This is a genomic window from Thauera sp. WH-2 (genome assembly GCF_048321015.1).
GTDB lineage: Bacteria > Pseudomonadota > Gammaproteobacteria > Burkholderiales > Rhodocyclaceae > Thauera.
On sequence record NZ_JBLWFG010000007.1, the window covers coordinates 55663 to 167316 of the forward strand.

Annotated in this window: 104 protein-coding genes (2 of these 104 cut by a window edge); 42 read left to right on the forward strand and 62 right to left on the reverse strand. The window is 66.8% G+C overall.

The features are described from left to right. Positions 1-412 carry the final stretch of a uroporphyrinogen-III C-methyltransferase gene (locus tag ACNKW1_RS12340; RefSeq protein WP_418364891.1) on the forward strand. 983 nt of this gene lie to the left of the window's left edge, so 412 of the gene's 1395 nt are visible here — the last part of the coding sequence; its start codon lies off the left edge, out of view; it ends in the stop codon at positions 410-412. Positions 413-422: 10 nt separating this feature from the next. Then, the gene (locus ACNKW1_RS12345) at positions 423-1622 is read left to right on the forward strand and encodes a heme biosynthesis HemY N-terminal domain-containing protein (RefSeq protein WP_418364892.1); all 1200 of its coding nucleotides are present in this window, start codon (positions 423-425) and stop codon (positions 1620-1622) included. Positions 1623-1766: 144 nt separating this feature from the next. On the opposite strand, the gene hemF is transcribed toward ACNKW1_RS12345, so the two are convergent. The 7 genes from hemF to ACNKW1_RS12380 form a co-directional block, all read right to left on the reverse strand. Continuing rightward, positions 1767-2678 (reverse strand): oxygen-dependent coproporphyrinogen oxidase, encoded by a 912-nt coding sequence (hemF, locus tag ACNKW1_RS12350; protein ID WP_418364893.1) that lies wholly within the window; start codon positions 2676-2678, stop codon positions 1767-1769. A 6-nt stretch (positions 2679-2684) separates the two neighbouring features. Continuing rightward, positions 2685-3017: a YegP family protein gene (locus ACNKW1_RS12355; RefSeq protein WP_418364894.1), complete on the reverse strand. Its 333-nt coding sequence runs from the start codon at positions 3015-3017 to the stop codon at positions 2685-2687. Between the two features lie 142 nt (positions 3018-3159). Next, on the reverse strand, positions 3160-4437 hold the full coding sequence (gene purD / locus ACNKW1_RS12360) for a phosphoribosylamine--glycine ligase (protein ID WP_418364895.1): 1278 nt from the start codon (positions 4435-4437) through the stop codon (positions 3160-3162). A 34-nt stretch (positions 4438-4471) separates the two neighbouring features. Then, on the reverse strand, positions 4472-6061 hold the full coding sequence (gene purH / locus ACNKW1_RS12365; RefSeq protein WP_418364896.1) for a bifunctional phosphoribosylaminoimidazolecarboxamide formyltransferase/IMP cyclohydrolase: 1590 nt from the start codon (positions 6059-6061) through the stop codon (positions 4472-4474). A gap of 82 nt (positions 6062-6143) precedes the next feature. Further along, positions 6144-6383 (reverse strand): helix-turn-helix domain-containing protein, encoded by a 240-nt coding sequence (locus ACNKW1_RS12370; RefSeq protein ID WP_418364897.1) that lies wholly within the window; start codon positions 6381-6383, stop codon positions 6144-6146. After that, entirely contained in the window at positions 6380-7423 is a 1044-nt protein-coding gene (gene dusB, locus ACNKW1_RS12375) for a tRNA dihydrouridine synthase DusB (RefSeq protein ID WP_418365000.1), read from the reverse strand. Before dusB ends, ACNKW1_RS12370 begins: the two co-directional genes overlap by 4 nt. Before the next feature lie 131 nt (positions 7424-7554). After that, on the reverse strand, positions 7555-8703 hold the full coding sequence (locus ACNKW1_RS12380) for a trans-sulfuration enzyme family protein (RefSeq protein WP_418364898.1): 1149 nt from the start codon (positions 8701-8703) through the stop codon (positions 7555-7557). A 185-nt stretch (positions 8704-8888) separates the two neighbouring features. Here ACNKW1_RS12380 and ACNKW1_RS12385 point away from each other — a divergent pair, with 185 nt between their 5' ends. The 3 genes from ACNKW1_RS12385 to ACNKW1_RS12395 are packed head-to-tail and all read left to right on the forward strand — an operon-like array spanning position 8889 to position 11400. Next, complete coding sequence (locus ACNKW1_RS12385; protein WP_418364899.1) at positions 8889-9917, forward strand: methionine ABC transporter ATP-binding protein; 1029 nt, start codon at positions 8889-8891, stop codon at positions 9915-9917. Continuing rightward, positions 9917-10576 carry a methionine ABC transporter permease gene (locus ACNKW1_RS12390; protein ID WP_004366368.1) on the forward strand — a complete coding sequence of 220 codons (660 nt, stop codon included), beginning with the start codon at positions 9917-9919 and terminating at the stop codon, positions 10574-10576. Before ACNKW1_RS12385 ends, ACNKW1_RS12390 begins: the two co-directional genes overlap by 1 nt. Positions 10577-10599: 23 nt before the next feature. Further along, positions 10600-11400, forward strand: coding sequence for a MetQ/NlpA family ABC transporter substrate-binding protein (locus ACNKW1_RS12395; RefSeq protein ID WP_418364900.1), 801 nt, complete (start codon positions 10600-10602; stop codon positions 11398-11400). Positions 11401-11503: 103 nt separating this feature from the next. Here ACNKW1_RS12395 and ACNKW1_RS12400 read toward each other — a convergent pair whose 3' ends face one another. The 4 genes from ACNKW1_RS12400 to ACNKW1_RS12415 all read right to left on the reverse strand — a co-directional run bounded on the left by ACNKW1_RS12400 (position 11504) and on the right by ACNKW1_RS12415 (position 15882). Then, positions 11504-12715, reverse strand: a complete 1212-nt coding sequence (locus ACNKW1_RS12400) for an FAD-dependent monooxygenase (RefSeq protein ID WP_418364901.1) — start codon at positions 12713-12715, stop codon at positions 11504-11506. Next, positions 12708-14063 carry an aminopeptidase P N-terminal domain-containing protein gene (locus ACNKW1_RS12405; protein WP_418364902.1) on the reverse strand — a complete coding sequence of 452 codons (1356 nt, stop codon included), beginning with the start codon at positions 14061-14063 and terminating at the stop codon, positions 12708-12710. Before ACNKW1_RS12405 ends, ACNKW1_RS12400 begins: the two co-directional genes overlap by 8 nt. 92 nt (positions 14064-14155) lie before the next feature. Continuing rightward, positions 14156-14836, reverse strand: a complete 681-nt coding sequence (gene murU / locus ACNKW1_RS12410; RefSeq protein WP_418365001.1) for an N-acetylmuramate alpha-1-phosphate uridylyltransferase MurU — start codon at positions 14834-14836, stop codon at positions 14156-14158. Between the two features lie 17 nt (positions 14837-14853). Next, on the reverse strand, positions 14854-15882 hold the full coding sequence (locus ACNKW1_RS12415; protein ID WP_418364903.1) for an aminoglycoside phosphotransferase family protein: 1029 nt from the start codon (positions 15880-15882) through the stop codon (positions 14854-14856). Positions 15883-15996: 114 nt separating this feature from the next. Here ACNKW1_RS12415 and ACNKW1_RS12420 point away from each other — a divergent pair, with 114 nt between their 5' ends. Genes ACNKW1_RS12420 through rsmA form a run of 4 tightly spaced genes read left to right on the forward strand, consistent with a single transcriptional unit; the run spans position 15997 to position 21693 of the window. Further along, positions 15997-18501, forward strand: a complete 2505-nt coding sequence (locus ACNKW1_RS12420) for an LPS-assembly protein LptD (RefSeq protein ID WP_418364904.1) — start codon at positions 15997-15999, stop codon at positions 18499-18501. Positions 18502-18532: 31 nt separating this feature from the next. Continuing rightward, positions 18533-19849 carry a peptidylprolyl isomerase gene (locus tag ACNKW1_RS12425; RefSeq protein WP_418364905.1) on the forward strand — a complete coding sequence of 439 codons (1317 nt, stop codon included), beginning with the start codon at positions 18533-18535 and terminating at the stop codon, positions 19847-19849. 5 nt (positions 19850-19854) lie between these two features. Beyond that, the gene (pdxA, locus tag ACNKW1_RS12430) at positions 19855-20865 is read left to right on the forward strand and encodes a 4-hydroxythreonine-4-phosphate dehydrogenase PdxA (RefSeq protein ID WP_418364906.1); all 1011 of its coding nucleotides are present in this window, start codon (positions 19855-19857) and stop codon (positions 20863-20865) included. Between the two features lie 24 nt (positions 20866-20889). Then, positions 20890-21693 (forward strand): 16S rRNA (adenine(1518)-N(6)/adenine(1519)-N(6))-dimethyltransferase RsmA, encoded by an 804-nt coding sequence (gene rsmA, locus ACNKW1_RS12435; RefSeq protein WP_418364907.1) that lies wholly within the window; start codon positions 20890-20892, stop codon positions 21691-21693. 148 nt (positions 21694-21841) lie between these two features. Here the strand turns inward: rsmA and ACNKW1_RS12440 are convergent, their stop codons facing one another. Further along, positions 21842-22033 carry a DUF2892 domain-containing protein gene (locus ACNKW1_RS12440; protein ID WP_418364908.1) on the reverse strand — a complete coding sequence of 64 codons (192 nt, stop codon included), beginning with the start codon at positions 22031-22033 and terminating at the stop codon, positions 21842-21844. A 294-nt stretch (positions 22034-22327) separates the two neighbouring features. Between ACNKW1_RS12440 and ACNKW1_RS12445 the strand changes: the two genes are divergently transcribed. Further along, on the forward strand, positions 22328-24034 hold the full coding sequence (locus ACNKW1_RS12445) for a PAS-domain containing protein (RefSeq protein WP_418364909.1): 1707 nt from the start codon (positions 22328-22330) through the stop codon (positions 24032-24034). A gap of 22 nt (positions 24035-24056) precedes the next feature. Here ACNKW1_RS12445 and ACNKW1_RS12450 read toward each other — a convergent pair whose 3' ends face one another. From ACNKW1_RS12450 to ACNKW1_RS12470, 5 genes are all read right to left on the reverse strand, one after another. Then, positions 24057-24758 (reverse strand): Crp/Fnr family transcriptional regulator, encoded by a 702-nt coding sequence (locus ACNKW1_RS12450; RefSeq protein ID WP_418364910.1) that lies wholly within the window; start codon positions 24756-24758, stop codon positions 24057-24059. Between the two features lie 31 nt (positions 24759-24789). Beyond that, positions 24790-25563, reverse strand: coding sequence for an exodeoxyribonuclease III (gene xth, locus ACNKW1_RS12455; protein WP_418364911.1), 774 nt, complete (start codon positions 25561-25563; stop codon positions 24790-24792). Continuing rightward, positions 25560-27680, reverse strand: coding sequence for a M3 family metallopeptidase (locus ACNKW1_RS12460; RefSeq protein WP_418364912.1), 2121 nt, complete (start codon positions 27678-27680; stop codon positions 25560-25562). The genes xth and ACNKW1_RS12460 overlap by 4 nt, the downstream gene beginning before the upstream one ends. 107 nt (positions 27681-27787) lie before the next feature. Beyond that, on the reverse strand, positions 27788-28561 hold the full coding sequence (locus tag ACNKW1_RS12465; RefSeq protein WP_418364913.1) for a DUF2189 domain-containing protein: 774 nt from the start codon (positions 28559-28561) through the stop codon (positions 27788-27790). A gap of 301 nt (positions 28562-28862) precedes the next feature. Continuing rightward, the gene (locus ACNKW1_RS12470) at positions 28863-29798 is read right to left on the reverse strand and encodes a phosphoribosylaminoimidazolesuccinocarboxamide synthase (RefSeq protein ID WP_418364914.1); all 936 of its coding nucleotides are present in this window, start codon (positions 29796-29798) and stop codon (positions 28863-28865) included. A 263-nt stretch (positions 29799-30061) separates the two neighbouring features. On the opposite strand from ACNKW1_RS12470, the gene ACNKW1_RS12475 reads away from it, so the two are divergent. Next, positions 30062-30922, forward strand: coding sequence for a class I SAM-dependent methyltransferase (locus ACNKW1_RS12475; protein ID WP_418364915.1), 861 nt, complete (start codon positions 30062-30064; stop codon positions 30920-30922). On the opposite strand, the gene ACNKW1_RS12480 is transcribed toward ACNKW1_RS12475, so the two are convergent. The 8 genes from ACNKW1_RS12480 to ACNKW1_RS12515 all read right to left on the reverse strand — a co-directional run bounded on the left by ACNKW1_RS12480 (position 30864) and on the right by ACNKW1_RS12515 (position 40749). Continuing rightward, a complete protein-coding gene (locus ACNKW1_RS12480; protein WP_418364916.1) occupies positions 30864-32156 on the reverse strand; it encodes a DUF3422 family protein in 1293 nt (430 codons plus the stop codon). The two genes, ACNKW1_RS12475 and ACNKW1_RS12480, sit on opposite strands and share 59 nt — an antisense overlap. Before the next feature lie 304 nt (positions 32157-32460). Beyond that, positions 32461-33510: a class II fructose-bisphosphate aldolase gene (fba, locus tag ACNKW1_RS12485; RefSeq protein WP_418364917.1), complete on the reverse strand. Its 1050-nt coding sequence runs from the start codon at positions 33508-33510 to the stop codon at positions 32461-32463. A gap of 29 nt (positions 33511-33539) precedes the next feature. Beyond that, the gene (tkt, locus tag ACNKW1_RS12490) at positions 33540-35630 is read right to left on the reverse strand and encodes a transketolase (RefSeq protein ID WP_418364918.1); all 2091 of its coding nucleotides are present in this window, start codon (positions 35628-35630) and stop codon (positions 33540-33542) included. A gap of 25 nt (positions 35631-35655) precedes the next feature. Beyond that, positions 35656-36537, reverse strand: coding sequence for a phosphoribulokinase (locus ACNKW1_RS12495; protein WP_418364919.1), 882 nt, complete (start codon positions 36535-36537; stop codon positions 35656-35658). 18 nt (positions 36538-36555) lie between these two features. Continuing rightward, positions 36556-37644: a class 1 fructose-bisphosphatase gene (locus tag ACNKW1_RS12500; RefSeq protein WP_418364920.1), complete on the reverse strand. Its 1089-nt coding sequence runs from the start codon at positions 37642-37644 to the stop codon at positions 36556-36558. A gap of 75 nt (positions 37645-37719) precedes the next feature. Beyond that, positions 37720-38631: a CbbX protein gene (gene cbbX / locus ACNKW1_RS12505; RefSeq protein WP_418364921.1), complete on the reverse strand. Its 912-nt coding sequence runs from the start codon at positions 38629-38631 to the stop codon at positions 37720-37722. Between the two features lie 190 nt (positions 38632-38821). Then, positions 38822-39247: a ribulose bisphosphate carboxylase small subunit gene (locus ACNKW1_RS12510; protein ID WP_418364922.1), complete on the reverse strand. Its 426-nt coding sequence runs from the start codon at positions 39245-39247 to the stop codon at positions 38822-38824. A 35-nt stretch (positions 39248-39282) separates the two neighbouring features. Further along, positions 39283-40749 carry a form I ribulose bisphosphate carboxylase large subunit gene (locus ACNKW1_RS12515; RefSeq protein WP_418364923.1) on the reverse strand — a complete coding sequence of 489 codons (1467 nt, stop codon included), beginning with the start codon at positions 40747-40749 and terminating at the stop codon, positions 39283-39285. A 123-nt stretch (positions 40750-40872) separates the two neighbouring features. On the opposite strand from ACNKW1_RS12515, the gene ACNKW1_RS12520 reads away from it, so the two are divergent. Next, complete coding sequence (locus tag ACNKW1_RS12520; RefSeq protein WP_418364924.1) at positions 40873-41793, forward strand: LysR family transcriptional regulator; 921 nt, start codon at positions 40873-40875, stop codon at positions 41791-41793. Between the two features lie 64 nt (positions 41794-41857). Here the strand turns inward: ACNKW1_RS12520 and fba (ACNKW1_RS12525) are convergent, their stop codons facing one another. Beyond that, the gene (fba, locus tag ACNKW1_RS12525; RefSeq protein WP_418364925.1) at positions 41858-42922 is read right to left on the reverse strand and encodes a class II fructose-bisphosphate aldolase; all 1065 of its coding nucleotides are present in this window, start codon (positions 42920-42922) and stop codon (positions 41858-41860) included. A 244-nt stretch (positions 42923-43166) separates the two neighbouring features. Further along, complete coding sequence (gene pyk, locus ACNKW1_RS12530) at positions 43167-44621, reverse strand: pyruvate kinase (protein ID WP_418364926.1); 1455 nt, start codon at positions 44619-44621, stop codon at positions 43167-43169. A 254-nt stretch (positions 44622-44875) separates the two neighbouring features. Between pyk and ACNKW1_RS12535 the strand changes: the two genes are divergently transcribed. Genes ACNKW1_RS12535 through ACNKW1_RS12545 form a run of 3 tightly spaced genes read left to right on the forward strand, consistent with a single transcriptional unit; the run spans position 44876 to position 48374 of the window. Continuing rightward, complete coding sequence (locus ACNKW1_RS12535) at positions 44876-45640, forward strand: fumarate reductase cytochrome b subunit (RefSeq protein WP_418364927.1); 765 nt, start codon at positions 44876-44878, stop codon at positions 45638-45640. Beyond that, a complete protein-coding gene (locus tag ACNKW1_RS12540) occupies positions 45637-47640 on the forward strand; it encodes a fumarate reductase flavoprotein subunit (RefSeq protein WP_418364928.1) in 2004 nt (667 codons plus the stop codon). The genes ACNKW1_RS12535 and ACNKW1_RS12540 overlap by 4 nt, the downstream gene beginning before the upstream one ends. After that, positions 47637-48374, forward strand: a complete 738-nt coding sequence (locus ACNKW1_RS12545; RefSeq protein ID WP_418364929.1) for a fumarate reductase iron-sulfur subunit — start codon at positions 47637-47639, stop codon at positions 48372-48374. Before ACNKW1_RS12540 ends, ACNKW1_RS12545 begins: the two co-directional genes overlap by 4 nt. 63 nt (positions 48375-48437) lie before the next feature. Here ACNKW1_RS12545 and ACNKW1_RS12550 read toward each other — a convergent pair whose 3' ends face one another. The 5 genes from ACNKW1_RS12550 to ACNKW1_RS12570 form a co-directional block, all read right to left on the reverse strand. Further along, complete coding sequence (locus ACNKW1_RS12550; RefSeq protein WP_418364930.1) at positions 48438-49622, reverse strand: phosphoglycerate kinase; 1185 nt, start codon at positions 49620-49622, stop codon at positions 48438-48440. A 78-nt stretch (positions 49623-49700) separates the two neighbouring features. After that, positions 49701-50729 (reverse strand): type I glyceraldehyde-3-phosphate dehydrogenase, encoded by a 1029-nt coding sequence (gene gap, locus ACNKW1_RS12555; protein WP_418364931.1) that lies wholly within the window; start codon positions 50727-50729, stop codon positions 49701-49703. A gap of 142 nt (positions 50730-50871) precedes the next feature. Beyond that, positions 50872-52887 carry a transketolase gene (gene tkt / locus ACNKW1_RS12560; RefSeq protein ID WP_418364932.1) on the reverse strand — a complete coding sequence of 672 codons (2016 nt, stop codon included), beginning with the start codon at positions 52885-52887 and terminating at the stop codon, positions 50872-50874. Between the two features lie 127 nt (positions 52888-53014). Beyond that, positions 53015-53890, reverse strand: a complete 876-nt coding sequence (locus ACNKW1_RS12565; RefSeq protein WP_418364933.1) for a phosphoribulokinase — start codon at positions 53888-53890, stop codon at positions 53015-53017. A gap of 73 nt (positions 53891-53963) precedes the next feature. After that, entirely contained in the window at positions 53964-54773 is an 810-nt protein-coding gene (locus ACNKW1_RS12570) for an inositol monophosphatase family protein (protein WP_418364934.1), read from the reverse strand. A 51-nt stretch (positions 54774-54824) separates the two neighbouring features. On the opposite strand from ACNKW1_RS12570, the gene ACNKW1_RS12575 reads away from it, so the two are divergent. The 4 genes from ACNKW1_RS12575 to ACNKW1_RS12590 all read left to right on the forward strand — a co-directional run bounded on the left by ACNKW1_RS12575 (position 54825) and on the right by ACNKW1_RS12590 (position 58996). Then, positions 54825-55547 (forward strand): 16S rRNA (uracil(1498)-N(3))-methyltransferase, encoded by a 723-nt coding sequence (locus ACNKW1_RS12575; RefSeq protein WP_418364935.1) that lies wholly within the window; start codon positions 54825-54827, stop codon positions 55545-55547. A 46-nt stretch (positions 55548-55593) separates the two neighbouring features. Beyond that, complete coding sequence (gene pap / locus ACNKW1_RS12580; protein WP_418364936.1) at positions 55594-57075, forward strand: polyphosphate:AMP phosphotransferase; 1482 nt, start codon at positions 55594-55596, stop codon at positions 57073-57075. A 143-nt stretch (positions 57076-57218) separates the two neighbouring features. Further along, positions 57219-58577, forward strand: coding sequence for an amino-acid N-acetyltransferase (argA, locus tag ACNKW1_RS12585; protein WP_418365002.1), 1359 nt, complete (start codon positions 57219-57221; stop codon positions 58575-58577). A 146-nt stretch (positions 58578-58723) separates the two neighbouring features. Continuing rightward, positions 58724-58996, forward strand: coding sequence for an oxidative damage protection protein (locus ACNKW1_RS12590; RefSeq protein WP_418364937.1), 273 nt, complete (start codon positions 58724-58726; stop codon positions 58994-58996). Between the two features lie 103 nt (positions 58997-59099). Here ACNKW1_RS12590 and phoU read toward each other — a convergent pair whose 3' ends face one another. The 6 genes from phoU to ACNKW1_RS12620 form a co-directional block, all read right to left on the reverse strand. Beyond that, positions 59100-59795, reverse strand: a complete 696-nt coding sequence (gene phoU, locus ACNKW1_RS12595) for a phosphate signaling complex protein PhoU (RefSeq protein WP_418364938.1) — start codon at positions 59793-59795, stop codon at positions 59100-59102. Between the two features lie 100 nt (positions 59796-59895). After that, the gene (gene rpiA / locus ACNKW1_RS12600; protein WP_418364939.1) at positions 59896-60555 is read right to left on the reverse strand and encodes a ribose-5-phosphate isomerase RpiA; all 660 of its coding nucleotides are present in this window, start codon (positions 60553-60555) and stop codon (positions 59896-59898) included. 38 nt (positions 60556-60593) lie between these two features. Further along, complete coding sequence (gene glp, locus ACNKW1_RS12605; protein ID WP_418364940.1) at positions 60594-61844, reverse strand: gephyrin-like molybdotransferase Glp; 1251 nt, start codon at positions 61842-61844, stop codon at positions 60594-60596. Between the two features lie 60 nt (positions 61845-61904). After that, positions 61905-63104 (reverse strand): c-type cytochrome biogenesis protein CcsB, encoded by a 1200-nt coding sequence (gene ccsB, locus ACNKW1_RS12610; protein WP_418364941.1) that lies wholly within the window; start codon positions 63102-63104, stop codon positions 61905-61907. After that, the gene (locus tag ACNKW1_RS12615) at positions 63101-65173 is read right to left on the reverse strand and encodes a cytochrome c biogenesis protein ResB (protein ID WP_418364942.1); all 2073 of its coding nucleotides are present in this window, start codon (positions 65171-65173) and stop codon (positions 63101-63103) included. The genes ccsB and ACNKW1_RS12615 overlap by 4 nt, the downstream gene beginning before the upstream one ends. A 140-nt stretch (positions 65174-65313) precedes the next feature. Next, positions 65314-65943 (reverse strand): c-type cytochrome, encoded by a 630-nt coding sequence (locus ACNKW1_RS12620; protein ID WP_418364943.1) that lies wholly within the window; start codon positions 65941-65943, stop codon positions 65314-65316. A 121-nt stretch (positions 65944-66064) separates the two neighbouring features. On the opposite strand from ACNKW1_RS12620, the gene yihA reads away from it, so the two are divergent. The 3 genes from yihA (at position 66065) to ACNKW1_RS12635 (ending at position 68549) form a co-directional block, all read left to right on the forward strand. Then, positions 66065-66763, forward strand: coding sequence for a ribosome biogenesis GTP-binding protein YihA/YsxC (gene yihA, locus ACNKW1_RS12625; RefSeq protein WP_418364944.1), 699 nt, complete (start codon positions 66065-66067; stop codon positions 66761-66763). 234 nt (positions 66764-66997) lie between these two features. Then, positions 66998-68014, forward strand: a complete 1017-nt coding sequence (gene hemB, locus ACNKW1_RS12630) for a porphobilinogen synthase (protein WP_418364945.1) — start codon at positions 66998-67000, stop codon at positions 68012-68014. Continuing rightward, the gene (locus ACNKW1_RS12635) at positions 68004-68549 is read left to right on the forward strand and encodes a GNAT family N-acetyltransferase (protein ID WP_418364946.1); all 546 of its coding nucleotides are present in this window, start codon (positions 68004-68006) and stop codon (positions 68547-68549) included. The genes hemB and ACNKW1_RS12635 overlap by 11 nt, the downstream gene beginning before the upstream one ends. On the opposite strand, the gene ACNKW1_RS12640 is transcribed toward ACNKW1_RS12635, so the two are convergent. From ACNKW1_RS12640 to bioB, 3 genes are read right to left on the reverse strand one after another with little or no spacing between them, the layout of a single operon-like run. Further along, a complete protein-coding gene (locus ACNKW1_RS12640; protein ID WP_418364947.1) occupies positions 68525-69172 on the reverse strand; it encodes a pyrimidine 5'-nucleotidase in 648 nt (215 codons plus the stop codon). The two genes, ACNKW1_RS12635 and ACNKW1_RS12640, sit on opposite strands and share 25 nt — an antisense overlap. A 28-nt stretch (positions 69173-69200) precedes the next feature. Beyond that, positions 69201-70124, reverse strand: a complete 924-nt coding sequence (locus ACNKW1_RS12645; RefSeq protein ID WP_418364948.1) for a methyltransferase domain-containing protein — start codon at positions 70122-70124, stop codon at positions 69201-69203. Positions 70125-70135: 11 nt separating this feature from the next. Next, entirely contained in the window at positions 70136-71131 is a 996-nt protein-coding gene (gene bioB / locus ACNKW1_RS12650; RefSeq protein ID WP_418364949.1) for a biotin synthase BioB, read from the reverse strand. A 58-nt stretch (positions 71132-71189) separates the two neighbouring features. On the opposite strand from bioB, the gene ACNKW1_RS12655 reads away from it, so the two are divergent. Then, on the forward strand, positions 71190-71909 hold the full coding sequence (locus ACNKW1_RS12655; RefSeq protein ID WP_418364950.1) for a ComF family protein: 720 nt from the start codon (positions 71190-71192) through the stop codon (positions 71907-71909). 149 nt (positions 71910-72058) lie between these two features. After that, on the forward strand, positions 72059-72568 hold the full coding sequence (locus ACNKW1_RS12660) for a tRNA (cytidine(34)-2'-O)-methyltransferase (RefSeq protein ID WP_418364951.1): 510 nt from the start codon (positions 72059-72061) through the stop codon (positions 72566-72568). A gap of 8 nt (positions 72569-72576) precedes the next feature. Here ACNKW1_RS12660 and ACNKW1_RS12665 read toward each other — a convergent pair whose 3' ends face one another. From ACNKW1_RS12665 to ACNKW1_RS12690, 6 genes are all read right to left on the reverse strand, one after another. Further along, complete coding sequence (locus ACNKW1_RS12665) at positions 72577-73569, reverse strand: NAD(P)H-dependent glycerol-3-phosphate dehydrogenase (RefSeq protein WP_418364952.1); 993 nt, start codon at positions 73567-73569, stop codon at positions 72577-72579. Beyond that, a complete protein-coding gene (locus tag ACNKW1_RS12670) occupies positions 73566-74057 on the reverse strand; it encodes an SH3 domain-containing protein (protein ID WP_418364953.1) in 492 nt (163 codons plus the stop codon). The genes ACNKW1_RS12665 and ACNKW1_RS12670 overlap by 4 nt, the downstream gene beginning before the upstream one ends. A 10-nt stretch (positions 74058-74067) precedes the next feature. Further along, complete coding sequence (secB, locus tag ACNKW1_RS12675) at positions 74068-74535, reverse strand: protein-export chaperone SecB (protein ID WP_418364954.1); 468 nt, start codon at positions 74533-74535, stop codon at positions 74068-74070. Between the two features lie 75 nt (positions 74536-74610). Next, on the reverse strand, positions 74611-74880 hold the full coding sequence (grxC, locus tag ACNKW1_RS12680; protein ID WP_418364955.1) for a glutaredoxin 3: 270 nt from the start codon (positions 74878-74880) through the stop codon (positions 74611-74613). Positions 74881-74882: 2 nt separating this feature from the next. After that, a complete protein-coding gene (locus tag ACNKW1_RS12685) occupies positions 74883-75299 on the reverse strand; it encodes a rhodanese-like domain-containing protein (RefSeq protein ID WP_418364956.1) in 417 nt (138 codons plus the stop codon). Positions 75300-75349: 50 nt separating this feature from the next. Next, positions 75350-75679 (reverse strand): ArsR/SmtB family transcription factor, encoded by a 330-nt coding sequence (locus ACNKW1_RS12690; RefSeq protein WP_418364957.1) that lies wholly within the window; start codon positions 75677-75679, stop codon positions 75350-75352. A 138-nt stretch (positions 75680-75817) separates the two neighbouring features. Between ACNKW1_RS12690 and ACNKW1_RS12695 the strand changes: the two genes are divergently transcribed. Genes ACNKW1_RS12695 through ACNKW1_RS12710 form a run of 4 tightly spaced genes read left to right on the forward strand, consistent with a single transcriptional unit; the run spans position 75818 to position 79811 of the window. Further along, positions 75818-77146: a murein hydrolase activator EnvC family protein gene (locus ACNKW1_RS12695; RefSeq protein WP_418364958.1), complete on the forward strand. Its 1329-nt coding sequence runs from the start codon at positions 75818-75820 to the stop codon at positions 77144-77146. A 46-nt stretch (positions 77147-77192) separates the two neighbouring features. Then, the gene (locus tag ACNKW1_RS12700) at positions 77193-78575 is read left to right on the forward strand and encodes a S41 family peptidase (RefSeq protein ID WP_418364959.1); all 1383 of its coding nucleotides are present in this window, start codon (positions 77193-77195) and stop codon (positions 78573-78575) included. Between the two features lie 23 nt (positions 78576-78598). Then, positions 78599-79048 (forward strand): hypothetical protein, encoded by a 450-nt coding sequence (locus ACNKW1_RS12705; RefSeq protein ID WP_418365003.1) that lies wholly within the window; start codon positions 78599-78601, stop codon positions 79046-79048. Between the two features lie 10 nt (positions 79049-79058). Then, positions 79059-79811 (forward strand): HesA/MoeB/ThiF family protein, encoded by a 753-nt coding sequence (locus tag ACNKW1_RS12710; RefSeq protein WP_418364960.1) that lies wholly within the window; start codon positions 79059-79061, stop codon positions 79809-79811. Between the two features lie 18 nt (positions 79812-79829). On the opposite strand, the gene ribD is transcribed toward ACNKW1_RS12710, so the two are convergent. The 9 genes from ribD to pmbA all read right to left on the reverse strand — a co-directional run bounded on the left by ribD (position 79830) and on the right by pmbA (position 89747). After that, positions 79830-80927, reverse strand: a complete 1098-nt coding sequence (ribD, locus tag ACNKW1_RS12715) for a bifunctional diaminohydroxyphosphoribosylaminopyrimidine deaminase/5-amino-6-(5-phosphoribosylamino)uracil reductase RibD (RefSeq protein WP_418364961.1) — start codon at positions 80925-80927, stop codon at positions 79830-79832. Beyond that, complete coding sequence (nrdR, locus tag ACNKW1_RS12720; RefSeq protein ID WP_418364962.1) at positions 80908-81420, reverse strand: transcriptional regulator NrdR; 513 nt, start codon at positions 81418-81420, stop codon at positions 80908-80910. The genes ribD and nrdR overlap by 20 nt, the downstream gene beginning before the upstream one ends. Before the next feature lie 45 nt (positions 81421-81465). Beyond that, the gene (gene glyA / locus ACNKW1_RS12725) at positions 81466-82716 is read right to left on the reverse strand and encodes a serine hydroxymethyltransferase (protein ID WP_418364963.1); all 1251 of its coding nucleotides are present in this window, start codon (positions 82714-82716) and stop codon (positions 81466-81468) included. A 152-nt stretch (positions 82717-82868) separates the two neighbouring features. Next, positions 82869-84572 carry a TRAP transporter large permease gene (locus tag ACNKW1_RS12730; protein WP_418364964.1) on the reverse strand — a complete coding sequence of 568 codons (1704 nt, stop codon included), beginning with the start codon at positions 84570-84572 and terminating at the stop codon, positions 82869-82871. Beyond that, a complete protein-coding gene (locus ACNKW1_RS12735) occupies positions 84569-85156 on the reverse strand; it encodes a TRAP transporter small permease subunit (RefSeq protein ID WP_418364965.1) in 588 nt (195 codons plus the stop codon). Before ACNKW1_RS12735 ends, ACNKW1_RS12730 begins: the two co-directional genes overlap by 4 nt. Positions 85157-85282: 126 nt before the next feature. Beyond that, a complete protein-coding gene (locus tag ACNKW1_RS12740) occupies positions 85283-86365 on the reverse strand; it encodes a TRAP transporter substrate-binding protein (RefSeq protein ID WP_418364966.1) in 1083 nt (360 codons plus the stop codon). A 110-nt stretch (positions 86366-86475) separates the two neighbouring features. Next, positions 86476-87138: a histidine phosphatase family protein gene (locus ACNKW1_RS12745; protein ID WP_418364967.1), complete on the reverse strand. Its 663-nt coding sequence runs from the start codon at positions 87136-87138 to the stop codon at positions 86476-86478. 78 nt (positions 87139-87216) lie between these two features. Beyond that, positions 87217-88320, reverse strand: a complete 1104-nt coding sequence (locus ACNKW1_RS12750; protein ID WP_418364968.1) for a TRAP transporter substrate-binding protein — start codon at positions 88318-88320, stop codon at positions 87217-87219. 80 nt (positions 88321-88400) lie between these two features. Then, a complete protein-coding gene (gene pmbA, locus ACNKW1_RS12755; RefSeq protein WP_418364969.1) occupies positions 88401-89747 on the reverse strand; it encodes a metalloprotease PmbA in 1347 nt (448 codons plus the stop codon). A 65-nt stretch (positions 89748-89812) separates the two neighbouring features. On the opposite strand from pmbA, the gene yjgA reads away from it, so the two are divergent. The 3 genes from yjgA (at position 89813) to ACNKW1_RS12770 (ending at position 92353) form a co-directional block, all read left to right on the forward strand. Next, positions 89813-90424 (forward strand): ribosome biogenesis factor YjgA, encoded by a 612-nt coding sequence (gene yjgA / locus ACNKW1_RS12760; protein WP_418364970.1) that lies wholly within the window; start codon positions 89813-89815, stop codon positions 90422-90424. Positions 90425-90494: 70 nt separating this feature from the next. Further along, positions 90495-91085, forward strand: coding sequence for a molybdopterin adenylyltransferase (gene mog, locus ACNKW1_RS12765; protein ID WP_418364971.1), 591 nt, complete (start codon positions 90495-90497; stop codon positions 91083-91085). Between the two features lie 5 nt (positions 91086-91090). Next, positions 91091-92353 carry a methyltransferase gene (locus ACNKW1_RS12770; protein WP_418364972.1) on the forward strand — a complete coding sequence of 421 codons (1263 nt, stop codon included), beginning with the start codon at positions 91091-91093 and terminating at the stop codon, positions 92351-92353. Positions 92354-92467: 114 nt separating this feature from the next. Here the strand turns inward: ACNKW1_RS12770 and ACNKW1_RS12775 are convergent, their stop codons facing one another. Both ACNKW1_RS12775 and msrP read right to left on the reverse strand, forming a co-directional pair. Beyond that, positions 92468-93151, reverse strand: a complete 684-nt coding sequence (locus ACNKW1_RS12775; protein WP_418364973.1) for a sulfite oxidase heme-binding subunit YedZ — start codon at positions 93149-93151, stop codon at positions 92468-92470. 24 nt (positions 93152-93175) lie between these two features. Next, on the reverse strand, positions 93176-94111 hold the full coding sequence (gene msrP / locus ACNKW1_RS12780; protein WP_418364974.1) for a protein-methionine-sulfoxide reductase catalytic subunit MsrP: 936 nt from the start codon (positions 94109-94111) through the stop codon (positions 93176-93178). Between the two features lie 198 nt (positions 94112-94309). Here msrP and aroG point away from each other — a divergent pair, with 198 nt between their 5' ends. Together aroG and dinB are read left to right on the forward strand one after the other, a co-directional pair. Next, positions 94310-95392: a 3-deoxy-7-phosphoheptulonate synthase AroG gene (gene aroG, locus ACNKW1_RS12785; RefSeq protein ID WP_418364975.1), complete on the forward strand. Its 1083-nt coding sequence runs from the start codon at positions 94310-94312 to the stop codon at positions 95390-95392. Between the two features lie 115 nt (positions 95393-95507). Then, the gene (gene dinB, locus ACNKW1_RS12790; RefSeq protein WP_418364976.1) at positions 95508-96584 is read left to right on the forward strand and encodes a DNA polymerase IV; all 1077 of its coding nucleotides are present in this window, start codon (positions 95508-95510) and stop codon (positions 96582-96584) included. A gap of 50 nt (positions 96585-96634) precedes the next feature. Here the strand turns inward: dinB and ACNKW1_RS12795 are convergent, their stop codons facing one another. Beyond that, positions 96635-97186 carry a cob(I)yrinic acid a,c-diamide adenosyltransferase gene (locus ACNKW1_RS12795; protein ID WP_418364977.1) on the reverse strand — a complete coding sequence of 184 codons (552 nt, stop codon included), beginning with the start codon at positions 97184-97186 and terminating at the stop codon, positions 96635-96637. A gap of 154 nt (positions 97187-97340) precedes the next feature. Between ACNKW1_RS12795 and alaS the strand changes: the two genes are divergently transcribed. The 3 genes from alaS (at position 97341) to ACNKW1_RS12810 (ending at position 100885) form a co-directional block, all read left to right on the forward strand. Next, positions 97341-99962, forward strand: a complete 2622-nt coding sequence (gene alaS, locus ACNKW1_RS12800; RefSeq protein ID WP_418364978.1) for an alanine--tRNA ligase — start codon at positions 97341-97343, stop codon at positions 99960-99962. Positions 99963-100098: 136 nt separating this feature from the next. Then, positions 100099-100503: an FKBP-type peptidyl-prolyl cis-trans isomerase gene (locus ACNKW1_RS12805; RefSeq protein ID WP_418364979.1), complete on the forward strand. Its 405-nt coding sequence runs from the start codon at positions 100099-100101 to the stop codon at positions 100501-100503. Between the two features lie 37 nt (positions 100504-100540). Next, entirely contained in the window at positions 100541-100885 is a 345-nt protein-coding gene (locus ACNKW1_RS12810) for an SMR family transporter (RefSeq protein ID WP_418364980.1), read from the forward strand. Here ACNKW1_RS12810 and ACNKW1_RS12815 read toward each other — a convergent pair. Both ACNKW1_RS12815 and ACNKW1_RS12820 read right to left on the reverse strand, forming a co-directional pair. After that, positions 100854-101684: an ion transporter gene (locus ACNKW1_RS12815; protein WP_418364981.1), complete on the reverse strand. Its 831-nt coding sequence runs from the start codon at positions 101682-101684 to the stop codon at positions 100854-100856. The genes ACNKW1_RS12810 and ACNKW1_RS12815 overlap by 32 nt on opposite strands. Positions 101685-101796: 112 nt before the next feature. After that, entirely contained in the window at positions 101797-102774 is a 978-nt protein-coding gene (locus ACNKW1_RS12820; RefSeq protein ID WP_418364982.1) for a TerC family protein, read from the reverse strand. Positions 102775-103140: 366 nt separating this feature from the next. Here ACNKW1_RS12820 and ACNKW1_RS12825 point away from each other — a divergent pair, with 366 nt between their 5' ends. Together ACNKW1_RS12825 and ACNKW1_RS12830 are read left to right on the forward strand one after the other, a co-directional pair. Then, the gene (locus ACNKW1_RS12825) at positions 103141-104481 is read left to right on the forward strand and encodes a hemolysin family protein (protein ID WP_418364983.1); all 1341 of its coding nucleotides are present in this window, start codon (positions 103141-103143) and stop codon (positions 104479-104481) included. Continuing rightward, a complete protein-coding gene (locus ACNKW1_RS12830) occupies positions 104478-105596 on the forward strand; it encodes an AI-2E family transporter (RefSeq protein WP_418364984.1) in 1119 nt (372 codons plus the stop codon). Before ACNKW1_RS12825 ends, ACNKW1_RS12830 begins: the two co-directional genes overlap by 4 nt. A 24-nt stretch (positions 105597-105620) precedes the next feature. Here ACNKW1_RS12830 and ACNKW1_RS12835 read toward each other — a convergent pair whose 3' ends face one another. Next, positions 105621-106400 (reverse strand): ParA family protein, encoded by a 780-nt coding sequence (locus ACNKW1_RS12835; RefSeq protein ID WP_418364985.1) that lies wholly within the window; start codon positions 106398-106400, stop codon positions 105621-105623. 363 nt (positions 106401-106763) lie between these two features. Here ACNKW1_RS12835 and ACNKW1_RS12840 point away from each other — a divergent pair, with 363 nt between their 5' ends. From ACNKW1_RS12840 to dnaE, 4 genes are all read left to right on the forward strand, one after another. Further along, on the forward strand, positions 106764-109058 hold the full coding sequence (locus tag ACNKW1_RS12840) for an NADP-dependent malic enzyme (protein ID WP_418364986.1): 2295 nt from the start codon (positions 106764-106766) through the stop codon (positions 109056-109058). Between the two features lie 88 nt (positions 109059-109146). Then, positions 109147-110361, forward strand: a complete 1215-nt coding sequence (locus tag ACNKW1_RS12845; protein WP_418364987.1) for a phospholipase A — start codon at positions 109147-109149, stop codon at positions 110359-110361. 59 nt (positions 110362-110420) lie between these two features. Beyond that, positions 110421-111395: a quinone oxidoreductase family protein gene (locus ACNKW1_RS12850; protein ID WP_418364988.1), complete on the forward strand. Its 975-nt coding sequence runs from the start codon at positions 110421-110423 to the stop codon at positions 111393-111395. 109 nt (positions 111396-111504) lie between these two features. Beyond that, a protein-coding gene (gene dnaE / locus ACNKW1_RS12855) for a DNA polymerase III subunit alpha (RefSeq protein WP_418364989.1) crosses the window boundary here: on the forward strand, positions 111505-111654 show its 5' portion. It continues 3375 nt past the right edge of the window; the window shows 150 of its 3525 coding nt (coding positions 1-150); it begins with the start codon at positions 111505-111507; its stop codon lies off the right edge, out of view.

Below are 111654 nucleotides of genomic sequence, written 5' to 3' on the forward strand. Positions count from 1 at the left end.
CGCGCAGGCGCGCGGCTGGGTCGAGCGTTTCTTCGACCAGGGCGACGAGCGCGTCAAGCTGGTGCTTAGCGAACTCCAGGCGCTTGGCGCAGTGAAGATTCGCTACACGCCGCCCGATCTGAGCGAAACATTCACTGCGCTGCGCAACCTGCAGGTACGCGCGGGCCGTCCGCCGCAACCGGTTGAACCCCCCAAGGCCGCCGCCGCGCCTGCGGATGAGGTCGAAACGGAGGCCGCGTCTGCAGCGTCGGAGGCGCCTGAGCCCGAATCCGCCCCAGCCACCGACGGCCTGGTGCCGAACGGCGAGGCAGCGGGCGCTGCGGATGCTGCTGCAGGGACGGGCGAGGCTGCGGACGGAGCCGCCGACAAGCCTGCCGAAGAACCCGTGCCCGCGCCTGCGGCCAGCGAATGAGGACGGGGCGATGCGCGCACTGATCTGGCTTATCGCGATCTTCGCCGTCGCCGTCGGCGTGGCGATGGTCGCCGGCGTGAATGATGGCTACGTCCTCGTGGTCCTGTCGCCCTGGCGGGCGCAAATTTCCCTCAACCTGTTCATCGTGCTCCTGGTGGTGGGCGTGGCGCTGGTACACATTCTGCTGCGCGTGGTCACGCGCACGCTGTCGCTGCCGGCCAGGGTCGCGCAGTGGCGTGAGCGCCGCCGCCGGCAGAAGGCTGACCGTGCCTTGAATGCCGCGATGAGCGCGCTGTTCGAAGGCCGCTATTCGCAGTCACTTAAGTCGGCGTCGAATGCATATGCGGCAAGTGAGGGATCCCCGATGGCGGCGCTGGTGGCGGCCCGTGCCGCGCACGCGCTGCAGGATCAGCCCCGTTACCAGGAATGGCTTGGCCATGCAGCGGAGGGCGGAAAGGAGAGCGAGGTCGCCTGCCTGATGACGGAGGCCGAGCTGGCGATCCTGAGCCGCGATTTCGAGGCGGCGGGGGCACGGCTCGCCCAACTGCGGGAGCGTGGCCACAAGCACATCGCCATGCTCCGCCTGGAGTCGGAGGTTCAGCTTGCGCTCGGCCAGTGGGACGACCTGATTCATACGCTGCGCCAGCTGCGCAAGCACAAGGCGCTTACGCCCGAGCAGGCTGCACCGGGGCTGCGCAGTGCGCATGTCGGGCGCATGCGGCAGATTCTGGCGAGCGATCCGGCGACGCTGGAGCGCTACTGGCTCGATATTCCCGCAGAGGAGCTCGAGGATCGGGGCCTGGTCGAGGAGGCGCTGCCGCTCATGGCGAAGGCCGGTTTTGCCGCGCGCGTGCGCAAGCAGGCGGAGCGGCTGCTGGACGAGCAGTGGGATAGCGGGCTGGCGCGCCTGTATGCGGATTGCTGCACGGGTACGCTTGATGACGCGCATGCCTGTCTGCACAAGGCGGAGTCCTGGCTGGAACAGCAGCCCAAGGATGCGGGCCTGCTCTTCGCGCTGGGGCAACTCTGCCGTCGCACCGAACTCTGGGGTAAGGCGCAGAGCTACCTCGAGGCCTCGCTGGGTATTCAACCCGAGGTGGACACCCATCTTGCGCTCGCGCATCTGTTCGAAACCCTGGAGCGTCCGGCCGATGCCCAACGGCACTACCGGGCTGCAGCCGAGTGGGTAGCGGTCGGCGCAGGCGTCTGAGGATTCCTGCTGGCCGGAATGAAAACGCCCCGCGAGGAATCTTGCGGGGCGTTTTTCATTCCGCCGGATGCGCACGAGTTCGGGGGTGTTCGGGGGGGTTCGGGGGTGTTCGCGCAGCTGCCAGAGGGCCGGTTGTGCGGCCGCTCAGGCCCAGTCGCGCGGGCTCAGGTATTTTTCGTACAGCTCGGCCTCGGGCGAACCGGGCTCGGGCTTCCAGTCGTAGCGCCATTTCACCATCGGGGGCATGGACATCAGGATGGATTCGGTGCGCCCGCCTGACTGCAGCCCGAACAGGGTGCCGCGGTCGAAGACCAGGTTGAATTCGACATAGCGCCCCCTGCGGTAGGCGAGGAAATCGCGCTCGCGCTCGCCATAGGGCATGTCCTTGCGTCGCTCGACGATGGGCAGGTAGGCGTACTCGAACGCATTCCCGACCGCCTGGGTGAGGCCGAAGGCGGTGTCGAAATCCGTGCAACCGTCGGCGCCCAGGTCGTCGAAGAACAGGCCGCCGACACCGCGCGCTTCGTTGCGGTGCTTGAGAAAGAAGTAGCGGTCGCACCAGTCCTTCAGGCGGGCGTATTCGGCCTCGCCGCCGAAGGGCAGCACCGCCCGTTTGCAGGTGGCGTGGAAGTGACGGACGTCTTCCTCGAAGGCGTAGTAAGGTGTCAGGTCCATCCCGCCGCCGAACCACCACACCGGCGGTCTTCCGTCGGCCAGCGCGACGAAGAAACGCACGTTCATGTGCGCGGTCGGGCAGTAGGGGTTGCGGGGGTGCAGCACGAGCGAGACGCCCATGGCCTCGAAGCGGCGACCGGCCAGTTCGGGACGGTGTGCGGTGGCCGAGGCCGGCATGCCGTCGCCCATCACATGCGAGAAATTCACTCCGGCACGTTCAAAGAAGTCTCCCTCCTCGATGACGCGGGTGAGCCCGCCACCACCGCCCGGGCGCTCCCAGCCGTCCGCCCTGAAAGGCTTGCCGTCGAAGGCTTCGAGCCGGCGGACGATGCGCTGCTGAAGATCGGTGAACCAGGGTTTGATGATGGCGGGATTCGTCATTGCGTCTCAGCTCTTGTCGTCGACCGATGCATCGGCGGCGCCGGACTTGGTTGCGGCGATGGCCGCATCGCAGGCGGCTGCGTCCGCGAACATCGGGCTGGTGCCGATGATCTGGCCGTTGCTCGCCTTGAGATTGAAATAAGGGCGACCGTCCGAGGCGGTACATGCCTCGTAGCGCTTGTCTTCAGCGGCGTTCTTGCGCACGGACTCGACGCCGTTGGTGCAGCTTGCCTTGGCGTTGTAGCCTTCGCTGCGCAACAGGGTCTTGCCCTCGGCATTGACCAGCTTGAAGTGGAACTCGCCCTTGTCGTTCTTGGTGATCTCGAATTTCACGGACATCCGCGCCTCCTTGACGGGTTTCTGGGTCAAGCGTGCGGGGATCGCACGCTTGACAGCAGGATAGCCCGCCCGCCCCACCTTGTCAGTCGTGGCTGGCGCCGCAGTGCGCATTCGGATGCCCGGATTCCCCGCTCCGGGAAATTCAGTTCTTGCGGGTGAGTGCGCGATGGCCGATGTCACGACGGTACTGGCGACCGTCAAAGGTGATGGCGTCCGCAAGTTCGTAGGCGCGTTTCTGTGCAGTGCGCACGTTGTCGCCGAGTGCGGTCACGCACAGCACGCGGCCGCCGGCGGTGACGATCTTGCCGTCCTGCATTGCCGTGCCGGCGTGAAAGACGTGTGCATCCTCGATCTCGCCGGCCGGCAGCCCTGCGATCGGATCGCCCTTGCGCGGACTCTCCGGGTAGCCGGCAGCGGCGAGCACCACGCCGAGCGCGAAGCGCCGGTCCCATTCCGCTTCGATCTGATCCAGCTTGCCTGCGATCGCGGCTTCGATCAGGTCGGAGAGGTCGGTCTTCAGGCGCATCATGATCGGCTGGGTTTCGGGGTCGCCCATGCGGCAGTTGAACTCCACCACGCGCGGACGCCCCTCGCCGTCGATCATCAGGCCGGCGTAGAGGAAGCCGGTGTAGGGCAGGCCGTCTGCGGCCATGCCCGCAAGGGTCGGATTGATGACCTCGCGCATCACGCGCGCATGCACGTCCGGGGTCACGACCGGCGCAGGCGAGTAGGCGCCCATGCCGCCCGTGTTCGGGCCTTCGTCCCCGTCCTTCAGGCGCTTGTGGTCCTGACTGGTGGCGAGTGCGAGCGCATTCCGGCCGTCGGCCATGACGATGAAGCTCGCCTCCTCACCCTCCATGAACTCTTCGATCACCACCCGGGCACCCGCATTGCCCATGCGGTTATCCAGCAGCATCATGTCGATCGCGCCATGCGCCTCTTCGGCGCTCATCGCCACCACCACGCCCTTGCCCGCAGCAAGGCCGTCGGCCTTGATCACGATCGGCGCACCCTCGGCATCGATGTAGGCATGGGCCGCGGCCGCATCGGAGAAGGTGCGGTATTTTGCGGTCGGGATGTTGTGGCGGATCAGGAACTGCTTGGCGAAGTCCTTGGAGCTCTCGAGCTGCGCTGCGGCCTTGGTCGGGCCGAAGATCGGCAGGCCGGCCGCGCGGAAGGCGTCCACCACGCCCGCTGCAAGCGGCGCTTCGGGGCCGACTACGGTGAACGCCACCTGCTCGCGCTTCGCCAGCTCCACCAGCACCGGGATGTCGGTGACCGGTGCGTTCTGCAGCTTCGGCTCGCTCGCGGTGCCGGGGTTGCCCGGCGCCACCAGCACGCGGGTGACCTTGGGCGACTGGGCGAATTTCCAGGCCAGCGCGTGTTCGCGGCCGCCGGAACCGATGACGAGGACTTTCATGGGCTGCTCCGATTCTCTGCGGGGACGGTCGTGCTCAGTGGCGGAAGTGCCGGTAGCCGGTGAACACCATGGCGATGCCCTGCTCGTCGGCCGCGGCGATCACCTCCTCGTCGCGCACCGAGCCGCCGGGCTGGATCACCGCGGTGGCACCGGCCTGGGCGAGCACGTCGAGGCCATCGCGGAAGGGGAAGAAGGCGTCCGAGGCGACCACGCAGCCACCGATCTGGAGGCCGGCGTTCTCCGCCTTGATCTTGGCGATGCGGGCGGAGTCGACCCGGCTCATCTGGCCGGCGCCGACGCCGATGGTCATGCCGTCCTTGCAATACACGATGGCGTTGGACTTGACGTACTTGGCCACGCGCCAGGCGAACAGCATGTCGCGCATCTCGGTATCGGAGGGGGCGCGCTGCGTGACGACCTTGAGGTCGACGATCTGGATGCGCGCTTCGTCCGCGCTCTGCACCAGCAGGCCACCACCCACACGCTTGTAGTCGAAGGCGCCCGCGGGCTGCCCGAGCGGACAGGTGAGCACGCGCACGTTCTTTTTGCTGGCGAGCAATTCGAGCGCGTCGGCGGCGTAGGCAGGCGCGATCAGCACTTCGAGGAACTGTGCCGACACCGCCTCGGCTGCGGCGCGGTCCACTTCGCCGTTGAAGGCGATGATGCCGCCGAAGGCCGAGGTGGGGTCGGTGGAGAAGGCCTTCTTGTAGGCCTCGAGCGGGCTGGCTGCGACGGCTACGCCACAGGGGTTGGCGTGCTTGACGATGACGCAGGCGGCGGCCGGGCCGTCGAAGGCCTTGACGCATTCCCAGGCTGCGTCGGCGTCGGCGATGTTGTTGTACGACAACTCCTTGCCCTGCAGCTGGGTGTAGCCGGCGACGCCGCCGTCGGCCGCGCCGGGCTGGCGGTAGAAGGCTGCGGTCTGGTGCGGATTCTCGCCGTAGCGCAGGTCCTGCACCTTGTCGAAGGCCAGTTGCAGGCGCTCGGGGTAGGTCTGCAGCGATACGTCGCCGGCTTCGTTGCTGACCAGCGCGGTGAGGTAGTTGGAGATCGCCGAGTCGTAGCGCGCAGTGTGGGTGAAGGCCTTCACCGCGAGCGCGAAGCGGGTCTTGTGGCTGAGCTTGCCGGCGTTGGACTTGAGCTCCTCGACGATGCAGCCGTAGTCCTCGGGGTCGGTGACGATGCCCACGCCACCCTGCTCGTTGCCGTGATTCTTGGCTGCGGCGCGGACCATCGTCGGGCCGCCGATGTCGATGTTCTCGATCGCGTCTTCCAGCGAACAGTCGGGCTTGGCCACGGTCTGCTGGAAGGGGTAGAGGTTCACCACGACCAGGTCGATACGGCCGATGTCGTGTGCGGCAATCGTGTCCATGTGCTCGGACAGGTCGCGACGGGCGAGGATGCCGCCGTGCACCTTCGGGTGCAGCGTCTTGACCCGGCCGTCAAGCATTTCGGGGAAGCCGGTGTGCTCGGAGACATCGGTCACCGGCAGGCCGGCTTCGCGCAGCAGGCTGGCGGTGCCTCCGGTCGACAGCAGCTTGATGCCGAGAGAGGAGAGTTCGCGAGCGAAGTCGAGCACGCCGGTCTTGTCGGAAACACTGATCAGGGCTTGGGACACGTTCATCTTTGGGGGCCTGAGGCGAAGGTCGGAAAGGAAAGGTCGGGCGGAAACACGGTCGAGGAAGGCGGGCGGTGCCCGGCGTCGCTCAAAGCAGCTCGTAGTCGTTGAGCTTGCGTCGCAGGGTGTTGCGGTTGATGCCAAGCATATCGGCAGCGACCGTCTGGTTGCCGTTGGCACGCTCGAGGACGAACGCCAGCATCGGACGTTCGACATTGCGGATCACCATGTCGTGGATGGCGGCCGGCCGTTCTCCGTCCAGGTCGCGGAAATACTGGTCCAGCGTGCGGACGACGGCGTCGGCGATTTCGTTGCTGCGACTGGTCATGCGGCGAGTTCCTGCGGATATTCGGCGGGGGCGTCGTCCTGGTCGTGCTCGTAGCTCAGGCGCGCGTCGGCTTCGGCGAGTTGGCCGAAGAAGTCGTCCACCGCCGCGAGCTGAGCGGGAACGTCCGGGATCTGGTTCATCGTACGCCGGAACGCGGCCGATCCGACCAGTCCCTTGGTGTACCAGGAGATGTGCTTGCGGGCGATCTTCACACCCCGGTCTTCGCCGTAGAAGGCGTAGAGATCGGCGAGATGCTCGCGGCAGACCTGGAGGATCTCGCTCACCAACGGCGCGGGCAGCAACTCGCCGGTCGTGAGGTAGTGCTCGATCTCGCGGAAGATCCACGGCCGGCCCTGCGCCGCGCGCCCGATCATGACGCCATCCGCGCCCGTGTAGTCGAGCACGTGCTTCGCCTTTTGCGGGCTGGTGATGTCGCCGTTGGCAATCACCGGGATCCTCACCAGGGTCTTGACGTGGGCGATCGTGTCGTACTCGGCCTCGCCCATGTACTGGTCGGCGCGCGTGCGGCCATGAATGGCGATCGCGCGGATGCCGGATTGTTCGGCGATGCGGGCAATCGTGGGGGCGTTCCTGTTTGCGCGGTTCCAGCCGGTGCGAAACTTGAGTGTGACCGGGGTGTCCGGCACGGCCCGGACCACCGCTTCGAGGATGCGCGCCACGAGCGGCTCGTCCTGCATCAGCGCCGAGCCCGCCATCACGTTGCACACCTTCTTGGCCGGGCAGCCCATGTTGATGTCGATGATCTGCGCGCCCCGGTCGGCGTTGTACTTTGCCGCCTCGGCCATCATCGCCGGGTCGGCGCCTGCAATCTGTACCGAGATCGGATCCACCTCGCCGGTGTGGTCGGCGCGACGGCGGGTCTTCTCGCTGCCGTACAGCAGCGAGTTGGAGGTGACCATCTCGGACACGGCTACGCCTGCGCCCAGCTTCTTGCACAACTGGCGGAAGGGTCGATCCGTCACGCCGGCCATGGGGGCGACGAACAGATTGTTGCGCAAGGTGAAGCCGGCAAACTGCATGGCGGGGACGGGCTGGGGAGCGGACAGGGGAAAGGGCGGCATTTTACCCCATCGCTCAGGCCCTTGGGCGCGAAGGCCGTTGCATGCATGCAACCCACCGTGCGGCGGGGGCGCTCCGGCGCCCCGATTCCTCAGTCTTGGCTCGCGTCCCGAAGGGCCTGTTCGAGGTCTGCGATCAGATCGTCGGTGTCCTCGATGCCGACCGAGATCCGCAGCAGATCGAGCGGGCAGCGTGTGCCCGGGCCCTCGATCGGACCACGGTGCTCGATCAGGCTTTCGACCGAGCCGAGCGAGGTTGCGCGGCGGAAGATCTTCACGGTGCCCGCGACCCGGCGTGCGGCACCTTCGCCGCCTTTGACGCGCAGCGACAGCATGGCGCCGAAGCCGCCTTTCATCTGGCGGCAGGCGATGTCGTAGCCAGGATGCGAGGGTAGGCCGGGATAGAGCACCGCGACCAGCGCCGGATGGTGTTCGAAGTGCTGTGCGATGCGTAGTGCCGAGGCGGCGGCGGTCCGCACGCGCGGAAACAGCGTGCGCAGGCCGCGTGCCAGCAACCAGGCCTCGAAGGGGCCGGGTACCGCGCCGCCGTTCTGGCGCGCGGTCCGGATGCGGGACCAGAAGTCGTCCTCGGCGCGCGTGATCAGTGCGCCGGCAACGACATCGGAGTGACCGTTGAGGTATTTCGTTGCCGAGTGCATGACGATGTCGGCACCGAGCGCCAATGGTTGGGTGAACACCGGCGTGGATACGGTGGAGTCCACCACCAGGCGTGCGCCTGCCGCATGTGCACGCCCGGCTGCCTGGGCGATGTCGAGGACCTCCCAGGTTGGGTTTGCGGGCGTCTCCACCCAGACCAGGTCTGCCGGGCGCGCGAGCAGGGCGGCGAGCTCGTCGCTGTCGGCGTAGAAATCCAGGGTCAGGCCCCAGTTACCGGTGAAGCTCACCAGCCAGTTGCGCAGCGACCAGTACATGTCGCGCGGTGCCACGATGCGCATGCCGGGCTTGAGTGCGAGCAGCACCGCGGAGGCCGCGGCCATGCCCGAGGCGAACAGCGCCGCAGCTGCGCCACCCTCAAGGCGGCACAGCAAGGCTTCGGCCGGGTCGTAGGCGGGGCTGAGGTCGCGGGCGTAGATGCGTCCGCCGGGCAGACTCCCGTCCGGGTCGCGCTCGAAGGTGCTCGCCATGTGGATGGGCGGCACGATGTCGCGGTGTGGCATTGTCGTTGCACCCATGCCCTGGGCGGCGAGGGTGGCGGGGGAGAGCGTGTCGTCATGCGGCATGATGCGCGGTCCTTCGGGCGAGGATGCGGAGGGGGAGAGCGGAGGAGCGCCAGACATTGCAGGATCGGTGCGGTGAGCGTGTGCGGCGGCCTCCGGGTGGCGGGGAGCCTACAAGCTCGACGTGGTGGTGTCGAGCCCGGCCCGCAGGTAAAATTGCCGGCTTTTTCCCCGCCGGGGCATTCGCCGTGATCCGTATCGAAAACCTGCGCAAGACCTATCGCGCGGCTGACGGCCGCGAGGTCGAGGCGCTCACCGACATCAACCTCGAGATCGGTACCGGCGAGGTGTTCGGCATCATCGGCCGCTCGGGCGCGGGCAAGAGCACCCTGATCCGCACCCTGAACCTGCTCGAGCGTCCGTCCGCCGGGCGCGTGCTGGTCGATGGCGAGGACATCACCACGCTCGACAGCGAAGGCCTCTACGCGCTGCGCCGCCGCGTGGGCATGATCTTCCAGCACTTCAACCTGCTCAATGCCAAGACGGTCGCCGACAACATCGACTGGCCGCTGAAGGCGACCGGGCAGGGCAATGCCGCCGAGCGTGCCGCGCGGGTGAAGGAACTGCTGGCGCTGGTGGGGCTGTCCGAGCATGGCCACAAGTACCCCTCGCAGCTCTCCGGCGGGCAGAAGCAGCGTGTGGGCATCGCACGTGCGCTCGCCAACCGGCCGCAGCTGCTGCTGTGCGACGAGGCGACCTCGGCGCTCGACCCCGAGACCACGCAGTCCATCCTCAAGCTGCTGTTGGACATCAACCGCCAGCTCGGTCTCACCATCGTGCTGATCACCCATGAGATGCAGGTGATCCGCACGATCTGCGACCGCGTCGCGGTGATCGACGGCGGGCGCATCGTCGAATCGGGCAGGGTGGCCGACGTATTCCTGCATCCCCGGCATCCGGTCACGCGCAGCATGGTGGCGCAGAGCGACGCGCTCGCTGCGGCGAGCTTCGACCCGGCGCGCGCCTACATGAGCGACAAGCTGCGCGGCACGCTGGTGCGCCTGACCTACATCGGCGACGTGACCTACCAGCCCATCCTCAGCCGCATCATGGCCGGCGCCAAGGTGCAGGTGACGATCCTGCAGGGTGAGGTCTCCAGCATCAAGGACGTGCCCTTCGGCCAGCTGCTGCTCGAGCTCGAAGGCGGCGAGGACGACATCCGCGCGGTGTTCGCCGAGCTCGACCGCCACCAGATTCACCACGAGGTGCTGCAGTAATGGACCTGTCCGTCATCGACTGGAGCGACATCTGGATCGCGACCTGGGAAACCCTGGTCATGACCGGCGTGTCCCTGTTCTTCACCATCCTGCTCGGGCTGCCGCTGGGCATCCTGCTGTTCGTCACCGCCAAGCGTCAGCTGCTGGAGCAGGGCTTCGTCTATACGGTGCTCTCGTTTGTGGTCAACGTGCTGCGCTCGGTGCCCTTCCTGATCCTCTTGATCGTGATGATCCCGGTCACGGTGATCCTGATCGGCACCTCGCTCGGCGTCGAGGGCGCGATTCCGCCGCTGGTGGTGGGCACCGCACCCTTCTTCGCGCGCCTGGTCGAGAACGTGCTGCGCGAGGTCGACCGCGGCGTCATCGAGGCCTGCCAGGCGATGGGCATTCGCACCGCACGCATCATCTTCGGCGCGCTGCTGCCCGAGGCCCTGCCCGGGCTGATCGCCGCCGTCACCGTGACGGCGATCACCTTGATGTCCTATGCTGCGATGTCCGGCGTGATCGGCGGTGGTGGCCTCGGTGACCTCGCGATCCGTTTCGGCTATCAGCGCTTCCAGACCGAGGTGATGGTGATCACCGTCGCCCTGCTGGTCGTGCTCGTCCAGATCATCCAGTACTCGGGCGACCGCCTGGTGCTGTATTTCACCCGCAAGTGATCCCCACGAAGGAGACTTCAACGATGTCGTTTACCCTGCGCAAACTGCTGGCGGCCGCCCTCGGCACGCTCTCCCTGGCTGCCGGCTCCGCCGCCTTCGCGGCCGACCGTCTCGTCATCGCTGCTACCCCGGTGCCGCACGCGGAGATCCTCGAGTTCGTCAAGCCGATGCTGGCCAAGGAAGGCGTGGAGCTCGAGATCAAGGTGTTCACCGACTACGTGCAGCCCTCGATGCAGACGAACGAGAAGCGCGTCGACGGCAACTTCTTCCTGCACCAGCCCTACCTCGACGAGTTCAAGAAGAAGCAGAAGAACGACATCCAGACCGTGGTGACCAAGGTGCACGTCGAGCCGCTGGGCGCCTATTCGGGCAAGCACAAGGCGGTGGCGGACATCCCCGAGGGCGGGACGGTGGCGATTCCGAACGACCCGTCCAATTCCGGCCGCGCGCTGCTGCTGATGGCGAAGAACGGGCTGATCACGCTGAAGGATCCGAACAACATCTCGGCCACGCAGAAGGACATCGCCGAGAACCCGAAGAAGCTGAAGATCCGCGAACTCGAGGCCGCGACCCTTCCGCGCATCCTCAACCAGGTTGACCTGGCGGTGATCAACACCAACTACGCGATCGAGGCGAAGTTGAACCCGCTGAAGGACTCGCTGTTCATCGAGGACGCCAGCTCGCCCTACGCCAACCTGCTGGTGGCGCACGAGGAGAGCGCCACCAGCGAGGCGATGAAGAAGCTCGCCGCCGCGCTGAACTCGCCCGAGGTGAAGCAGTTCATCGCCGACAAGTACCAGGGCGCTGTGGTGCCGGCGTTCTGATCGGCGCGTGAAGATCGCGCCGCCCGATGGCGGCGCTCATGAAGCGAAAGGCCTGCAATCTCGTGTCCGGGGGCAGGCCTTTTTGCTGGCTACGCGGTGACGATCACGGCCAGGCGCGTGCGCCGAACAGCATGCGGCGCGCAAGGAAGTTGCGCAGCGGCGGGATCAGGTCGAGTGCGAACAGCGCAGCGCCGCGCGCGTGGCGCAGCGGGGTAAAGTCGTTGCTGAACACGCGCACCAGGGTGTCGGTGAGGCGGATCGTCCCGAGGCGGTCCAGGCCGCGGGTGTTCGCATAGCTTGCAAGGACCGAGGGGGCGCCGGCGTCGAACGGTTTCGCAGCCGTGTTGGCGGAATGCTGGCGCGCAGCCTCGCGCGCTTTCAGCAGCGCGTCCGCCAGCGCCCACACGTCGCGCAGCGCCAGGTTGAAGCCCTGGCCGGCGACCGGATGCAGGGTCTGCGCCGCATTGCCGAGCCACACCGTGCGCTGCGCGATCGTCGAGCGTCGGTAGCGCAGCACCAGCGGGTAGCGTAGGCGCGGGCCGACGCCGGTGAGCCGCGCGCGCCCGCCGATGTGGGCCTGCAGGCGGGCGAGGTAGGCGGCATCGTCGAGCGCGAGCAGCTCGTCGGCGGTCTCGGGGCGGGAGACATGCACCAGCGCGTAGTTGTCTCCCTTGGGTAGCAGTGCCACCGGGCCCTGCGGGGTGAAGCGCTCGAAGGCGGTGTGTCGATGCCCGCCGGCGACCTGCACGTCGGCGATCAGCGCGTGCTGGCCGTAGCCGTGCTCGACCACGTTGGGGTCGCCCGCGCGCAGGCCACCCTCGGCGCAGGCCGCCAGGCGCGCGCGCAGCGTGGGCGTGGGACGGCCGGCGCCGGCGAGGCTGGCGATCACGTCGTCCTCTCCGGCCGCGAGGTTGGTGATCTCCGTTTCGTCGAATACCGGAATGCCCGCCGCGTCCACCGCCCTGCGCAGGGCCGCGGCGAGCGCGCCGGCCGAGGCGACGTAGCCCAGCGCGGGCAGGTCGTGTTCGGCGGCGTCGATCAGGGTGCGACCGAGCCCCCCCTGGTGCGAGATGTGGATGTGCTCGATCGCGGTGCTCGGCAGCCCATCCCACACGCCGAGGCCTTGCAGCGTGAGCCGGGTGCCGTGGGCGAGCGCGAGGTCGCGCGGGTCCTTCGTGACCGCTTCGCGGGCGCGCGCGTCGGCGAGCACGATGTCAAGGCCGGCGTCCTTCAGTGCCAGCGCCAGAGCGAGGCCGACCGGGCCGGCGCCGACGATCAGGAGGTCATGGACGTGCTCGGGAGCGTTCTCAGGCATGGCGCGTGTCTCGCATCAGGGCCTCGATGTCCGCGACCGTCTTGGGCACGCCTTCGGTGATCAGCTCGCAGCCGGCTGCGGTGACCACTGCGTCGTCCTCGATGCGGATGCCGATGTTCCAGAAGGCCTCGGGCACGTCGTCGGCGGGGCGGATATAGCAGCCCGGTTCGATGGTCAGGACCATTCCTTCGACCAGCGGCCGCCACTCGCCACCGAGCTTGTATTCACCGGCATCGTGCACGTCCATGCCCAGCCAGTGGCCGGTGCGGTGCATGTAGAAGCGGCGGTAGTCGCCATTCTCGAGCGCGCCGTCGAGGCTGCCCTTGATCAGGCCGAGGTCGAGCATGCCCTGGGCAAGCACCTTCACCGCGGCGTCGTGGGGCTGGTTCCAGTGCGCACCGGGACGGGTGGCCTCACGCGCAGCCGCCTGGGCGGCGAGGACGATCTCGTAGACCGCGCGCTGCGGGCCGGAGAAGCGACCGTTGACCGGGAAGGTCCGGGTGATGTCTGAGGCGTAGCCGTCGAGCTCGCAGCCGGCGTCGATGAGCAGCAGGTCGCCGTCGGCGAGCGGCTTGTCGTTGTCGACGTAGTGCAGCACGCAGGCGTTGGCACCACCGGCGACGATCGACGTGTAGGCCGGTGCCTGGCTGCCGGCGGCGCGGAAGGCGTGCAGCAGCTCGGCCTCGATCTCGTACTCGAAGCGCCCCGGCCGGGTGGCGCGCATGGCGCGGCAGTGGGCGTCGGCGGAGATCTGCGCGGCGCGGCGCATGGTTGCGAGCTCGGAGACGTCCTTGACGAGGCGCATTTCGTCGAGCTCGGCGCGCAGGTCGCGCACCGAATGCGGTGGAGTGAGGCCGGTGCGGGCCTTGTCGCGCACGGCGTTGAGTGCGCCGAGCACCTTCGCGTCCCAGTCGTTGTCGTAGCCAAGGCTGGTCCACAGCAGGGGCTGGTCGGCGAGGTAGTCTGGGAGGCGCTTCTCGAGGTCGCCGATGGTCCACGCCTCGTCGAAGCCAAAGGCCTTGCGCGCCGCGTCGGGGCCCCAGCGATAGCCGTCCCAGATTTCGCGTTCCTCGTTCTTCTCGCGGCAGAAGAGGATCTGTTTCGTCTCCTGGCCGGCGACGAGCACGACGACCGCCTCGGGCTCGCGGAAGGCGGTGAGGTAATAGAAGTAGCTGTCGTGGCGGTAGGCGTAGTGGGCGTCGCGGTTGCGCACGCGCTCGGGGGCGGTGGGCAGGATGGCGACGCCGCCGCCGGCAGCCTGCATGCGGGCGAGCAGGCGATCGCGGCGGGCACGGAAGGGTGCGACCGCCACGGCGGTATTCAGGTTCGGAGTCGTGGGAGCGTTCATGGGCGAGATTATGGCACTGGCAGGGAAACGGTCGAGCGTCGGGGCGCCGGCGCCGCGCCCCCTGCGGTTCGACGGGTGACCCGGTGCGAGGTTCAGCCTGCGCGGGTGAGTTGGCAATCGAGTTCCGCCAGGCGTTCGGGGGTGCCGACGTCGATCCAGCGGCCCTTGTGGTGCTCGCCGCGGACCTGGCCAGCGCTCATGGCGTCGCGTAGCAGTGGGGCGAGCTTGGCCGGGTTGTTGTCGGGCAGGTTGGCAAACAGCGCAGGGTGATAGGCGCCCAGGCCGGAGAAGGTGAGGCGCGGCTGGCCATCGGCGCGGATGCGGCTGTCGGCGGCGAGATGGAAGTCGCCGTCCGGATGGTGCGCGGGGTTGTCGACCAGCAGCAGGTGGGCGAGCGCGCCGTCGGCGCGCAGATCCGCGGCGGCGGAACGCAGAGCGGTGAAATCCGCGTCGCAGAACACGTCGCCGTTGACGACGATGAAGGGTGCGTCGCCGAGCAGCGGCAGGGCGTGGCGGATGCCGCCAGCGGTCTCGAGTGCGGTGGCCTCGGGCGACCACGCGATGCGCACGCCGAAGGCGGTACCGTCGCCGAGCGCTTCCTCCAGCCGGTGGCCGAGGTGGGCGTGGTTGATGACAAGCTCGCTGAAGCCGGCTGCGCGCAGGCGCTCGATGTGCCACACGATCAAGGGCTTGCCGCCGACGGGCAGCAGCGGCTTGGGCGTGTGGTCGGTGAGCGGGCGCATGCGCTCGCCGCGCCCGGCGGCGAGGATCATCGCTTTCGTCATCGCGCTCAGAAGGTGTAGCCGACCTGCACGTCCTCGGGCTCGAGGCGGTCGAGCAGCTTCAGCAGCGGGCCGAGGTCGCGGTAGCGCTTGCAGGCGCGGCGCAGGTAGTCCGTCACCAGCGGCATGTCGGCGAGGTAGCCGTCCTTGCCGTCGCGGTGATACAGGCGGGCGAAGATGCCGAGCACCTTGATGTGGCGCTGCACGCCCATCCACTCGAAGTCGCGGTGGAAGTCGGCGAACGCCTCGCGCACCGGCAGGCCGAGCTTTTTCGCGGTTTCCCAGTAGCGGACCAGCAGGTCGAGGATGAACTCCTCGTCCCAGCGGATGTAGGCGTCCTTGAACAGCGACACCAGGTCGTAGCTGATCGGGCCATAGACCGCGTCCTGGAAGTCGATGATGCCGGGGTTCGCGCCGCGGCCCTCGGCGGGTTCGAGCAGCATCAGGTTGCGCGAGTGATAGTCGCGGTGTACGAAGACCTGCGGTTCGGCGACGTTGGATGCGAGGATCTTGTCGAACGTCGCGTTCAGCGTGGCGGTCTCGGCTTCGGTCAGGGTGACGCCCTTGTGGCGGGCGATGTACCACTCGGGGAAGAGTTGCAGTTCGCGCATCAGCAGGGCGCGGTCGTACTCCGGCAGCACCCCGGGACGGCTGGCGGATTGGATCGCCGCCAGCGAACCGAGTGCGTCGGCGTACAGGTGCGCCGCGCGTTTCGGGTCGTCCTGCGCCTTGAGCGCCTGCAGATAGGTGGTCGAACCGAGATCGGACAGCAGCAGGAAGCCCTGGTCGAGGTCTTGCGCGAGCACCTCGGGGACGTGTGCGCCCGCGGCGCGGAAGAGCTCGGCCACGTGCAGCCACGGGCGCACGTCTTCCTTCTCCGGCGGAGCGTCCATGACGACGCGCGAAGGGTTGCCGTCGGCGAAGGTGACGCGAAAGTAGCGCCGGAAGCTGGCGTCGGCCGAGGCCGGTGCGAGTTCGAAAGGATGGCCGGGCAGCGTGGCGGCGAGCCAGGTCCTGAGTTGTTCGAGGCGATGCAAACCGGATCTCCGCGGGTGTTCGTGTAGAATCCGCGAGTTTATCAACACGGTGGTTCGGGTGGGCAGACGCACATTGCGAACAACGGAAAAGGCTTGATCCGCATGGCTCCGCGTATGGCTCCAAACACCCGCATTCGTCTGATTCCGCTGCTGTTGCTCTGCATGTCGGGCGCGGCCCATGCCGAGTCGCTGCCGGTGCTCAAGGTTTCGCCCGATCTGCTGCGCAGGCCCGCTGCTGCGCAGACGCCTCCGTCCCGCGCTCCGGCATCTGACGGGGCGGAAGGCAGCGTCCAGGGCGATGCCACGCTGCCGACCAAGCCGGTTGCGGCCGTGCCGCTCGCGCCCGCCACCGCGCCTGCGGTCGCACCGACCGCCGAGCCGGCCCCCGAGCCAGCCACTGAGCGGGCGAGGCAGGCCGGTTCACGGCAGATCCCGGCTGCGGGCGGAACGGCTGTGACTGCGCTGCGCATCCATGGCACGCGCGGGATCGAACTGGTCGCAGAAGGTGAGGCGGAACTGCAGCGCGACGATACCCTGCTCACGGCGGACAAGGTCACCTATCGCGAACTCACCGACGAGGTGGTGGCTGAGGGCAACGTGGTGCTCGACCGCGCGGGGGACGTCATTCGCGGCCCGCGTGCGCGGCTGGTGGTGGGCGACCGGGTGGGCGAGGTCGAGTCTCCGCAATACGAACTCTCACGCACGACGGCGCCCGCGCTGGCGGGCGATGCGCCTCGCACCGTCGCCGGCAGCGGCCATGCCGACATGCTCCGGCTGGAGGGCGAGAACCAGTACCGGCTCGAGAACGCGACCTGGACCACCTGCACCCCGAGCGATCCCGACTGGTACATCCGGGCCCGCGAGCTCGACCTCGACTACGACCGCGAGGTCGGCACTGCGCGTGGCGGCTCGATCGTGTTCATGGATACGCCGATCTTCTGGCTGCCATGGGCGGAGTTCCCGCTCAGCGGACAGCGCCAGTCCGGCCTGCTGCCGCCGACCTTCGGCTCGTCGAACAAGACCGGGCTGGATTTCACTCAACCGTATTACTGGAACATCGCGCCCAACTACGATGCCACCATTGCGCCGCGCTTCATGGGCCGGCGCGGCGTGCAGATCGGCGGCGAATTCCGCTATCTCGCCGAGGCCTATCGTGGCATCACGCGTGTCGAGTGGATGCCCGAGGACCGCGTGACGGGCGAGGAGCGGCGGCTGGGCTCGATCCAGCACCAGCACCGCTTTGCGCCGAATTTCTATGGCACGCTCGATCTGAACGCGGTATCCGACGACAGCTATTTCGAGGATCTTTCCTCAAGCGTCGGTGTGGCTTCGCGGGTGAACCTGCTGCGTGAGGGGCGCCTGATGTACTCCGGCGGCTGGTGGAACGCCACGGCGCTGGCACAGCGCTACCAGACCCTGAGCCCCGACGAGGAGGCACCCAACACCGAGCCCTACCGTCGCCTGCCGCAGATCGAAGTCAACGCGTTGCGCGCGGATCTACCGGGGGGGGTGTCCGCAGCGCTCGAAACCGAACTGGTGCGTTTCGAGCACAAGGACGCCAGGAAGGATCGCGACGAGGCGACCCGTTTCGTGGCCTACCCCCAGGTTTCGCTGCCGGTGCAGGGCGCAGCCTGGTTTCTGACCCCAAAGGCGGGGGTGCATTATTCCCGCTATGACATCGACCGCTCGCCCGCATCGACATTCGATACGACGTCGATTACGCGCTCGGTGCCGATCCTGTCGCTGGATTCCGGGCTGTTCTTCGAGCGCGAAACACAGCTCTTCGGTGGAGACTACCTGCAGACGCTCGAGCCTCGGCTGTACTACCTGCGCGTGCAGGACAAGGACCAGAAGGACATTCCGGTCTTCGATTCGAACCGCTTCGACGTGGGCTTCGCGCAGATCTTCTCAGAGAATCGCTTCTCCGGTCGCGACCGCATCGGTGATGCCAACGATCTGACCGCTGCGTTGACCACGCGCTTCATCGATTCCGATACCGGGGTCGAGCGCCTGCGCGCCCTGATCGGGCAGCGCTACTACTTCTCCGACCAGCAGGTCTTTCTGTACAGCGAGGACGAGTTGCGCCGTGCCGGACGCGGCAACGAAATCCTTGCCGGCCTGGGCGGACGGATCAACAAGCGCGTGTCGATCGACTCCTATCTGCAGTACAACACGCAGACCGGCCAGACCGATCGCCTGAATGCGAGCGTTCGTTACCAGGCGGGCTTTGCCCGCACGCTCAACCTGAGCTACCGCTATGCGCCCAACCTGCCGATCGACCGGGATATCGTCGGCGTCGAGGACATCGACGTCTCCGGCCAGTGGCCGCTCGCGCGCAACTGGTATGGTGTCGGGCGGGTGACGCATTCGCTCAAGGACAAGCGCGTCACCGAGGCGATCGCAGGTCTGGAGTACGATGGCGGCTGCTGGGTTTTCCGTACTGCGATGCACCGCTTTGCGATCGACGAGAGCAACGTAACCAACGCAGTCTTTATCCAGCTCGAACTGAACGACCTTGCCGGCATCGGCTCGAATCCGGTCAACCTGATCCGGCGCAGTGTGCCGGGCTATGGCAAGATCAACGACTCCTCGGCCGATCGTGTGTTCGGCGTCGAGTGAGCACCGTCCAGTGAATCCACACTCAATGAACATGAACCGACTCCTAGCCCGTTCCCGTGTCGCCATCGCCATCGGCCTGGCCGCAGCCGCACTTGCGCTGCCAGCCCATGCTGCACCGCGTGCGGTCGAGGTTGACCGTATCGTCGCCGTGGTCAACAACGAAGTCATCACCTCCCAGCAGTTGCGCGCGCGCATCGAGCAGGCCAAACGACAGCTCGGCCGCCAGGGCGTCGAGTTACCCCCGGACGAGGTGCTGGCGAGGCAGCTTCTGGAGCGTCTGATCGTCGAGCGTGCCCAGGTGCAGCTGGCAGGCGAGTCAGGCATGCGGGTCGACGACGCGACGCTCGAGCGCGCCATCGAGCGCATCGCCCAGAACAACAAGCTGTCGATCGAGCAGCTGCGTGCAGCGCTCGAGCAGGACGGGGTGGGCTGGAGTCGCTTCCGCGACGAGATCCGCACCGAGATTCTGCTCACCCGTCTGCGCGAGCGCGAAGTCGATAACCGTATCGTCGTGACCGATGCGGAGATCGACAACTTCATCGCCAACAATCCGGATGCGTTCTCGGGGCAGGAATTTGCGGTCGCCCACATCCTGCTGCGCACGCCAGAGGGTGCGTCGCCCGAGCAGATCGAGGCGGTGGCACGGCGTGCCGAACAGGTGATGATGCGGCTGCGTTCGGGCGAGGACTTTGCCCGCGTAGCGGCCGAGCTCTCGGATGCACCGGACGGCTTGTCGGGCGGGAACCTGGGCTGGCGCCCGCTCGACCGGCTTCCGGCGCTGTTCGCCGACGTGGCCAGAAACATGCGCCCGGGGGAGACCTCGCCGGTGCTGCGCAGCGCCGCGGGGCTTCACATCGTGCGTCTGGTCGATGTGCGCGGCGGCGGCGCCGACGCCGTCCAGCAACTGGAACAGACGCGCGCGCGTCATATCCTGATCAAGACCTCCGAAGTGCTCTCCGATGCCGATGCCGAGGCGAGGCTGCTGGCGCTCCGCGAGCGCGTGATCAACGGCGCGGATTTCGGTGAGCTCGCCAAGGCGAGCTCTGCGGACCTGTCCGCCGGTCGGGGTGGCGACCTGGGTTGGCTCAGCCCTGGCGATACGGTGCCTGAGTTCGAGCGCGCCATGGATGCGCTGCAGGCCGGCGAGGTCAGTATGCCGGTACGTTCGCCCTTCGGCTGGCACCTCATCCAGGTGGTGGAGCGCCGTGTCCAGGACGTGACCGAAGAACGCAAGCGCAACGCAGCCCGCATGGCGCTGCGCGAGCGCAAGGCCGAGCAGTCCTATGAGGACTGGCTGCGCCAGCTGCGCGACAGCACCTATGTCGATTACCGCCTCGAGCGGGAGTGAGCACGATGCCCGACACGGGTGCGCTACCCGTCGTCGTCACTAGCGGCGAACCAGCAGGGGTCGGTCCGGAGCTCTGCCTGCGCCTGGCCGAGCGTGACTGGCCGAGGCGCCTGGTCGTGCTCGCCGACATCGAGCTGATGCGCGCACGCGCATCCGCACTGGGGCGTGCCGTGCGCATCGTTCCGTATTGCCGCGAGGTGCCTGTCGCGCGCGGCTGCATCGAAGTGCTGCACCTGCCGCTCGCCCAGCCATCGCAGGCGGGTGTGCTGGAGCCGGCCAACGGCGCCTACGTGCTCGCCCTGCTCGATCGCGCGATCTCCGGTTGTCGCGAGGCCGAGTTCGCGGCCATGGTTACTGCGCCAGTGCACAAGGGCGTGATCTGCGAAGGGCTGGGTGCGCGTGACACCATGCCTTTCACCGGCCACACCGAATACCTTGCCGCGCATACCGGCACGGCACGCGTCGTCATGATGCTGGTGGGCGGAGGCATGCGCGTGGCGCTGGCGACGACCCACCTGCCGCTTGCCGCGGTTCCGGCAGCGATCACCCCCGCGCTGCTCGAAGAGACGCTTCGCATCCTGCACGCTGACCTGGTGCGCCACTTCGGCCTCCGGGCGCCGCGCATCCTCGTCGCCGGACTCAATCCGCATGCCGGTGAGGGCGGGCACATGGGCCGTGAGGAGATCGACGTCATCCTCCCGGTACTCGACAGGCTGCGCGCCGAGGGCATGCAGCTGACGGGGCCGCTTCCGGCGGACACGCTGTTCGTGCCGCACACGCTCGAGAAGGGCGACGCGGTGCTGACCATGTATCACGATCAGGGCCTGCCCGTGCTCAAGCATGCGAGCTTCGGTGGCGGGGTCAACGTCACGCTCGGCCTGCCGATCATCCGCACTTCGGTCGATCATGGCACCGCGCTCGATCTGGCCGGTAGCGGGCGCGCCGACCCGGGCAGCCTGTATGCCGCAGTCGAGCTTGCGCTTGCCATGGCGGCGGCCCGCAGTACGGCACACTGAGCCGGGCGACCGCGAGGGACTCATATGCAAGATTTCGAAACCGATGGCCATCGCGCCCGCAAGCGCTTCGGCCAGAACTTCCTTTCCGACCCCAACATCATCCGCAAGATCATCGATGGGATCCGGCCCCTGAAGGGTGATCTCATGGTCGAGATCGGCCCCGGCCTCGGGGCGATGACCGCTCCGTTGATCGAGCGCCTCGGGCATCTGCACGTCGTCGAGATCGACCGCGACCTGATCGCGCGCCTGCACGAGCGCTACACGCCGGCACAGATCACGGTGCATGAGGGCGACGCATTGAAGTTCGATTTTGGCAGCCTTGCCGCGGAGGGTGGCGCGTCCTTGCGCATCGTCGGCAACCTGCCGTACAACATTTCGACACCGATCCTGTTCCACCTCGCCAGCTTCGCCGACAGGGTGAAGGACATGACCTTCATGCTGCAGAAGGAAGTGGTAATGCGCATGGTGGCCGAGCCGGGTACCGAGGAGTATGGGCGGCTCTCCGTGATGCTGCAGTACCGCTTTCGCATGGGGCGGCTCTTCGACGTGCCCCCGACCGCCTTCCGCCCAGCGCCGAAGGTCATGTCCAGCATCGTGCGCATGGCGCCGCTACCGCTGGATCAACTCGGCGCGAAGGATGAGGCGCTGCTCGGTCGCATCGTCACTGCCGCGTTTGGCCAGCGCCGCAAGACGCTGCGCAACACGCTGCGAGAGTTCATGCATGAAGCCGATTTCGATGCGCTCGGCATTGATGCCGGGCTGCGGGGCGAGAAGCTCTCGGTTGAAGAGTACGTGGCAATCGCCAATCACTGCACGGTCCGTCACTGACCCATCGGGTATGGGTGTGCGGTACAGGCGCGCCGCGCGAGCGCACGCGCCCGTGCGGGCAAGGTGGTCGATTGCCACGTTCGCGGGCACGTGCGCTCGCGCAGGGCTTTTGCGGCAGGCATATCGTGCTGCCGCCGCCCCCGCAGACTTACTTCTTGTTCAGCGGGCAGGTGTTCATGCCGAGCAGGGTGTAGGCCGGGCACCAGCCCATCGCGCCGGTTGCCAGCGGCACGATGCCGATCCAGGCCCAGACCGGGCCGCCGAAAAGAGCCCAGGCGATCAGCGCCAGGCCAACGAGGATACGGATGATCTTGTCTGCGCCGCCAACGTTCGTCTTCATGTGGATTCTCCTTGCCTTGGATGATGGAAAGCAGCGTCATTGAACTACGCCGGACGGCTCCCCGTCTGTAACCTCGGTTACACAGCGCCTCCCTTCGCGTTGGCCGCTTTGCCGGCGCGGTGAAGCTTCAGGTGTGACCGGCGTCACGGTTGCTGCCCGATTCTCCCTCCCGCATCCGTGGATATGATTGCGCGGAACTGGCAGCAGGCTCATGATTTTTAGCTGAACGTGGGGTGCATTGCAAAATGCTTCGAAAGGGGAGGGGCGATGCTGAATACGCAGCAGGCTTGGCCTATGGGGTCGCAGACGACACCAGACGTCCTTCAGGCGATCATCGACTTCCTTCCCAGCGGCGTCAGTCTGTTCGATCGCGAACTGAACATGGTGTTGTGCAACCGTCAACTCCGCGAGCTGCTCGAATTTCCCGATGCGCTGTTCGAAAACGGCCTGCCTTCCCTGCTTGATCTCGCGCGCTTCAATGCGCGCCGTGGCGAATACGGCCCTGGGGATCCCGAGCAGATCGCTGAGTCGGTGGTCGCTCGCGCGCGCGAACGCGAGCCGCACGTTTTCGAGCGCAAGCGCCCCAACGGCCGGATCCTGGAGATTCGCGGCAACCCGCTGCCCGATGGCGGTTTCGTCACCATCTACACCGACATCACTGAACGCAAGAATGCCGAGGAGGAGGCCCGGCGCAGCGCGAATTACCTCGACGCAGTGGTGAACGCCTTGCCGCAGGGCGTCTCGGTGGTCAACGAGGCGCTCGACGTCGTGCTCTGGAACCGTGCTTTCGTGAAGCAGCTCAATCTGCCCGAAGACTTCATGAAGCCGGGCAGAACCTTTGCCGACGTGATCCGCTTCAACGCCCAGCGCGGTGAGTACGGGGACGTGGATCCCGAAGAAAAGGTGCGCGAGATGGTCGAGCTCGCACGCCGCTTCGAGCGCCACAGGATGGAGCGCAGGCGAAGCGATGGCGGCGTCATGGAAATCGAGGGGCGGATCGTGTTCGAGGGCGAACAGCCGGTCGGTTTCGTCACCACCTATACCGACATCACCGACCGGCTGCGCAATGCGGAAACCGTCCGCCGGGTGCGCGACCTGATGAGCGACGCGGTCAATTTCTCCCCGACCTACATCTGGGAAACCGGGCCGGACGGGCACTATACCTTCGCGCAAGGCATGGAAAAGATCCTCGGTCGTGCGGACGACGAGGTGCTTGGCACCGAGCGCTGGAAGCAGTTCTGCACTGAGCACTGTGGCAAGCCATGTGTCGGATCGGAGGTGGCGTGCCAGTGGCTGTCGCCGATCCGTGCCCACGCAGTGCTCGAGCGCTGCACGCTGATTACGCATAGCGCGGACGGCCGTCCAGTGTGGCTGTCGTCCAGCGCGCAGCCCGTGTTCGACGAGGGCGGGTGTTTCAACGGCTATCGCGGGGTGGATGTCGACATCACGGAGCTGACGCTCGCGCAGCAGGAACTCGAGCAGATGGCGCTGCACGATCCGATGACCGGACTCGCCAATCGTCGCAAGTTCTGCTCCCGCTACGACCTTGAGCTTGCGCGCCAGAGCGGAACGGGGAATCCGCTCGCACTGCTGCTCGTTGATGTCGACCACTTCAAGAGCATCAACGACCGGTTCGGGCACCTGGTGGGAGACGAGTGCCTGCGCCGGATCGCGAACCTGCTGTCGAGCGCCTTGCGCGTCACCGACCTGGTCGGGCGTTTCGGCGGCGAGGAGTTCATGGTGCTGCTCTCGGACACGGACCCGGAGGAGGCGCTGCAGGTGGCCGAGACGCTGCGGCGGGTGGTGGAGGCGTCCTCACTCGGCACCCCCGAAGGCGACCCTCTTGCGATCACGGTCAGCATTGGCGTGGCAGCGCGTCCTGCGTCCGATCGTCGCGATTTCGAGCAGGTTCTCACAGAGGCGGACCGCGGCGTTTACGCGGCCAAGCATGCCGGACGCAACTGCGTGTGCGCGGGCTGGAATGCTCCCGCGGAGGCTTGAGCAAGCTGACGGTATGCCGCGTTCAGGGCTTCAATGAGCCCTCGGTGACCAAGCGGCGCAATCCGGCCGGATCGACGATCTCCACCTGCTCGCGACCCAGACGCACGAGCCCCTGTTCTGCGAAGCTCTTCAGCAGCCGGCTGACGATCTCGCGTACGCTGCCCAGTTCGTCGGCCAGTTGCTGATGCGTGACGCGAAGCAGGCGTCCCTTGCCGAGCAGCAGTGCGGCCAGACGCTGGTCGAGCTTGCGGAACGCGACCTCCTCGATGAGTTGCATCAGGTCGGCGATGCGCTCGGCGAAGAGGTGGAAAACGAAATCGCGGAAGGGGCGTTCGATCATCATCTCGTCGAACACCGGCTTGGGCAGCAACATCATGAGGGTGTCGGCCTCGGTCATGCCACGCGCGTTGTAGGCCTCGTGGCCCAGCAGGCAGGACGAGGAGATGATGCAGGTCTCTCCGGCCCCGACCCGGTACAGGGGCAGTTCGCGCCCGCTGGGCGCGCACTTGCTGACACGCACCGAGCCGTCCACCACGAAGGGAAAGCCTTCGCATGCCTGGTGGTCGTCGAACAGCATGGTCCCTGCCGGGATACGCATCCAGTGCGCGCCCTGCAGCAGGCGCCTCCGCGCGTCCGCAGGGAGCGCGGAGAGCACCGGATAACGCTCTTCGAGCCGCTCTTCGTCGGTGGCGGGTGAGGCGGGAAGAGTGCAGCCTGTAGTCATCGGCACATTTTCACCGGTGGCGGACGATTCGTCACGCGCCCAGCGCCAACTCCAGCACCACGGGCGCGTGATCCGACGGCCGTTCCAGACGGCGCGGCGCCTTGTCCACCGTGCAGTTGCGGCAGGCCTCGCGCAGCGCGGGCGACACCAGCAGGTGGTCGATGCGCAGGCCGAAGTTGCGCCGGAAGGCCATCATGCGGTAGTCCCACCACGAGAACGCGCGCTCGGGCTGCTCGAAGAGACGGAAGGCGTCGACCAGTCCGAGATCCCGCAGCGCGCGGAAGGCGGCGCGCTCCGGTTCGGAGACATGGATCTCGTCCTTCCAGTCCGGGTGGGCGTCGCGGTCTTCCGGGGCGATGTTGAAGTCGCCCGCCAGCACCAGGCGCTCGTGCGTCTTCAGTTCCTCGCGCAACCACTCGGTGAGTGCGGCGAGCCAGCGCAGCTTGTACTCGAACTTGTCCGACCCCACCGCCTGGCCGTTGGGAAAGTAGCCGCACACCACGCGCAAGCCGTTGATGGTGGCGGCGATGATGCGCTTCTGCTCGTCCTCGAAGCCGGGGATGTTGCGCACCACAGTCGCCTCGTCGATCGGCTGCGGGCTGAGGATGGCGACGCCGTTGTAGGTCTTCTGGCCGATGAAGACGGCGTGGTAGCCGGCCGCTTCCAGATCAGCGACCGGGAAGGCCTTGTCTTCGAGCTTCAGTTCCTGCAGGCACAGCGCGTCGGGCTTGTTGGCCGCCAGCCAGTCGAGGACGTGCGGCAGGCGGACCTTCAGCGAGTTGACGTTCCAGGTGGCGATCTTCATGCCTGCGCCACCATGCCGCTGTGGCGCAGCAGCGCGTCGACTCTGGGCTCGCGGCCGCGGAAGGCCTTGAAGGAGTCGAGCGCCGGGCGGCTGCCGCCCACCGCGAGGATTTCGCGCCAGAAGCGCTCGCCGGTTTCGGGGTCGAGCAGGCTGCCACGGCCGGCGCCGGCTTCCTCGAAGGCCTCGAAGGCGTCGGCCGACAGCACCTCGGCCCACTTGTAGCTGTAGTAGCCCGCCGCGTAGCCGCCGGCGAAGATGTGCGAGAAGCTGTGCGGGAAGCGGTGCCAGGCGGGCGGGATCATCACCGCGACTTCGCGGCGCACCTCGTCGAGCAGGGCCATCACGCGCTCGATGGGCACCGGGCCGGCGGAGGCGTCGACCTCGCCGTGCAGGCGCAGGTCGAACATCGAGAACTCGAGCTGGCGCACGGTCTGCATGCCGCTCTGGAAGTTCTTGGCGGCGATCATCTTGTCGTAGAGCGCGCGCGGCAGCGGCTCGCCGGTGTCGGCATGCGCGGTCATGCCCTGCAGCACGTCCCATTCCCAGCAGAAGTTCTCCATGAACTGGCTGGGCAGCTCGACGGCGTCCCATTCCACGCCGTGGATGCCGGACACCGCGAGCTCGTCCACCTGGGTGAGCAGGTGGTGCAGGCCGTGGCCGCACTCGTGGAACAGCGTCAGCACGTCGTCGTGGGTGAAGGTGGCGGGCCGCTTTTTCGTACCCTCACCGACCGGGCCGGGGAAGTTGCACACCAGGTAGGCGACCGGCGTGTCGCTGCCCCAGGTGTTGCGGTGGCGGCTGCGCGCCGAGTCCATCCACGCGCCGCCACGCTTGGTGCTGCGCGCGTGCAGGTCGAGGTAGAAGTGGCCGACGAGTTCCGGTCCGTTCGCTCCCTCCTTCTCGATGCGGAAGAAGCGCACGTCCGGGTCCCACTTCGGCGCCTCGTCGGGAAGGATGTCGACGCGGTACAGCGCGCGGATCACGCCGAACAGACCGTCGAGCACCTTGGGCTCGGGGAAGTACTGCTTCACCTCCTGGTCGGAGTAGGCGTAGCGCGCCTGGCGGAGCTTCTCGGAGGCATATGCGACGTCCCAGGGTTCGAGGGTGTCGAGGCCGAGCTCGGCCTTGGCGAAGGCCTTGAGCTCTTCGAGGTCCTTCTCGGCGAAGGGCTTGGCCTTGGCCGTGAGGTCGTGCAGGAAGCCGAGCACCTGCTCCGGCGTGTCGGCCATCTTGGGCACCAGCGACACCTCGGCGAAGTTCCGGTAGCCGAGCATGCGCGCTTCCTCGTCGCGCAGCGCCAGGATGCGGCCGATGAGTGGGCCGTTGTCCAGTTCCAGGTTGCCGAGCTCGGAGGCGCGGGTGGCGTAGGCGCGGTACATGCGCGCGCGCAGATCGCCGTCGTCGGCGTATTGCAGCACCGGCAGGTAGGACGGCATCTGCAGCGTGAACTTCCAGCCGTCCTTGCCTTCCGCCTCGGCGGCGGCGCGGGCGGCCTCGCGCGCATCCTCGGGGATGCCGGCAAGGCCCGCCTCGTTCGTGACCCATTCGGCATGAGCGTTGGTCGCGTCGAGCAGGTTCTCGGAGAACTTGGCGGCGAGCTGGGATTGCTCTTCCTGGATTTCCTGGAAGCGCGGCTTCTGCTCGTCGGGCAGTTCGGCACCGGACAGGCGGAAGTCGCGCAGCCCGTGCTCGAGGATGCGCTGGCGCACCGGCGACAGGGTGGCGAACTCGGGGCTGTCGTGCAGCGCCTTGTACTTCTGGAACAGCGCCAGGTTCTGCCCGACCTCGGCGTAGAAGCGGGAGATCTCGGGCAGCATGGCGTTGTAGGCCTCGCGCCACTCGGGCACGTCGAACACGCTGTGCAGGTGGCCGACGACGCCCCAGGCGCGGCCGAGGCGCTCGCCGGCCTCGTCCATCGGGCTGACGAAGCCGTCCCAGGTCGGCGTGGCGGGGTCGGCGGTGAGGCGCTCGATCAGCGCCCGGTTCTCGTCGATCAGGCCGCGGATCGCGGGTTCGACGTGTTCCGGCTTGATGTCCTCAAAACGCGGCATGCCCGTGAAGTCGAGCAGGGGGTTGGTGTTGGAAGGGGAGTCGGGGGTGGGCGTGCTCGGCTGCATCTTCTACCTTGTCTGTTCGTTCCGGCGTGGCCGGTCAAGGCGGCTATTCTGCCGCAAAAAAGACGGCGGGCGCCGCGCACGACGCCCGCCGCCGGAGCTGCGTGGATTCAGTGGACCAGATCGCGATACGCATGCCAGCTGGCGTGACCCACCAGCGGCAGCAGGATCACCATGCCGATCATCATGCTCGCGAAGCCGATACCGATGAGGGCAACGATCACCACGGCCCACAGCATCATGGTGTCGAAGTTGGTCTGGACGGCGCGCAGGCTGGTCATTGCCGCGGTGACGGTGTCGGTTTCGCGATCCATCACCATCGGGATGGCGATCGCCGAAAGAGAGAAGACGACGAGCGCCAGCACGCCACCGACGATGACGTAGGCCGCCAGGAAGTACAGGTTCGTGCCCGAACTCAGGAGCCCGCTGACGAAGTTGGTCACGTCGCTGACCTCGCCCCGGTAAAAGAGCGCGAACATGATCGCCGAAATGCGCTCCCAGGCAATGAGCGCAATGGCGAGGAAGGCGCCGAACATGGCCAGACCGTCAGCCTTTGCGGCGAGTCCACGCAGCGACCCTGAGAACGAGGTCTTGTGGCCCTTCTCGTGCCGCCGCGAAATCTCGTAGAGGCCCGCCGCGGTGATCGGTCCGATCAGCAGGAACCCGGAAATGGCTGCCATGAACAGGTAGGGTTTGTCCGCCGCATAGGACAGGATCGCGTAACCGACTGCAGCCAGGATCAGGCCGTAGGAGAGGCTCGCGCCCAGGTTCTCGCGCATGTCGTCCCAGCCCATGCGCAGCCACTGCATCGGACGGTCGGTGCCGATCGAGCGGATGTGGGGAAGCTTGAAATGCTGGTCCAGTGAGTCGTAGGGCTTGTCCATGTTGTTCTCCACATCTGCGTTGTTCTGGGGGCGTCGCAACCCGGCTGGACGTGCTTGCCGGGCGTGAATGTCCATGCAGGCGCTGGGTCTTCGTGTTTTTAGAATAGGACACGTACGAAGAGTTCGCGAATAAGAGCTGTTCCAGGTCCAGATAGGCTGATGCTATGCAACATGGGGTGTTCGACTGACCGCGGAGTGCGCAGGTGGGGGCTGAGACCGCGGGAGGCCGGGGTGGCAAGGCAAAAAAAGGGCGCCCCCCGGCACCCCTGTCTGGCGCTCGCGCGCTCGAGGTCTGTGCGGCTCAGGCCAGCTTCTGGCCGGTCAGGCGTTCGTAGGCCTCGCGGTACTTGCCCGCGGTGTGCTCGATCACGTCGGCAGGCAGCTTGGGGCCGGGCGCGGTCTTGTTCCAGTCCAGCGTTTCCAGGTAGTCACGCACGTACTGCTTGTCGAAGGACGGCGGGCTGATGCCCTCGCGGTAGCTGTCGGCCGGCCAGAAGCGCGAGGAGTCGGGGGTCAGCGCCTCGTCGATCAGGTGCAGCGTGCCGGCGGCGTCGATGCCGAACTCGAACTTGGTGTCGGCGATGATGATGCCGCGGCTGGCCGCGTAGTCGGCCGCCTCGGAATACAGCGCGATCGCCGCCTTGCGCGCTTCCTCGGCCAGCTGCGCGCCGGTCTTGCCAGTGCCGGCCAGCGCGTCCTTCATCAGCGCCTCGCAGCGTGCCTGCGCCTGCTCGAAGGAGATGTTCTCGTCGTGCTCGCCCATGTCGGCCTTGGACGACGGCGTGAAGATCGGCGCTGGCAGCTTGGCCGCCTGCTGCAGGCCGTCTGGCAGCGCGATGCCGCAGACCGCGCCGGTGGCCTGGTAGTCCTTCCAGCCCGAGCCGATCACGTAGCCGCGCACCACCGCCTCGATCGGCAGCGGCTTCAGGCGCTTCACCACCAGCGCGCGGCCGCGCACCTGCTCACGCTCGTCGGCGGCGACCACGGTCTCGGGGTCGATGCCGGTGAGCTGGTTCGGCAGGATGTGGGCGAGCTTGTCGAACCAGAAGTTCGCCAGCGCCACCAGCACGCGGCCCTTGTCGGGAATCGGGTCGGGCAGGACCACGTCGAAGGCCGACAGGCGATCGCTGGTCACGATCAGCAGCTTCTCGTCGTCGACGGCATAGATGTCACGCACCTTGCCGCGGCCGAGCAGCGGCAGGCTCTTGATGGAAGTTTCAAAAAGGGGCGTCGCCACGGTGGGGCCTCGGGTTGCTGGCAAAGCGGGGATTATAGGGGAGGGGCGCCCACTTTCGGGGCCGTGCAGGCGCCGGGTGCGTGTTGCGGCCTGCATGGCGGGTGACTTCGAAGTGTCGAATGGCGCTACGATAGCAATTCGATCTGCCTGCTTGCGGCCGCGCTATCATCGAAGCGGATCGCCGCAAGGTCGGGCTCGTCCTCTGGCAGCATCCGGCGCGAGAGGAACTCGATCTGGCCGGGCTCAACGACATTCCGACGAGCGTGACCGACATCGACATCATGATCGGCAGCGCGCCGCCGCCAGCGAGAGGGGGACGAATGAGCCAGATGCCTATCCGTTTCCAGGAGATGTTCCTGGCGCTTTTCGAGAGCCTGCCGCGACAGGGGCCGGGCAACCGTGCGAGCACCGCAAGGGCGCTTGGACTGTGCGGCGACCTGCCGCCGTCACCGGCGGTCGTGGACCTGGGCAGCGGGGTTGGCGCGCAGACGCTGCATTTGGCCGAACTCCTGCCGTTGGCGTCCATCGTGGCCGTCGATCGTCATGCGCCGAGTGTCGAGCGGCTGCAGGCGGCGCTTGCCCGGCGAGGTCTCGCGCAGCGCGTCAGTGCCGTGGTGGGCGACATTGCCTGTCCGCCCCAAGCGTCCGGCCAGGTCGACCTCGTCTGGTCCGAGGGGGCGCTGTACAACATCGGGCTGCGCAACGCCCTGCGGATCTGTCATGACCTGCTGCGCCCCGGGGGATACCTTGCGTTCACCGATGCAGTCTGGCGCAGGGGCGATCCGCCGGCTGAGGTCCGGGCCCTCTTCGAGGCGGACTATCCGACGATGGGAACGGTGGCCGACGATCTGGCGGTGATCCGCGACTGCGGCTTTGAGGTGGTGGGGCATTTCACCCTGCCCGACGAGGCCTGGTGGGACGACTTCTACACACCGATGGAGGCCCGCATTGGCGAGTTGCGGGCGCAGCACGCCGGGGACGCGGAAGCCCAGTCGATGCTCGACCAACTCTCGGAGGAGCCCGCGATGCACAGGCGCCATTCGGATTGCTATGCGTACGAGTTCTTCATCGCGCGCCGCCGTTTTCCTCGCTCAGCAGCTTGCGCATCCGCCGCAGTCCCATGAACACCAGCCCGGCGATGACCGGAATCGACAGCGCGGTGATCACCTCCGGCGTGGCCGGGGCAATGTAGCCCTTGGCGCCCTTGGCGACGTAATTCACCAGTTGCGAGGCGTAGTAGGTGATGGCGACCACGGACAGACCCTCCACCGTCTCCTGCAGATGGAGCTGGATCTTGGCGCGGCGGTTCATCTGCGCGAGCAGTTCCTGGTTCTGACGCTCGAGCTCGATGTCCACCCGGGTACGCAGCAGTTGCGAGTTGCGCGCAATGCGGCCCGAGAGGTCTTCCTGGCGGCGCGCGATGGTGGCGCAGGTGGCTATCGCGGGGGCGAGGCGACGCTCCATGAATTCACGGATGGTCGGGAAGCCGCCAAGGCGGGTTTCGCGCAGGTCATCCACGCGCTGCTGCACCAGGCGGTAATAGGCTGCGGCGGCGCCGAAGCGGAAGGTGGTGCGGGCGACCGAGCGCTCGATGTCCGCGGCAAGGCGGGTGAGGCGGCCGAGCACGGCGTGGTCGTCCTCGGCGCTGCGCGCGTCGCCCATGCCATCCATCAGGTCGGCGAGCTCGTCTTCTGCATGCGACAGCAGGCGTCCGACCTCCTTCGCCACCGGAAAGGCCAGCAGTGCCATGACGCGGTAGGTTTCGATCTCGACCAGCCGTTGCACCATCCGCCCGGCCTGACGCGGCGTGAGGCCATCGTCGAGGAGCACGAAGCGCGAGAAGCCGTCGTGGATATGAAAGTCCGTGAACACCCAGCCCGCGCATTCGGCCACGCGTGCTGCAACCAGCGTTTCTCCGCGTGGTGAGGCCTGATTGAGCAGGCTGTCGGGGTCGACGTCGTCGGTGCTGCGCACTTCGATGTGCGTTGCGGCAATGAGCTGGCCGGGGATGTCCCGGCGCCAGGCAGTAGGCACGGACAGGAGTGCGTTGTCCTCTGCGCCATCGCCAGGGTGGATTCTGCGGAAGAAGGTGTAGCTGGAGAACTCGTTATGGCGTTCCCACTTGAGGCGAAAGTCGCCAGCATCGAGCAGGAGGTGGCCGCTGTCGGTGCGTGGGGCCGGCAGTTCGAGCTGACCACAGAGCGCGGCGAGATGCGCGGTTTCGCGTTCTGCGCTGCCCTCGTGATGCAGGAAGGCGAGATAGGTGACGTATTCCGGGGTGTCGAGTGGAACCGGTGGGCGGGCGTGCACCTCGTCGTTCAGCGTCTGGCGCAGGGGGTGTTGTTCGAACAGGGACATGATGTCTGGGACGCGGTACGGGAGAGGAGCGGCCGGTGCGGTCGCAAGCGGAGCCGGTTACAAGCTTTCGCATTCTTGCCCAGCCCCTGCGGGGTGACAAGCGAGGGTTGGCGAAAATCGCGTTGCACCAGGGCAGGATCAGCGATGCTGCAAGAAAACGCCCGCTTCCGGGACGGGAAGCGGGCGCAAAGCCCGAAGGCAGGGAGAGAAGGAAGACGCACCGTGGGTACCTGCCGGTGCGAGCGGTGCGGGCAGATGGAGCGGCGAGCGCTGAGGGCGTATGCCGGACCGCGTTGCCGCAGGTTCAGATCGCGGTGCTGGCGTAGCGCCGCGCGAGCGCGTCCAGCGGCAGCGGCTTGATGCGGCTGGCCTGCCCCGCGCAGCCGAAGGCCTCGAAGCGCTCGCGGCAGATGTCGCGCGCCGCGTCGCGGGCGGCCTTGAAGAACTTGCGCGGGTCGAACTCCTTGCGGTCGGTGGCCATTAGCCGGCGCATCGCGCCGCTCATCGCCAGGCGCAGGTCGGTGTCGATGTTGACCTTGCGCACGCCGCTTCGGATGCCCTGCACGATGGCCTCGACCGGCACGCCATAGGTCTCGCCGATGTCGCCGCCATGCTCGCGGAGGATGGCGAGCCATTCCTGCGGCACGCTGGAGGAACCGTGCATCACCAGGTGGGTGTCGGGGATGCGGGTGTGGATGGCGGCGATGCGGTCGATGGCGAGGATGTCGCCGGTGGGCGGGCGGGTGAACTTGTAGGCGCCGTGGCTGGTGCCGATCGCCACCGCGAGTGCGTCGACGCCGGTGGCGGCGACGAAGTCGGCGGCTTCGTCGGGGTCGGTCAGCATCTGGCTGTGGTCCAGCGTGCCCTCGGCGCCGACCCCGTCTTCCTCGCCGGCCTGGCCGGTCTCGAGTGAGCCGAGGCAGCCGAGCTCGCCTTCCACCGATACGCCCACCGCATGGGCCATCTCCACCACGCGGTGGGTGACCTCGACGTTGTACCCGTAGCTCGCCGGAGTCTTCATGTCCGCGCGCAGCGAGCCGTCCATCATCACGCTGGTGAAGCCGCTGCGGATCGATTGCTGGCACACCGCAGGGCTGGCGCCGTGGTCCTGGTGCAGGCAGATCGGAATGTCGGGCCACTGCTCGACCGCGGCCTCGACCATCTTCTTCAGGAAGGCCTCGCCGGCATAGCCGCGCGCACCGGCCGAGGCCTGCAGGATGACCGGGCTGTCCGTGGCCTCGGCGGCGAGCAGGATGGCGTGGATCTGCTCCATGTTGTTGATGTTGAAGGCGGGCACGCCGTAGCCGTGTTCGGCGGCGTGGTCGAGCAGCTGGCGCAGGGTGATCATGGCCATGGGATGGATCTCCGCAGGAAGTGGGCGGCTCAGTTCAGCGTCGCCTTCGCGGCGCGGGGCTGCGTGGATGCGAACGTGTTCTGAGGTGTGGATGTGATCAGGGCACGTGCCCGGGCGAGTACTGCGCCAGGGGTGAAGCCGAAGCGTTGCAGCAGGGCAGAAGCCGGAGCGGACTCGCCAAATCGATCGATTTCGATCACTTCGCCGGCGCAGCCGCCATCGCCGCAGATGTAGCGCCACCAGCCCTCGCCGCGTGCGGCTTCGATCACCAGTCGCGGCACGCCGGCGGGTAGCACGCTGTGCCGCCATTCGTCGGTCTGACGGTCGAAGAGCGTGGGGCACGGCATGGACACCACGCGCACACCCACCCCCTCGGCGGCCAGCGCCGCGTGCGCCGCCATCGCCAGCGCCACCTCCGAGCCGGTGGCGATGATGACGAGCGCAGGCGCGTCGGCATCGGCCAGCACGTAGCCGCCCCGCAGGATGGCCTGGATCTGCACTTCGTCGCGCGCCTGGTGCGGCAGGTTCTGGCGCGACAGGGCGAGCAGGGTGGGGCCGTCGCGGCGCGCGACCGCGGCGTTCCAGGCGGCCTGGGTTTCGACCGCATCGCACGGGCGCCACACGTCCAGCCCCGGGATCAGGCGCAGGCTGGGGATATGCTCGACCGGCTGATGGGTGGGGCCGTCCTCGCCCAGGCCGATCGAGTCGTGGGTCATCACATACACCACGCGCTGCTTCATCAATGCGCTCATGCGGATGGCGTTGCGGGCGTAGTCCGAGAACACCAGGAAGGTGGCGCCGAAGGGAATGTAGCCGCCATGCAGGGCGATGCCGTTGAGCGCAGCGGCCATGCCGAACTCGCGCACACCCCAGTTGATGTGGCGCCCGGGCGCATCTGCGCGCACGGCGCCGCAGCCAGGCCAGTCGGTGAGGTTGGAATGCGTCAGGTCAGCCGAGCCGCCGAGCAACTCCGGCAGCGCGCGTGCCAGGCGGCCGATGGCCTGCTGGCTGGCCTTGCGCGTGGCGACGGAGGCCGCCTCCTTCGCGACGCCGCGCAGGATGGCGTTGGACAGGATGCCGAAACCTACCGGCAGATCGCCCGCCGTGCGGCGGCGGAATTCCTCCGCTTCGTCCGGGAAGGCCTGGGCGTAGGCGCTGAGGCGCCGCGCCCATTCTGCCTGCTGCGCAGCCCCACGGGCGCGTGCGTCGAAGGCCGCGCGGACTTCACCCGGGATCTCGAAGGGGACTTGCGGCCAGTCGAGCGCGCCGCGCGTGGCGGCGATCTCGCTGGCGCCGAGTGGCGCGCCGTGGACGTCCGCTGTGCCGGCCCGACCGGGGCTGCCATGGCCGATGTTGGTGCGGCAGCAGATGAGCGTGGGGCCGGTGTCGGCCCGGGCGTGGCCCAGCGCCACCTGGATGGCACGATCGACGGCGGCGATGTCGTGGCCGTTCACCGCCTCGACCACGTTCCAGCCATAGGCGCGGAAGCGCGCCGGCGTGTCGTCGGCGAACCAGCCGGAGACGTCGCCGTCGATCGAGATGCGGTTGTCGTCCCAGAAGCAGATCAGCTTCGAGAGCCGCTGCACGCCGGCGAAGCTCGCGGCCTCGTGGCTGATGCCTTCCATCAGGCAGCCATCGCCGAGGAAGACCCAGGTGCGGTGGTCGACGAGGGTGTGGCCGGGGCGGTTGAACTCGGCGGCGAGCAGCTTCTCGGCGAGCGCCATGCCCACGGCGTTGGTCACACCCTGGCCGAGTGGACCGGTGGTGGTCTCGACGCCGGGGGTGTGGCCGACCTCGGGGTGGCCGGGGGTGCGGCTGTCGAGCTGGCGGAAGCGCTTGAGCTCGCCCAGCGGCAGGTCGTAGCCGCTGAGGTGGAGCAGGGCGTAGAGCAGCATCGAGCCGTGGCCGTTGGAGAGTACGAAGCGGTCGCGGTCGGGCCAGGCGGGGTCGGCGGGGTTATGGCGCAGGTGCCGGGTCCAGAGTGCCACGGCGATCTCGGACATGCCCATGGGCATGCCGGGGTGGCCGGACTGGGCGGCTTCGACGGCGTCGATGGCGAGGAAGCGCAGGGCGTTGGCGCACAGGGCGTCGATCGGGGCCTGGGTGAGTCGCATGTTCATCGTTATTTCTCCAATCGGGGAAGCATTACTGCGCCAGCGCCTTGCGGCGGCGGTCCATCAGGCGCCAGATGAAGGGGGTGAAGATGAGCTGCATGGCCAGTTCCATCTTTCCGCCCGGCACCACGATGGTGTTGGCGCGGCTCATGAAGCTGTCGTTGATCATGTTGAGCAGGTAGGGAAAGTCGATGCCCTTTGGGTTGGCGAAGCGGATCACCACCATGGATTCGTCGGCGGTCGGGATGGCGCGTGCGATGAAGGGGTTGGAGGTGTCCACCATCGGCACGCGCTGGAAGTTCACATGCGTGCGCGCGAACTGCGGGCAGATGTAATGCACGTAGTCGTGCATGCGGCGCAGGATGGTGTCGGTGACCGCCTCGGTGGAGTAGCCGCGGGTGCTCTTGTCGCGGTTGAGCTTCTGGATCCATTCGAGGTTGATCACCGGCACCACGCCGATGAGCAGGTCGACGAAGCGCGCGACGTCGATGTTCTCGTGTTGAACTGCGCCGTGCAGGCCTTCGTAGAACATCAGGTCGGTGCCGGCGGGGAGTTCCTCCCACGGGGTGAAGGTGCCGGGTTCCTGCTTGTACGGCTCGGCTTCGTCGGCGCTGTGCAGGTACTTGCGGCGCTTGCCGCTGCCCGACTCGCCATAGCTGCGGAACAGGGTCTCGATCTCGCCGAACAGGTTGGCTTCGGGGCCGAAGTGGCTCAACTGGCAGTTGCCGTCGAGGTCGCAGGCGGCGAGCTTCTCACGCATGGTCTTGCGATCGTAGGCGTGGAAGCTGTCGCCCTCGATGACCGCCGCAGTGACGCCCTCACGGCGGAAAATCTCCTCGAAGGTGCGCTGTACGGTGCTGGTGCCGGCGCCGGAGGAGCCGGTGATGGCGACGATCGGATGACGTTCGGACATGATGTCTCCCCGGGAGGCTTATGAAGCGAATGCGGTGTCGCGGAACAGCGAGCGCGTCTGGAACAAGGGCAGTTCGTCTTGCGGCCCACCGATCAGCGGTTCGCCGTGGTAGCGCTCGATGCGCTCGACCTCTTCCTTCGAACCGAACACGAAGCCGATGCGCTGGTGCAGCGATTCGGGCTGGACCTCGAGCGCCGGGCGCACGCCGGTGCTCGCGCGGCCGCCGGCCTGTTCGATGAGGAAGCCGACCGGGTTGCACTCGTAGAGCAGGCGCAGCCGGCCGGGCTTGGCCGGGTCCTTGCGGTCGCGTGGGTAGAGGAAGACGCCGCCACGCATCAGGATGCGGTGGGTTTCGGCGACCAGGGAGGCGATCCAGCGCATGTTGAAGTCGGCGCCGCGCGGGCCGCTGCGTCCGGCGAGGCACTCGTCCACGTAGCGTCGCACCGGGGCCTCCCAGAAGCGCGCGTTCGAGGCGTTGATGGCGAACTCGCGCGTGGTCTCGGGTACGCGGAGATCGGGGTGGGTGAGATAGAACTCGCCGATGATCGGGTCGAGGGTGAAACCGGCGACGCCGCTGCCGACCGACAGCACCAGCATGGTGGAGGGACCGTAGATGGCGTAGCCGGCAGCGACCTGGCGGTTGCCGGGCTGCAGGAAGTCTTCGGCTGGCGCGTCTTCGCCCGGCGTGGGTGCGCGCAGGATGGAGAAGATGGAGCCGACGGCGACGTTGACGTCGATGTTGCTTGATCCGTCGAGCGGGTCGAAGGCGAGCAGGTACTTGCCGCGCTGGTCGCTGGCGGGCAGCGGGATGGGGGCCTCGTTCTCCTCCGACACCATGCCCGCGAGGTCGCCGCCCCAGTGCGTGGCGCGCAGGAAGATCTCGTCGGCGAGCACGTCGAGCTTCTTCTGCTCCTCGCCCTGCACGTTGGCGCTGCCGTGGCTGCCGAGCACGTCGGCGAGCGCGCCGTGGGCGACCGCGCGCGAGATCGCCTTGCAGGCCTGGGCGACCTGCAGGATCAGGGCGTTGAACTCGCCGGTGGCATCGGGGTTGCGGCGGCGGTGTTCGATCAGGTATTCGGTGAGTGTGCTGCGCTCGAGGCTGAACATGGTGGTCTCCCCCGGCGTGGTGCCGGATTGGTGCGTGTCGTTATCAGTCGGGGTCGCGGGCCGGTGAGCGGTGCGTCACTGGGGGCCGGCGGCCTCGTCGGGCTGGAAGTGGCGGCTGGCGCGCACGTCGGCCTCGGTGATCGTGGTGAGCGCCTCGGCATCGACCGTGGCGCCGGACTCGAACAGGCGTAGGGCCTGGCGCAGGCGCATGCGGTCGAGCGCGTTGCGGATGCTGCGCGCGTTGGCGAAGTGGGGCTGGCGGCGGCGCAGCACGATGTATTCGTCGAAGGCGCGGCGCGCAGCCTCGTCGAAGCGGTAGTTCCAGCCGGCGAGCATGCGCTGGGCGATCTCGGCGAGCTCGCCATCGCTGTAGTCGGGGAAGTCGATGTGGTGGGCGATGCGCGACTTCATGCCGGGGTTGGATTCGAAGAAGCGCTCCATGCGCTCGGCGTAGCCGGCGAGGATGACGACGAGGTCGTCGCGCTGGTTCTCCATCACCTGCAGCAGGATCTCGATGGCTTCCTGGCCGTAGTCCTTTTCGTTCTCGGGGCGGTAGAGGTAGTAGGCCTCGTCGATGAAGAGCACGCCGCCCATGGCGCGCTTGAGCACGTCCTTGGTCTTGGGCGCGGTGTGGCCGATGTACTGGCCGACGAGGTCGTCGCGGGTGACGGCGACGACGTGGCCGCGGCGGCAGTAGCCGAGGCGGTGCAGGATCTCGGCCATGCGCATGGCGACGGTGGTCTTGCCGGTGCCGGGGTTGCCGGTGAAGCTCATGTGCAGCGAGGGGTGTTCGGTGGCCAGCCCGAGGCGCTGGCGCACGCGGTCGACGAGCAGCAGGGCGGCGATCTCGCGCACGCGGCGCTTGACCGGGGCAAGGCCGACGAGGTCGCGGTCGAGGGACTCGAGCACTTCGCCGATGCCGGCGTCGCGGAACTCGGCGCCGAGGTCGATGCTGGCGGGGGCGGGGGCCTTCTCGGGGGCGTTCATGGTCGCGTCTCCTGTCGGTGTCGGTTCATCGGAACGTGGGTGGGCGTGTGCGCGGGACCGCCGGCCGACCGGGTGATCTGCGCCGCTTGGCTGCGGAACTCGCGCGCTGCGCGCGCTCAGACAGTCCTCGCCGCGCTTCGCAGATCACCCGATCGGCCTGTGCCCGTGGGCTTACTGATGCGCTGTGTCGTCAGCTCGCATAGCGCGCGCCTTCCGGGTTGCGGCCGACGGCGTAGCTCTCCATCGTGTAGCGCAGGCTGCGACCCTTCGTTTCCTGGCGGGTGAGTCTGAAGCCGGGCTCGGCCGTGGGGCGCTGGACGATGAAGGACATGCGCACCGTCTCCCAGCCCTTGGTGGAGTCGAAGGCGTTGATGCGGATGTAGGTCTCGGGGTTGGCCTCGCGGCAGGCCTTGAGTTCGCCCATGACGCCGGCCGGGTCGCGCAGGTCGAACATCGGCAGGCTCCACATGTTCCAGTAGGTGTTGCGCGGGTGCGGGTCGTCGGTGAATTCGAGGGCGACCGCCCAGTTCTGGTCGAGGCAGTAGTTGATCTGCGCGGCGATCTGGGTGTCGGTGAGGTCGGGCAGAAAGGAAAAGCAGCCTTGGGTGATGCGCATGATGGGTCTCCTCGGTTCCGGTATGGGGCTGGGCTTCAGGCCACGCTGGCGGTCGGCACGAAGTCGGACGTGTCGGTGCTGGTGTAGTTGAAGGTGATCTCGCCCCAGGTATCGAGCGCGGCGCGCAGCGGCTGGCACCACTTGGCGGCGTCGGCGAGGATCTGCGGACCTTCGTTGAGGATGTCGCGGCCTTCGTTGCGGGCGAGCACCATGGATTCGAGCGCGACGCGGTTGGCGGTGGCGCCGGCCTGGATGCCCATCGGGTGGCCGATGGTGCCGCCGCCGAACTGCAGCACGCATTCGTCGCCGAACAGGTCGAGCAGCTGGTGCATCTGACCAGCATGGATGCCGCCCGAGGCGACCGGCATCACGCGCTTGATGCTGGCCCAGTCCTGGTCGAAGAACAGGCCGCGCGGCAGGTCCTGCCTGGTGAAGGTGTCGCGACAGACGTTGTAGAAGCCCTGCACCGTCATCGGGTCGCCTTCGAGCTTGCCCACCGCGGTGCCGGCGTGGAGGTGGTCAACACCGGCCAGGCGCAGCCACTTGGCGATGACGCGGAAGGACACGCCGTGGTTCTTCTGCCGCGTGTAGGTGCCATGGCCTGCGCGGTGCATGTGCAGGATCATGTCGTTGTCGCGGCACCAGTTGCTGATCGACTGGATCGCGGTCCAGCCGATGACGAGGTCGATCATGACGATGCACGATCCGAGCTCGCGGGCGAATTCGGCGCGCTTGTACATCTCCTCCATGGTGCCGGCGGTGATGTTGAGGTAGTGGCCCTTGGATTCGCCGGTCTGCGCCGCGGCCTGATTGACGCCCTCCATGCAGTACAGGAAGCGGTCGCGCCAGTGCATGAAGGGCTGCGAGTTGATGTTCTCGTCGTCCTTGGTGAAGTCCAGCCCGCCGCGCAGGGCTTCGTACACCACGCGACCGTAGTTCTTGCCGGAGAGGCCGAGCTTGGGCTTCATCGTCGCACCCAGCAGCGGGCGGCCGTATTTCTCCAGGCGCTCGCGCTCGACGACGATGCCGGTCGGCGGGCCGCGGAAGGTCTTCACATAGGCCACCGGCAGGCGCATGTCCTCGAGGCGCGCGGCCTTGAGCGGCTTGAAACTGAACACGTTGCCGATGATGGAGGCGGTGAGGTTGGCGATCGAGCCTTCCTCGAACAGGTCGAGGTCGTAGGCCACCCAGCAGAAGTACTGGCCTTCCTGGCCCGGCACCGGCTCGATGCGGTAGGCCTTGGCGCGGTACTTGTCGCAGGCGGTCAGGCGGTCGGTCCACACCACGGTCCAGGTGGCGGTGGAGGATTCGCCGGCCACCGCAGCGGCGGCCTCGATCGGATCCACGCCTTCCTGCGGGGTGATGCGGAACACGGCGAGCACGTCGGTGTCCTTGGGCTCGTAGTCGGCGTTCCAGTAGCCCATTTGCGCGTACTTGAGCACGCCGGCCTGGTAGCGCTTCCTGGGGTCGAGGATCTGCTGCGGGGTGTCTGCGGCGCCCATATCGTGTCTCCTTTGTTTGATCGGCTGCGAGTGGTGCTTCGAGCGGTGGGGTGACTGGACAATAAGGGCTTGCTCAAATAAGCTCCAATGACGTTTTTTGTGTATTTCAGATAAGGTTTTCTGATGAAGCTCGCCCAGCGCATGACCCTGAAGCAGCTACGCGCCTTGGTCGCCGTCGCCGACAGCGCCAGCTTCACGCAGGCGGCGCGGCTGCTGCATCTCACCCAGCCGGCGATCTCGATGCAGGTCCGTGACGCGGAGGCCATCGTCGGGCAGGTGCTGGTGGATGGGCGGCGCGAGGTGCGACTGACGCCGGCGGGAGAGCTTCTGGTGCGCGCGGCGCGGCAGGTGTTGCACAGCCTGGAACTGGCCGAGGTCGAGCTGAAAGCGAGGATGGGTGTGGCAGCGGGTACGCTGGACGTGGTCGCGATCACCACGGCGGAGTATTTCGTGCCCTATCTGCTCGCGGAATTTGGCCGCCGCTTTCCAGACATCACCTTCCGGCTCACAGTGGCGAACCGCGAGCACGTGCGCGCGCTGCTGCAGGAGCAGCGCTGCGACGTGGCGATCATGGGGCAGCCGCCGCGCGGCCTGGAGTTGCGGCGCATTCCCTTCGCGCCGCACCGGCTGTCATTCGTGGCGCGCCCGGATCACCGCCTCGCCGGGCGCAAGCGCATCCCGCCCGCGGCGCTGACCGAGGAGCGCCTGCTGTTGCGTGAGCAGGGCTCCGGCACGCGCGACAACCTCGAACGCTACCTGCGCACGCATGGCGTCAAGCCGCTGGCTGCGGATGAGCTCGGCAGCAACGAGACCTTGAAGCAGGCGGTGATGGCGGGCATGGGCATCGCCTTCCTGTCGCATCACACCTTTGCGATGGAGGTGGAAAGCGGGCGCCTGGTGCGGCTGGACGTGGCCGATACGCCGGTGATCCGGGAGTGGAACGTCGTCTCGCGCATGGACCGCCCGCTGACGCCAGCGCTCGATGCGCTGCTGGAGTTCCTGCAGACCGAGGCGGCAGAGATGATGCGGGCGATGGAGCGCTGAGAGCCGCGCAAGAAAAAACGCGCCACATGGGCGCGTTTCGAACTGCCTGGGAAGCCGCGACGACTCAGCGCACGATCTGCGTGAGTTCGCCGGCCTTGTAGCGCGCCGCCATTTTCTCGAGCGAGACCGACTTGATCTTGCTGGCCATGCCGGCGCAGCCGAAGGCTTCGAAGCGGGCCTTGCACACCAGCTTGGCGGCTTCGCGCGCCGGCTTGTTGAACTCGCGCGGGTCGAACTTGGAGGGGTTCTCGACCAGGAACTTGCGCACTGCGCCGGTCATCGCCAGGCGGATGTCGGTGTCGATGTTGATCTTGCGCACGCCGTACTTGATGCCCTGCACGATCTCCTCGACCGGCACGCCGTAGGTCTCCTTCATGTCGCCGCCGTACTGGCGGATGATCTCGAGCAGTTCCTGCGGCACCGAGCTGGAGCCGTGCATCACCAGGTGGGTGTTGGGGATGCGGGCGTGGATCTGCTTGATGCGCTCGATGGCGAGGATGTCGCCGGTGGGCTTGCGGCTGAACTTGTAGGCGCCGTGGCTGGTGCCGATCGCGATGGCGAGCGCGTCGCAGTCGGTCTGCTTGACGAAGTCGGCGGCCTGGTCGGGGTCGGTCAGCATCTGGCTGTGGTCGAGCGTGCCTTCGGCGCCAACGCCGTCTTCCTCGCCGGCCTGGCCGGTCTCGAGCGAGCCGAGGCAGCCGAGCTCGCCTTCGACGCTGACGCCGATGGCGTGCGAGAACTTCACCACCTCACGGGTGACGGCGACGTTGTACTCGTAGGAGGAGGGCGTCTTGCCGTCTTCCAGCAGCGAGCCGTCCATCATCACGCTGGAGAAGCCCGAGCGGATCGCGCCCATGCAGATCGCCGGGCTCTGGCCGTGGTCCTGGTGCATGACGATGGGGATGCTCGGGTAGGCCTCGACGGCGGCGTCGATCAGGTGGCGCAGGAAGGCTTCGCCCGCGTATTTGCGCGCGCCGGCCGAGGCCTGCATGATCACCGGGCTGTCGCATTCCGCCGCCGCTTCCATGATGGCCTGGACCTGTTCGAGGTTGTTCACGTTGAACGCGGGCAGGCCATAGCTGTGTTCGGCGGCATGGTCGAGCAGCTGGCGCATGGAAACGAGGGGCATGGAGTCTCTCCGGAAGGGGGCCGCGCTCGGCGGCAGTGCGATCGAAAGCCGGTATTTTAGCCTGTGTCGTGGCGAAAACGATCCTGCCCGTGTGGGGCGCGTTCGGGGACAGAGCTGGCAGGCAGGAGAAGCGGAGTTGTGGGGAGCGCGGGCGCCGGGGCTGGAATTGCTGGAGCGGGCCTGCCCGCGAATGCAGCGCCCGAGAAGGCGCCGCTTGCGGGCAGGCCCACCCCTGCAGCCAGCTTTACACCGGGTCGTCCAGGGTGCCCGGCATGTGGTGTTCGCCGACGCGTACGATCTTGAGCGTGTTGGTGCCGCCGGCACTGCCGATCGGCTCCCCGATGGTGAGCACGATGAGGTCGCCGTAGTCGACCACGCCTTGCTCGAGCAATACCTGTTCTGCCTCCCACAGGAGCACGTCACGGTCCTGGTGAGTCTGGCTCATCAGGAGCGGATGGACTTCGCGGTAGAGCGTCATCTGGTTGCGCGCCGAGACCTCGGGGGTGAGCGCGTAGATCGGCACGCCGGCGATCAGGCGGCTCATCCACAGCGCGGTGGAACCGGTCTGCGTCAGCGAGGCGATCGCCTTCACCTTGAGGTGGTAGGCCGTCCAGATCGCCGCCATTGCGATCGACTGGTCGATGCGGGTGAACACGCGGTCGAGCATCTCTCGGTCAAGCCCGGTGTCGTAGGACTTCTCCGCCTCCAGGCAAACGCGACTCATCGCCTCGATGACCTCTACCGGGAACTTTCCGGCGGCGGTCTCGGCCGACAGCATCACCGCGTCGGTGCCGTCGAGCACTGCGTTGGCCACGTCCGAGACCTCGGCGCGGGTGGGCACCGGGCTGGTGATCATGGATTCCATCATCTGCGTGGCGGTGATGGTGAGCTTGTTGCGGTCGCGCGCAGCGCGGATCATCTTCTTCTGCAGGGCCGGCACGGCGGCATCGCCCACCTCCACGGCCAGGTCGCCGCGTGCCACCATGATGCCGTCCGAGGCGTCCAGGATCTCCTCGAGGTTGGCTACGGCCTCGGTGCGCTCGATCTTGGCGATCAGCAGCGCCGAGCTGCCTGCCGCGCGCATCAGCTGGCGTGCCATGTACATGTCGGCTGCGCTCTTGGGGAAGGACACCGCCACGAAGTCCACCCCGATACGGGCGGCGGTGCGGATGTCGTCCATGTCCTTGCCGGTCAGCGCGGGAGCGGTGAGGCCGCCGCCCTGACGGTTGATGCCCTTGTTGTTCGAGAGTTCGCCGCCCACCTTCACTAGGGTGTGGATCTCGTGGCCGAGGACGCGCTGCACGATCAGCTTGAGGCGGCCGTCGTCGAGCAGCAGGATGTCACCCGGCTTCACGTCCTTGGGCAGATCCTTGTAGTCGAGGCCCACGCGCTGGACGTTGCCCAGTTCGCAGCGTGCGTCGAGGATGAAGGGGGCGTCACGGGTCAGTGTCACGCGGCCTTCCTCGAACCTACCGATGCGGATCTTCGGTCCCTGCAGGTCGGCGAGGATGCCGACCGGCCGGCCTGCCCGCGCGGATGCATCGCGAATGGCTTCCGCGCGCGCCACATGGTCTTCCGGCTTGCCGTGGGAGAAGTTCATGCGCACCACGTCGAGGCCGGCGTGCACCATGCGCTCCAGGGTGTGCAGGTCGGACGAGGCGGGGCCGAGGGTGGCGACGATCTTGGTATGGCGGGACATCCGGGCTACTCCGGTCGGTTGGCTCCCGGCATTCTAGCAGTGCGCCATGCACGATCGCTGCCGTGCGATCCCATGGGCTGCCCCCGCAGGGCGCCCGGACGCAAGCGCGGCGCCTGAGCATTCGAGAGGAGCCCTGCACCCGTTCCGGGTGGATCCATTGTGCGTTGCAACAAAAGCCGGTATAGAGTATCGCCATCCGCCTCCTTTCCTTTGCGGGCGCCCGGCGTGCCCCCTGCCGGATGCCTGCCTGACCGATGACTTCACCGCTTCCCGGATTCCGTTCCGCATCTTCCCCCTGGCCTGCCCGTCTCGATGTGTTGCAGAGCCTGTCGGGGCTCGCGCTCGCGCTCTTCATGTGGGTTCACATGGGCTTCGTTTCCGCGATCCTGATCAGCGAGGATTTCGCCTGGAGCGTGGCGCGGTTCTTCGAGGGCTACTTTTTCCTGCCGCGCCCGCAGGCCTGGCTGGTGTCCGTCTTCGTTGCGGGGATCACATCGCTGCTCGCGCTGCATGCGCTGCTGGCCCTGCGCAAGTTCCCGGCCGACTGGCGCCAGTACCGTATCGCTGCGCGGCACGGCAGCCGGCTGCGCCATGGCGACACCACGTTGTGGTTCGTGCAGGTGGTGACCGGCTTCGCGATGTTCTTCCTGGCGCCGGTACACCTGTACGCGATGTTCATGCACCCCGAACTTATCGGCCCGTATGAGTCCGCCGACCGGGTGTGGACCGGCGGTTTCTGGCCGCTGTACCTTGCGCTGCTGTTCGCGGTTGAGGTGCATGGCAGCGTGGGGTTATATCGGTTGGCGGTGAAGTGGGGGTGGTTCGAGGGTCGCGATGTGCGTGTGAGCCGGCGCCGGCTCAAGATCGCGATGTGGGCGCTGATCGCCTTCCTGCTCACCCTCGGTCTGACTACGCTGATGGCGGAGATCCGCCTGGGCATCGAGCATGCACCGCGTGCGGGTGAGCGCTATGTGCCGAGCTGGCAGCGCGGGGTGGATTCCGGAGCATTGCGGCAATGAGGATCGAATACACGGACGTGCTGGTCGTGGGTGGCGGGCTGGCCGGACTGCGCACCGCGGTGGGCGCGGCGCGGCGTGGGCTGCGGGTCGAGGTGCTGTCGCTGGTACCGGCCAAACGCTCGCACTCCGTCGCGGCGCAGGGCGGCATGCAGGCGAGTCTGGGTAATGCGACCAAGGGCTTGGGCGACAACGAGGATGTGCACTTCGAGGACACCGTGCGCGGTTCGGACTGGGGGTGCGACCAGCTTGTCGCACGCATGTTCGCCCACATGGCGCCCAAGGCGGTGCGCGAGCTCGCGGCCTGGGGGGTGCCCTGGAACCGGGTGCAGCGCGGCGCGCATGAGGTGGTGATCAACGGCGAGCGTGTCACGCTCACCGAACGCGACGAGGCCCATGGCCTGATCACCGCGCGCGACTTCGGCGGCACGCGCAAGTGGCGCACCTGCTACACCGCCGACGGCACCGGCCATACCATGCTCTATGCGCTCGGCGATCGCGCGGTGGCCGAGGGCATTCCGGTGCGCAACCGCAGTGAGGCGGTGGCGCTGATCCACGAGGGCGGGCGTTGCCAGGGCGTGGTGGTGCGCGATCTGGAGAGCGGCGAGCTTTACGCCATGCTCGCTGCGGCCACAGTGATCGCCACCGGCGGCTTCGGCCGCATCTGGGGGATTTCGACCAACGCGCTGATCAACGAAGGCATGGGGGCGGCGATTGCGCTCGAGACCGGGGTGGTACGCCTGGCCAACATGGAGGCGGTGCAGTTCCATCCCACAGCGATCGTGCCTGCCGGCATCCTCGTCACGGAGGGCTGCCGCGGTGACGGCGGTCTGTTGCGTGACGTCGATGGCCACCGCTTCATGCCCGACTATGAGCCGGAGAAGGCCGAACTGGCCTCGCGTGACGTGGTCTCGCGCCGCATGGCCGAGCACATGCGCCGCGGCAAAGGCGTGAAATCCGCCGCCGGCGAGCACCTGTGGCTGGACATCGCGGTGCTCGGCGCCGCCCACATCGACCACAAGCTGCGCGAGGTGAAGGACATCTGCCGCCACTTCCTCGGCATCGACCCGGCGCGCGACTGGATCCCGGTGCGTCCGACCCAGCACTACTCGATGGGCGGCATCCGCACCGACCACCGCGGCGAATCGCCCTCGCTGCGCGGCCTGTTCGCGGTGGGCGAGGCGGCGTGCTGGGACCTGCACGGTTTCAACCGTCTGGGCGGCAACTCGCTCGCCGAGACGGTGGTGGCGGGCATGCTGGTGGGCGAGTACGTTGCCGATTTCGTTGCGTCGCACGCCGGCGCCTTGAAGTTCTCGCCCGGACTCGCGCGCGAGTTCGTCGGCCGCGAGCGCGCCGCCCTGGAGGCGATCGCTGCGCGTCCGGTGCCCGCGCCGGGCGGCGACACCGTGGCCTCGCTGCGGCGCGAGATGGAGGTGACCATGACCGAGCACGTCGGCCTGTTCCGCAATGAGACCGGGCTGCGCGCAGCGGTTGCGACGCTGACCGACCTGCATGCGCGCGCGCAGCGGGTCGGCATCGCCAGCCGCCATCTCGACGCCAACCCGGAACTGGTGGCCGCCTACCGCCTGCCGCGCATGCTCGCGCTCGCGCTGTGCGCGGCGCAGGGCGCGCTCGAGCGCCGCGAGAGCCGCGGCGCGCATGCGCGCGAGGACTACCCGGCGCGCAACGACCGGGACTGGCTGCGCCGCACGCTGGCGTGGTGGCCGACGGGGGGCGCCGCGCCGGTGCTGGAGTACGAGCCGATCACGGTCGAGCACATGGAGCTGCCGCCCGGCTTCCGCGGCTACGGCACGCGCAACATCGTCGAGCACCCGGCCACCGCGCTGCGCGAGGCCGAGATCGAATCCATCCGTGCCCGCCTGGAGGGCGCCGGGCGCAGCCCCCTGCAGGCCGCGCTGCTGGATTTCCGCATGCGCCTGCCCGAGCGCTATCGCGGCGACAACGAACGCCTCGCCGGCATCGAAGAAGGAGCGCCGCGATGAGCCGCCGCCTGAAACTCTCCATCTTCCGCCACAACCCGCGCGACCCCAAGAGCGTGCCGCGCCTGGTCGACTATGAGCTCGACGAGCAACCGGGCATGACGCTCTTCATCGCGCTCAATGCGATTCGCGACACCCAGGCGCCGGACCTGAACTTCGATTTCGTCTGCCGCGCGGGGGTGTGCGGATCGTGCGCGATGGTGATCGACGGCCGCCCCGGGCTGGCCTGCCGTACGCTGACGAGCACCTTGCCGGCATCGTTCAGCTTGTATCCCCTGCCGGTGTTCCGGCTGGTGGCCGATCTTTCGGTGGATGTGGGGAGCTGGATGCGCGAACTCGCCGAGCGCCTGCAGACCTGGGCCCACCTGGATGGCGAGCCCGATCTTGATTGCCTGGAGGCGCGCATGGAGCCGGCGCTGGCCGAGGAGGTCTACGAGCTCGATCGCTGCATCGAGTGCGGCTGCTGCATCGCCGCCTGTGCTACCGCGCAGATGCGCGAGGGCTTCGTCGGTGCGGTCGGCCTCAACAAGGTCGCGCGCTTCCGCCTCGACCCGGCCGACACGCGCGACGACGCCGACTTCTACGAGCTCGTCGGCAACGATGCAGGGATCTTCGGCTGCATGAGCCTGCTGGCCTGCAACGACCTGTGTCCCAAGGAGCTTTCGCTACAGACTCAGCTCGCCTGGCTGCGGCGCAAGATGGCGGGGCAGGGCGTGCGCTGGCTGCGCCGGGCTTGAAGCGTCGCCATGACGAAAACGGCCGCCCCTGTGAGCGGCCGTTGCGCGGTGTCGGTGCAGGCCTCAGTCCTTGAAACGTGCTTCCAGCGCTGCGATCGCGGGCAGGGTCTTGCCTTCGAGGAACTCGAGGAAGGCGCCGCCGCCAGTGGAAATGTAGCCCACGTCGTCGGCGATGTGGAATTTCGCGATGGCTGCCAGGGTGTCGCCGCCGCCGGCGATCGAGAAGGCTTCGGAGTGGGCGATGGCCGAGGCCATCATCTTGGTGCCGCCGGCAAACTGGGGCAGTTCGAACACGCCGACCGGGCCATTCCACACGATGGTGCCGGCGTGGGCGATGATCTCGGACAGCTTGGCGGCGGTGCGCGGGCCGACGTCGAGAATGCGGTCGTGCGGGCCGACCTCGTCCACCGAGATGCGGTTCGCGCGCGCCAGGGCGGAGACTTCGTCGGCGACGACGACGTCTACCGGCAAGGGCACTTCGGCGCCGCGCGCCTTCATCATGTCCATGATCGCCTGCGCTTCCTTGACCAGCTCGGGCTCGGCCAGCGACTCGCCGATCCGCTTGCCGGAGGCGAGCAGGAAGGTGTTGGCGATGCCGCCGCCAACGATCAACTGGTCGACCTTGTCGGCGAGCGAGCGCAGGATGGTCAGCTTGGACGACACCTTGGAGCCACCGACGATCGCTACCAGCGGGCGCTTGGGGTCGTGCAGCGCCTTGCCGAGTGCGTCGATCTCGGCGCCCATCAGGATGCCGGCACAGGCCACCGGGGCGAAGCGGGCGATGCCGTGGGTGGTCGCTTCGGCGCGGTGGGCGGTGCCGAAGGCGTCATTGACGTAGAGGTCGCACAGCGCGGCCATTTTCTTCGCCAGTTCCTCGTTGTCCTTCTTCTCGCCCTTGTTGCAGCGGCAGTTCTCGAGCAGGACGACCTCGCCCGGTTTCACCTCGAAGCCGCCTTCGACCCAGTCGCCGACCAAGCGCACCGGACGCTGCAGCAGCTGGCCTAGGCGTACCGCAACCGGCGCCAGGGTGTCGTCGGGGCCGACCGTGCCCTCGGTGGGGCGGCCGAGGTGGGAGGTGACCATGACCGCGGCGCCATTCTCCAGACAGAACTGGATCGAGGGCAGCGACGCGCGGATGCGGGTGTCCTCGGTGATGTTGCCGGCATCGTCCTGCGGCACGTTGAGGTCGGCGCGGATGAAGACCTTCTTGCCGCGCACGTCGAGGTCGGTAAGTTTCTTGACTTGCATGATTCGCTCGTTCCCGGAAAAACGCCCTGCGTGGCAGGGCGTAGATGGTTGGCGGTTCTGGACCGGCTTGCCTGGCGCTTACTTGGCGTTATAGAAAGCGCGGGCAGCGTCGAGCATACGGCAGGAGTAGCCCCACTCGTTGTCGTACCAGGCCAGGACCTTGACCAGCACGGAGCCGTCTTCGCCCTTGATGACGCGCGTCTGGGTGGCGTCGAAGGTGGAGGACACGGTGGTGTGGTTGAAGTCGGACGACACCAACGGCTCGTTATTCACCGCGAGGATGCCCTTGAGCGGGCCGTTGGCCGCGGCGGTCATCAGCTCGTTGATCTCTTCCTTGGTGGTGGCGCGCTCGGCGGTGAAGGTGAGGTCGACCAGCGAGACGTTGATGGTGGGCACGCGCAGGGCAAAGCCGTCGACCTTGCCGACGAGCTGCGGCAGCACCAGGCCGACGGCCTTCGCGGCGCCGGTCTTGGTGGGGATGATGTTGGCAGCGGCGGCACGCGCGCGGCGCAGGTCCTTGTGGCGCACGTCCACCGTGACCTGGTCGTTGGTGTAGGCGTGGATGGTGGTCATCAGGCCCTGCTTGATGCCGACGCTATCGGCCAGGATCTTGGCGACCGGGGCCAGGCAGTTGGTGGTGCACGAGGCGTTGGAGACGACGGTCATGTCGCTGCGCAGCACTTCTTCGTTAACGCCCATGACGATGGTGGTGTCCACGTCGTCACCGCCCGGGGCGGAGATCAGCACGCGCTTCGCACCCTGGTCGAGCAGGGCCTGGGCCTTGGCCTTGGTGGTGTAGGCGCCGGTGCATTCAAGCAGCACGTCCACGCCGTGGCTACCCCAGTTCACGCCCTTGGGGTCCTTGGTGGAGTAGAAGGGGATCTTCTTGCCGTCGATGATGATGCAGTCCTCGCCCTCGGTCTCGACCGAGGTCGCGAAGCGGCCGTGGGTGGTATCGTACTTCAGCAGGTGGGCGTTGGTGGCCAGATCGCCGGAGGCGTTGATGGCGACCACTTCGAATTCGTTCTGCAGGCCCTGCTCGTAGATGGCGCGCAGCGTGCAGCGACCGATACGACCGAAACCGTTGATGGCGACCTTGATGCTCATCGATGCTTCTCCCTGGAATGAGGATAAAGATTGAAAACCGGGTGTGCGTCCTTGTTGCTGCCCCGCCGGCAGGCGCCGGGTCGAGCCCTGATGTGCAGCGGGAGCGGTCCGCTTCCGGAGCCGCTCCCGCGCCTGGGTCTTGTCAGAGCACCGCTTTCACTGCCTGCACCACCGCATCCGCGGTGATGCCGAAATACTTGAACAGCTCGCCGGCCGGCGCCGACTCGCCGAAGCGGTCGATGCCGATCACCCGGCCTTCAAGGCCCACGTACTTGTACCAGCCGTCGGTGCAGCCGGCCTCGACCGCGACGCGCGGCAGGCCGGCGGGCAGCACGCTGGCCTTGTAGGTGGCGTCCTGGCGGTCGAAGATGTTGGTCGAAGGCATGGACACCACGCGCACCGCCACGCCTTGTTCGGCCAGGGTCTTCTGCGCCGCCATGGCGAGTGCAACTTCCGATCCGGTGGCGAGGATCACCGCCTGCGGCGTGCCGCCGGCCGCGTCCGAAAGCACATAGCCGCCCTTGCGGATTGCAGCGACCTGTTCCGCCGTGCGGGTCTGGAAGGGCAGGTTCTGGCGTGAGAAGCACATCGAGGTGGGGCCATCCTTGCGCTCGATCGCGCTTGCCCAGGCCACGGCGGACTCGGTGGTGTCGCTGGGGCGCCATACGTCCATGTTGGGGATCAGGCGCAGGGTGGCGGTCTGTTCCACCGGTTGGTGGGTGGGGCCGTCTTCGCCGAGGCCGATCGAGTCGTGGGTGAACACGAAGATCTGGCGCACCTTCATCAGCGCGGCCATGCGCAGTGCGTTGCGCGCGTACTCGCTGAACATCAGGAAGGTGGCGGTGTAGGGGATCAGGCCGCCGTGCAGCGCGACGCCGTTGGCGATCGCCGCCATGCCGAACTCGCGCACGCCGTAATACACGTAGTTGCCGCCGCTGGTCTTGCTGACGCCCTTGGCGCCCGACCACAGCGTGAGGTTGGAGCCGGCGAGGTCGGCAGAGCCGCCGAGCAGCTCGGGCAGCTTGGGCGCGTAGGCTTCGATGCTGTTCTGGCTGGCCTTGCGGGTGGCGATGGTCTCTGCCTTGTCGGTGACCTTGGCGAGCACCGCGGCGACGTGGGCATCCCAGTCGGCAGGCAACTCGCCGGCCATGCGGCGCTCGAACTCGGCGGCGAGCTTGGGGTGGGCGGCACGGTAGGCGGCGAAAGTGGCGTTCCACTGGGCCTCGAGCGAGGCGCCCTTGGTGCGCGCGTCCCAGGCGGCGTAGACGTCGGCCGGGATCTCGAAGGGCGCGTGGGTCCAGCCGATGTGGGCGCGGGCAGCCTCGATTTCGGCCGCGCCGAGCGGGGCGCCGTGCACGTCGTGGCTATCCTGCTTGTTGGGGGCGCCGGCGCCGATGATGGTCTTGCAGCAGATCAGCGTCGGGCGCGAGGAGTCGGCCTTGGCCTGCTGGATGGCAGCCTCGATCGCCACCGGGTCGTGGCCCTGCACGTCGCGGATCACCTGCCAGCCGTAGGCCTCGAAGCGCTTGGGGGTGTCGTCGGTGAACCAGCCCTGCACATGGCCGTCGATGGAGATGTTGTTGTCGTCGTAGAAGGCGACGAGCTTGCCCAGGCCCCAGGTGCCGGCGAGGGAGCAGGCTTCGTGCGAAATGCCCTCCATCAGGCAACCGTCGCCGAGGAAGACATAGGTGTTGTGGTTGACGATCTCGTGGCCGGGGCGATTGAACTCGGCGGCGAGGATCTTCTCGGCGAGCGCCATGCCGACCGCGTTGGTGATGCCCTGGCCGAGCGGGCCGGTGGTGGTCTCGACGCCAGGCGCGTAGCCGTATTCGGGGTGGCCGGGCGTCTTGCTGTGCAGCTGGCGGAAGCGCTTGAGCTCCTCGATTGGCAGGTCGTAGCCGGTCAGGTGCAGCAGCGCGTAGATCAGCATGGAGCCGTGGCCGTTCGACAGTACGAAGCGGTCGCGGTCGGCCCACTTGGGGTTGGCCGGGTTATGGCGCAGGTGATGGCGCCACAGCACCTCGGCGATCTCCGCCATGCCCATCGGCGCGCCCGGGTGGCCGGAGTTGGCCTGTTGCACGGCGTCCATCGCCAAGGCGCGGATCGCACCGGTGATGGGGTTGAAGACCGGGGGCTGGACGTTGCGGGTCGGCTGCATGCTGTTCTCGGGCCGGAGGCCACCATCGGAAAAACCGGAATTATCCCTTAAAAGGCCCCGGGGATGCCAACGCTGTGCCGCACTATCAAGGCGGCCCAGAGTGGGAGGATCGCTGCAGGCTTTTGGATCAGGCGTACTGCCGGCGGCGCTCCATGAGCCTCCAGATGAGCGGGGTCAGGATCAACTGCATCGCCAGGTCGAGCTTGCCACCCGGAATGACGATGGTGTTGGCGCGGCTCATGAAGGCATCGTGGATCATGCGCAGCAGGTAGGGGAAATCGACGCCGCGTGGATCCTTGAAGCGGATCACCACCATGGACTCATCCTGGGTCGGCACGTCGCGCGCGATGAACGGGTTGGACGTATCGACCACCGGCACGCGCTGGAAGTTGATATGGGTGCGGGCGAACTGGGGCACGATGTAATGCACGTAGTCGTGCATGCGGCGCAGGATGGTGTCCTGCACGGCCTCGGGGGTGTAGCCGCGCAGCTTGGTGTCGCGGTGCAGTTTCTGGATCCACTCGAGGTTGATCGTCGGCACCACGCCGATGAGCAGGTCGACATGGCTGGCGATGTCCACTTCCTCGGTCTGCACCGCACCGTGCAGGCCCTCGTAGAACAGGCAGTCCGTCCCGACCGGAAGATCCTCCCATTCGGTGAAGGTGCCCATGGGCAGGTTCCAGCGCATCGACTGGGCTTCGTTGTGGATGTAGTAACGGCGGCGGCCGGTGGCGGCTTCGCCATAGGCGCGAAACAGGCGTTCGAGCTCGGAGAGCTGATTGGCTTCGGGGCCAAAGTGGCTGATGCCGCGCTGGCCGACCCGCTCCGCGTCCTCGATCAGCGTCTTCATCTCGTCGCGGGTGTAGCGGTGAAAGCTGTCGCCCTCGACGATGGCGGCATTGACATTCTCGCGGTGAAAGATCGCTTCGAAAGTGTGCTTGACCGTCGTCGTACCCGCGCCGGACGAACCGGTCACGGCGATGATCGGGTGCTTCAGGGACATGATGGGCTCCGTCGCAGGCGCAGGGTCGGATAAGCGGCGCGCGGGCGCCGCAGGCGGTTCGGTGTGGCGGGGTTCAGGAGTGCGCCTTGATCCAGTTCGACCAGTCGGTGAACAGGGCGGGCGAGGCGGCGGCGATCACGCCGCGCTTGATCGCGGGGCCGGACATCAGCGCGCCGCCGTCCAGTGCCTCGGCAATGCCGCCCGCCTCGGCCAGGATCAGGCGTCCGGCAGCGTAGTCCCACAGCATCTGCCCGCCATGCACATACACGTCGAGCCGGCCGGCGGCGACGAAGCACCATTCGAGCGCGCTCGAACCGAAGTTTCGCTGCGAGTAATAGGGCGGCCGCACCGCCAGTTCGTCGCCGAGGTGATGGCTGATGCGCTTGAAGTCCACCCCCGCCACGGCGTCGCACAGGCTGGTTGCGCCGGCGCGCAGGGGCAGTTCGGTGCCGTTGAGATAGGCCCCCGCGCCGCGCGCGGCATAGAAGGACTCGTCGGTGATCGGGTTGTAGACCACGCCGATCACCGGCTCGTGGTGGATCAGATAGGCGATCGATACCGCGAACAGGGGGATACCGTTGGCGAAGTTGGTGGTGCCGTCGATCGGGTCGATGCACCACATCCCGCGCGCACCCTCGTTCCACACGGTTGCCTGCTCGGCGGCGCTCATCTCCTCACCCAGCACGGCGCCCGGGAGGAACTGCGGCAGTGCCTCGGTGAAGCGACGCTGTGAGGCGAAGTCGGCTTCGGTGAAGAGCGAGCCGTCGGCCTTGCGATTGCGCGCCGACTTGAGATAACGGGGAAGGATCTCGTCGCGCGCGATGTCGCGAACCATGGATTCCAGGGCGCGTGCGCGCGCCAGGCGCTGGGCTGCTGTAGGCATCGGGGCCTCCTGGCCGCTCGGGCGGCCTGTGCTGAGGCCTATAATCTTACGATGATTTCACGCTTCCACTTTCCTGGTCGCCTGCCCGAGGCGGGTGAGTTCGAGTTGCCCGAGGCGCTCGCCCATCATGCGGCGAGGGTGCTGCGCCTGCGCGATGGCGAGGCCGTGGTGCTGTTCGACGGCCACGGCGGCGAGGTCGATGCGACGCTCGCGATCCACGGAAGGCGGGTTTCGGCGCGGCTCGGTGCGCGGCGAGATACCGAGCGCGAGTCGCCTCTGGAGGTGGTGCTGGTGCAGGCGCTCGCGTCCGGCGACAAGATGGACTGGGTGGTGCAGAAGGCGGTCGAGCTGGGCGTGAGCGCGGTTCAGCCGGTGCAGGCCGAGCGCTCGGTGCTCAGGCTTGCTGGCGAGCGTGCGGAGAAGCGCGCCGCCCATTGGCAGCAGGTTGCAGTGGCCGCATGCGAGCAATGCGGGCGCAACCGCGTGCCGGTGGTGCTGCCGGTGCTGGGCCTGCCGGCCTGGCTGGCAGGCCACCGCGGTGGGCTGAACTACGTGCTTGCGCCGGGCGGTGCGGCCGGCTTCGCCGACGAGCCGGCGCCTGCCGGATGCGTACGTCTGCTGGTTGGGCCGGAGGGGGGCTGGAGCGAAGCGGAACTGGCGGCCTTCGATGCGGCCGGCTGCCGGCGCGTGCGGCTGGGGCCGCGCATCCTGCGCACCGAAACGGCCGGCCTGGCGGCGATCGCTGCGATGCAGGCGCGCTGGGGCGACTTCTGAGCCGCCACTGCGGCACCACTGCAGCACTACGAAAAGGGAGAAGCTGATGTTCGAATCCGCCGAACTCGGCCACCACACCGACCCGGAAACCTTCGATGCCGCCGTCCCCGGGCTGCGTGCCGAGCTGCTCGATGCGCAGTTCGATCTGCTCGATCTCAAGCAGTTCGCGGTGGTCGTGCTCATCAACGGTGTCGACAAGGCCGGCAAGGGCGAGACGATCAATCTGCTCAACGAGTGGATGGATCCGCGTCACATCGAGACCTGGGCCTTTGATACGCCCACCGCAGAAGAGTCCGATCGCCCCTTCATGTGGCGCTTCTGGCGCGCGCTGCCGCCGCGTGGCAGGATCGGCGTGATGTTCAGCAACTGGTACACGCAGCCGATCCGCGACCGTGTGGAGAAGCGCAGTGGCAAGGCCGAACTGGATCAGCGCCTGGACGAGATCCGTCGCTTCGAGGCCATGCTCGCGCACGAGGGCGTGCTGCTGATCAAGTTCTGGTTCCACCTCTCCCGCTCGGCGCAGAAGAAGCGCCTGAAGGACCTGGAGAAAGACGAGCGCACGCGCTGGCGTGTGACCGAGCGCGACTGGAAATACTTCGAGCTCTATGATCGCTACCGCGAAGTGGCAGGTCACGCCCTGCGCACGACCAGCACCGGCGAGGCGCCGTGGCTGATCGTCGACGGTTCCGATCCGCGCTTTCGCACGCTGTTCGTCGCACGCACGCTGCTGGCCGCGCTGCGCAGGCGTCTTGATGCGGCCTCGCAGCACTGGATGCCGCGCCTGTCCGCTGCGCCGCTGCCGCCGTGCATCGATGGCCTGAACGTGGTCGACAGCCTCGAGCACCCGCGCATGAAGCGCAAGGAGTACGACGAGCTGCTCGAACCCCTGCAGGGGCGCCTGGCCTTGCTCACGCGCTCGGAGGTCTTTCGCCAGCGCAACCTGGTGCTGGTGTTCGAGGGCATGGATGCAGCGGGCAAGGGCGGTGCGATCCGTCGCGTGGTGGGGGCGCTCGATGCGCGCCAGTACCGCATCGTGCCGATTGGCGCGCCCACCGAGGAAGAGCGCGTCCAGCCATACCTGTGGCGTTTCTGGCGACATCTCCCGCCGCGCGGCAAGGTGGTGATCTTCGACCGCTCCTGGTATGGCCGGGTGCTGGTGGAGCGTGTGGAGGGGTTTTGCTCGGAGGCTGACTGGATGCGTGCCTACTCCGAGATCAACGACTTCGAGGAGCAGCTGGCCGATGCCGGAGCAATCGTGGTCAAGTTCTGGATGGCGATCACCAAGGATGAGCAGCTCGAGCGTTTCAAGGCGCGCGAGACCGAACCGCACAAGCGCTTCAAGATCACCGCCGAGGACTGGCGTAACCGCGAGAAGTGGGACGATTACCGTCGTGCCGTGTGCGATATGGTCGATCGTACCAGCACCGAGCGCGTGCCCTGGACGCTGGTCGAGGCAGACGACAAGCACCATGCCCGCATCAAGGTGCTGCGCACCCTGTGCGAGCGGCTCGAGGCGGAGCTCGGCTGATCGCCCGGCCGCGTTCGGGCTAGAATCCGCACATCCGATTCCGTATGTGCCGGCGAAGTCCCGCCGGCCGCTTTCCTCGTGGTGACCGTGTGAGCAAGTCCGCCAGTACAACGCCTTCGACGAACTCCGCGCCGGGCCTCGACATGCCGGCGTCCTCCGCGCCCGTGCCTGCGCCGGTGCCGGTGGTCGATGACGCCACCGCACAGTTCGTCGCCTGGGTGCGCGGGGCCGCGCCCTATATCCATGCTTTCCGCGGCCGCACCTTCGTCGTCGGCTTTGGCGGTGAGGTCGCGGCCGGCGCCCGGGCGCAGAGCCTCGCATACGACTGCAACCTGCTCGCCGCGCTCGGCATCCGCCTGGTACTGGTGCATGGCGCGCGTCCGCAGATCGATGTTGAGCTCGCGCGCAGGGGGCTCGAGCCCCGCTTCCACCACGGCCTGCGCGTCACCGATCCGGAGGCGCTGGAGTGCGTCAAGTCGGCCATGGCGGTGACCCGGCTCGAGGTCGAGGCGCTGCTTTCGCAAGGCCTGCCGAATACCCCGATGGCCGGCAGCTACATCCGTGTCACCGGCGGCAACTTCATCACCGCGCGCCCGGTGGGGGTGGTCGACGGCGTGGATTACCAATACACCGGCGCCGTGCGCAAGATCATCGCCGAGGAGATCAACGCCGACCTGGATCAGCAGAACGTCGTGCTGATCACGCCACTGGGCGTGTCGCCCGCGGGGGAGATCTTCAACCTTGCCATGGAGGAGGTGGCCGAGGCGGTGGCGATCGCGCTCAAGGCCGAAAAGCTTATTTACCTGTGCGATGCGCCGGGACTGCTCGATGCGCAGGGCGCGTTGATCGAGTCGGTGACGGCGGACGAGGCCGAGCGTGCATTCGAGGCGGGCGAAGGGCTCACGGAGGACATGCACCTGTTCCTGCCCTGCGCGATCCGTGCGGTGCGCAAGGGCGTGGCGCGTTGCCACCTGATCGACCACGATCTCGATGGCGGCCTGCTGCTCGAATTCTTCACCCACGCGGGCGTCGGTACGGTGGTGTCTCGAGACCCGCTGTTCCGCGTGCGCGAGGCGACCGTGGACGACGTTGCCGCGCTGGTGGCGCTGATCTCGCCGATGGAGGCCGATGGCACGCTGGTGCGGCGCGGGCGCGAACTGCTCGAGCAGGAGATCGACCGCTTCACTCTGGTCGAGCACGATGGCGTGCTTGTCGGCTGCGCGGCGCTGTATCCCTTCAGTGAGGAAAACGCGGCTGAGCTGGCCTGCCTTGCGGTCACGCCCGAGTACCGGCGCGCCGGCCTGGGCGACCAGTTGCTGAAGCGCATCGAGCGCCGCGCGCGCATGCAGCGCCTGGAGCGCCTGTTCGTGCTCACCACGCGTACTTCACACTGGTTCCGCGAGCGCGGCTTCAGCGAGATCGGCCCGGAGGCCCTGCCGCGCCAGAAGCGCGAGCTCTATAACTACCAGCGCCGCTCCAAGGTGTTCGTGAAGAGCCTTTGACCGGACGCGCTCCGCCGGATGTGCGAACGCCGGTGCGGCGGATCAAGCGGGCAGGGATGAGGTGGCCGGGATGAGGTGGCCGCGGTGAATGGGCTAGAATGCGGCCTTCACGCTTCTATGAACCCGCAAGCAGAAAGGATCGAAACATGGCACGCATGGTGAACTGCATCAAACTGGGGCGCGAGGCCGAAGGTCTGGAGCGGCCGCCGGTGCCCGGCGAACTTGGCAAGCGCATCTACGAGAGCGTTTCGCAGGAAGCCTGGCAGCAGTGGGTCAAGTACCAGACCATGCTGATCAACGAGAACCGGCTCAACCTGATGGATGCGCGTGCGCGCAAGTATCTGGCCGAGCAGATGGAAAAGCACTTCTTCGAAGGCGGTGCAGACCAGATTGCCGGCTACGTGCCCCCGCAGCCCTGAGCTTGCACGCAGCTCTGGTGCGCGCGGCGGACTTGGACAGACGAAAAGGGGGAGGGCCTCGCGGCGCCTCCCCCTTCGCTTTTTCGGCAGGTGAAGCGGGCGCTCAGGGCTTCTCGCCGAGCTGCGCCTGCGCCTTCTCGAAGCGGACATCCTCGCCGCGGGCGAGGTAGACCACGTGCTCGGCGATGTTCAGGGCGTGATCGCCGATGCGCTCGATCGACTTGGCGATGAAAAGCATTTCGAGGCTGTTCGTGATCGTGCGCGGATCTTCCATCATGTAGGTGATGAGCTGGCGCATGATGCTCTTGAAGCCGGCATCGACGTCGGCGTCCTTGCGCTTGATCGTGTCCACGCTGCTCGTGTTGGCGCGTGCGAGGGCGTCCAGCGCCAGTTGCAGCATCTCGAGCGCCATGGTGGCGCACTGCTCGAGTCCGACGCGCGGGGTGAAACTGCTCTCGGCGGTGTGCAGCCGCCGTGCCGCCTTGGCGATCTTTTTCGCCTCGTCGCCGATGCGCTCGAGATCCGACACGCTCTTGATGGCGGTCATGACCAGGCGCAGATCGCTTGCGGCGGGCTGGCGGCGGACAATGATGTGGTTGCACTCGTCGTCGAGACGGATCTGCTCGAGGTTGATCGCCTTGTCGCCGTCGATGACCTTCTCGAGCAGCACCAGGTCGCCGGTACGCAGGCCCAGGAGGGCATTCCGGGTCTGTTGTTCGACCATGCCGCCCATCTGCAGCACGCCGCGGCGGATTTCCTCGAGTTCGACGTCGAACTGCTTGTAGGTGTGTTCGGTCATTTCTGTAATCGGCCTGTTCGGGAAGCCAGCAGGCTAGCAGGGCATTGTTAAGCTTTTGTTGCGCGCAACGAGGCTGAAACCACGGTTGTGAATCCGGTGCTCAACGCTGCAGGCGTTCCACGCCCGCGGAGCCTGCCAGCACCAGCACGTCCGCGCCGCGCTCGGCGAAGAGGCCGTTGGTGACCACGCCCACGATCTGGTTGATGCGGGTTTCCGTCGCGACCGGATCCGTGATCGACAGGCCATGCACGTCCAGGATCAGGTTGCCGTTGTCGGTGACGAAGTCCGCGCGTACCTTGGGGTCGCCGCCCAGCTTGCGCAGCTCGCGCGCCACGTGGCTGCACGCCATCGGGATCACCTCGACCGGCAGCGGAAAGCGGCCGAGCACGTCGACCCGCTTGCTGGCGTCGCAGATGCACACGAAGCGCCCGGATACGGCCGCGACGATTTTCTCGCGCGTGAGCGCGCCACCTCCGCCCTTGATCATCGCGAAACCGCCATCGATCTCGTCGGCGCCGTCCACATAGACCGGCAGGTGTTCGATGCCGTTGAGATCGAACACCTCGATACCATGGGCGGCGAGGCGTTTCGAGCTCGCTTCGGAGCTGGACACCGCGCCACGGATGCGCTCGCGCATCCCGGCAAGGCCGTCGATGAAGTGATTCACCGTGGAGCCGGTACCCACGCCGACGATGCTACCCTCCACGATGTAGTCGAGTGCGGCGAGCGCGGCGGCTTTCTTGAGTTCGTCCTGGGTCATGATGTGCTGGTGTTGTGTGCGGCGCGTGGTCTGAAGGGTCAGACAAGACCGTGGAAGGGTTGAACGAGAACGGTATCTCCCGGCTGCACGTTCGTGCAGTCTTCAGGAAGGACCACGAAGCAGTCTGCTTCGGACATCGAGCGCAGGATCCCCGAGCCCTGCGCACCGGCGAGGGTTGCCGAGAGCCCGTCGCTGTCGCGGTTCAGGCAGGCACGGAGATACTCCACCCGCCCGGGCTGCTTACGCAACGCGAAGGCTGCATGTACCGGGAAACGCTCGGCGGGTGGGAGCGGATTCACCCCCATGAGCTTGAGCAGGGCATCCTGCACGAACTGGTAGAACGTCACCATCACCGCGACCGGATTGCCCGGCAGGCCGAACAGCACCGCGTTGCCGATGCGCCCGAAGGCCATGGGGCGCCCCGGCTTGATGGCCAGCTTCCAGAACGCGACCTCGCCCAGGCGGGTCATCATCTCGCGGATGAAATCTGCCTCGCCGACTGAGACGCCACCGCTCGTGATCACGACGTCCGCTGCCTGCGAGGCTTCGCGGAAGGCGGCCTCGAGCGCCTCGGGCCGGTCGGGTACGACGCCGAGATCGAGCAGGTCGCAACCGAGCCGCGAGAGCGTGCCATGGAGCGTGTAGCGGTTGCTGTCATAGACCTGACCGGGGCCGAGCGCCTGGCCGATGGAAGCGATCTCGTCTCCGGTCGACAGGATCGCGACGCGCAGACGTCGGTGCACGCAGACCTCCGCGATGCCGAGCGATGCGATCAGGCCGAGCTCCGCCGGGCCGCAGCGCTTGCCTGCGGCAACGGCCACGCCGCCCTCGGCGAGGTCTTCACCCGCGCGGCGCAGGTTCTGTCCGGGTTTCTGGCCGGCTGGAATGCAGACCTTGTCATGCTCGCGACGCGCCACTTCCTGCATGACGATCGTGTCCGCGCCTTGCGGGATGCTTGCGCCGGTCATGATGCGCACCGCCTGGCGGTGGCCTACGATGCCCGAAAAGGGCCGTCCGGCATAGGCGGTACCGACCACGTCGAGCAGGGTCTCCGCCCCCGCAGCGAGGTCGGTCGCGCGCACCGCGTAACCGTCCATGGCGGAATTGTCGTGTGCAGGGACGTTGTAGGGCGCGATCACGTCCTCGGCCAGCACGCGCCCGAGCGCGGCGCGCACGGTCACCCGCTCGCGCCCGCCGACCGGGGTCAGCGCTGCCAGGATGGTGCGCCGGGCGTCCTCGACGCTGAGGAAATTGCGGCTCGGGTAGCTGCCTGCGGGGGCTGAAGTCATGCTTCGGATTCCGGGTAGGGGGGGCTTGCTCCGCATCTCGGTGGGTCCCTGTTCGCGCGATTACAGCGCGCCGTAGGAGTGCAGGCCGGTGAGGAACATGTTGACGCCGACGAAGGCGAAGGTGGTCACGAACAGACCCACGACCGCCCACCAGGCCAGCACCGCGCCACGCAGGCCCTTGGTCAGGCGCATGTGTAGCCAGGTCGCGTAGTTCAGCCATACGATCAACGCCCAGGTTTCCTTCGGGTCCCACTGCCAGTAGGTGCCCCAGGCTTCGGCGGCCCAGAGCGCGCCCAGGATGGTGGCGATGGTGAAGAATGCGAAGCCGATCGCGATCGCCTTGTACATCACGTCCTCGAGCACGCGCAGTGCCGGCAGCCGGCTGGCGAGGAGGCCGCGCTCGGCGAGCAGGTAGGCCGTGCCGACCATCGCCGCGACCGCGAACGCGCCGTAACCGATGAAGTTGGTCGGCACGTGCACCTTCATCCAGTACGACTGCAATGCGGGGATCAGCGGCTGGATCTCGTGCGCCTCTCGGGTGAAGGTGTACCAGAGCAGGAACGCAACCGCGGCGGAGAGGACGATCATCACGAAGGCGCCCATGCGCCGCGTTGCATAGCGGCCCTCATAGTAGAGGTAGAGCAGGGCGGTCATCAGCGTGAAGAGGACGAACACTTCGTACAGGTTGCTGATCGGAATATGGCCGATCTCGGGTCCGAGCAGGTAGGACTCGTACCAGCGCACAAACAGACCCACGGTGCCCATGACTGCGGCGATCCAGGTCAGCGTGGAGCCAGTGCGCTCACCGAAGTCCGAGCGCGCGAGCAGACCGATCCAGTAGGCACCCGTGGCGATGAAGATGAGCGCGCTCATCCACATGATCGCGGTCTGGCTGGAGATCAGGTACTTGAGGAAGAAGGTCTGCTCGGCGCGCGCCAGATCGCCCTGATAGAGCGCAATGCTCGCCAGCGACAGCACCGCCACGGCGGCGAGGAAGCTGCGGAAGGGCTTCCAGTACCAGCCGATCGCGGCCAGCACCGGTACATGCAGGATCAGCACGATGTCGTCGTAGACGTCCATCGCGTGCTGGTAATGGACCAGTGCGATGACCGCTCCGGCCACCAGCGCCAGTGCGTATAGCCAGTCGAAGAGATCAAGTTGGCGCAGCCAGTGTTTTGGCGCGCGCTGCGCTGGTGGCACAGAAGCGGCAGCGGCGGGGTGAGAGGGGGCTGCGGGGGAGGGACGTGCGATATCCATCATGCACCTTTGACCGATTCGGGAACGGGGGCGGGCGGAGCCGCGCGCAGGGCGGCAGCGAGGCCTTCCACGTGGCGCTGGAAGGTTTCGTCGACGTCCAGTGCCTTGCGATTGGAGGACATGGCGACGAGGATTTCGTTCGCCTTCACCAGTACGAAGAAGCGGCGTTCGCGGATGTAGAGCATGGCGAACACGCCCAGCACGAGTAGCAGCGAACCAATATAGACCAGCGGCTGACCGGGGGAGCGCGTTGCCTGCAGCACGGTCGCGAGCCGCTCCTCGAAGCTGTCCAGCTGGAGGTAGGCCGGCGAGCCGTAGAACAGGCTGTCCGAGATCGCAGCGATGCTGTCGTTGACGTAAGTGGCGCGCGCGGGGCTCACTTCCGCGGCGTCCAGGCCAGCGTCCGCGCGGACCTGCATCCAGGCCTCCCACGCTGCGCCCTGCAGTACGCGCACCAGCACATCGGCGGCCTGGCCACGCTCGGCCTCGGGGACGGTGCGTTCGATGAAGGCGCCCAGGGTCTCGTAGCCGCGCTCGGCGAAAAGCTCCAGCGTCTGGACCGCGCTTTGCGCGAGCGGCGCGCGCATGGCTTCGGCGTTCTGTCCGCCGGCAAAGGTGCGGGCGGCGAAGCGCTGCGCCAGCTGCGCGCGCTGGGTCGGGTCGAGCAGCAGGTTGCGTACCGCGAACCAGGTGTCGACGCTGCCGGCCTCGTCGAGCGGGATGCGCATGTAACGGAAGCTGTCGGCCTGGCTGTCGCGCAGGCCGGTATACAGGAACCAGCGCCCGTCCTGCTCGATCGGCAGCATGTAGTTGTGGAACTCCCGCGCCTGCCCGGCTTCGTCGCGCAGCCGGTAGGTGAAACTCGGGCCGACGTTACGCATGTCGCGCGGGCTGACGGTCCGGGCCCCACTACCGAGGTGCTGCTCGAGCCTGGCCAAGCCCTTGGCCGACTGCACGTCCGCACCTTCACCGGTCGCGAGATCCTCGACGTTGAAGGCCTTGAAGTCGATGAATTCCAGGGTGTAGCGGAACGCTTCGTCGTGGAACGGGAGGTTCTCGCCGACCGCGCCCTCGAGTTCCGTCAGCACGCCGGCACGCCCCGGCAGCAGGCTCCTGGCCACGAGCCGGAGCCGGGAGCCGCCGTCCTCGAAGCTCGACTGATAGAGGGTAATGCCCTGCAGTGTGAGCGGCTTGTTCACCTCGATCGTGTGTGCGGTGGATTCGCCGCTCATGCGGTTGGCCACAACGATGTCGCTGGCGAAGCGCTTTGGCATGCCATTCTCGTAATGGTCGATGTGGAAGCGCTCGAGTGTGATGTTGAAGGGCAGTTCCTGCAGCAGGATCCCGTCGCCGGCGCGCAGCACGGCGAAGGTGGTGGTGCGCCCCTCGGGGATGTAGACGTCGCCTCGGAAGCTGGGGTTGTCGAGGTCGAGGCGTGCCGATTCGGGGATGTCCGCGATCAGCTGGTTGGCTGCGGTGGGCTGCTTGTCGCCCAGCCAGGTCGTAACGCGCAGGGGGAGGTCGCCGTCGAGCAGGCCGCCGACGCAGATCAGTACGATCGCGCCATGGGCGAAGAAGTAGCCGACGCGGCCGATGCTGCCTTGCTTCGCGGCGATCAGCGCACCGTCGCTGCGCGCGTTGCTGCGGCTGTTGAAGCGGTGCTGGCGCAGGTATTCCTCGATACGTGTCTGCGCCTCGGGCAAGTCCAGCGTTGCACTCAGGCTGGCGCGGTGGGCGAACTGGCGCAACGAGGCTTCGCGCGCATGTTCGCGGAAGCTGCGTATCTCGCGCAGCATGGGCGCGGTCTGGCGCACGATGCACAGCGAGGTCGACAGCACCAGGAAGGCCAGGATGACGATGAACCAGCCGGCGTTATAGACCGAATACAGGCCGAGCTTTTCGAAGACGGGAAACCAGAACGGACCGAACTGGTTGAGATAGGCGTTCAGTGGGTCGTTCTGTTTGACGACCGTGCCGATCACCGAGGCGATCGACAGGATCGTCAGCAGGGCGATGGCGAATCGCATCGAGCTCAGGAGCTCGAAGAGGGCGCGCGCGGTGCCGCGTTGCATCCGGACCTCGGTGAGAAGGGTCGGGTGAGCGGCGGCTGGGGCGACGCGCGAACGCGGCGTTCGAGGCGGGCTGCCGCCTCACCGGACCGGCAGGGCGGGGCGGCGGGTGCCGCCCCCGGGTGTTGCGGGTGCGCTGAAGTTCAGCGCAGGCCGGCAGCGTAGTCGGAGACGGCCTTGATCTCGGGATCGGTCATCTTGATCGCGATTGCACGCATCATGTTGTTCGGGTCGTTTGCGCGCACGTTGTCGCGGAAGGCCTTCATCTGCGCATCGAGATACTCGGCGAACTGACCCGACAGGCGCGGATACTGCGCCGGCATGCCGGAACCGGCGGGGCCGTGACAGGCGGCACAGGCGGGGACGCCCTTCTCGGGGATGCCGGCGCGCCAGATGTGCTGCCCGAGTTCGATCGTCTCGAGGTTCTGCGCCGCTTCCGGCTGAAGTTCGAAGCCGGCGAAGTACTGGGCGAGGCCGCGCATGTCAGCTTCTTCCAGGCCGGCCACCATCGCGCCCATGATCGCGTTCTCACGCACCGGCGGGTTGCCGTTCCAGCTCTTGAATTCGCGCAACTGCTTGAAGAGGTAGTCTTCGTGCTGGCCGGCGATCTTCGGGTTTGCCGGAAGTGCGCTGTTGCCATCGATGTTGTGGCAGGCAGCACAGACGGTCTCGGCGGTCTGTTTTGCCTTGGCGAGGTCCGGAGCCTGGTCCTGGGCCTGAAGGCTGCCGGCAAGCAGCAGCAGCGACGAGAGCAGCAGGGAACGCTTGATCATGATGTCCTCGGAAAGCCGTGAGTGAATGTTTCAAACGCGGTATTCTAATACAGGAAAGCCTGATTGCGCGATGCGATGGAGGCTTTCTTCCATAGCCAACCGCCTTTTCGCCCCTTCCTAGATGCCTTTGTTCCGCAACGCACAATTCGAGATATCGATCGCCAAGCCCTCCGGCTTGCCGCCACCGTCCGGCCCGGAAATCGCCTTCGCGGGGCGCTCGAACGCCGGCAAGTCGAGCGCGATCAACACGCTCGCTGGTCATGTGCGACTTGCCTTCGTCTCCAAGACGCCGGGGCGCACCCAGCTTCTCAACTTCTTCCGGCTCAACAGCGGCGCGCTGCTTGTTGACCTGCCCGGCTACGGCTACGCGGCGGTGCCCGAGAAGGTTCGCCGCGAGTGGGCAGGCCTGATCGAAACCTACCTGAAGAAGCGTGAGAGCCTGATCGGATTGGTGCTGATCATGGATTCGCGCCATCCGCTCACCCCGCTCGACCGACAGATGATCGATTGGTTCGCGGTGTCCCGGCGTCCCATTCATGTCCTGCTCACCAAAAGTGACAAGCTCTCGCGCGGAGCGGCTGCGGCGGTCCTGCAGGAGGTACGCCGCGCGCTCGCGCCGCTGGGCCCGCAGGTTACGGTGCAGCTGTTTTCCAGCCTGAAGAAGAGCGGCGTGGAGGAGGCCGAGAAAGTGATCGGCGGGTGGCTCCTGGGCGACCTGCAGCCAGCGCCCGACGACTCCGGGGGTGAGGCCGATGCGGGTGACGCCTGCGTGCCGGCCGAGGGCCTGGAACAAACAAAAGCCCCCGACCAGGGGACATAGTCGGGGGCCAAAAATGCCTCACCGGGCGTGAGGCACCCGCTCAGGGAGGTGAAGCGGGAGATGGCCGGCGCGCGGCGCCGGACACCATCTGCTTGCTAAGATGGAGACTCTTGCGCGAAGTTCCGTGTTTTTTGCATTCGCGGTCTTCGCACCCGGTTCCCGGGCGCCCTTGCGTCGCCACACGGCGGGGCTGCGGTCGGACCGGACCCGACCCATGATTTGAGAGAGAACACGATGCGACCCACTGGAGCGTTTCCCTCCACCCGCATGCGCCGCATGCGCCGCGACGAGTTTTCGCGCCGTCTGATGCGTGAGAACGTGCTTACGAGCAATGACCTGATCTACCCGGTGTTCGTGCTCGATGGCAGCGCACGCACCGAGGGTGTGCCTTCCATGCCGGGCGTCGAGCGCGTTTCGATCGACAATCTCCTGCGTGTGGCCGACCAGGCGCTGGCGCTCGGCGTGCCGGCGCTGGCGCTGTTCCCGGTGATCGACGCTGCCGGCAAGACCGACGGTGCCGAGGAGGCCTGGAACCCCGAGGGCCTGGTGCCGCGGACCGTGCAGGCGCTCAAGGCGCGCTTCCCTGAGCTTGGCGTGATCACCGATGTCGCACTCGATCCCTATACCAGCCATGGACAGGACGGCCTCATCGATCCGGCCGATCCGCGTGGCTACGTGATGAACGACGAGACGCTCGAGGCGCTCGCCAAGCAGGCGTTGTGCCACGCGCAGGCTGGCGCCGACGTGGTTGCCCCCTCGGACATGATGGATGGCCGCATCGGCCGCATCCGTGCCGAACTCGACGCGGGCGGGCATATTCATACACGCATCCTGGCCTACTCCGCCAAGTACGCTTCCAGTTTCTACGGCCCCTTCCGCGATGCCGTCGGTTCGGCCGGGAACCTGGGCAAGGGCAACAAGTACACCTATCAGATGGACCCGGCCAACAGCGACGAGGCGATCCGCGAAGTCGCGCTCGACATCGCCGAGGGCGCGGACATGTTCATGGTCAAGCCGGGCATGCCCTATCTGGACATCGTGCGGCGAGTGAAGCGCGAGCTAGAGGTGCCGACCTACGTCTATCAGGTGAGCGGCGAATACGCCATGCTCAAGGCGGCTGCAGCCAATGGCTGGCTTGACGAGCGTGCCTGCGCGATGGAAGCGCTGCTCTCGTTCAAGCGTGCCGGCGCCGATGGCATCCTGACCTACTACGCGCTCGATGCCGCACGCTGGCTCAAGGATGGCGACTGAGGTCGGCTCGCCGGGCCACGACCTCAGTCGCGGCACCGCCAGCACGCGCGCCCTGACCGTCGCCGACCTGGATGCGGTGCTCGCCGTGCAGCGGGCTGCGTATGGCGACGCCTATCAGGAGTCGGCTTCCGTGTTGGCGCGCAAGCTTGCCCTTGCGCCCGGGGCATGCTGGATTGCCGAACTGGACGGGCGTGGCGTCGGCTATGTGTTGGCGCACCCGTGGGCGGGCATGGAGCCCCCGGCACTGCATGCCGAACTCCCGTGCTTGCCCGAGGGGGAGCGGCTCGCCTTCTTGCATGATCTGGCGGTGTCTCCTGAGGCCCGTGGCGCGGGCGTGGCAGCCGTCCTGCTCGATCGTGTGCGCGACTGGTGTACGCGTTCGGGCCTGCGGCGCATGGTGCTGGTCGCGCTGGAAGACGCTGTCGCGTTCTGGCTGCGGCACGATTTCGTGCTGATCGACCAGCCGGTGCCACCTAGCTACGGCGATGGCGCCCGCCTGATGGCGGCCCGTCAGTCGAGCAGCCGCCCGAGCTGACGCTGCAGCGAGAGGATGTTCGGAATGCGCAGGTCGACGTAGGACGGCGTGCGCAGTCCTCCACCCACCAGTACGGTGCGCATGCCCAGGCGCTTGGCGGTGCGCAGGTTGACCACGGAATCCTCCAGCATGATGCACTGTGTTCCACGCAGGCGCTGGCGGTGCAGCAGGGTCCGGTAGGCGCGGATGCCGGGCTTGGGTTGGTAGCCCAGGTCCTCGATGCCGATCACGTCCTCGAACAGGCGGTGAATGCCCATGATGCGCAACACGGCCTCGGCATAGTGGCGCGGCGCGTTCGAGAACACGATCTTGCGCCCGGGCAGGTGGCGGAGCATGCCGCGCAGCGCACGCTCGAACACCATCATCTCGTGCAGGCGGTCGAAGCGGTGCGTCTCGACCAGGAAGTGATCGGGGTCGGTGCCATGGTGCCGCATCAGCCCGAGCATGGTGGCGCCGTAGCGGTGCCAGTACTGGTTGCGCAGCGCGTTGGCATCGTCGGGCGCCAGACCCAGGTGCTGCTCCAGGTAGCGCGTCATGCTGCGGTTGATGTGCGGGAAAATGTGCGGGCTGGCGTTGTGCAGCGTGTTGTCGAGGTCGAACAGCCAGACGGGTTGGGTGGGCATCTTCGTCCTTGGTGCAGGGGCGGTAATGTCAGCGAGCCGTGCGGCGGGGTTCGAAGCGCACGACGCTGCGCCCGTCCTCGGTCGTCCTCGGGGGGGCCTTCCAGGCGTGGCCCTGGATGATCTCGAAGGTGGCAGGCAGGCGGCCGTCGCGGCGCAGGCGTTCGTAGCTGGCGCGTGCCTCGGCCCATTCCCTGCGCCCGGACAGGCCGCGTGGGCGTCCATCGGCCGCGTTGGCGCCTCCGCTGGCGCGTAGATCGGCCATCAGGCCGTCGAGGTCGGCGTAGGTCAGGGTCAGGATCTCCATGTCCATCACCGGGTCGGAAAAACCGGCCTCGATCAGCGTGTCGCCCAGGTCATGCATGTCGATGAAGCGGTGCACGCGATCGCCCCTTCGTGCGGGCAGCGCTGCCCGCAGCTCGCGTAGCGTGTCCGGGCCGAAGGTGGTGAACATGAACAGGCCGCCCACCTCCAGCGTGCGATGCACTTCGCGGAATACGGGAGAAGGATCGTCGAGCGCGGGAAGCATGAGGTTGGACCACACCAGACCGAGGCTGGCGCGGGCAATCGGGAGCTTGCGGGCGTCCGCAAGCAGGTGCGGTAGGGCTGGAGGGGGGGCGAGCAGGCGTCGCAGCAGTCCGCTGCGTCCGGCCGTCGGTCGCACACGGGCGCCCGCGCGATCGAGCATGGCGGGTGCGAAGTCGGCTGCGAGCAGCAGCGCGTCGGGGAAGCGCTCCGCAAGGCGCGGCAGGTCTGCGCCGGTGCCGCAGCCCAGGTCCAGGACGCGGCGAGGCTCGACGCGGATGTAGTCCAGGCGCTCGTCCATGCGCCGTGCCACTTCGCGCATCAGGGGGCCGGAGTCGTCGCTGCTGGCGGCGGCGCGCTCGAAACGGCGCCGCAGCAGGTGATGGTCCAGCGCGAACGCGCTGCTCGAGTCGGCGCTGGAGGTCGGCATGGGCTGGTCGCTCAAATCGCGCGCAGGCCCAGTCGTTCGAACAGGCGGTCGTCGCGGTCGGCGTCGGGGTTGTCGGTGGTGAGCAGGCGCTCGCCGTAAAACATGGAGTTTGCACCGGCCATGAAGCACAGTGCCTGAAGTTCGTCGCTCATCTCCTGCCGGCCGGCCGAAAGACGGACGAAGCTTGCCGGCATCGTGATGCGGGCAGCGGCGATGGTGCGGACGAACTCGAAGGGGTCGAGGGCTTCGGCCTCGGCGAGGGGGGTTCCCGGAATCGCCACCAGGTTGTTGATGGGCACGGACTCCGGGGGCTTGGGCAGGTTGGCGAGCTGGGCGATCAGTGCGGCTCGCTGGAGCCGCGATTCGCCCATGCCGATGATGCCGCCGCTGCAAACATTGATACCGGCCGAACGTACGCGCTCGAGCGTGTCCAGGCGGTCCTGCATGGTGTGCGTGGTGATCACGCGGCCATAGAACTCGGGCGCGGTGTCGATGTTGTGGTTGTAGTAGTCGAGCCCGGCCTGGGCGAGCTGCTCGGCCTGGCCATCCCTCAGCATGCCCAGGGTCACGCAGGTCTGCAGGCCGAGTGCCTTGACTTCGCGCACCATCTCCACCACCGGCTCCAGATCCCGGTCCTTCGGGCCACGCCAGGCTGCACCCATGCAGAAGCGCGTTGCGCCGCGGGCCTTCGCCGCGCGTGCCTTGTCGAGCACCTCGTCGATCGGCATCAGCTGCTCGGACTCGAGGCCCGTGTGGTGGCGCTTGGACTGGGAGCAGTAACCGCAGTCTTCCGAACAGCCGCCGGTCTTGATCGAGAGCAGGGTCGAGCGCTGGATCGCGCTGGCGTCGAAATGCGCACGGTGGACCTGCTGGGCGCGGAACACCAGATCGAAGAAGGGCAGGTCGAAGAGCGCCTCGACCTCGGCGACGGCCCAGCGTTTGCGTTCGGCCGGCTCGGCCCGGCGGGGTTCATCGATGCGCTGGAGGATGGCGGAATGCGTTGTCATTTCTGGCCCGTCAGGCTGTAATTATGGAGGCCCGCATGTTCTTCCAAGGACGGAAACCTTGTCAAATTCAACGCACGCGCTGCGCGCGCTCTGGCTGCAGGTCGTCGATCTGCTCGCGCCTCAGGACTGCTTCCTGTGCGGGGTGCGCACCGAGGGCATGGCCCTGTGCGCCGCGTGCAATGCGGGTCTGCCGCGCCGGCCTGATTCAGCTTGTCCGTGCTGCGGCCTACCCGGACTGAACGGGGGGGTGTGTGGTGCCTGCGCCCGCGAGACGCCTGCCTTCGATGCAACGTTGGCGGTGTTCGAGTTCGCCTTTCCGGTGGATGTCATGGTGCATGCGCTGAAGTACCAGCGTCGCCTGGCGCTGGCCGAGTTTTTCGGGCAGGCGCTGCTTGAGCGTGGTGCGGGCTTTGTCGAGGGCGCGGACCTGCTCGTTCCGATGCCGCTGCATCCGCGCCGACTGGCCGAGCGCGGCTTCAATCAGGCGGTTGAGATCGCCCGGCCGGTGGTGCGTGCGTGTGGTTTGCCGCTCGGACTGGCCGTGGTGAACAAACTGCGCGACCTCCCGCCGCAGGCGGGGCTCGATCGCGAGGCTCGACTGCGCAGTCCGCGCGGCGCTTTCGGGGGCAGCACGTCCCTGGCGGGGCAGCGCGTGATCGTGGTCGATGACGTGATGACCACCGGCGCCACGCTGGATGAGCTGGCGCGCTGTCTCAAGCGCCAAGGGGCGAGCTGGGTGGGCAACCTGGTTGTCGCCCGCACGCTGACGCCCGCCTGAAAGGCGCATCCTGCGCCTCGCCTGTGCCGGTCTTTTCTGGTCGGGGCACGATGCGCTCGATGCTGCGGGGCGTTAGACTCCCGTCCAGCATTCCGCGCCCAGCGTCTGTTACGAAGCCGGGTGCGTATCCATGATCATGTGTCCCGCAGATGTTCGAAATCGTCCTCTATCAGCCCGAAATTCCGCCCAATACCGGCAACATCATTCGCCTCGCGGCCAATACGGGTTCGCGTCTGCATCTGGTGGCGCCCCTCGGCTTCGATCTTTCCGATCGGCATCTGGCGCGCGCGGGGCTGGACTATCACGATCTCACCTGTGTCACGGTGCACGAGGACTGGGATGCCTGTCTGGCGGCGCTTGCGGGCAGGCGCATGTTTGCGCTCAGCACCCGGGGAAGCGAGCGCCATGACCGGGTGGCTTACCAGCCCGGAGACGCGCTGGTCTTCGGACCCGAGAGCCGCGGCCTGCCCCAGACCGTGCTGGATGGATTTCCGGCCGGACGGCGGATCCGTATCCCGATGCGGCCGACGAACCGCAGCATCAACCTGTCGAATGCAGTGGCGGTCGTGGTGTACGAAGGCTGGCGTCAGCGTGGTTTTGAGGGTGCGGCCGGGGCGGATGAGGCTGCTCCTGGCGCAGCAGCCGTGGCCGCGCCGTAGCGCCTCGCTCACTCCTCGCGGGGGTCGCGTGCGAGCAGGCGCTCGACTGCGCTGCGCGCATTCATGCCGTGGTGGAGCAAAGCGTCGATGGCCTCGCAGATCGGCATCTCCACGCCGTGCCGGTGCGCAAGCTGTACCACCTCGCGCGCGGTGGAGACCCCTTCGGCGACGTGGCCGAGCTCACGCAGGATGTCGCCCAGACTTTTCCCCTCCGCCAACGCCAGGCCAACGCGCCGGTTGCGCGAAAGATCGCCGGTGCAGGTCAGGATCAGGTCGCCCATGCCGGCGAGCCCCATCAGGGTCTCGGAGCGAGCACCCAGCGCGCGCGCCAGACGGGTGATCTCTGCCAGGCCGCGCGTGATCAGCGCTGCACGTGCGTTGAGCCCGAAGCCCATGCCGTCCGAAACGCCGGCGGCGATCGCCATCACGTTCTTGACCGCACCGCCGACCTCGCAGCCGACAAGGTCGGTGTTGGCGTAGATGCGCAGGCGCGGCTGGTGCAGCACGCCGACCCAGTGGCGCGCGAATTCGCCGTCACGTGCGGCGAGCGCGACCGCTGCCGGCAGGCTGCGTGCAACCTCCGCTGCAAAGCTCGGCCCGGTGAGGGCTCCGCAGGGTGCAGTAGCGCCGAGTTCCTCTTCAACGATCTCGTGCGGCAGACGGCCGCTGCCCGCTTCGAAGCCCTTGCACGCCCACAGCAGGGGGGTTTCGGGCGTCAGCGCGCGCAGCGTGTGTACCGTGCTCCGCAAGCCGGCCAGGGGGGTGGCCACCAGGTGCAGTTCGGCGTGGCGGGCAGCGTGTTCGAAGTCGGGGTCGATGGCGAGCGCGTCATTCAGGCGCACGCCGGGGAGGTAGCGAAGGTTCTCGCGGTTCTCCGCGATGCTGGCCAGTTGGGCGCGGTCGCGCGCCCACAGTCGAACATCGTGCGAGGCGCTGAATGCCTGGGCGAGCGCTGTGCCCCAGGCGCCCGCACCGAACACCGTGATCCGGCAGCGGCTCACAGGCCCCAGACCTCATTTGCGCGCACGTAGCCCTCCAGGCCTTCGGCATGGCGCACCCGCGCCCAGCCCAGTTGGGGCGGTTCGACGAGTTGCAGCACGACGTTGCGTGTCGCCTCGAAGGCCGCCTGAGCGTCGGTTTGCGGCTGGCGCCGGATGGTCGCGCGTTCGGCGGTGACGATGACCGTGCGCTGCTCGCTGAGCGCGTGGCTCTCGACCCAGTTCAGTGCGCCTTCGGGTTCGCGCACCCGTAGCCAGGCGCCTTGGGTGACGACCACCTCGACCGGGGTGCCGGGGAGCAGGCGAAAGAGCGCGCGGGCCTGGGGGGAAGGCGCGTCGTGCATGACCAGCGAGGCGCCGGCGGATTTGTACTGGATTCCGGGCCCGGTTGCCTGCGCACCCGCGAGGCTGGAGGCCGAGCAAAGTGCGAGGAGGGTGGCGAGGCGCAGCCCCGGACGGCGCTTTGCAGTGCTGCTGGGCGTGCGCTTCATGGGGGATTCCTTACTGGATCGGCACTTCACCGTCGGCGCGCGCGGCGGCTTGCTGGCGCTGCGACTGGTAGAGCGTCTCGAAGTTGACCGGCGCGAGCAGGACTGGCTGGAAGCCTGCGCGGGTGACTGCATCGGACACAGCCTCGCGAGCGTAGGGGAAGAGAATGTTGGGGCAGCCGATCATCATCACCGGTTCGAGGTCGTCCTGCGGAACGTTGCGGATCTGGAAGATGCCTGCCTGTGCAACCTCGATCAGGAACAGGGTGCGGTCCTCGCTGATCTTGGCGTCGACGGTCACTGTGAGAGTGATCTCGTACACGCCATCCTCGATGGCGCGTCCGGCGGTGCTCAGCTGCACATTGATCTGCGGGTTTTCGCGCTCGAGGAAGATCTGCGGTGCGCCCGGTACCTCGACGGAGAGGTCCTTGACGTAGAGTTTTTCGATCGAGAAGACGGGCTGGGTGTTCTGTTCAGACATTGGGATGGATCCGGGTTGGAGTGGATTGGTGATGGGTGCGCCGGCCGGGGACACGCCGGCAGAATGTTCAGGCGGTCAAGCGGATTCGCCCTGCAGAAGCGGGTCGAGGCGGCCGGCTTCTTCGAGCGCGAAGAGGTCGTCGCAGCCGCCGACATGGTAGTCGCCAATGAAGATCTGTGGAACCGTGCGCCGACCGCTGAGCTTCATCATTTCCTCGCGGCGGACGGGGTCGAGGTCGACGCGGATCTTCTCGAGCCCGGCCACGCCCTTGTGCATCAGCAGCTGTTCGGCGCGGATGCAGAAAGGGCAGGTCGCGGTGGCGTACATGCGGACGTGGGGCTGCATGCTCATTTCCGCTTGCGGCTCACCGGATGGCCGGCCTTCTGCCATTCCATCATGCCGCCACGCAGGTTGTAGATGCGGGTGAAGCCGGTCTTGCGGAGCTGGGCGGCGCAGCTGTTGGAGCGGCCGCCGGTGGCGCAGCACAGGATCACCGGGTGATCCTTCAGCTTTTCCAGCTCCTTGCCACGGCGCTCGAACTCGCCCGAGGGGATGTGGCGCGCGTTCGGGATGTGGCCCTGGGCGTATTCGCCCTGCTCGCGCACGTCGATGACGATCGCATCTTCGCGGTTCACGAGCAGTGTTGCCTGGACCGGGGAGACCTGGCTTTCGTCGCCGCGGCTGCGGATCAGCTCGACCATCAACCAGGCCCCGGAGACGGCTGCAAGGGCCGCCCAATGCCAATTTTGTTGCAGGAATTCCACTTGAAAGGGGCTCCGTCAGGGTGGGAAGGAATGCGTGAATGAGCGCGTGCTCAGCTTTCGGATGCGTCCACGCCGCAGAAGACCTCGCGCATCAGCACGATGAGCTGGAGCGTGCGCTGATCGCCGACGCGGTAGAAGACGCGATTGGCGTCCTTGCGCGTCTGCAGCACGCCTTTGTCACGCAGGATCGCGAGGTGCTGCGAGACATTGCTTTGCGAGGTGCCGACGGCATCGACGATTTCCTGCACGCACTCCTCTCCGTCGCCGAGTACGCAGAGGATCTTGAGGCGCAGGGGGTGGGCGATGGCCTTGAGCGCGCGGGCCGCTGTTTCGATGTGCTCATGGCGGTCGATGAGCGTGAGGATGTCATTCTGGTTCACGATAGGGGCGGCGCGGGCAAAACGTTAGTATAAAATATTGCGTTGCGCCCATGCAGAACATCCTGCAAGCAAGGGTTTACCACCAGTTTCGTGCCTGCCTCCACTCCTCCCATTTCTCCATCGCGTCCGGGACGCAGCATGCCGCGCCCACGTTTTTGTGGATTGTTCGTCTGCGCCTGGTTTGTTGGCGCCTTGTGGTGCGTCTCGCCCGCGCAGGCGCAGCCTCAGCCTCCTTCCGGCCAGATCGACGAGCACCGTTCGGATCTGGCTGATCTGAAGCAGCGCATCCGCGACCTGCAGCAGGAGATGGCCCGTACGGAGGCAAGCCGTTCCGAAGCGGCGAAGGCGCTTGCCGAGGCCGAGCGCGCCGTGTCGCGTGCAGCCAGGGAGCTCGCGCAGCTTGAGGCGGAGCGTAAGGATGCAGAGAAGAAGCTGGGCGTGCTGGAGGCTGAGCAGCGCGAAACCGCGGGGCGCATCGACAGCCGGCGCAGTGAGCTTGGCGAATGGCTGCGCCGCCAGTACGTGCATGGCGCGGCCGACGGCGTGGCGCCCCTCCTGTCCGCCCGCGACCCGAACCAGCTTGCGCGTGATGCACACTATCTCGAGCACCTCGGGCGGGCGCGGGTCGCGCTGATCGATGGTTTGCGCGCCGACATGCGGGAGACGCAGCGCCGTTCTGAGGAAATCCAGCAGCGCCGCGACCGACTTGCGATCCTCGAGGACGAGCAGCGTGCGCGCAGGAAGTCCCTCGAACACGAGCAGCAGCAGCGCAAGCAGGTGCTGGCGAGGGTTGCGGGCGAGCTCCAGGCGCAGAAGAAGGCGGTCGGCAGCCTGCAGCAGGACGAGAAGCGTCTCGGGCAGGTAATTGACACGCTGGTGAAGCGCGCCCGTGCCCAGGCGGAGCGTGAGGCCGCCCGGCTGCTCGCCGCGCAGCGCGAGGCCGAGCGCAAGGCGGCGGAGCAGCCCGCTGCCTCGGCCGCGGGCCATGCGCGGCCGAGCCTCCCGCGCAGGGTGGAGCCGGTGGTGGGCGAGGTGCGGGCCGCGGCAGCGCCGACCCCATCCGGGGTGCGCTTCAAGGATCTGCGCGGCCAGATGCGCTTTCCGGTGCGGGGCGAACTTGTCGGGCGCTTCGGCGCTCAAAGAGCCGAGGGTGGCACAACCTGGAAGGGTGTGTTCATCCGCGCTGGTTCGGGGATGGAGGTGCGCGCGATCGCGGGCGGAGAGGTGGTCTTTTCGGACTGGTTGCGCGGGTACGGAAACCTCATCATCGTCGACCACGGCAGCGACTACCTTTCCATCTACGGTAATAACGACACCCTGCTCCGGGATGTGGGCGAGCGCGTGGGCGGTGGTGACGTGATCGCCAGCGTGGGCGCCGGCGGAGTGGGCAACGAATCGGGTTTATACTTCGAAATCCGCCACGGCGGTCAGCCGCTCGACCCGATGCAGTGGGTGCGGCTCAACTGACCGAAGGCAAGGCCGGCCAAGTCGCCGGCGCATCAATGGAGTTCTCATGCGCAGCAGCAAGCTGAAACAGTTCGGCCTCGTGATGACCGGCATGGTCGCCGGCGTCCTGATCAGTCTCAATTTTTCCGCCAGTGCCGACCGCAGCGTGCAGGTGCCGCTGCCGGTCGATGAGTTGCGCGCGTACGCGGATGTGTTCAACGCGATCAAGCAGGGCTACGTCGAGCCGGTCGAGGACAAAAAGCTCATCACCGATTCGATCAGCGGCATGCTGTCGGGCCTGGATCCGCACTCGGCCTACCTCGACGCGGAGGCGTTCAAGGATCTGCAGGTGGGTACCCAGGGCGAGTTTGGCGGCCTGGGCATCGAGGTCGGCATGGAGGATGGCTTCGTGAAGGTCATCTCCCCGATCGAGGACACCCCCGCGTTCCGTGCCGGAGTGCAGGCGGGCGACCTGATCGTCAAACTTGACGACACGCCGGTCAAGGGCATGAGTCTGAACGATGCGGTCAAGCGCATGCGCGGCAAGCCCAAGACCGACATCACGCTGACCATCATGCGCAAGGGGCAGTCCCAGCCGATCGTCATCACGCTCACGCGCGAGGTGATCAAGGTCCAGAGCGTCAAGTCGAAGCTCATCGAGCCGGGTTATGCCTATCTGCGTGTCGCGCAGTTCCAGGAGAACACGGCCGTTTCGGTGGTGGATCACCTGAACAAGCTCGCCGCCGAGGGGCCGATGCAGGGTCTGGTGCTCGACCTGCGCAATGATCCGGGCGGCCTGCTGCACGGTGCAGTCGGGGTGTCGGCGGCGTTCCTGCCGCAGGATACGCTGGTGGTGTCGACTGACGGTCGCACCGAGGATGCGCGCCGCGAATACCGCGCCGCTCCGGCCGACTACCTGCGCGGAACGCGGGACGACTTCCTGCGTCGCCTGCCTTCGGTGGCGCGCGAAGTGCCAATGGTGGTGTTGGTCAACGCGGGTTCGGCTTCGGCTTCGGAGATCGTGGCCGGCGCGCTGCAGGATCACAAGCGGGCCACGGTGATCGGCACCCAGACCTTTGGCAAGGGGTCGGTGCAGACCATCCTGCCGCTCAACAACAACACCGCGATCAAGCTCACGACGGCGCGCTATTACACCCCCAGCGGCCGCTCCATCCAGGCAAAGGGCATCGAGCCCGACGTCATCGTGGAGGAAAGCGCCAACGGCTCGAGCCGCCGCGTGCGCGAGGCTGACCTGCTTCGCCATCTCGGCAATGATCGTGACCCCGAGGCCGAAGCCAAGGCCGCCGCCGAGAAGGCGGAGGGCAAGCCCGCCGAGAGCGAGGAAGAGACGGAGCCGGTGCGTTTCGATTTCGGAGGGGAGGACGACTACCAACTCCAGCAGGCAATTCGCCTTCTCAAGGGTGAGCAGATCGTCCAGAATGAAAAATAAACCATGAGGACGGGAGGGGAATGATGCGCAGGGAGACCGCCTACAAGCTGGCTGGCAGGCATCACGACCGTCCCTTGCCTGGCGCCGACATCCACAAGCAGCGTGAGATCCGCTTCAAGGGCCTGCCTCCCGGGCAGGTCGAGCGGGCCTGGAAGGCGCTTCAGGCGTTGAAGGGCCTGCAACTAGAGCGTGACGACGAGACCCTGACGATCGTCGTGCGTTACTCGGTGCTCGACTATTCGCTCGAGACGCTCGAGGACGCCCTGCGTGATGCCGGCTTCGCGCTTGAGAATTCGCTATACGTCAAGCTGGTGCGCGCCCTGGTGTATTTCTGCGAGGAAACGCAGCGCCACAACCTGCTTTCGCCCGAGCGGCTGATCAAACAGTCGCACGAGGTGTACATTCAGGCCTGGGACCACCAGTTGCACGGTGATCACGACGACACGCCCCCCGAGCTGCGCGAGTACAAGTAGCCTCCATTCGATGAACGACGATCAACTGCTGCGCTACAGCCGCCACATCCTGCTGCCCGAGGTCGATGTCGAAGGGCAGCAGCGCTTGCTTGATGCGCGTGCGCTGATCGTCGGGGCGGGCGGACTGGGTTCGCCGGCAGCGATGTACCTCGCGGCAGCGGGTGTGGGCACACTCGCCATTGCAGACGACGACGAGGTCGATCTCACCAATCTGCAGCGCCAGATCCTCCACAGCGCCGACCGGGTGGGGGCGCCCAAGGTGGTTTCTGCGCGCGAGACCCTGCATCGGCTCAATCCGGAGACCCACATCGATCCGATCCGGCAGCGCCTTTCGGGCGCGGCGCTGGAAGAGGAAGTCGAGCGTGCCGACGTGGTGCTCGACTGCAGCGACAATTTCGCCACCCGCCATGCGATCAACCGCGCTTGCGTGCGCTTGCGCAAGCCCCTGGTCTCCGGGGCCGCGATCCGCTTCGACGGGCAGGTTTCGGTGTTCGACCTGCGCAACTCCGACGGCGCCTGCTACCACTGCCTGTTTCCCGAGGGTGAGGATCTGGAAGAGGTTCGCTGCGCGGTGATGGGGGTGTTTGCACCCATCGTCGGCATCATCGGCACGATTCAGGCGGCCGAGGCCCTGAAGCTGCTGATCGGCTGCGGCACCACCCTGGATGGGCGCTTGCTGCTGCTGGACGGCCTGTCCATGGAGTGGCGCAGCGTCTCGCTTTCGCGCGACCCGGGCTGCGCCGTTTGTAGCCAACGGGCCTGAGCGGACCGAGCCTGCTTTTCAGGCAGCGGAGCGCGGACGGGCGATCAGGCGCAGATCCGGCCCGATCATTCGCAGGTCGCGGATGTCGAGCCGCGTGGCGCCCTCGAGTGCCGCGAGTGCGGGCAGGTTGAACAGTCCGTGTGCCGCGTCCCCGACCAGCATTGGCGCGAGGTACAGCAGCACTTCGTCCACGCAACCTTCGCGCATCAGCGATCCATTGAGTTTGAAACCGGCTTCCACGTGGATCTCGTTGAGGCCGCGCGCGCCCAGTTGCAGCAACAGTTGGGGGAGATCCACCTTGCCCGCGGCATTGGGCACGATCAGTACCTCGTGGCCACGGTCGCGTAGCGCGGTGATGCGCGCTGCGTCCGCGCTTGCGGTGGCAATCAGGATGGGCGCGCCCTGAAGGATGCGCGCAGCGAGTGAAACCTGCAGACCTGCATCGACCAGGATGCGTAGCGGCTGTCGCGTGCAGGGGACGTCGCGCACGGTGAGTTGGGGGTCGTCCTCGCGCACGGTACCGATGCCGGTAAGGACCGCACAGGCGCGGGCGCGCCAGCGGTGGCCATCGGCACGGGCGGCGGCACCAGTGATCCATTGGCTGACGCCGTTCTCGAGCGCGGTCTTGCCGTCCAGGGTGGCTGCGGCCTTCAAGCGCACCCAGGGCCTGCCGCGCGTCATGCGGGACACGAAACCGATGTTGAGTTCGCGCGCCTCATCTTCGAGCAGGCCGTACTCGGTGCGGATGCCCGTCGCGCGCAAGCGCTCCAGACCGCGACCGCCAACCAGGGGGTTGGGGTCCACCATGGCGACCACCACGCGCGTCACGCCCGCGTCGATGAGCGCATCGGCGCAGGGCGGTGTGCGACCGAAGTGCGAGCAGGGCTCGAGGGTCACGTAGGCGGTGGCGCCGCGGGCTGCGCCCTCCGCTGCGCGCAGGGCGTGGATTTCGGCGTGCGGCTCGCCGGCGCGCTCGTGCCAGCCTTCGCCTACGATCTCTCCGTCGCGCACCAGCACGCAGCCGACGCGCGGATTGGGGGAGGTAGTGTCCAGGCCACGGGCTGCGAGTTGCAGCGCGCGCGCCATGGCAGCATGGTCAGCCGCCGAAAAGGTCATGCTCGGGGTCGGATTCGGGTTTGGAGACCTTGGCGCGGCGTGGACGCGTCTGCACCTCGCGGATCACTTCGGAGAACTCATCGACGTCGGCGAAGTTCCGATACACCGAGGCGAAGCGGATGTAGGCGACCTTGTCCAGCTTCTTGAGCTCCTTCATGACCAGTTCGCCGATCTTCTCGCTCGGCACTTCCTGTTCGCCCAGCGCCAGCAGCCTGGCCTCGATGCGGTCAAGGGCGGCGTCGATCGCCTCGATTGTCACCGGGCGCTTGCGCAGGGCCAGCTTCATGCTTCCGGCGAGCTTGGCGTGGTCGAACTCGGTCCGGTTGCCGTTGCGTTTGACGATGTGCGGCATCTTCAGATCGATGCGCTCATAGGTGGTGAAACGCTTGTCGCATTTCACGCAGCGACGGCGACGTCTTACGACGTCGCCGTCCTCGTTCTCGCGAGTGTCGGTGACCTGGGTGTTCGGATCACCGCAGAAAGGGCATTTCATGGGCTGCGCGGCGCATGGGGGCGTCGACCGCCCCCTTTGTGCGCCTTACTCGCCGTACACCGGAAATCTTGCGCACAGCTCGGCCGCCTGGGCGCGCACGCGTTCGATCACGCCCTCGTCGTCCGGCGCATCCAGTACGTCCGCGATCATGTGTGCGACCTTCTCGACCTCGATCTCGGTAAAGCCCCGGGTGGTAACTGCCGGCGAGCCGATGCGGATGCCGGAGGTGGTGAAGGGCTTCTCGGGATCGTTCGGGATCGAATTCTTGTTGACCGTGATGTGGGCCTTGCCCAGCGCTGCCTCCGCAGCCTTGCCGGTGATCTTCTTGTTGCGCAGGTCGACCAGGAAGACGTGGGACTCGGTGCGGCCGGAAATGATGCGCAGGCCGCGCTCCTCGCCCAGTACGCGCGCCATGACGCGGGCGTTGGCGATCACCTGTTCCTGATAGTTGCGGAACTCGGGCGAGGCTGCTTCCCTGAAGGCCACCGCCTTGGCTGCGATGACGTGCATCAGCGGACCACCCTGCAGGCCCGGGAAAATCGCCGAGTTCAGCGCCTTCTCGTGTTCGGCCTTCATCAGAATCACCCCGCCGCGTGGGCCACGCAGGGTCTTGTGGGTCGTCGAGGTGACGACGTCGGCGTGCGGCACCGGGTTGGGGTAGAAGCCTGCAGCGATCAGGCCGGCGTAGTGGGCCATGTCGACCCAGAAGATCGCGCCGACATCCCTCGCCACCTTTGCGAAACGCTCGAAGTCAATGCGCAGCGAATATGCCGACGCGCCGGCGACGATGATCCTCGGTTTCGTCTCGTGGGCGAGGCGCTCCATCGCGTCGTAGTCGATCTCTTCCTTCTCGTTCAGGCCGTACGCAACGACCTTGAACCACTTGCCCGACATGTTCAGCGGCATGCCGTGGGTGAGGTGGCCACCTTCGGCCAGGCTCATGCCCATGATGGTGTCGCCCGGTTTCGCGAAGGCCATCAATACGGCCTGGTTGGCCTGCGAGCCGGAGTTGGGCTGCACGTTGGCGGCTTCGGCGCCGAACAGGGCCTTGAGGCGGTCGATCGCGAGCTGCTCGGCCACATCCACGTGCTCGCATCCGCCGTAGTAGCGCTTGCCCGGATAGCCCTCGGCGTACTTGTTGGTGAGCTGGGAGCCCTGGGCTTCCATTACCGCGTGGGAGACATAGTTTTCCGAGGCGATCAGTTCGATGTGGTCTTCCTGGCGCTTGTTTTCGGCCTGGATGGCGGACCACAGTTCGGGGTCGAATTTGGCGAGGGTGTCTTGCGAGGAGAACATGTCGGAAGCTCGAAGAAGGATTTGTTCGGCCGCAGGCGCATGCTCGCCTGCGGGCTGGGTTCAGCGCGGGAGTTTATCACGTGCGCGCATGCACAAAAAAAGGCGCGCATCGAACACGATGCGCGCCTCGTGAGGATCTCCGTCGCGGGGGCTTACCAGCCGCCGTTCCCGGCTCCGCCACCATTGCCACCACCGTCGTTCCAGCCGCCACCGAAACTGCCGGGGATCTCGAGCTGCATGGAGTTGGGGTCGAACTCCACCGGCTTGTCGAGGCTGAACGTCACGATCTCCGGGAAGACCAGCAGCAAGGTGAGCATGAACAGCTGGATGAGCACGAAGGGGATCGAGCCGCGGTAGATGTCCATCGTCTTCACGCCTTCCGTCTCACGTCCGGTGACGCGATCGAGGAAGGGCTTCGCGGGTGCGACGCTGCGCAGGTAAAAAAGGGCGAAGCCGAACGGCGGGGTCAGGAAGGAGGTCTGCAGGTTCATCGCCAGCATCACGCCGAACCAGATCAGGTTGATGTCGAGCTTCTCGGCCACCGGCGCCAGCAGGGGGACCAGAATGAAGGCGATCTCGAAGAAGTCGAGGAAGAAGCCGAGCACGAAGACCATCAGGTTCACGAAGAGCAGGAAGCCGATCTGGCCGCCGGGCAGCTTGTCGAACAGGTGCTCCACCCAGAGTTGACCGTCGACCGCGATGAAGGTGAAGCTGAACAGCGTCGAGCCGATGAGGATGAACAGCACGAACGTCGACAGGCGGGCGGTCGACTGCAGTGCATGCTTGAGCAGCGGCATGTCGAGCCGGCGTCGCATCAGCGCCATCAGCAGCGCGCCGACCGCACCCATGGCGCCGCCTTCGGTGGGAGTGGCTACGCCCAGGAAGATCGTGCCCAGCACGAGGAAGATCAGCGTGAGCGGCGGAATCAGCACGAAGGTGACGCGCTCGGTGATGCGCGACAGCAGGCCAAGGCGGAAGAGCTTGTTCAGGGCGGCGCCGAAAAATGCGATCAGCGTGCCGACGGTCAGCGAGACGACCACCGTTTCGTCCGTGGGGGGCGTGCGCTCCGCACCCGAGATGGCGGAGGCGATGTCGGCGTAGAAGTAGCCGAAGGCGACCGTCAGGACCGTGACGAAGATGGAGAAAACGCCCAGCGAGCGCATGCCTGAGCTGCCGTTCGGTTCTCTATACTGGCGTGCTTCGGGTGGCAGTGCGGGCACCATCTTCGGCTTGAACATGGCCAGGCCGATGATGAAGAGCACGTACATGCCGATCAGCATGAATGCCGGCAGGAAAGCTCCGCGGTACAGGTCGCCGACGCTGCGGCCAAGCTGGTCGGCCATCACGATCAGCACCAGTGAGGGGGGTACGGCCTGGGCCAGCGTGCCCGAGGCGGTGATCGCTCCCGAGGCGATCGCGCGGCTGTAGCCGTAGCGCAGCATGATCGGTAGCGAGATCAAGCCCATCGAGATCACCGACGCGGCAACCACGCCGGTGGTGGCGGCGAGCAGCGCGCCCACGAGGATGACCGCGAGTGCGAGCCCCCCCCGGATCGGGCCGAACACCTGGCCTACGGTGTCGAGCAGATCCTCCGCCATGCCGCTGCGTTCGAGAACCAGACCCATCAGGGTGAAGAAGGGGATCGCAAGCAGCGTGTCGTTCTGGATGATGCCGAACACCCGCAGCGGCAGGGCCTGAAAGAGGCTCACCGGCAGCAGGCCCATCTCGATGCCGATGAAGCCGAACATCAGCCCCGTTGCCGCTAGCGCGAAGGCGACCGGAAAGCCGCTGAGCAGGAAGATCGCCAGCGCGAGAAACATCAGTTGCGGCAGGCTGGAAGAGAGCATTTCGATCATTTGCGGGTCTCGCTGACGGAGGCGAGGGCGATCTCGGTCGCGTCGGCGACCTCATCGACGGCCGCCAGAAGCGGATTGGGCGCGAGTCCCCTGAGGAAGGCGACCCGCTTGATGAGTTCGGAGATCGCCTGCAGCCCCAGCAGGGTGAAGCCGGCAGGAACAAGGGCGTAAACCGGCCAGCGGATCAGGCCACCCGCATTGGAGGACATCTCGTTCGAAAGATACGCGTTCTTCACCAGCGGCCAGGAGAACTCGATCATGAACCAGCACATCGGGAGCATGAACAGCACGATGCCGACGATGTCGATGATGTTTCGGGTACGCATGGACAGGCGGCTGGCGAGCACGTCGATGCGCACATGGGCGTTTTGCAGGAATGCATAGCCTGCACCGAGCAGGAAGACGGCCGCAAACAGGTACCACTGGATTTCGAGGTAGGCGTTGGAGCCGACGTTGAACGCCTTGCGCGCGATCGCGTTCGTGGCGCTGATCAGCGTGGCGGCGAGCACGAACCACATCGTGGACTTGCCCACGATGCGTGTCAGCCCGTCGATCAGCCTGGATAGGCGGAGGAGGTTTCCCATGGGGTGGCCTGGATGCGGTGGTCGGACGACACTGCCGGACGCTGCGTGATGCAGGCCCGGTCAGCGAGGAGTCGAAGATGCAGAAACGGGCGCCTCCCGCGCAGAAGCCGGGAAGCGCCGCGCATCTTAAAGCTTTTGTGCGGCCATGTACTGCGAGTAGTTGCCTTCGGCGACCGCAAACCACTGCACCTGGTCAGCCATGAAGCGGGAGTAGTCGGGGAAGACCTTTTGCCAGTTCGGGTTCTTCGCCGCGATCTCCTCGTACACTTCGCGCGATGCCTTGAAGGCGGCATCCATCACGTCACGCGGGAAGCGGTTCAGCTTGGCGCCTTCGGCCACCAGTTGCTTGAGCGCACCCGGGTTGCGCCCATCGTAGCGCGCCTGGCAACGTACATGCGCATCGGCTGCCGCGAGTTGGACGATCGCCTGATACTCCTTGGACAGGCTGTTCCACTGCTTGTCGTTGATGTAGACGGAGAACTGGGTGCTGCCCTCCCACCATGCGGGGAAGTAGTAGTTCTTCGCGACCTTGTAGAGGCCGAGCTTGAGGTCGTCGTAAGGGCCGATCCACTCCGCGGAGTCGATCGTGCCTTTCTCCAGCGCCTGGTAGATTTCGCCGGCTGGGATGTTCTGGGGCACGGCACCGAGCTTGCTCAGCACGCGACCGCCGAAGCCGCCGATGCGCATCTTCAGGCCGTTGATGTCGGCGACCGAGTTGATCTCCTTGCGGTACCAGCCGCCCATTTGCGCGCCGGTGTTACCGCAGGGCAGGTTTACGATGTTGTATTGCGCGTAGAACTCGCGCATGAGCTTGAGGCCATCGCCCTCGTTCATCCATGCGGTCATCGCACGCGAGGCCATGCCGAAAGGCACTGCGCAGTCGAGTGCGAAGGTCTCGTCCTTGCCGAAGAAATAGTAGGGCGCGGTGTGAGCGCATTCCACGGTGCCCTGTTGCACGGCGTCGACTACGCCGAAGGCGGGGACCAGTTCACCGGCCGGATAGACGGTGATGTTGAACTTGCCGCCGGTCGCGTCGGAAACGTTCTTCGCGAAGATCTCCGATGCCCCGAAGACCGTGTCGAGCGACTTCGGGAAGCTTGACGCGAGGCGCCAGCGGATCTGTTCCTGCGCGTGCACGATGGCGGGGGCGGCGCCGGCCGCGAGAATGCCGGCCATACCGGCGCCCTGAATGAATTTGCGACGTTCCACGGTGTCTCCTTTGGTGTTGGTTTGCAACCGCGACCGATTATAAGGAGCGTGCCAGTACTGGCGAAAACCGAGGAAAACCCTTATCCGAGGGATTTTATGGATATGGCGTTTTATGCGTTCGGCAATTCGTCGCGAGCGCCTTCGAGGTGCGTCTGCTCGGCCCAGCGCAACAAGCGCCAGCGGTCGTCGGTCCGCTCGATCCAGTTGAGCGCTGCGTTGGGGATGGAAAAATCGCGCGGTGCGTGCAGGTCCTTGCGGGCTGCGATGCGGTGCACGATGTCGAGCACCCCCCCGTGGGTCACCACCAGCACCTGCTCGCCCGGGTGGCGGACGGTGATCTCGTCGAGCACGCTGTGCACCCGCGCGGCGAAGTCCTCCAGGCTCTCGCCGCCCTCGGGAAAGGCGAAGCCAGGGTCGCGCTGCACGAAGCTGCGGTACGCGTCCGGGTGCAGGCGCTCGGCCTCATCGTAGGTGAGTCCCTGGAACAGTCCGTAATGACGCTCCCGCAGGCGCGGCTCCGTGACGACGGCCAGGCCATGGCGGTTGGCGACCGCGGTCGCCGTCTGTTGTGCGCGGCAGAGATCGCTGCTGTAGAGCGCGGCGAAGCGAAGGCTGCCGAGGCGCATCGCGGTGGCTTCGGCCTGGCGGTGGCCGAGCGGATTGAGTGGAACGTCCAGATGTCCCTGCAGCCGGCGTTCCACGTTCCAGGCGGTTTCGCCGTGACGTACGAGGCAGAGACGGCAGCTTGATGCGGTGAGGGGCGGGGCGTGCATGAAGTGGCTCGGGCGGGAAAAAAACGAGGAGCCCGCGCGGGGCTCCTCGAGTGCTGCGGATGCAGGGAGCGGCGAAGCTCAGCGCACCGACTGCATGAAGCGGTCGTATGTGGCTTCTGCTACGCCGAACCAGGCGTTCTGCGACTGGCGGTACTTGACGAACTCGGTGTAGATCTTCTTCCACGCCGGGTTCTTCGCCGACTCTTCGTCGTACAGTTCCTGGCTGATCTCGTACGCCTTCTGCATGATCTCGTTCGAGAAGCGCTGCAGCTTGACGCCCTGCGCGAGCAAGCGGGCGAGGGCCTGCGGATTCTTGTGGTCGTAGCTGGCGGTCATCAGGATGTGCGCTTCGCGCGCGGCGGCGCGGAAGGCGGCCTGGTACTCCGCGGGCAGCTTCTCCCATTCCTGCTTGTTCACATAGAAGTGAACCGCAGGACCCGGCTCCCAGAAACCCGGGGCGTAGTAGTAGGGCGCCACCTTGTGGAAGCCCAGCTTCTCGTCGTCGTACGGGGCGACGAACTCGGCTGCGTCGATGGTGCCCTTCTCCAGCGCGGCGTAGATGTCGCCGGCGCCCAGCTGCTGCGGAATCGCGCCCATGCGCGCGAGGATCTCGCCGCCGATGCCGGGGATGCGGAATTTCAGGCCCTTGACGTCATCGACCGTGTTGATCTGCTTGCGGAACCAGCCACCCATCTGCACGCCGGTGTTGCCGCCGAGGAAGGAGTAGACGTTGTAGTTGCTGTAGAACTCGTCGAGCAATTCCTGACCGCCGCCGGCGATGATCCAGGCGTCCATCTGGCGCGCGTTGAGGCCGAAGGGAATGGCGGTGCCAAAGCCGAAGGCCTTGTCCTTGCCGGTGTAGTAGTAGGAGCAGGTGTGGCACATCTCGACGGTGCCCTGCTGCACCGCGTCCAGCGCCTGCATGCCCGGCAGCAGTTCGCCGGCCGGATAAACGCGGATGTCGAACTTGCCGCCGGTGATCTCGCGCAGGCGGTTCGCGAGCAGGTCGGCGCTGCCCATCAGCGTGTCGATGCTCTTGGGGAAGCTCGAGGTCATTCGCCACTTGATCTCGGGCAGGCCGGTCTGGACTGCGGGGGCGGCGATGGCTGCCGTCGAGGCTGCGCCGGCAGCGCCAGCGGCCAGGCTGGCGCCTGCCTTCTTGAGGAATGAGCGACGTTCCACGTTATCTCCTTGCGGGTGTGTTGAATGCGCAGACGATTATATAGACCCGCGTCTGCTTCCGGGACTTGCATGCGCTGGTTTCAGCGACCAGCCACCTTCATGTGCTCGATCAGCACCGAGCCGCACTGCTTGGCGCTGCGCGGCAGGGCATCCTTGCCAATGGCGACGATGCTGCGGAACATCTCTCGCAGGTTGCCGGCAATGGTCACCTCCTCGACCGCATGCTTGATGCGGCCTTTTTCCACCCAGAAGCCTGCCGCGCCGCGCGAGTAGTCGCCCGTTACGTAATTCACGCCGTGGCCGAGGAGTTCGGTCACGAGCAGACCCCGGTCCATTTGCCGGATCAGGCTGGCGAGATCGTGCTCCCCGGGGTGCACGATCAGGTTGTGGGAGCCGCCGGCGTTGCCGGTGGTCTGCATGCCCAGCTTGCGGGCGGAGTACGCGGACAGGAAATACCCTTCCAGCACGCCGTCGCGGACCACCTCGCGGTCACGGGTGGCGACGCCGTCGCTGTCGAAGGGGCTGGAGCCGAATGCCTTGCGCAGGTGAGGGCGCTCGGAGATGTTTACCGTTGCCGGAAAAAGCGGCTGGCCGAGGCTGTCGAGCAGGAAGCTTGCCTTGCGGTAGAGCGCGCCGCCGCTGGCTGCCTGCACGAAATTGCCCACCAGAGACACCGCGAGCGGTGCCTCGAAGATCACCGGTACCTCGCAGGTGCGGATCTTCTTCGCGCCCAGGCGAGCGAGCGCTCGCTCGCCGGCCACCCGGCCGATCTCTTCGGGCGACAGCAATTCGGCGGGGTCGCGGCGGGCGTCGTACCAGAACTCGCGCTGCATGCCGTCGCCCTCTCCGGCGATCACCGAGCAGGACAGGCCGTGGCGTGTGGTGGCGTAGCCGCCCACGAACCCGTGGCTGTTGGCCGAAACGAAATGCGACTGCTGGATCGATGTGTTCGCGCCTTCGGAGTTGGTGATCTTCGGGCTCACCGCGAAGGCCGATTCCTCGCAGCGGCGCGCGAGTTCGATCGCTTCCGCGACGTCGATCGCCCAGGGATGGAAGAGGTCGAGGTCCGGAAGCTTCTTCGTGCGTGCCATCAGCGCTGCATCGGCCAGCCCTGCGCAGGGGTCGGGGGCCGTGAAGCGGGCGATCGAGATGGCTGCCTCGACTGTGGCCTTGAGTGCCTTCTTCGAGAAATCGGAGGTGCTCGCGTAGCCGCGTTGCTGACCGAGATAGACGGTGACGCCGACGCCCTTGTCGCGGTTGTACTCGATCGTGTCGACTTCGCTCCGACGGACCGCAACGGACTGGCCGAAGCCCTCCGAGACGTCGGTCTCGCAGGCCGATGCGCCGAGCTTCTTCGCGTGCTTCAGGATGTCGCCGGCGATCTCCGCGAGATGTGCCTGCGAGAAGGAAAAGCCTTGACTGGACATGGAGGGGTCGTCTGCGTGCAAAGGCTATAATCTTAACCCGATCAAGCCAGCCCCCCACGCACGCAATGCGCTCAGAATCGCGCCGCCACGGCCAAGCAGAACCCGAATCCGAAGACGACTTCCTTGAACCGCCGAGCAAGAGCAGCCGCAAGCGCGAGATGCAGGCGCTGCAGGACCTCGGCGAGCAGCTTGTTGCGCTCTCGCCCGAGCGACTCAAGAAAGTGCCGCTGCCTGAAACCCTGTACGAGGCCATCCGCGCTGCGCAGGGCTTCAAGATGGAAGCCCGCCGCCGCCAGTTGCAGTACATCGGCAAGCTCATGCGCAAGATCGACCCCGAGCCCATCCAGGCCCAGCTGGAGATCTTCGCCGGCAACTCGGCTGCCGAAGTGGCGAAGATGCACCGTCTCGAGCGCCTGCGAGAGCAACTGCTGGCAGACGAGCAGACCATCGGTACCATCGCCGAGACCTGGCCCGAGGCCGACCTGCAGTACCTGCGCACCCTGCGCCGCAATGCGCTCAAGGAGCGCGAGGCAGCGAAGCCGCCCAAGTCCTTCCGTGAGATTTTCCGTGTGCTGCGTGATCTGCAGGCGGCACAGGAGGCCGCCGAGGAAGAACTCGCCGTGCTCGGGCTGCCGATGGGCGACGATGTCGACGAGGATGCACCGCCACAGGCATGAACAATGCGGCTGACTGCCGCGCAGGGTGCCGCACAGACCTTCAGGCACAAGAACCACGGAGAGCGATTCCATGAGTGAACACATCCGCATCGGCCTGGTGTCGATCAGCGACCGCGCCTCGGACGGCACGTACGAAGACCAGGGCATCCCAGCGCTGAAGGACTGGCTGGGGAGGGCGCTCACCTCGCCGTGGGCAGCCGAGACCCGCCTGATCCCCGACGAGCGGGCGCGGATCGAGCGCACCCTCGTCGAGCTCGTCGACGATGTTGGTTGCCATCTGGTGCTCACCACCGGCGGCACCGGCCCGGCGGTACGCGACGTGACGCCCGAAGCGACCCTTGCCATCGGTGACAAGGAGATGCCCGGCTTCGGCGAGGAGATGCGCCGCATCAGCCTCAACTTCGTGCCCACTGCCATCCTGTCGCGCCAGGTCGCGGTGATCCGCGGCAAGTGCCTGATCATCAACCTTCCGGGCCAGCCCAAGTCGATCCGCGAGACGCTCGAGGGCGTGCGTGATGCCGACGGCAGCGTGCGTCATGTTGGCATCTTTGCCGCGGTGCCCTACTGCATCGACCTCGTTGGCGGCCCGTACATCGAGACGGATGGCGCAGTGATCAAGGCGTTCCGCCCCAAGCACGCAATTCGGCCGAAGCAGGCCTGAAGACGGTGAACACGCCGACCGAACTGTTCTGGGAAGAGGTGACCGAAGACGGCGGCGTGCGTGCTTGCAGCGCACGCTGGCGCTCCGAAAGCGGCCAGGCGCCGCCACGCCGCGTGGTGGTCGCGGATGACACCACCAAGGCTGACACAGCCTGGCGGCTGGCCTGTGAGGGCACTGCGCTGCTGTGGCGCGGCGACTATCACAACGCCCGCCAGTTGCTGCAGGCCATGGCGCGCCGCGCCGACGCCCGCCCGCGCAAGCAGGGCAAGGCAGGCAAGCGGGGCAAGCAGCCTGTTTCGCCTGCGCAGGCCTTCCACCTCCACCGCATGGCACAGGCGCAGCGCGCACGCACGCTGGGCATGCTGTTGATTCCCTTCGAGGTCGGTGGGCGCATTCCGCTGCGGCGTGCGCCCGAGGTGCTTGAGGTCGTCGCCGAGGCCGTGTCCGGCACGCCCGATGGGGATCTGGCGGCGGCGCCCTTCGTAATGTCGCTGCGCGAACTGCTCGGTCTCGTCGGTGCGCACGAGTGGCGGCGCAAGGGCGTGGACATCCCGCTGCTCGGTGCGCGGATCCACCCCTGGTATGGCGTGTATTCGCCGATCCGCGGTGAGTACCTCGACCTGATCGCGCGCGCGCGCCTGCCCGCGAAGACGCAAGCCTTCGACATCGGCACCGGCACCGGCGTCATCGCCGCGCTGCTCGCGCGCCGCGGGGTGTCGCGCGTGGTGGCCACCGACGTGTCGCCGCGCGCGCTGGGCTGCGCGCAGGAGAACCTCGCCCGCCTCGGCCTGCTGGCGGAGGCTGCGCAGCAGGACAGCCCCTGCGGTGCGGATTCGAGCACGACCTCTGCGGCCCATCAAGCGCCCACGGGTCGCATCGAGTTGCTGCTGACCGATCTCTTTCCGCCCGGTCGGGCGCCGCTGGTGGTGTGCAACCCGCCCTGGGTGCCGGCCAAGCCGAGCGCTGCGATCGAACACGCTGTCTACGACCCCGACAGTCGCATGCTGCGCGGTTTCCTCGCCGGTTTGGCGGAACACCTCGAGGAGGGCGGGGAGGGCTGGCTGATCCTGTCCGATCTCGCCGAACACCTCGGGCTGCGCAGCCGTGTCGAGCTCCTGGGCTGGATAGACGCTGCCGGATTGCGCGTGCTCGGCCGCGAGGACATCCGTCCGCGCCACCGCAAGGTGGCCGACGCCGAAGATCCGCTGCATGCGGCGCGTGCAGCGGAAACGACCTCGCTCTGGCGCTTGGGCGTCGCGGAGCGCTGAACGCGGAATCCGCTCAGCGCACCGCACAGCGGCGCCTTCGCTTCGAGCGACCCTGCGGGAAACGGTTTTCCGTCTTCCCGGGCGCAGATAAATGCCCCCGGAAGCAAGGAAAACCTACTGTCGCGGCACCAGTCGGATCACCTTCTTTTCCAGATGTTTCGCCGTCGGCGGCACCGAGAGCTGCCGCCGACGCTCGACCTCGCGCCACCAGGCGCGCAGACCGAGCAGCACGGCGAGGATGCTCGCATAGAGCAGCGGCTCGCTGATGTCCGCCTTCACCAGCCACCAGAAGTGCACAACCGCGAAGATCGCGACCGCGTAGGTGGAGCGGTGCAGCGACTGCCATCGGCGCCCGCCGAGGCGACGGATGGCAAAGCTGTTCGAGGTGGCGGCGAGCGGGATCATCAGCACGAAAGCCGCGAAGCCGACGGTGATGAAGGGCCGGTCGAGGATGTCGAGTGCAATTGCGTTCACGTCGAAGAACTGGTCCAGCCACAGATAGATCGCGAAGTGGGCCAGTGCATAGGCGAACGCGAACAACCCCAGCATGCGGCGCAGGCGCAGCAGCCAGTGCAGGCCGCTGAGGCGGCGCAGCGGAGTCACCACCAGCGTGATCAGCAGCAGGCGCAAGGCCCACTCGCCCGTGGCGTGGGTGAGCGTCTCGATCGGGTTGGCGCCGAGCGTGTTCGCCTGCCAGCCGAGCGCGAGATGGATCGCGGGCAGCAGGCAGAGGATGAAGATGAGGGTCTTGGCGGCTACGATCAGGCCCGCGGAGGGTGCCTTGAGAGAGAGGGTCATCGCTTGGGTGGAGCGCAGTGCTGCTCAGTAGAATTTTTTCAGGTCCATGCCCTGATACAGGCCGGCGACCTGGTCGGCATAGCCGTTGAACATCTGCGTGGGGCGCTTGCGTACCTCGCCGATCCGGCGCTCGCTGTGCTGGCTCCAGCGCGGGTGGCGCACCTGCGGGTTCACGTTGGAATAGAAGCCATATTCCTGCGGTGCGAACTTGTTCCAGGCGGTGGCCGGCTCCGTTTCGGTGAGGCGGATGGTGACGATGGATTTGGCACTCTTGAATCCGTATTTCCACGGCACGACCAGACGGATCGGTGCACCGTTCTGGTTCGGCAGCACCTCACCATAAAGGCCGACGGAAAGGATGGTCAGCGGATGCAGCGCTTCGTCCAGACGCAAGCCTTCGGTGTAAGGCCAGTCGATGACGTCCGTATTCATCACTTTGGGGTCGTAGTGGGTGACGAATTCGACATACTTCGCGCTGCCCAGCGGTTCCACTTCCTTCAGCAGCGCGGCGAGCGGGAAGCCGACCCAGGGTACCACCATGGACCAGGCCTCGACGCAGCGCAGGCGGTAGATGCGCTCCTCCAGCGGGGCAAGCTTGAGCAGGTCATCGATGTCGAAGTTGCGCGGCTTGCCGACGAGGCCCTCCACGCGCACCGTCCACGGGCGCACCTGCATGCGGTGCGCGTTCGAGGCCGGATCGCCCTTGGCGGTGCCAAACTCGTAGAAGTTGTTGTAGGTCGTCAGCGCATCGTAGGGCGTGGGTTCCTCGGACGTGCTCAGCACCGAGGGCTGGGTGTGCAGCTTCGTCGCGGCGTGGGCCATGCCCGGGATGCCGTGCCACGCGGCTGCGCCCGCGATCAGCCCCGCGCCGCTGCGGGTCAGGAATTCACGCCGGCGTGCGAAAAGGGCCTGTGGGGTGATTTCGGAAGGCAGGATGTCGGCCGGCTTCTTGATCAGCATGGTCGGGGTTCTCCGGGTTGGGGCGTGCGTTTGAAGATGCCGGGCGTCATGCGTCGTGGCGCCGCGTGCAGTGTACGAACAGACGATCGAAACTTCGATCGGTTCATTGCATCATGCCGATAGGGGGCGCGTTGCCCAGTGCCCGCCCGCTTTCCGCTAAAATCGACTTCCCCGCAAAGTTTCGAGCAAAGGCCAAGCATGACCGCCTCCATCAAGGTGCATATCGACGACGTCCGTATCCAGGAGATCAAGGAGCTGGTGCCGCCTGCGCATGTGCTGCGCGAGTTTCCCGCGACCCCGAAGGCCGCGGAAGTCGCGTACGAGGCGCGGCAGGCGATCCATCGCATCCTCTACGGCGCGGACGACCGGCTGCTGGTGGTGATCGGGCCGTGCTCGATCCACGATCCGGAGGCGGCGATCGAGTACGCCAACAAGCTCAAGGCGGAGGCCGAGCGGCTGAGTGGCGATCTGCTCATCGTCATGCGGGTCTACTTCGAGAAGCCGCGCACCACGGTGGGCTGGAAAGGGCTGATCAACGATCCCGGCCTCGATAACAGCTTCCGCATCAACGACGGCGTGCGGTTGGCGCGCAAGCTGCTGTGGGAGATCAACGAGCTTGGCCTGCCGGCGGGCACCGAGTTCCTCGACATGATCACCCCGCAATACATTGGCGACCTGATCTCCTGGGGCGCGATCGGTGCGCGCACCACCGAAAGCCAGGTGCACCGCGAACTCGCATCGGGCCTGTCGTGCCCGGTCGGGTTCAAGAACGGCACCGACGGCAACCTGCGCATCGCGGCCGACGCGATCAAGGCGGCACAGGCGCCGCACCACTTCCTGTCGGTGACCAAGGCCGGTCACTCGGCCATCGTGTCAACGCGCGGCAACGAGGATTGCCACGCGATCCTGCGCGGCGGCAAGGAGCCCAACTTCGACGCGGCCAGTGTCGATACGGCTTCCAAGGCGCTCGCCGAAGCGGGGGTGTGCAACAAGGTCATGGTCGACTTCTCGCATGGCAACAGCCGCAAGCAGCACCGCCTGCAGATCGAGGTCGCGGAGAACGTTGCCGCACAGCTTGCCGAGGGCGAGGACCGCATCATGGGGGTGATGGTCGAGTCGCACCTCAAGGAGGGACGTCAGGACCTGGTGCCGGGCAAGGCGCTCGAGTACGGCAAGAGCATCACCGACGCCTGCATCGGCTGGGAAGACAGCATCGACGTCCTCGAAACGCTTGCCGAGGGCGTGCGCCAGCGTCGCATCAAGCGCGCCGCCGAGTTCTGACCGGCTGCAGCGCCGACGAGCGCTACTGGGGCCTGCCACGTGCAGGCCCTTTCAACTTACGGCGGCCGGTGCCGCGCTCGATCTCCGGCCCGCCTTTCCCCGTACGGCTGCGCGCATGAGAGAACCCACGCGCAAGATCATCCATTGCGACTGCGACTGCTTCTACGCCTCGGTCGAGATGCGCGACGACCCGGCCCTGCGCGGCAGGCCGCTCGCGGTGGGCGGGCGTGCGGAGACGCGCGGCGTGATCGCCACCTGCAACTACGAGGCGCGTGCCTTCGGCGTGCATTCGGCGATGCCCACGGCACGGGCCTTGAAGCTGTGCCCGCAGCTGATCCTGCTACCGCCCGATTTCGATCGCTACCGGGAGGCCTCGCGCCGAATCCTCGCCATCTATCGAGACTACACGCCACTGGTCGAGCCCTTGTCGCTCGACGAGGCTTATCTGGATGTCACCGGCGTGGACCGCTGCCACGGCTCGGCCTCGCTGATGGCCCAGGAAATTCGCGAACGCATCCGCGACGAGGTGGGCATCACCGCCTCGGCCGGCATTGCGCCCAACAAGTTCATCGCCAAGGTGGCGAGCGACTGGAACAAGCCCGACGGACAGTTCGTCGTGCGTCCCCAGGACGTCGACGCCTTCGTAGCCGCGCTGCCGGTGAAGAAGATCTTCGGCGTCGGCAAGGTTACGGCGGCTAAGCTCAATGGGCTCGGCGTGCGCACCTGCGGCGATCTGCGCGCCTGGAGCGCAGCCGACCTGACCCATGCGTTCGGCAGCTTCGGCGCCAGCCTGTACCGGCTGTGCCGCGGTATCGATGAGCGCCCGGTGCAGCCCGATCGCGCGCGCAAGTCGCTGTCAGTGGAGACGACCTACACGCCCGACCTGCGCGATCTGCCCGCCTGCCGTGCCGCGCTGCTGGAACTGCTCGCCGATTTCAGCCGCCGCTTCGAGCGCGCGCGCGACCGACCGCCGGTACACAAGGCTTTCGTGAAGGTGCGTTTTGCGGATTTCAGCCGTACCACGGCCGAGTGCGTGAGCAGTGCCCCGGACGAGACCACATGGCTGCGGCTGCTCGACGAGGCGCATGCGCGGGGTGCGATGCCCGTCCGGCTGCTGGGCGTGGGGGTGCGCTTCGGCGAGCGGGCCGAGGGAGGCACCGATGTGCTGCAGGGTTCGCTGTTCGAATCCTGAGCGCGCGGACCTCCCGGCTGGTGTGGCCGCGCGGCCGGGATCGGGTTTGCTCAGGCGTTCTTGCGCTTCTGCCATAGCACGTCGCCGCGCCCGCCGGCACGGTTGAGCACGCGGCCGAGCACGAAAAGTAGATCGGAAAGGCGGTTGAGGTACTGGCGCGGAGCGTCATTGACGGCCTCTTCCAGCGCCAGCGCGACCAGTGCGCGCTCGGCGCGGCGGCACACCGTGCGGGCGTGGTGGGCATAGGCCGCGGCACGGGTGCCGCCGGGCAGGATGAAGTCCTTGAGCGGCTCGAGGTCCTCGTTGAAGCGGTCGAGCTCTTCTTCCAGGTGGGTCACCTGCTTGTCGGTGATCATGCTCATGCCCGGGATGCACACCTCGCCGCCGAGGTCGAACAGGTCGTGCTGCACGTCTGTGAGTAGGGCACGCACGTCCTCGGGCAACTCCTCGCACAGCAGCAGGCCGACGATGGCGTTCGTCTCGTCGACCTCGCCCAGCGCGTGGATGCGCAGGCTGTTCTTGGAGACGCGCTTGCCGTCGCCCAGGCCAGTGGTGCCGGCGTCGCCGGTGCGGGTGTAGATCTTGGAGAGGCGGTTACCCATGGTGTGCTCGTGTCCCGTTGTTGGTTGACGTTCGCGTCAATTATAGGCGAAGGCTGGCGCTCCGCGGGGCGGCAATTGGTGCGCTTAAGCTCATGATAAACTTGCGCATTCGCCTGCAGCCAGGGCATCCCGTCCAGAAAACACGCAAACTTCCATGAAATCCGCCGAAATCCGCGACGCCTTCCTCAAGTTTTTCGAATCCAAGGGCCACCAGATCGTGGCCTCCAGCTCGCTCGTGCCGCACGAGGACCCGACGCTGCTGTTCACCAACGCCGGCATGAACCAGTTCAAGGACGTGTTCCTCGGCTTCGACAAGCGCGCCTACACCCGCGCCACCACCTCGCAGAAGTGCGTGCGCGCCGGCGGCAAGCACAACGACCTCGAGAACGTCGGCTACACCGCGCGCCATCACACCTTCTTCGAGATGCTGGGCAACTTCAGCTTCGGCGACTACTTCAAGCGCGACGCGATTTCGTACGCCTGGGAACTGCTCACCGAGGTCTTCAAGCTGCCCAAGGACAAGCTCTGGGTCACGGTGTACGCCGAGGATGACGAGGCCTACGACATCTGGACCAAGGAAGTCGGCGTACCGGCGGAGCGGGTGATCCGCATCGGCGACAACAAGGGCGCGCGCTACGCCTCGGACAACTTCTGGATGATGGGCGACACCGGCCCCTGCGGCCCGTGCACCGAGATCTTCTACGACCACGGTGAGCACATCTGGGGCGGCCCCCCGGGATCGCCCGAGGAAGACGGCGACCGCTACATCGAGATCTGGAACAACGTGTTCATGCAGTTCAACCGCGACGAGCTGGGTGTGATGCATCCGCTGCCCAAGCCCTCCGTCGATACCGGCATGGGCCTCGAGCGCATTTCGGCGGTGCTGCAGCACGTGCATGCCAACTACGAGATCGACCTCTTCCAGGCGCTGATCAAGGCCGCGGCGCGTGAAACCTCGGCCGCCGACATGGACTCGCCCTCGCTGAAGGTACTCGCCGACCACATCCGCGCCTGTTCCTTCCTGATCGCCGACGGCGTGATCCCGGGCAACGAAGGCCGCGGCTACGTATTGCGCCGCATCATCCGCCGCGCCATCCGCCACGGCTACAAGCTCGGCGCGCGCGCCGCCTTCTTCCACAAGATGGTGCCCGACCTGGTCGCCGAGATGGGCAGCGCCTATCCCGAACTCAAGGATGGCGAGCGCCGCATCATGGACGTGCTGCGCCAGGAAGAGGAGCGCTTCTTCGCCACCATCGAGAACGGCATGGCGATCGTCGAGGCCGAGCTCGCCGCGATGGAGAAGGCGGGTAACAAGGTCTTCGACGGCGACACCGCCTTCAAGCTCCACGACACCTACGGCTTCCCGCTCGACCTCACCGCCGACATCTGCCGCGAGCGCGATGTGACCGTGGACGCCGCCGCCTTCGATGCTGCGATGGCGCGTCAGAAGGAGCAGGCGCGTGCCGCCGGCAAGTTCAAGATGGCCGCCAATCTGGAGTACGACGGCCCCGAGACCACCTTCCACGGCTACTCCGCACTCGAGGAGAAGGGCAACATCCTCGCCCTGTACAAGGACGGCGCGCCGGTCAATGAGCTGCTGGAGGGCGAGATGGGTGTGGTCGTGCTCGACCACACGCCGTTCTACGCCGAGTCCGGCGGCCAGGTCGGCGACCGCGGCGAGTTGCGTGGCGCCGCGGGCATCTTCGGGGTGGAGGACACCCAGAAGATCCAGGCCGCGGTGTTCGGCCATCATGGCGTGGTGCGTACCGGCAGGCTTTCGGTGGGGCAGGGCGTGGCCGCCCGGGTGGACGTCGCTGCCCGTGCCGCCACTGCGCGCAATCACTCGGTCACCCACATCATGCACAAGGCCTTGCGCGAGGTGCTCGGCGCCCACGTGCAGCAGAAGGGCTCGCTGGTCGATCCGGACAAGACCCGCTTCGACTTCGCCCACACCGCGCCGATGAGCGCCGAGGAAATCCGCGAGGTCGAGGAGATCGTCAACCGCGAGGTCCTCGCCAACAGTGCGACGCAGGCCGAGGTCATGGCGCTGGAAGCGGCACAGAAGTCCGGCGCGATGATGCTGTTCGGCGAGAAGTACGCCGACGAGGTGCGCGTGCTGTCGATCGGCACCTCCAAGGAGCTGTGCGGCGGCACCCATGTCACGCGCACCGGAGACATCGGCCTGTTCAAGATCGTCGCCGAGGGCGGTGTCGCCGCCGGCATCCGCCGCGTCGAAGCGATTACCGGCGAGAACGCGCTGCGCTACGCCCAGGAGCAGGAGCGTCGCGTGCAGGGCATGTCGGCGCTGCTCAAGGTGCAGCCCGACGAGGTCGCCGAGCGTGTCGCCGGCATCCTCGACAACGTGCGCGCGCTCGAGAAGGAGCTTGCGCGCCTCAAGGGCAAGCTCGCCGCCAGCCAGGGTGACGAGCTGGTGAGCCAGGCGGTCGAAGTGGGTGGCCTCAAGGTGCTCGCCGCCGTGCTCGAGGGCGCCGACGTGCCCACCCTGCGCGACACCATGGACAAGCTCAAGGACAAGCTCAAGTCGGCTGCGATCGTGCTGGCGAGCGTGGGCGAGGGCAAGGTCAGCCTGATCGCCGGCGTTACCGCCGACCAGACCGGCAAGGTCAAGGCCGGCGAGCTGGTCAATTTCGTCGCGCAGCAGGTCGGCGGCAAGGGCGGCGGCCGCCCCGACATGGCCCAGGCCGGTGGCACCCAGCCGGAGAACCTGCCGGCGGCGCTGGCGGGGGTGAAGGACTGGGTGGCCGGGAAGCTGTAAGCGAAGCCTCGCCAATACCCGCGGGCAGTGCGATCACTGCCTGCGGTAGACGTCTAGGGCGCCGACTTGCGCGTGTGCGCCGCTGGTCCGGCGTGTTCCTCGGCTGCCGAGCCCGTCCAATCATCCGGAGGTCCCCGTGTCCCGACTCCTGTTCGTAGTGGCCTTTCTCCATCTGCCTGGCGCCCTCGCCGCAGGACCACAATCAGTGACCCTGCCCTCGGGCGTCACCGTCGAGACCTACCGCGTGGGGGAGAGCGGCTCGCCGCCGACGCTGGCGGACGTGGTGCGCGTGCACTACCAGGGCACGCTCGCCGACGGCAAGGAGTTCGACAGCTCCTACAGCCGTGGCCGCCCGGCCGAGCTGCCGCTCGAAGCGCTGATCCCATGCTGGAAGGAAGTGCTGCAGCAGATGAAGCCGGGTGGCGCTGTGCGCATCGTGTGCCCGCCCGAAACCGCCTATGGCAGCCGCGGCGTGGAGGGGAAGATCCCGCCGGAGGCCACGCTCAACTTCGTCATCGAACTGCTCGAGGTCAAGCGCTGAGTCGCGCGACGCAGGCACGAGCGGGGGGCTTCGTCTCATGACCCCGGCGCTTTCGGCTTATGCCGCCCTCTTCACCGCGATCGTGCTCGAGGTGATCGGCACCACGCTGTTGCAGAAGTCGGCGCAATTCACCCGCCTGTGGCCGACGCTTGGGATGGCGGCGTGCTATCTTGGCGCATTCTGGTTCCTGTCGCTGACGCTGCGCACGGTCCCGGTGGGGCTGGCGTACGCGATCTGGAGCGGGCTGGGCATCGTACTGATCTCGTTGATCGGCTGGCGGGTGTTCGGTCAGGCGCTCGACCCGCCGGCGATGATCGGAATCGGGCTGATCATCGCCGGCGTGGTGGTGATCAATCTGTTCTCGAAATCGATGCCGCACTGAGCTCGGACGCTGTGTCACGGGCTTGCCGCAGCGCAGCCAGCTCGGCGCGGATCGCGCGCAGTTCGGCGAGCACCGCGTCGTGGTCCACGCTCACCAACTCGCGTGTCTGTTCCTGCTCGGCATGTTCGGCCGCGCTCATCGCGTCCACCACGATGGCGATGAAGAGGTTGAGCACTGCGAAGGTGGTGAGCAGGATGAAGAGGACGAAGAAGATCCACGCGTAGGGGTAGGTCTCCATCACCGGACGGGCGATGCCCATCGACCACGACTCCAGGGTCATGACCTGGAACAGGGTGTAGAAGGACTCGCCGAGGCTGCCGAACCACTCGGGGAAGCCTGCGCCGAAGAGCTTGGTGGTCATCACGGCGGCGACATAGAACACCAGCAGCAGCAGCGTGAGCACAGAGCCCATGCCGGGGATGGCCTTGAGCAGTGCATTGACCACCTTGCGCATCGAGGGCACCACCGACACCAGGCGCAGCGCGCGCAGGATGCGCAGCGAGCGCAGCACCTGGAGGCCTTCTCCGGTAGGGGCGAGCGTGACTGCGACGATGGTGAAGTCGAACACGTTCCAGCCACTGCGGAAGAAGCGCAGACGGTAGACAAAGAGCTTGAGTGCGAGCTCGACGACGAAGATCGCCAGCGCCGTACGGTCGAGCGCGAGCAGCAGACCGCCCGCCTTCTGCATGGCGGAGGACGAGGTTTCGAGTCCGAGTGTGATCGCGTTGACGACGATCACCGCGATGATGAAGCGCTGGAAGGCGGAGGATTCGACAAGGCGTTGGAGGCTTGCGGTCATTTCAAGTCCCGGGTGTGTGGTTTGAGGGGGAGAGTAGGATGGAATTGCGGAGCCTCGCAGGCGGGGAACGGCTGCTTGCCAGCCTCCGTCCTGCCCCGGCTGCCGGGGCGTGTCAGCGCGTGCGTGCGAGGGGCGCTGATTTCGCCTTGCGGGCCGTGTACCACAAGCTGGCGAACATCGAGCAGGCGAGGATGGTGGCCACGACCGACAGCGACACCAGTACCGGGATCTTGAACCAGTCGACGATCAGCATCTTGGTGCCGATGAAGACCAGGATCGCGGCCAGGCCGTACTTGAGCAGCTCGAAGCGGTCGCCGAGGTCGGCGAGCAGAAAGTACATTGCGCGCAGGCCGAGGATGGCGAACAGGTTCGAGGTCAGCACGATGAAGGGGTCGGTGGTGATCGCGAAGATCGCAGGGATGCTGTCGACCGCGAAGATCACGTCGGAGATCTCGACCAGCACCAGGGCGAGGAAGAGCGGCGTCATCTTGCGCATGCCGTCGCGCATCACGAAGAAGTGCTCGCCCTCCAGCTTCTCTGTGATCGGGTAGTGGTTTCGGATCCAGCGAATGAAGGGGTTCTTGTTCAGATCCGGGTCGTGCTCGGAGAACCAGGCCATCTTGATGCCGGTGGCGATCAGGAAGGCACCGAAGATGTAAAGGACCCAGTGGAACTCGCTGATCAACCAGCTTCCGGCGAAGATCATGATGGTGCGCAGCACGATCGCGCCGACGATGCCGTATAGCAGCACGCGGCGCTGCAGTTCGAGCGGCACCGCGAAGAAGCTGAAGATCATCATCCATACGAAGACGTTGTCGACCGCGAGCGATTTCTCGACCAGATAGCCGGTGACGAAAGCGAGCGTCTGTTCGTTGGCGAACGCACGCCCGGCGCTGCCGTCGAGGTGCCACCACAGCCCGGCGGCGAACAGCATTGCCACCGTCACCCAGGCGATCGACCAGCCTGCCGCCTCCTTCAGCGACACGCGGTGCTGCTTGCCGCCGCCGAAGGCGAACAGGTCGACAAGCAGCATCGTCACCACAATGGCGGCAAAGGCCGCCCACAACCACCACGTTCCGATCGATTCCACCGCGCACTCCGCACAAAGAACGAAAAGGGCCTGCTCCCGAAGGACACAGACCCTTGCGCGCTGTGATGCACGGACCTTGCCCTAGGGCAAGGTCTTGCTTGCAACGGATTCGATCGTTGCCCTCGGCACCGGGAGACGATCTTGCGACCGGTCTGCCGTGATGACGATGCCGAGGCGAAAAAGCTACTCCCCTTGATGGGGCGCGAGTGTGTCTGGTGCACCACGGCAAAGTCAAGGGGGTTTGCGAACGCTCGCGGGGCCGCCTGGTCGACACCTGCCCGGGGCTCGGGCATGATCGCCGGCGTCCGGCGCCGTTCCCATTTCCCCACAGGCACTCTGCGCCCTCATTTCAATCGACCAGAACTCATGGAAATCGTCTTCCTCGTTGCGCTCATCGTCCTCAACGGCGTCTTCGCCATGTCCGAGATCGCGCTGGTAACTGCGCGCCGGGCACGGCTGGCACGCCTGGCGGAGGACGGTGACGGCTCGGCTGCGGTGGCAATCAAGCTCGGTGAGGATCCAACCCGATTCCTGTCGACGATCCAGATCGGTATCACATCGATCGGTATTCTCAATGGTATCGTCGGTGAAGCAGCGCTCGCCGGCCCGCTCGCCGACTGGTTGCAGGGGGCGGGCATGGAACAGCGGGTGAGCGAGATCGGCTCGACCGTGCTGGTCGTGGTGGTGATCACCTACGTCTCGATCGTGGTCGGCGAGTTGGTGCCCAAGCGTATCGGGCAACTCAACCCGGAGGGCATCGCCCGCCTGGTAGCGCGGCCGATGAGCCTTCTGTCGGCGGCTTCGCGACCTTTCGTCTGGCTGCTTTCCGGCTCGACCGCGTTGATGCTGCGCCTGATGGGGCAGCGCGAAAGCGGCGGCCCGAGTGTCACCGAAGAGGAGATTCACGCCATGCTGGTCGAAGGCTCAGAGGCGGGCGTGATCGAGAAGAGCGAGCACGACATGGTACGCAACGTGTTCCGCCTCGACGACCGGCAGATCGGATCGCTGATGGTGCCGCGCGCCGACATCGTCGCCCTCGACGTTGAGCGTCCGCTTGCGGAAAACCTCGAACTGGTCGCGGCGGTGTCCTTCTCGAGCTTCCCCGTGTGCCGCGGCGGTCTCGATGACATCCTGGGCATCGCCAGCACCAAGCAACTCTTCAACCAGTCGCTGTGCGGCCGACCGATCGACCTGATGCGCGACCTGCTGCCTGCCGTCTACGTGCCCGAATCGCTCACCGGCATGGAACTCCTCGATCAGTTTCGTGCTTCGGGCACCTATTCGGTGTTCGTCATCGACGAGTACGGCGAGATCCAGGGCATGGTCACGCTGCACGACGTGATCGAGTCGGTGACCGGTGAGTTCCTGCCGCAGGGCAACGAGGAAGAGGCCTGGGCGGTGCAGCGTGAGGATGGTTCCTGGCTGCTCGAGGGGCTGATCCCGATCGTCGAACTGAAGGACCGGCTCGGCATCCGGACGGTGCCGGAAGAGGAGAAGGGGCGCTACCACACACTGTCGGGCATGGTCATGTGGTTGCTCGGGCGCGTGCCCAACACGGGCGACATCGCTACCTGGGAGAACTGGCGCTTCGAGGTGGTCGACCTCGACGGCAAGCGCATCGACAAGGTGCTGGCGACCGCGCTGCCGGCGGCACCCGAAGAGCAGGCGAACGCAGCGTCGCCGCTCGAGGGGGGCGAGGCGGCATGATCGACCAGGTCGCCGAAAAAGTCGCTCGCCGCGTCATCCTCGCGTTCGTGCTCGGCGGCCTGTTGCTGCTGAGCTATGCGGTGCTGCACATGTTCATCGTTCCAGTGGCGTGGGCGGTAATCATCGCCTTCGCGACCTGGCCGGCCTATCGGCGCCTGCGTGCGGCCATGCCGCGCTATCCGACCTCGAGCGCGCTGCTGATGACGCTGCTGCTGAGCACTGCCTTCGTGCTGCCGGCGCTGTGGATCGGCATGCTGCTGCAGAGCGAGCTGGCGCTGGCGATCGCTGCGATGACGGCACAGATCAAGCAGGGTGCGCTGGTTCTGCCGGAGTTCGTTCGCACCCTGCCGTGGGTGGGGGATGCGCTGCAGGGCCTGCTCGACGAGCTCACCCACGACCCCGAAGCACTCAAGGCGCAACTGACCGACTGGGTGCGGCGCGGCAGCGATCAGGTCGTGGCGCTGATCGGCGACGTCGGTCGCAACGCAGCCAAGCTGGGCTTCGCGCTCATCACGGTGTTCTTCCTGTATCGCGATGGCGACCGCGTGCTGTCCCAGGTGCATGGGGTGCTGCGCCATTTCCTCGGCGAGCGTGTCGATTCCTACCTGGGCGCGGTCGGCGGCATGACCAAGGCCGTGGTCTGGGGGCTGATCGTGACCGCGATCGGCCAGGGTTTCGTTGCGGGCCTGGGGTACTGGTGGGCGGGCGTGGCGGCGCCGGTGCTGCTCGGCGCGGTGACCGCGGTGATCGCGATGGTGCCCTTCGGCACGCCCTTCGCGTGGGGCTCGATCGGCATCTGGCTGCTGGTGACCGGGAACACGGTCGAGGGTGTGGGCCTGCTGCTGTGGGGTGCGCTGGTGGTGAGCTGGGTGGACAACCTCATCCGCCCGCTGGTGATCAGCAGCGCGACGCGCATTCCCTTCCTGCTCGTGATGTTCGGGGTGCTCGGCGGACTGGCAGCGTTCGGGCTGGTCGGGCTGTTCCTCGGCCCGGTCGTGCTCGCGGTGCTGATGGCGGTGTGGCGCGAGTGGATTGAGGAGTCGGAGTTCGGGCAGCTGACCGGCGTGCAGCCGCCCGCGGTCGAGGACACGGGCGGGGAGCAGGCGCCGCGCTGAGCGATGGCCCGCCCGGGCGCCGGCTCAGGCGCCGTACTTGCGTACCAGCGTGTCGTGCAGGGCGACGAATTCCTGTGCGAGCTTGTGCTTCGGGTCGAGGTGGATCATCGGCTTGGCCTGTTCGTGCGATTCCTTGATCTTCACCGAAGCCGACAGGTAGGGCTGCAGCACCGGCAGGCCTTCGTCGATCAACTCCTGCACCACCTTCTGCGGCAGGCTTGCGCGGGGCTGGAACTGGTTGACCACGATGCCCTCGATCTCGAGCTTGCGGTTGTGGTCGGAGCGGATCTCCTGCACGTTCTCGAGCAGCGAATACAACGCCCTGCGCGAGAATTCGTCGCAATCGAAGGGGATCAGGCAGGCATCGGCCGCGATCAGCGCCGAGCGCGTGAAGAAGTTCAGCGCCGGCGGGGTGTCGATGTACACGCAGTCGAAATCTTGCGCTAGTTCTTCCAGGGCATCGCGCAGCTTGTAGATCTTGTAGCGCGATTCGAGCTTGCCTTGCAGTTCCTCGAGCTGGGGGTGCGAGGGCATCACGTGCAGGTGCTCGAACGGGCTGGCGACGATGAATTCTTCGGTGTCGCGCGGGTTGAGCTTGAAGTTCAGCGTCTGGTCGAAGAAGTCGGCGAGCGTCGCTTGCAGATCCTCGCCGCTGGCGCCGAGCAGATACTGCGTGGAGTTGCCTTGCGGGTCGAGATCGACGACGAGGGTGCGCTTGCCCTGCTGGGCGCTGATTGCCGCCAGGTTGCAGGTGATCGTGGATTTGCCGACCCCGCCCTTCTGATTGAACACCACTCGACGCATGCGTTTCTCCCCGTTATGGCTGCGGTTTCGGCCTGGCGCCGCAACCGCAGCCCGCATTCTGCCAAAACATGGGGCGCTCGGGGGGCGCGGAAAATGCCTCGCCGATATGCGGCAGTGCACATGAGCCCTGCCCAAGGGGGTGCCGCTGCGGTAAACTTTCGCGACGTCAATCGAGGCCGTTCCCGCGCTCGGGGTTTCAAGACCCCCCGGATGCGAACAACAACAAGCAAGCCTTGCGAACATCCCGAACGATGCATGCGTGTCCGAGCTGCCCGGCCGGCACGTGCCGCGCTGGTCGTCGCCGACCAGCGCCGCGCCACCATACCGCCACAAAACACACCTCACTGCTGAAGAGGGTAGATCATGGATCAGGATTTCATCGCCGCAGCGCTCGACTATCACCGCTCTCCCACCCGCGGCAAGATTTCGGTCGTGCCCACCAAGGGCCTCACCAACCAGCGTGACCTTGCGCTCGCCTATTCGCCCGGCGTCGCCGCGGCCTGCGACGCGATCGTCGCCGACCCCGCCGAAGCCTTCGAGCTGACCAGCCGCGGTAACCTCGTCGCCGTCGTGACCAACGGCACCGCCGTGCTGGGGCTGGGCAACATCGGCCCGCTCGCTGCCAAGCCGGTGATGGAAGGCAAGGGCTGCCTGTTCAAGAAGTTCGCCAATATCGACGTCTTCGACATCGAGCTCGCCGAGAACGACCCCGACAAGCTGATCGAGATCATCGCTTCGCTCGAGCCCACGCTGGGCGGCATCAACCTTGAGGATATCAAGGCGCCGGAATGCTTCTACATCGAGAAGAAGCTGCGTGAGCGCATGAAGATTCCGGTCTTCCACGACGACCAGCACGGTACCGCCATCATCTCCGCCGCCGGCCTCGTCAACGGCCTCAAGGTGGTGGAGAAGGACATTGCAGAAGTCAAGCTGGTGTGCTCCGGGGCCGGCGCTGCGGCGATCGCATGCCTCGACATGATGGTCAGCGTGGGCCTGCGCCGCGAGAACATCTACGTCTGCGACTCCAAGGGTGTCATCTGGGAAGGCCGCGAAGCCAACATGGAGCCGACCAAGGCGCGCTATGCGCAGAAGACCGACGCACGCACGCTGGGCGACGTGATCGCCGGCGCCGACGTCTTCCTGGGGCTCTCCACCGCTGGGGTGCTCAAGCCCGAGATGGTGGCGAAGATGGCTGACAAGCCGCTGATCTTCGCGCTCGCCAACCCCAATCCCGAGATCCTGCCGGCCGACGCCAAGGCCGTGCGCCCGGACTGCATCATCGCGACCGGCCGTTCGGACTTCCCGAATCAGGTTAATAACGTGTTGTGCTTCCCCTTCATCTTCCGCGGTGCGCTGGACGTGGGCGCCACCACGATCAACGAGGAGATGAAGCTGGCCTGCGTGAAGGCGATCGCCGAGCTGGCCGAAGCCGAGGCCAGCGACATCGTGGCGAGCGCCTACGGCGGACAGGAGCTGAGCTTCGGCGCCGAGTACATCATTCCGAAGCCCTTCGATCCGCGCCTGATCGTCAAGATCGCGCCTGCGGTGGCGAAGGCCGCGATGGATTCGGGGGTTGCGACCAAACCGATCGAGGACTTCGATGCCTACGTGTCGAGCCTGAACGCCTTCGTCTATCAGTCCGGCATCGTCATGAAGCCGGTGTTCGCCGCAGCCAAGGAGGTGCCGGCCGAGCAGAAGCGCGTGATCTACGCCGAGGGCGAGGACGAGCGCGTGCTGCATGCGGTGCGCGTGGTGCTGGACGAGGGGATTGCCAAGCCGATCCTGATCGGCCGCCCCGAGGTGATCGAGATGCGCATCAAGAAGCTCGGCCTGATCCTGCAGCCCGGGCGCGACTTCGAGGTGGTCAACCCGGAGTCCGATCCGCGCTACCGCGAGTTGTGGACCGAATACCACCGCCTGATGAGCCGTGACGGCGTGACCCCCGAAGTGGCGAAGGCCAAGATCCGCCGCGACACCACGCTGATCGGCGCCATGCTGCTGCGCCGCGGCGATGCGGATGCGCTCGTGTGCGGCACTTTCGGCACCTACGACTACCACCTCGAGCAGGTGCGCAACGTCATCGGCCTGGCGCCGGATGCCAAGCTCTTCGCTGCCATGAACCTGCTGCTGCTGCCCAAGCGCATGCTCGCGATCGCCGACACCTATGTGAACGAATCGCCGAGCGCCGAGGAGATCGCCGAGATCGCCCGCATGGCGGCCGCGGAACTGCAGCGCTTCGGCATCGAGCCGAGCGTGGCGCTGCTGTCGCACTCGAGCTTCGGCAGTTCCACCTCCGCCTCGGCGCGCAAGATGCGTCGTGCCTGCGAGATCCTGCACGAGACTTCGCCGGAGCTGAACGTGGACGGCGAGATGCACGGCGATGCCGCGCTGTCGCAGGAGATCCGCGACGCGCTGTACCCGGACTCGCACCTGCAGGGGCAAGCCAACCTGCTGGTGATGCCGAACCTCGATGCGGCGAATATCTCCTTCAACCTGATGAAGGTGGCCAATGGAGACGGTGTCTCGGTTGGACCGATGCTGCTCGGCGCGGCGAAGGCGGTGCATATCCTCACGCCGTCGGCGACCGTCCGCCGGCTGGTGAACATCACCGCGCTGGCGGTGGTCGACGCCAAGGAAACGCGCGCCAGTCAGGGTTGATGCGCACGGGGCGCATGGGCTCCGTGGATCTCCTTCATCGTTGGGGCAGTCCTGTTTGGGGCTGCCCCGCTTTATTTTCTGACCTTCCGTGCTTTCTCCTTTTCCGATGATGAACGGCTCTCGATCCGCTCGCTTCCTGCGCCTCCCGGGGTGCGCGCTCGCGCTGCTCCTGTGTGCGCTGCCCGCAGCCGCCGCGGACTGGCTGCTCGCCGCTGCCGACCTCCAGGCGGTGCCCGGACAGAACTTCGAGCTCGTGGTGGTGGGCGGGGCCGGCGAGGATGCGAGCCACTGGCCGCAACGTCTGCCCGCCACCATCCAACTTCCCGGTGCGGGGCCGCGGATCGCCTTGCAACTGGTTGCGATCGGGCCGGTCGAGGCGGGGGTCACCCAGCGGCGCTATTTCGTGCGCTGGCCGATGGAGGTGACGGGCGTGGTCCGTGTCGTGCTCGATGAGCATTCCTCTGCACGCCTGCTCGTTGACGCCAGGGCGGACACGCAGCGCGTGGAGCCAGCCGCGGAGCAGGCGGAGAAGGGCCTCGACCCGCTCGCTCCTGTAGTAGCAGTGGCGCCGGATGCGGCGCCCGTCGAGCCTTCGGCCATCGGTTTCCATGAACCGATGTACTTCCTCGTCGGTGGCAAGGATCCGACATCTGCCCGCTTCCAGTTCAGTTTCAGATACCGGATTTTTGACGCCCACGGGGCGGTGGCAGAGAAGATTCCGGTGGCACGCGGCCTCTATTTCGGCTTTACCCAGACTTCGCTGTGGGATCTGGAGTCCGAATCCAAGCCGTTCCGCGATTCGAGCTTTCGTCCGTCGTTGTTCTACCGCTTGGCGCTGGACGATCCCGACCGTCGCGGTTCGCTTGCGCTCTACGGGGGTTACGAGCACGAGTCGAATGGCCGGGAGGACAGACCCTCGCGCAGCATCGATACCTTGTTCCTTCGCGCCGATGCGCGCATGCGGCTCGACGAAAAAGGAACCTATCTTGGCATCGCCCCCAAGCTCTGGACCTACCTGGATCGCGAGGACAACCCGGACATTGCGCGCTACCGCGGCTATGGCGAACTCGGTCTGCGCCTAGGGCGCGACGACGGGTTGATGTTCTCTACGCTGCTGCGTCGTGGCACGGCCGGCAAGATGGGGGCGCAGTACGACCTCTCCTATCCGATCCGGCGCAGCGTGTTCTCGGGGGTGGGGGCCTTCGTGCACGTGCAGGCGTACAAGGGATATGGTGAGACCCTGCTCGAGTACGACGAGAACAAGGAAACGCAGTTCAGGGTCGGCGTTTCGCTGGTACGCTGACTGCCCCCAAGGCCTGCCGCAGGGCGCCTGCGGCGCACAGGACAGAGAAGGAGAATCCGATGACCCATGCCATCCGCTTTCACCGCACCGGCGGCCCAGAAGTGTTGCAGTGGGAGGCGGTCGATCTGCCGCCGCCCGCCGCGGGCGAGGTGCGTCTGCGCCACCATGCGGTCGGGCTGAATTTCATAGACACCTATCATCGCAGCGGGCTCTATCCGCTGCCACTGCCTTCCGGCATCGGTCTGGAGGCTGCCGGCGTGGTCGAGGCGGTGGGCGAGGGCGTGGACGCGTTCGCACCGGGCGACCGCGTCGCCTACACTAGCGGGCCGCTCGGCGCCTATGCCGAGGCGCGCAACATCGAGGCCCGCCATCTGGTTCGCCTGCCCGAGAACATCTCCTTCGAGCAGGGTGCGGCGATGATGCTGCAGGGGATCACCGCCCACTATCTGCTGCATGCCACTTACCCGGTGAAGGCGGGCGAAACTATCCTGGTCCATGCCGCGGCCGGCGGTGTGGGTTCGATCCTGGTGCAGTGGGCCAAGCTGCTCGGTGCCACCGTGATCGGCACGGTGGGCAACGAGGAGAAGGCCGTGCGTGCGCGGGCGCTGGGTTGCGACCACGTCATCGTGTACAGCCGCGAGGACTTCGTCGGCCGTGTACGTGAGATCACCGCGGGCGAGGGGGTGGCGGTGGTGTACGACTCGGTCGGGCGTGACACCTTCCTGCACTCGATCGCCAGCCTGCGTCGGCGCGGAACGATGGTGAGCTATGGCAATGCCACTGGCCCGGTCGCGCCCTTCGACTGCGCCTTGCTGCAGAAGTCCGGGTCGATTTTCGTGACTCGGCCAGGGCTGTTCGACTATATCGCCACCCGTGATGAGCTGTGCGAGCGTAGCGCCGCACTCTTTGAGGTGGTGGGCAGCGGTAGGCTCCGGGTCGAGATCAACCAACGCTATGGGCTGCCTGATGCTGCGCAGGCGCACCGCGACCTCGAAGCACGCAAGACCACGGGCTCTACGATCCTCCTGCCCTGAAGCCGCTCCGGTGGGCGGCGGGCGCTGCCCACCGGAGCGGGCGCAAAAGGTGTAACGGAGTCGGCATCGGGCGCCGGTCCTTGCGCCCGCCTCGGGTAAAATTTGCGCCATGAATCCTGCAGCCCACCCTCCGGCCGAATCGAGCCTGGCGCCGAGCGCACCGCGCTTCGTACACCTCCGAGTCCACTCCGAATACTCGATCACCGACGGCATCGTCCAGCTCGACCAGGCGATCGCCGCCGCCGTCGAAGACGGCATG

Coding starts and splice junctions, on each gene's coding strand:
- ACNKW1_RS12345 (WP_418364892.1), top strand. CDS start 423: ATGCGCGCACTGATCTGGCTTATCGCGATCTTCGCCGTCGCCGTCGGC.
- hemF (WP_418364893.1), bottom strand. CDS start 2,678: ATGACGAATCCCGCCATCATCAAACCCTGGTTCACCGATCTTCAGCAG.
- ACNKW1_RS12355 (WP_418364894.1), bottom strand. CDS start 3,017: ATGTCCGTGAAATTCGAGATCACCAAGAACGACAAGGGCGAGTTCCAC.
- purD (WP_418364895.1), bottom strand. CDS start 4,437: ATGAAAGTCCTCGTCATCGGTTCCGGCGGCCGCGAACACGCGCTGGCC.
- purH (WP_418364896.1), bottom strand. CDS start 6,061: ATGAACGTGTCCCAAGCCCTGATCAGTGTTTCCGACAAGACCGGCGTG.
- ACNKW1_RS12370 (WP_418364897.1), bottom strand. CDS start 6,383: ATGACCAGTCGCAGCAACGAAATCGCCGACGCCGTCGTCCGCACGCTG.
- dusB (WP_418365000.1), bottom strand. CDS start 7,423: ATGCAGTTTGCCGGCTTCACCTTGCGCAACAATCTGTTCGTCGCCCCC.
- ACNKW1_RS12380 (WP_418364898.1), bottom strand. CDS start 8,703: ATGCCGCATGACGACACGCTCTCCCCCGCCACCCTCGCCGCCCAGGGC.
- ACNKW1_RS12390 (WP_004366368.1), top strand. CDS start 9,917: ATGGACCTGTCCGTCATCGACTGGAGCGACATCTGGATCGCGACCTGG.
- ACNKW1_RS12395 (WP_418364900.1), top strand. CDS start 10,600: ATGTCGTTTACCCTGCGCAAACTGCTGGCGGCCGCCCTCGGCACGCTC.
- ACNKW1_RS12400 (WP_418364901.1), bottom strand. CDS start 12,715: ATGCCTGAGAACGCTCCCGAGCACGTCCATGACCTCCTGATCGTCGGC.
- ACNKW1_RS12405 (WP_418364902.1), bottom strand. CDS start 14,063: ATGAACGCTCCCACGACTCCGAACCTGAATACCGCCGTGGCGGTCGCA.
- murU (WP_418365001.1), bottom strand. CDS start 14,836: ATGATCCTCGCCGCCGGGCGCGGCGAGCGCATGCGCCCGCTCACCGAC.
- ACNKW1_RS12420 (WP_418364904.1), top strand. CDS start 15,997: ATGGCTCCAAACACCCGCATTCGTCTGATTCCGCTGCTGTTGCTCTGC.
- ACNKW1_RS12425 (WP_418364905.1), top strand. CDS start 18,533: ATGAACCGACTCCTAGCCCGTTCCCGTGTCGCCATCGCCATCGGCCTG.
- pdxA (WP_418364906.1), top strand. CDS start 19,855: ATGCCCGACACGGGTGCGCTACCCGTCGTCGTCACTAGCGGCGAACCA.
- rsmA (WP_418364907.1), top strand. CDS start 20,890: ATGCAAGATTTCGAAACCGATGGCCATCGCGCCCGCAAGCGCTTCGGC.
- ACNKW1_RS12440 (WP_418364908.1), bottom strand. CDS start 22,033: ATGAAGACGAACGTTGGCGGCGCAGACAAGATCATCCGTATCCTCGTT.
- ACNKW1_RS12445 (WP_418364909.1), top strand. CDS start 22,328: ATGGGGTCGCAGACGACACCAGACGTCCTTCAGGCGATCATCGACTTC.
- ACNKW1_RS12450 (WP_418364910.1), bottom strand. CDS start 24,758: ATGACTACAGGCTGCACTCTTCCCGCCTCACCCGCCACCGACGAAGAG.
- xth (WP_418364911.1), bottom strand. CDS start 25,563: ATGAAGATCGCCACCTGGAACGTCAACTCGCTGAAGGTCCGCCTGCCG.
- ACNKW1_RS12460 (WP_418364912.1), bottom strand. CDS start 27,680: ATGCAGCCGAGCACGCCCACCCCCGACTCCCCTTCCAACACCAACCCC.
- ACNKW1_RS12465 (WP_418364913.1), bottom strand. CDS start 28,561: ATGGACAAGCCCTACGACTCACTGGACCAGCATTTCAAGCTTCCCCAC.
- ACNKW1_RS12480 (WP_418364916.1), bottom strand. CDS start 32,156: ATGTCCCTGTTCGAACAACACCCCCTGCGCCAGACGCTGAACGACGAG.
- fba (WP_418364917.1), bottom strand. CDS start 33,510: ATGGCCATGATCACCCTGCGCCAGCTGCTCGACCACGCCGCCGAACAC.
- tkt (WP_418364918.1), bottom strand. CDS start 35,630: ATGAACATGCGACTCACCCAGGCCCCGATCGACGCCCTGTGCGCCAAC.
- ACNKW1_RS12495 (WP_418364919.1), bottom strand. CDS start 36,537: ATGTCCGAACGTCATCCGATCGTCGCCATCACCGGCTCCTCCGGCGCC.
- ACNKW1_RS12500 (WP_418364920.1), bottom strand. CDS start 37,644: ATGTTCAGCCTCGAGCGCAGCACACTCACCGAATACCTGATCGAACAC.
- cbbX (WP_418364921.1), bottom strand. CDS start 38,631: ATGAACGCCCCCGAGAAGGCCCCCGCCCCCGCCAGCATCGACCTCGGC.
- ACNKW1_RS12510 (WP_418364922.1), bottom strand. CDS start 39,247: ATGCGCATCACCCAAGGCTGCTTTTCCTTTCTGCCCGACCTCACCGAC.
- ACNKW1_RS12515 (WP_418364923.1), bottom strand. CDS start 40,749: ATGGGCGCCGCAGACACCCCGCAGCAGATCCTCGACCCCAGGAAGCGC.
- ACNKW1_RS12520 (WP_418364924.1), top strand. CDS start 40,873: ATGAAGCTCGCCCAGCGCATGACCCTGAAGCAGCTACGCGCCTTGGTC.
- fba (WP_418364925.1), bottom strand. CDS start 42,922: ATGCCCCTCGTTTCCATGCGCCAGCTGCTCGACCATGCCGCCGAACAC.
- pyk (WP_418364926.1), bottom strand. CDS start 44,621: ATGTCCCGCCATACCAAGATCGTCGCCACCCTCGGCCCCGCCTCGTCC.
- ACNKW1_RS12535 (WP_418364927.1), top strand. CDS start 44,876: ATGACTTCACCGCTTCCCGGATTCCGTTCCGCATCTTCCCCCTGGCCT.
- ACNKW1_RS12540 (WP_418364928.1), top strand. CDS start 45,637: ATGAGGATCGAATACACGGACGTGCTGGTCGTGGGTGGCGGGCTGGCC.
- ACNKW1_RS12545 (WP_418364929.1), top strand. CDS start 47,637: ATGAGCCGCCGCCTGAAACTCTCCATCTTCCGCCACAACCCGCGCGAC.
- ACNKW1_RS12550 (WP_418364930.1), bottom strand. CDS start 49,622: ATGCAAGTCAAGAAACTTACCGACCTCGACGTGCGCGGCAAGAAGGTC.
- gap (WP_418364931.1), bottom strand. CDS start 50,729: ATGAGCATCAAGGTCGCCATCAACGGTTTCGGTCGTATCGGTCGCTGC.
- tkt (WP_418364932.1), bottom strand. CDS start 52,887: ATGCAGCCGACCCGCAACGTCCAGCCCCCGGTCTTCAACCCCATCACC.
- ACNKW1_RS12565 (WP_418364933.1), bottom strand. CDS start 53,890: ATGTCCCTGAAGCACCCGATCATCGCCGTGACCGGTTCGTCCGGCGCG.
- ACNKW1_RS12570 (WP_418364934.1), bottom strand. CDS start 54,773: ATGCCTACAGCAGCCCAGCGCCTGGCGCGCGCACGCGCCCTGGAATCC.
- ACNKW1_RS12575 (WP_418364935.1), top strand. CDS start 54,825: ATGATTTCACGCTTCCACTTTCCTGGTCGCCTGCCCGAGGCGGGTGAG.
- pap (WP_418364936.1), top strand. CDS start 55,594: ATGTTCGAATCCGCCGAACTCGGCCACCACACCGACCCGGAAACCTTC.
- argA (WP_418365002.1), top strand. CDS start 57,219: ATGCCGGCGTCCTCCGCGCCCGTGCCTGCGCCGGTGCCGGTGGTCGAT.
- ACNKW1_RS12590 (WP_418364937.1), top strand. CDS start 58,724: ATGGCACGCATGGTGAACTGCATCAAACTGGGGCGCGAGGCCGAAGGT.
- phoU (WP_418364938.1), bottom strand. CDS start 59,795: ATGACCGAACACACCTACAAGCAGTTCGACGTCGAACTCGAGGAAATC.
- rpiA (WP_418364939.1), bottom strand. CDS start 60,555: ATGACCCAGGACGAACTCAAGAAAGCCGCCGCGCTCGCCGCACTCGAC.
- glp (WP_418364940.1), bottom strand. CDS start 61,844: ATGACTTCAGCCCCCGCAGGCAGCTACCCGAGCCGCAATTTCCTCAGC.
- ccsB (WP_418364941.1), bottom strand. CDS start 63,104: ATGATGGATATCGCACGTCCCTCCCCCGCAGCCCCCTCTCACCCCGCC.
- ACNKW1_RS12615 (WP_418364942.1), bottom strand. CDS start 65,173: ATGCAACGCGGCACCGCGCGCGCCCTCTTCGAGCTCCTGAGCTCGATG.
- ACNKW1_RS12620 (WP_418364943.1), bottom strand. CDS start 65,943: ATGATCAAGCGTTCCCTGCTGCTCTCGTCGCTGCTGCTGCTTGCCGGC.
- yihA (WP_418364944.1), top strand. CDS start 66,065: ATGCCTTTGTTCCGCAACGCACAATTCGAGATATCGATCGCCAAGCCC.
- hemB (WP_418364945.1), top strand. CDS start 66,998: ATGCGACCCACTGGAGCGTTTCCCTCCACCCGCATGCGCCGCATGCGC.
- ACNKW1_RS12635 (WP_418364946.1), top strand. CDS start 68,004: ATGGCGACTGAGGTCGGCTCGCCGGGCCACGACCTCAGTCGCGGCACC.
- ACNKW1_RS12640 (WP_418364947.1), bottom strand. CDS start 69,172: ATGCCCACCCAACCCGTCTGGCTGTTCGACCTCGACAACACGCTGCAC.
- ACNKW1_RS12645 (WP_418364948.1), bottom strand. CDS start 70,124: ATGCCGACCTCCAGCGCCGACTCGAGCAGCGCGTTCGCGCTGGACCAT.
- bioB (WP_418364949.1), bottom strand. CDS start 71,131: ATGACAACGCATTCCGCCATCCTCCAGCGCATCGATGAACCCCGCCGG.
- ACNKW1_RS12660 (WP_418364951.1), top strand. CDS start 72,059: ATGTTCGAAATCGTCCTCTATCAGCCCGAAATTCCGCCCAATACCGGC.
- ACNKW1_RS12670 (WP_418364953.1), bottom strand. CDS start 74,057: ATGAAGCGCACGCCCAGCAGCACTGCAAAGCGCCGTCCGGGGCTGCGC.
- secB (WP_418364954.1), bottom strand. CDS start 74,535: ATGTCTGAACAGAACACCCAGCCCGTCTTCTCGATCGAAAAACTCTAC.
- grxC (WP_418364955.1), bottom strand. CDS start 74,880: ATGCAGCCCCACGTCCGCATGTACGCCACCGCGACCTGCCCTTTCTGC.
- ACNKW1_RS12695 (WP_418364958.1), top strand. CDS start 75,818: ATGCCGCGCCCACGTTTTTGTGGATTGTTCGTCTGCGCCTGGTTTGTT.
- ACNKW1_RS12700 (WP_418364959.1), top strand. CDS start 77,193: ATGCGCAGCAGCAAGCTGAAACAGTTCGGCCTCGTGATGACCGGCATG.
- ACNKW1_RS12705 (WP_418365003.1), top strand. CDS start 78,599: ATGCGCAGGGAGACCGCCTACAAGCTGGCTGGCAGGCATCACGACCGT.
- ACNKW1_RS12710 (WP_418364960.1), top strand. CDS start 79,059: ATGAACGACGATCAACTGCTGCGCTACAGCCGCCACATCCTGCTGCCC.
- ribD (WP_418364961.1), bottom strand. CDS start 80,927: ATGACCTTTTCGGCGGCTGACCATGCTGCCATGGCGCGCGCGCTGCAA.
- nrdR (WP_418364962.1), bottom strand. CDS start 81,420: ATGAAATGCCCTTTCTGCGGTGATCCGAACACCCAGGTCACCGACACT.
- glyA (WP_418364963.1), bottom strand. CDS start 82,716: ATGTTCTCCTCGCAAGACACCCTCGCCAAATTCGACCCCGAACTGTGG.
- ACNKW1_RS12730 (WP_418364964.1), bottom strand. CDS start 84,572: ATGATCGAAATGCTCTCTTCCAGCCTGCCGCAACTGATGTTTCTCGCG.
- ACNKW1_RS12735 (WP_418364965.1), bottom strand. CDS start 85,156: ATGGGAAACCTCCTCCGCCTATCCAGGCTGATCGACGGGCTGACACGC.
- ACNKW1_RS12745 (WP_418364967.1), bottom strand. CDS start 87,138: ATGCACGCCCCGCCCCTCACCGCATCAAGCTGCCGTCTCTGCCTCGTA.
- pmbA (WP_418364969.1), bottom strand. CDS start 89,747: ATGTCCAGTCAAGGCTTTTCCTTCTCGCAGGCACATCTCGCGGAGATC.
- yjgA (WP_418364970.1), top strand. CDS start 89,813: ATGCGCTCAGAATCGCGCCGCCACGGCCAAGCAGAACCCGAATCCGAA.
- mog (WP_418364971.1), top strand. CDS start 90,495: ATGAGTGAACACATCCGCATCGGCCTGGTGTCGATCAGCGACCGCGCC.
- ACNKW1_RS12775 (WP_418364973.1), bottom strand. CDS start 93,151: ATGACCCTCTCTCTCAAGGCACCCTCCGCGGGCCTGATCGTAGCCGCC.
- msrP (WP_418364974.1), bottom strand. CDS start 94,111: ATGCTGATCAAGAAGCCGGCCGACATCCTGCCTTCCGAAATCACCCCA.
- aroG (WP_418364975.1), top strand. CDS start 94,310: ATGACCGCCTCCATCAAGGTGCATATCGACGACGTCCGTATCCAGGAG.
- dinB (WP_418364976.1), top strand. CDS start 95,508: ATGAGAGAACCCACGCGCAAGATCATCCATTGCGACTGCGACTGCTTC.
- ACNKW1_RS12795 (WP_418364977.1), bottom strand. CDS start 97,186: ATGGGTAACCGCCTCTCCAAGATCTACACCCGCACCGGCGACGCCGGC.
- alaS (WP_418364978.1), top strand. CDS start 97,341: ATGAAATCCGCCGAAATCCGCGACGCCTTCCTCAAGTTTTTCGAATCC.
- ACNKW1_RS12810 (WP_418364980.1), top strand. CDS start 100,541: ATGACCCCGGCGCTTTCGGCTTATGCCGCCCTCTTCACCGCGATCGTG.
- ACNKW1_RS12815 (WP_418364981.1), bottom strand. CDS start 101,684: ATGACCGCAAGCCTCCAACGCCTTGTCGAATCCTCCGCCTTCCAGCGC.
- ACNKW1_RS12825 (WP_418364983.1), top strand. CDS start 103,141: ATGGAAATCGTCTTCCTCGTTGCGCTCATCGTCCTCAACGGCGTCTTC.
- ACNKW1_RS12830 (WP_418364984.1), top strand. CDS start 104,478: ATGATCGACCAGGTCGCCGAAAAAGTCGCTCGCCGCGTCATCCTCGCG.
- ACNKW1_RS12835 (WP_418364985.1), bottom strand. CDS start 106,400: ATGCGTCGAGTGGTGTTCAATCAGAAGGGCGGGGTCGGCAAATCCACG.
- ACNKW1_RS12840 (WP_418364986.1), top strand. CDS start 106,764: ATGGATCAGGATTTCATCGCCGCAGCGCTCGACTATCACCGCTCTCCC.
- ACNKW1_RS12850 (WP_418364988.1), top strand. CDS start 110,421: ATGACCCATGCCATCCGCTTTCACCGCACCGGCGGCCCAGAAGTGTTG.